Raw genomic sequence first — 109287 nt, 5'->3', positions numbered from 1 at the left:
CCTACTCGGGAGGCGGGCGAGACCCGAAAAGTAGGAACTGTAGGAAAAGTAGGAACTGTGCGCGCCCCCGATCCTGAAATGACGCCGGAGGAGCTCGCCCGCGACCTTTATGAAGAACGCGCCGCAATCCGTGAATTTTGTGGTGGGCAGGATCGGGCCACAGCCGAGCGGGCCGCGTGGCAAGAGACACAACAGGCGACAGGTGTCGTTTCGCTCGCAGAGTGGCGACGCAAAACGTGACAAAGACTGTTTGATCTTTTGGCCTATTGCAGCTGACGGCTTCTGCCGCGCAGGTCTTCTAGTACATCGAACGGATGGGCAGGCGGTTAGGGTGGGCTGTCGGGGCCCGGTTTTCGAGAAAACCGACGGCGAGGGGTGATGCGACACCGCTCGACCCGACAGTGGAAGGTAGCCCCGACGGCTTCTGGGTATCCACTGCAGGCTCGTCGGTCAACTGTGGCACTGGATCCTGCTTGCAGAGCGACTCTGGCCCTGCTCCCGTTTTCTCCGATCTCAGCCGTGGCAATGCAAGATGTTCCGAGCCGGTCCACGCGAGCGTGAGGGACATCCTGGGGGATGAGCGTATTCTACTTCAGAAAAAATGACTCCGTTTCAACAGCTTGCCTGACTTACTTGGCGGAGGAGGTGGGATTCGAACCCACGGTACGCTTTCACGCACGCCGGTTTTCAAGACCGGTGCAATCGACCACTCTGCCACTCCTCCTGTGTCAGGTCCGAGTAAGGGGATGCGAGCGATTCTGGAAGCGCAAACCGAGGTGTGGAAATCCGCCGAACCGCCTCAACAGTGCTTTCACAAAACGGCACGGCGGGCTACTGTCACTCAAACAGGGGCGCGGCAGATCCGATCCGTGTGGATGGAGTCGCTGGCGATCCGCTGCAGGACCGGCAGACCAATGGCGGGACCGGACCACCGAACCAGAAGACCGGGCAGCCGGCGCGGGAACAAGGGCAAGACATGACAGGCACACATCGAACATCCGCATGCAGGTTCCTGGTTACCGGGGCCCTGCTGATCGCCCTCGCGGGCTGCGACGGCTTCGAGGGATTCGGCCCTGGCGCGGGGACGGCACCGGGCGAAGCAAATGCGCAGGCAGGCGCGGCAGAGGGCCAGTCGGTCCAGTTGGTCGAACGCGACGTCGAGGCGCCCGAGGTCTTCCAGGTGACCGAACCCGGTCTTTGGGACGGGCGCCCCTCGCTGGGCGGGGTCTGGGTGGCACATCCCGGTGTCGATACCCCCGAACGGGTCATCATCCGCAACGAGGAGAATGGCAGCTTCGTGATAGGCGCCCTGTTCCGTCGCGAGCGCGACACGCCCGGGCCGCGGCTTCAGGTTTCCTCGGATGCCGCCGAAGCCCTGGAAATGCTGGCCGGGAGTCCGACCGAGCTCCAGGTGACTGCACTGCGCCGCGAGGAGGTGAGCGAGCCTGATCCGGACCCGACTGCCGATTTCGACAGCCCCGAAGAAATCAGCGCCGCCCCGCTGGACGAGAACGCCGAGACGGACCCGATCGCCGGCGCGGCTCTTGCCATCGAGGCCGCCGAGGCTGGCGCCGGCGCCACCGCGCCCGCCGCAGCCCCTGCCCCTGTCCCGGCCTCCGCCGGCGAATTGGACAAACCCTATGTCCAGATCGGCATCTTCTCGATCGAGGCAAACGCCACCCGCACCGCCGACCGGCTTCGCGGCAACGGCATCGTGCCCACCGTCCTGGAACAGGAAAGCCAGGGCCGGACCTTCTGGCGCGTGATCGTGGGCCCCGCGTCCTCTGCCGGGGACCGCGCCGCCATCCGCGAGCAAGTGCGCGGCATGGGGTTCTCTGACGCCTATTTCGTCACCAACTGATCACCCTTGGCGCCCAAGGACGCACACGCCATGATCCGCCTGATTCCGACGCCTTTTCTGCTGGCCGCCGTGCTCGTGCTCGCCGTGGCGCAAGCCCCGCTGGCGCAGAGTTTCGACACCCGCGCCGAGGCGGCCTACGTGCTGGACCAGACCACCGACACGGTTCTGCTGGAAAAGAACGCGGACCAGCCGCTGCCGCCGGCCTCCATGTCCAAGCTCATGACGCTCTACATGGCCTTCGAAGCCATTGCCGACGGGCGCCTGGGCGTGGATGACGTGCTGCCCGTTTCTCAGCACTGCTTCGAATACCGGGGCTCCACGATGTTCCTCGATCCGAGCGACCGGGTCCGGGTCGAGGACCTGCTGCGCGGGGTCGTGGTGCTCTCGGGCAACGATGCATCCTGCGTACTGGGCGAGGCGCTGTCGCCGGATGGCACCGAGGCGGGCTTCGCTCGCATGATGACCGCCCGCGCAGAGAACCTGGGGATGATGAGTTCAACCTTCATCAATTCCAACGGGTGGCCAGCGGCGGGCCAGCGCATGTCAATGCATGACCTGGGCGTCCTGGCCGACCGGCTCATCACCGATTTCCCGACCTTCTACCCGCTCTTCGCCGAACAGCGCTACGAATTCGACGGCCGCGCGCCGCAGAACGTCCGCAACCGCAATCCGTTGCTGGGGCTGGAGATCGGGGCCGACGGACTCAAGACTGGTCATACCCAGGAGGCAGGCTATGGCCTCGTGGGCAGCGCCAAGCAGGGCGATCGCCGCGTGATCTTCGCGATCACGGGACTGGAAACCGCCCGGGCCCGCGCCGAAGAGGCCGAGAAGATCATCAACTGGGCCTTCCGTCAGTTCGCCGAACGCGGCGTCGCCAAAGCCGGGACACGGCTGGCCGAGGCCGAGGTCTGGATGGGCGAACGCCCCTTCGTAGGTCTCTCGGTGAAAGAGGACCTGTCGATGCTGGTTCCCCTGACGGCATCACGCGACATCGAGGCCGAAGTCATCTACAACGGCCCCGTCGAAGCCCCGATCACCGCGGGCGACGAAATCGCCGAACTGGTGATCCGGCTTGGCGATCTGCCCGAAACGCGCGCCCCACTGGTTGCGGACGAGGACGTGGCGCGCGGCGGCTTCGCCTCGCGGCTGCGGGTCGCCGCCGAGGTGCTGGTGGCCAAGTTCCTTGACAACGAGGGGACCGGGCCCGAGGAAGGCGCCTGAGATCAAGGCATTTCCGGGCGGCCCTGCATGTTCATCACCTTCGAAGGCATCGACGGCTCGGGCAAATCCACCCAGGCGCGGCTGCTGGCCGACCGGCTGCCCGACGCCGTTTTGACCCGCGAACCGGGCGGCAGCCCCGGTGCGGAGGAGATCCGCCGGCTGCTGCTGACCGGGGACACTGACCGCTGGTCGGCCGAGACCGAGATCCTGCTGTTCACCGCCGCCCGACGCGACCACCTCGAAAAGACCATCCAGCCCGCGCTGGCCGCGGGCAGGACCGTGATCTGCGACCGCTTCGCCGATTCCACCCGCATCTACCAGGGCGCCACCCGTGGCGCGCTGCGCGCCACGGTGGATCGCCTGCACGCGCTGATGATCGGGCGCGAACCTGACCTGACCTTTGTCATCGACATGGACCCCGGCCTCGCGCTGGATCGCGGCCTGGCCCGCGGTTCGGGCGAGGACCGTTTCGAGGAATTCGGACTCGGCTTCCAGGAAACGCTGCGCCATGGCTTTCTTCACCTGGCCCGGGACCACCCGGATCGCTGCGTGGTCATCGACGGGAACCGGGATGCGCAGGCCGTGGCCGCCGAGGTCGCCGCGCAGCTGGCCGCGCGCGAGGGGGCCTGATGGCCACTGCCCCCGAGGACCGCCCCCTGCCCGACCAGGTCGAGGGCGCACCGCACCCGCGCGAGACTCGCACCCTCTATGGCCAGCAGGCCGCCGAGGCCGAGTTCCTGGACAGTTTCAACACCGGGCGGCTGCACTCGGGGTGGCTTATCACCGGGCCGCGCGGCGTGGGAAAGGCGACGCTGGCCTGGAAGATTGCCGGGTTCCTTCTGTCGCAACCCCGCGCGGAGACAGAGGACGGGCTGTTCGGCGATGCGCCGCCAGAGCCTGACCGGCTGGATGTCGATCCAGAACACCCCGACATGCGGCTTCTGGCCTCGGGCGCGCATCCGCGGCTGTTCGTGCTGCGGCGGGCCTGGGAAGAAAAGACCGAAAAGCTCAAGACCGTGATCACGGTCGAGGAGGTCCGCAAGCTGCGCGGGTTCTTCGGCATGTCCGCCGCCGATGGCGGTCGGCGGGTGGTGATCGTGGACGCCGCCGACGAGATGAACGTGAACGCCGCCAACGCAATCCTCAAGCTGCTGGAAGAACCGCCCGAGGGGGCCACGGTGCTGATGGTGGCGCATCAGCCGTCTCGGCTGCTGCCGACGATCCGGTCGCGCTGCCGGGTGCTGCGCTGCGGTTTGCTGACCCCCGACGACATGGGACACGCCCTGGCGCAGGCCGACAGCCACACGGACGCCCCCGCGGCGCTGGCCGCGCTTACCGGCGGCTCGGTGGGCGAGGCGATCCGCCTGGTCAACCTCGACGGGCTGGCAATCTATGGCGAACTGGTCAGCTTGGTTGACGCGCCCGCCGGGTTCGACCGGCCAAGGGCGATCAAGCTGGCCGAAACCAGCGCGGGCCGGGGCAGCGATGCCCGCTTCACGCTGACGCTGGACCTGATCGACCGGTTCCTGTCGCGGGCCGCGCGGACCGGGCTGGAGGGACCCCCAACCGACCAGGCCGCCCCCGGGGAGGCCCGCTTGCTGGCCCGCCTCGCCCCCGATGCCAGCGCCGCGCGTGCCTGGGCCGACCTCGCGCAAGAGGTCTCGGATCGCACCCGCCACGGCAAGGCCGTCAACCTTGACCCTGCCCTTCTCATTCTAGATACCCTGTTCAGGATCGAGCAGACGGTGCAAAGCACCACCGCGAATACCACCACAGCCTGACGGGGTGAAATGACCCACGCGCGACTCGTCGATAGCCATTGCCACCTTGATTTCCCCGATTTCGAGGGCGAACTGCCCGATGTCATCGCACGGGCAAAGGCGGCAGGCGTGGCGCGCATGGTCACCATCTGCACGCGCCTGCGCCATGAACCCAGGGTCCGCGCCATCGCCGAAGCGCATGACCCCGTCTTCTACGCCGCGGGAACCCACCCGATGAGCGCCGCCGAGGAGCCGCTGGCAGCGGTCGATGACCTTGTCGCGCTGGCCCGGCACGCCAAGTTCGTCGGCATCGGCGAAACCGGGCTTGATTACCACTACACCGCCGACAGCGCCGAAGCGCAGCGGCAATCCCTGCGCGTCCATATCGACGCGGCGCGCGAGACCGGGCTGCCCCTGATCATCCATGCCCGCGACGCGGATACGGACATGGCCGCGATACTGCGCGAGGGCTATGACAACGGCGCCTATCCTTGCGTCATGCACTGCTATTCCTCTGGCCCTGAGCTGGCGTGCGCGGCGCTGGAGATGGGGTTCTACCTGTCCATGTCCGGCATCGCGACCTTCCCCAAGTCGCAAGAGGTCCGCGACATCTTTGCCGCGGCGCCGGTGGACCGGGTTCTCGTGGAAACCGACAGCCCCTACCTGGCGCCGCCGCCGCATCGCGGACGCCGCAACGAACCGGCCTACACCGCGCATACCGCCGCGGTCGGGGCCGAAGTTTTCGGCATGGACTATGACGATTTCGCCCGGCAAACGACGGATAACTTCGACCGGCTGTTTGCAAAGGCCGCCCGTTGGCAGGCAGCCGCCTGATGGGTGAAACACGTCTGCGCATATTGGGCTGCGGCTCCTCGGGGGGCGTGCCCCGCCTGGGCGGGCACTGGGGAGATTGCGATCCCGACGATCCGCGCAACCGCCGCACCCGCTGTTCGCTGCTGGTCACGCAGCAGGGGCCGAACGGCGTTACACGGGTGCTCATCGATACCTCGCCCGACCTGCGTCAGCAGTTGCTGGACGCGGGTATCGGCGAACTCGACGCCGTGCTGTATACCCATTCGCATGCCGACCACGTACACGGGTTGGACGACCTGCGCATGATCGTCTTCAACATGCGGCGCCAACTGCCGGTCTGGACCGACGGCGATACCGGCCAGCAGCTGTTGTCGCGTTTCGGCTATGCCTTCGTGCAGCCCGAAGGATCGCCCTATCCGCCGATCTGCAACCTCCACACCATTGACGGCGACGTGACCATAGAGGGCGCGGGCGGGCCGATCACCTTCACACCCTTCGCGGTGGATCACGGATCAATCGAGGCGCTCGGGTTCCGTATCGGCAACGCGGCGTACCTGCCCGACGTCGCCGATATTCCGGACGCGGCCTGGCCACACCTGGAGGGGCTGGACCTTTGGATCCTCGACGCGCTGCGCCGTGACCCGCACCCGACCCATGCCCACCTTGCCAAGAGCCTGGAATGGATCGCGCGCGCCGCGCCGGACCGCGCGGTGCTGACCAACATGCACATCGACCTGGATTGGGCAACGGTGGATGCCGAGACACCCGCAAATGTCATACCCGCCCATGACGGGATGGTCCTGTCCCTGAAGGACTGAGGCGACATGGCGCCCCTGGCCACGGTCATCCTGCCGGTCTTCCTCGTGGTGGGAGTCGGCTACTTGGCCCGTTGGCGCGGATGGATGACCGACAGCGGCATCGACGGGCTGATGAAATTTGCCCAGGACATCGCCATTCCGCTGCTGCTGTTCCGGGCGATCGCGACCCTCGACCTGGGCCGGGACTTTGACGGGCCGCTGCTGCTGTCGTTCTACTGCGGGGCGTTGGCGGGGTTCCTGGCCGGACTGACCGGGGCACGGCTCTTGTTCCGGCGCGACTGGGAAGAAAGCGTCGCCATCGGGTTTATCGGGCTGTTCTCGAACACGCTACTGCTGGGCCTGCCGATCACCGAGCGGGCCTATGGCGCCGACGCGCTGACATCGAACTACGCCATCATCGCCCTGCACGCGCCCTTTTGCTATGCCTTGGGCATCACCGCGATGGAGATTGCGCGGGCGGGCGGCACCTCGGCGCGCGCACTCCCGGGCAAGGCGCTGCGGGCGATCTTGTCCAACGCGCTGGTGCTGGGGATCGGCGCAGGCTTCCTGGTGAACCTGGCCGGGATCGCCCTGCCGGCGGTGCTGACCGATGCTGTCGACCTTCTGGTTCGAGCGGGCCTTCCGGCGGCCCTCTTCGGACTTGGTGGAGTGCTGCATCGCTATCGCCCCGAGGGAGACATGCGCGTGATCCTTTACGTTTGCGCGATTTCGCTGCTGCTTCATCCGGCAATCACACTTGGCCTGGGCCGGGTCATGGGCCTTTCGAACGAGGCCCTGCGCTCGGCCGTGATTACGGGGGCCATGGCACCGGGCGTCAACGCCTATCTCTTCGCCAATCTCTACGGCGTGGCCAAGCGCGTTGCAGCTTCGGCGGTTCTGATCGGGACGGGTCTGACGATGCTCAGCGCGACGGTCTGGCTGTCGGTCCTGCCCTGAACGGAAAAAGGCCGCGCCCCTTGGCGCGGCCCCCTGCTGCATGTCCTGCGACAATCCTCAGCCCGGGCTCATTCCGCGCAGTCGCTCGGAACGGCGCCGCAGAAGCTCCACGGTCGTCAACAGGCAGATCGAGATGGTCACCAGGATCGTCGCCGCCGCGAGGATTGTCGGACTGATCTGTTCGCGCAGCCCGGTAAACATCTGCCACGGCAGGGTCTGCTGCTGGGCGGACCCGACGAAAAGCACGACCACCACCTCGTCAAAGGACGTGATGAAAGCAAAGAGCCCCCCCGAGATCACCCCGGGCAGGATCAGCGGCATCTGCACCCGGAAGAAGGTCGTCACGGGGTTTGCCCCCATGTTTGCCGCCGCGCGTGTCAGAGACTTGTCGAAGCCGACCAACGTGGCCGTCACGGTGATTATGACGAACGGCACGCCGAGCGCGGCGTGTGCCAGGATCACCTTGACGTAGCCGACGAAGGTCTGGTTCAGGCCGAGGTTCGCCTGCAGCCAGTTGCCCAGCGGCGCGTAGAAGAAGAACATGCCGGTCGCCGAGATGATCAGCGGCACGATCATCGGAGAAATCAGGATAGCCATGATCGCCTGACGCCCGGGCACATGGGTCTGCGACAGGCCGATGGCGGCGAGCGTCCCAAGGCTGACCGATATCAATGTCGCGAAGGGTGCGATAATCAGCGAGTTCTTGAGCGGGGTCATCCACTCGGCCCCCGAAACGCCCCACATCTTGCCGACCACGACGCCGATCAGCGCACCGACAACGCCGTAGACCAGAATCTTGGTCAGGCCGCGCTGGGCGTTGGGCAGCAATTGCACCAGCCCGCCCAGGACCGCGCCAATGACCACGCCGTAAAGGATGCCCTGTACCGGGTGGCCGCCGCCACTGAAGAATTCGCGGTAGTGCTTCAGGCTGTAGCCCTCGGCCTGGAAAGCCAGCATTTCCGGGGTGAACGTGAAGAAATTCTCGGCATTGAAGCTCAGCCACATGACCGGGATCAGCGGCGCGATCAGGAAGAAAAACACGAAGGCACAGATGAACAGGAAGATGTTGTGCCAGAGCGTTTGCCCGGCGGTGTAGTAGATCGGCACGCCGGCGCGATATTGCCCCGACCCGATCCAGGTGCCGAACCAGCCCATCGACAGGCCCATGACCGCCCCGCCCACAAGGCCGCCCAGGCCACCCGCGACAAGGCCGACGATCGCAAAGAGCGCGCAGGTGCCCCAGATCTTCTGCCAGAGCCGCACCTGGACGATCCGTGCAAGGATACCGGCGAGGATGGCGCCGATCACGGCCCCGCTCGCGAAACCCAGCCAGGCCTCGCCAAAGATGTTTCCGGTAACGAAGCCGAAGCAGGCCCCCAGCACGGCCACCACGGGCATGGTGAAGGTCAGCAGCGGCGGGCGTTCCACGTTCACGGTCAAAGTGCTCATGAGATCAGCCCCCCAATTTCACGTTGTCGATACCGACGATCCGGTCGTAGAGCCAGTAAAGCACCAGCACCACCACCAGCAGGATAGAGCCCAGGGCGGCCGCGAGGCCCCAATTGAGCGAGCTGGAAATGTGGTAGGCGATCCGGTTCGAGATGAAGACGCCATCGGTGCCGCCGACGATCTCGGGCGTGATGTAGTAGCCGATCGACAGGATGAATACGAGGATAGAGCCCGCCCCGATGCCCGGAACCGACTGCGGGAAGTAGACCCGCCAGAAGGCCACGAAGTTGGTCGCACCCAGCGACTTGGCCGCCCGCAGGTAGGACGGGTCGATGGTCTTCATCACCGAGTAGAGCGGCAGGATCATGAACGGCAGCAGGATGTGCGTCATGGCGATGATCGTCCCGGTCTGGTTGTTCATCAGGATCAATCGGTTGGCATCATCCACGAAGCCCAGCCAGACGAGGATCTCGTTGATGACCCCCTGTTGTTGCAGCAGCACCTTCCACGCAGACGTCCGCACCAGGAGCGAGGTCCAGAAGGGCAGCAGGACAAGGATCATCAACACGTTGGCCGTGCGCAGCGGCAGGTTTGCCAGCAGCCAGGCCACCGGGTAGCCCAGCAGGATGCAGGACCCGGTGATGACCAGCGACATGAAGAGCGTCCGGTTGAACAGCTTGATATAGAGCTGACGGTCTTCGGGCTGGGCCTCGACCCCGTCGGTCCCGAGCTTCATGTCGATGGCGGTGAGGAAATACCCCGGCGTGTAGTTGGGCGAGTAGACGGAAATCGTCCCCCAGACCTCGGGGTCAAGCCAATCCTCGTCCAATTCGGCGAAGGCTTCGCGAAAGGTCGTCTCGGGCAACCTGTCTAGATTGGCGACCACCGCTTGAAGTTGCGCGGCGCCGGGACCGTCGTAATCGGCAATGGCGGCGACGGTTTCGGGATTGCGCAGGTCCATGCCCAGCGCACCATAAACCGCTTCCCAGGGCTCCTCCTCGGCCACGACATCCTCGTCCACGAGGGCCGTCCAGATGGCGAAGTCGGTATAGGCGGTGGTCGTCCAGGGCAGCAGGTCGATCATGGCCTGCGAGGGCACGAAACCGACGTCACCTTCCAGGGGGTCGCCTTCCTGCGCCTCCCACATGCCGCGGCGTTCCTCCAAAAGGCCCTCGCCGCCCGCGCCGTTCATCATGTCATACCAGAAATCCGCCTCCTCGAAGGCCGGATCGATCTCTTCGAGCGGGTCCTGAAAGGCCTCGCCGATGTCATCGACATTGCGGCCCGAACTCCGGAACAGCGACGACAGCCCGGTCTGTTCGTAATTCAGGCGCGAGCCGAGCTTGGTATGCTCCTTGGCCTCCTCGGCATTGAAAAGGTCGATGAAGAGATGTTGATACACCAGTTCGTCGGGCGCCTCACCGCTGTCGATGTCCCAGTCCTGGATCGCCGCGACGGTGCCGGGCAGAGTGTCCGACACGATCTGGTTCTCGACCGAACGGAACAGCATGGACAGGATCGGGATGATGAAGGTCAGCACGACGAAAAACAGCAATGGCGCGATCAGCGCGAGGGCGCGCAACTTCTCTCGCCGTAGGGCCTTGGCCAGACTTTGCTTGAGCGGCGAGCCGTCGGCGGCCAGCACCGGGCCGGTATCTGTGCTATCACTCATCGTTTCCCCGTCGATCTGCCGGATTTCCGGTCTGTATTCTTAAAGGTCCAAACGAATTGGAAGTGTGGAGGGGCCGGCTTGCCGGCCCCTCCGAAAGGCAAGCCCTTACTGGGCCAGCCAGGACTGGAACTTGGCGTCGATGTCGTCGCGATAGTCGGCCCAGAAGCCGTAGTTGAACACGAAGACATTCTCGCTATTGGCCGGGGCAGTCGGCATGTGGGGTCCCATCGGGATGCCCAGTTCGGCATGGTCGCCGACCAAGGGCGCCGAGGAGTCACGGGCCGGACCGTAGGAGATGTAGGCCGCCTGGTCGGCCAAACGCTGCGTGTCGGTGGCGAAGTAGAGGAAGTCCTCCACACGGGCCAGCCGCTCGTCGGACAGGCCGGTGGGGATGATCCACCCGTCAAGGTCGAAGACCTGCGCGTCCCACATCATCTCGATCGGCTGATCCTGCTCCTCGATCGCCGAGAAGAGGCGCCCGTTGTAGGTCGAGCCCATGAAGACCTCGCCATCGGCAAGCAGCTGCGGCGTGTCAGCGCCGGCGGACCACCAGATCACGTCGTCCTTGATGGTATCCAGCTTGGCGAGCGCCTGATCCTGGCCGTCTTCGGTGGCCAGCACGTCGTAGATCTCGTCCTTGGGCACACCATCGCAGAGCAGCGCCCATTCCATGGTGTTGATCGGACGCGATTCAAGCGACCGCTTGCCCGGATAGGTCTCCAGATCGAACACGTCGCAGATGTCGTCGGGGGCGTCGACGCCCTCGGGCACCATGTCCGAGCGATAGCCGAAGGTGATCGAATAAACGATTTGCGGGATGAAGCAGTCGCTGACGATCAGGTCGCCGAAGTCGTCGCTGGCGTCGGTGCCATCGGGCGCGGGCGCCAGGAGTTCATCGTGGTCCACTTCCATCGCCAGGCCTTCGTCGCAAAGGCGCAGCGCGTCGGCGGCGACCACGTCGACCAGGTCCCAGGTGATGTTGCCGGCCTCGTTCATGGCGCGCAGCTTGGCCACGGCCTCGTTCGAGGATTCATCCCAGGTGATCGAAACGTCGGGATTCATTTCCATGTAGGGCTTGGCATAGGCCTCGATCTGCGAGTTCTGGTAGGCGCCGCCCCAGCTGACGAGTGTCATGTCGTCGACCATGTGGGCTTCGGCGCCGGCCATGGAGCCAGCGGCGCAAAGCGCGGTCGTCGCGGTAAGTGTCTTGAGAAGTTTCATTTCATACTCCCGTATGTCTCCCGGTTTCATTGGGTTTGCGGGACCGGCAACCGGGTCTGGGCCGCTCCACGCTTGACATGCACCCGACCACGTTCAGAGGTCGAGCGCACGACAGTCCTCGGCCAGCCAGCCAATCTTGATGTTCTGGCCCGGCTCAAGGCGTTGCTGATCTGGGGCGTTGCGGGTCTTGATGATGAAATCATCCTGCCCGGCCACCCGAAGCCGCGTGCGGAAGATGTCACCCATGTAGATGAACTCCAGCACCTCGGCATCGAGGGTGTGCGCGCCTTCCTGCAGGCGCGACTGGTCGATCTCGACCCGTTCGGGGCGGATCGAAACGAGTGTCCTGTCGCCGACCTTGTCGACATTGACGGGTTTGGCATCGATGATCTCGCCATCGTCGAGTTCCACGATGCAGGTCTCGCCCTTGATTTCCTTGATGGTACCTTCGAGCGTGTTGTTCTCGCCGATGAACTGCGCGACGAAGCTGTTCTGCGGGCTCTCGTAAAGCTCGTCAGGCGGGGCCAGCTGCTGGATGCGGCCGTCGTCGAAAACGGCTACCCGGTCAGACATGGTCAGCGCCTCGGTCTGGTCGTGGGTGACGTACACCGTGGTGATCCCGAGGTTGTGGGCCAGGTGGGTGATCTCGAACTGCATCTTCTCTCGCAGCTGCTTGTCGAGCGCGCCAAGCGGCTCGTCCATCAACACAAGCTCGGGCTCGAACACCAGCGCGCGGGCCAGCGCGACCCGCTGCTGCTGGCCACCCGACAACTGCGCCGGGCGCCGGCCGCCGAAGTCGCCCATCTCGACCATGTCGAGCGCGCGCTTGATCTTTTCCTCGCGGTCGGACTTGCCCATGCCACGCACTTCCAGCGGGAAGGACAGGTTCTCGGCGATCGTCATGTGTGGGAACAGCGCATAATTCTGGAAGACCATGCCGATCCCGCGCTTGTGCGGCGGGATGTCGTTGATCGACTTGCCGCCCAGCCGGATATCGCCGTGGGTCGCGGTCTCGAAGCCGGCAAGCATCATAAGGCAGGTCGTCTTGCCCGAGCCGGACGGCCCGAGCATCGTCAGGAATTCGCCACGTGGCATGTCGAGGTTGAGATCTTTGACGACGAGCATTTCGCCGTCGTAGCTTTTCTGCACGCGTTCGAATTCCACGAACGCATCGTTGGATGCACCATCGGCCAAGCCGTGTCTCCCTGTTACCTGGCAGCTTGTCGCTGCACTTGCGTTTCCAGACTAAAGCAATCCGGAGGCCGGATTGCAACGGATTAGATGATTGTCTCAGCCGTAGACCGTGATTATCGGCTTTTGGCCTGAATTTTTATGTTTAAATGCACTTTTCTCCGGCGTCATTGCGTCCATGAAGGCATTTCTCCTTGGATCAAATGCCGAGCAGCTTTGCGTTTCACCCCCAATTCGGCCCTCCTGCCGCCGGTCTGGACGCCATGTCTCGGTCCAGGCGCCCGGGTGCGGCGCCTGTTCTGGCAGCGGGGCGCGCACGCTCAGGACGCCCTGTCGAGGGCGACTGGCAAGCCCCCTTCCGCGACAAGGAACCGGACGACGCGGTCCAGCCCCACACCACGGTTCAGCTGGGCCAACACGTGCGGCCGACCCTGCCGCGCCCGCCGTGTGTCGGCCTCCAGCCGGTCGGTATCGACGCCCACGTGGGGCGCAAGGTCGATCTTGTTGACCACCAGCATGTCCGATTTGACCAGCCCCGGTCCGCGTTTGCGCGGAATGTCCTGACCTGCGGCGGTGTCGATGACATAGATGCTCAGGTCGGCCAGTTCCGGGCTGAAGGTGGCCGCCAGGTTGTCACCCCCGGATTCGATCAGCACAAGGTCCAGATCCGGAAAGGCCTCGGTCAATTCGGCCACGGCGGCAAGGTTGATCGAGGCATCCTCGCGGATCGCGGTATGCGGGCAGCCGCCCGTCTCGACCCCCCGGATGCGCTCGCCGGGCAGTACCTGCGCGCGCATCAGCGCCTCGGCATCCTCGCGCGTGTAGATGTCGTTGGTGACCACCGCCATGGAGCAGCGTGGCGCCAACGCTCGCGCCAACCCCTCGGTCAGGGTCGTCTTGCCAGCCCCCACGGGGCCGCCGATGCCCACGCGCAGCGGGCCATTCATGGATGATGTGGTCATGTGCGGCAGATCCTCACCTCTTGCGTTTCATGGGTCATCGCGGCCAGATCCCCGGCCAGCGCGCATCCGCCCAGCGCCTCGAGCGGGGCGTCGGCAGCCCGCGCGGCGATCCCGGGCAAGCGCGGCGCAAGCCGGTCCAACACCGCCTGTCCTTCGGTCTGGCCCAACGGGACAAGACGCGTCGCAATCGTCACCAGGTTGCCGGTGAAGGCCTGCAGATAAAGCGCGATCACGTCTTCGGCAGGCACGTCAAGCGGCGCGGCAGCCTCTCCGACCGCCACGGGCAGCAACCGCGCGGGCATGTCGCGCCCGGTGATCCCGGCCACCGTCCGCGCAAAAGCCATGCCCTGTTCTCGCGTCTCTTGCAGGCGTTCGGCACAGGGCTGGAGCGCGCGCGCCAGATCGTCCGTCGGCTCGGCCGCGCCGGCCAGGGCGTGCGCCAGCAGGACCGCGTCCTGCCAGCCAGCGCCAAAGTCCAGCAGGTTGCCCAGCCAGGCCTCCAAAGCGGGCGCATCGGCGACCGTGCCCGCCGCGATGGCGGCCTCCAGCCCGTGCGAATAGGCGTAGCTGCCGACCGGGAAGGCCGGCGAAAGCCATTGCACCACTTTCAAGTGCGCGGGCGTCAGCATCAGCCAGGTCCGTGTTCATGCGTGTGGCCATGGTCGTGCCCCATGGTGCGACCCTTGCCATATGCGCCGCCTTCCGGGCGAAAGGGGCCGGTGACGGGGCCCAGGTCCGCCCCCAGCCGGGCCAGCATCGCCTCGATCACCGGATCGCGGCGGATCACCAGGTGATCGACGCCGATCTGGCATGGCGTATGCCGGTTCCCGATATGCCAGGCCAGACGGGCCAGATCGCCGCGCACCTCGACCAGATCCTCGGGGGCCGCCGCGACGGCCACCGCCCGCCCATCGCCCAGCACAAGGCCCCAGTGATCGTCCAGGTTGGTCAGGTCGGGCAGGTCCACCAGGAAGGCAAGCCCGCCCTGCCCCACCAGCCGTTTGCGGCGCAACAGCCGCCCGTCATAATCCAGCAGAACGGTATCGGCCACGTCAGGCACCGGCGCCGACAGCAGCGCACGCGCCACGGGCAGTTCGGTCAGATCGGACTCTGGCATGGTGGGGCCTCCTCAGAACAGGAAATAGCGTTGCGCCAGCGGCAGCTCCTCGGCCGGCGCGCAGGTCAGAACCGCGCCATCGGCGCGCACCTCGTAGGTCTCGGGGTCGACCTCGACCTCGGGTGTCAGGTTGTTGTGGATCATGTCGCGCTTGCCGATGCTGCGGGTGTTCGACACCGGCAGGGTGTCCTTTGCCAGCCCGAGCGCGGCGCCGATCCCGTCGTCATGGGCCGCGCCGCTGACAAAGGTGACCGAAGACCGCTCCAACGCCCGGCCCAGCGCCCCGAACATGGGCCGCGCGTGCACCGGTTCGGCGGGGACCGAGCCATTGGGGTCCCCCATCTGGGCCATCACGATGGACCCGCCCATGACCACCATGTCTGGCTTGGCGCCAAAGAAGGCAGGGTCCCAGAGGCACAGGTCGGCGCGCTTGCCAACCTCGATGCTGCCAATATGCGTGCTCAACCCGTGCACGATTGCCGGGTTGATCGTGTATTTCGCGATGTAACGCTTGACGCGGGCATTGTCGTTCTCCCCGGTCTCCTCTGGCAGGCGGCCGCTCTGGCGGCGCATCTTGTCGGCGGTCTGCCAACAGCGCAGCACGACCTCGCCCACGCGGCCCATGGCCTGGCTGTCCGAGGAAATGACCGAGAAGGCGCCCATGTCGTGCAGAATGTCCTCTGCGGCGATGGTCTCACGCCGGATGCGGCTTTCGGCAAAGGCGACATCCTCGGGGATCGCCTTGTCGAGGTGGTGACAGACCATCAGCATGTCGAGGTGTTCCTCGATTGTGTTGACGGTATAGGGCATGGTCGGATTGGTCGAAGAGGGCAGCACGTTCTGCGTGCCGACGACCTTCATGATGTCAGGGGCATGGCCGCCGCCCGCGCCCTCGGTGTGATAGGCGTGAATGGCCCGGCCCTTGAAGGCCGCCAACGTGTTCTCGACGAAGCCGCTCTCGTTTAGGGTGTCGGTATGGATCATCACCTGGATGTCCATGTCCTCGGCCACCGACAGGCAGCAGTCGATGGCGCCGGGCGTGGTGCCCCAGTCCTCGTGCAGCTTGAGTGCGCAAGCCCCGGCGCGGACCTGCTCGGCCAGCGCGCCGGGCAGGCTGGCGTTGCCCTTGCCCGCGAAGGCGAGGTTCATCGGCAGCGCATCGGCGGCCTGCAACATCCGCCCGATGTGCCAGGGGCCGGGCGTGCAGGTGGTGGCCAGCGTGCCGTGGGCCGGGCCGGTGCCGCCGCCCAGCATGGTGGTGATCCCTGAATGCAGCGCGTCCTCGACCTGTTGGGGACAGATGAAGTGGATGTGCGCGTCAAAGCCCCCGGCGGTCAGGATCTTGCCCTCGCCGGCGATGACCTCGGTCCCCGGGCCGATGACGATATCCACATTGGGCTGGGTGTCGGGGTTGCCAGCCTTGCCGATGGCGGCGATCCGCCCGTCGCGCAGGCCAACGTCGGCCTTGTATATGCCCGTATGATCGAGGATCAGCGCATTGGTGATGACGGTGTCCACCGCGCCCTCGGCGCGGGTCGCCTGAGACTGGCCCATCCCGTCGCGGATCACCTTTCCGCCGCCAAACTTCACCTCTTCGCCGTAGGTGGTGAAATCCTTTTCGACCTCGATCACCAGTTCCGTGTCGGCCAGCCGAAGCCGGTCGCCTGTGGTGGGACCGTACATGCTGGCATAATGGGCGCGGGACAGGGTGCGTGGCATATCAGATATCTCCCATGACCTGCTGGTTGAAGCCGAAGACGCGCCGCGCCCCGCCGTAGGGCACAAGGCGCACCTCGCGGGTCTGGCCCGGCTCGAAGCGCACCGCCGTGCCCGCTGGAATGTCAAGCCGCAGACCCCGCGCGGCGGTGCGATCGAAGGACAGGCCGGAGTTTGCCTCGGCAAAGTGATAGTGACTGCCTACCTGGACCGGTCGGTCGCCGGTGTTGGCGACTTCCAGCACGGTGACATCGGCGCCCGCGTTCAGAGTGATCTCGCCCTGCGCCGGAAAGACCTCTCCGGGGATCATTTGCGGCCCCGCCCGATGGCGTAGCCCCCGGCCAGTGCAAGCAGTCCGACCAGCATCAGCCACACCGCATCAATCCCATGCGGGTGCATGTGCGCGCCGGTATGGGCCTGCGCGAGGCTCGGCAGCATCAGCAGAAGGGGCAGAAGAAAACGCATTGGATCGGTCCTTGTCCTGAGGGGTTGCGGGTAACTTGGCAAATCAGCGGATGGGGTCGTGAACGGTCACCAGCTTTGTGCCGTCGGGAAAGGTGGCCTCGACCTTGACCGAGGGGATCATCTCGGGAATGCCCGCCATGCAATCATCGGCGGCCACCACGTGGGCGCCTGCCTCCATCAGGTCGGCGACGCTACGGCCCTCGCGTGCCCCCTCGACCACGAAATCCGAGATCAACGCGATGGCCTCGGGGTGGTTGAGCTTGACACCGCGGGCCTTGCGCCCGCGTGCCACCATTGCGGCAACCGAGATCAGCAGCTTGTCCTTTTCGCGTCGGGTCAGGTTCATCGAGGGGCTCTTTTCTGTCGGGTGGGGATCATGTCTGCCAGACGCGCGGCAGCGGGCCGGGCCGCAGAACCTCAAGCAATCGCACGACCTGGCGGCGCAGGGGCCAGCCGTCGACGGCCATCAACCGGATCAGCAGCTTGCCGTCGAAGGCCGAGGCGCCGCCGCGCGTGCCCGGCTCGTCCAGCGCCGCGCGGACGGGGGCCAGCGCGTCCGGCGCGCCGGGGGCGACCAGTGCCACCGTGGCAATGGCGCGGGCACCCTCCAGCACGGCCGGACCGGCGGGCAACGTCGCCGGGGTGATATGCAGCGGCTCGACCAGCAGTGGCCGACCGTCGCGCAGGACACGGCGGGTATCGCGCAAGTGCAGAGCTGCCGGACGCTCGCCCATGGCGGCACGGCCCAGCACCAGCATTTCCAGCATCAAGCAAGTCGCATCCGCGGCCAGGTCGATCCTGGTCTCGCGCCGCAGGTCGCTGCGATCGAACAGGATCGTCTCCTGCGGGAGCCAGTCCAGATGTCCCCCGGGGCCGACCCTGTGCCGCACCTCGACGGCCGCCGACCCGCCGGGGCTGCGATAGGCGCGTTCGGCGGTCTGGGTGGTGCCGGTCGCATGCACGCCCGCGCCAAGGTCAAGACGACAGGTCAACCGGTCGCCCTCCGTCAGCCCTCCCGAGGTGTTCAGAAATACCACCTCGGGGCCCATCTCGCCGGGATGCACGAAAGCCTTGGCTGAGCCCGACTGGTGCAACCGGTCAAGGCGGCCCCGCCGCGGCCCGGCGCGCAGCGCCACGTGGGCGGCGCCGCGGCTTCGCTCCTGTGGCATTGCCGGGACGGTCTGGAGGGTCATTGCATGGTCCTTTGGGCAGTCCCGCCCGACCCTATCGCGGCGCGCCCGGACCACCACCGCAGCCGCCGCCGCACCCCCGCTCCGGCGGTGACACAGCGGCAAGATGCCCGGTTTTCAAGCAATACGCCCGGAACATGTGCGCCGTATGAACGCGCTTGGCGCGGCCCGCGCCGGGGGGCTCAGGTCCAGGTGACGGTCCCGTTGCAAAACCCCACCTTCTCGATGCCCTTTGCCCTGCGGAAAACGCGGGCGATGTCGCTGATCAGCGGCGCGTCCGTCGCCGATCAGACCGCGAGGGTGCGATACCGTTCCGAGGCCCGTGTCGTGTGTCATACCCGGGCCACATCACCATCCAACTGGCATAGTTCCAAGCCCGCCGGCCCCGCCGTCATGCACGTGACCGTGACCAGGCCCGCCACTGGAATCGGCCACCGCAGACGTCCCTCCGCCGCATCGACAAAGAAAATCTCGGCCCGAAGTGACGTGGATTCACCGCGCGCCCCAATCAATCCGTGCGAAATCGCGACGAAGGTTGAAGCGGTAGGCGACAATCACTTGATCCGCGCGCCGTTTCAGGCAAATATTCCCCCAATTGGCATCTTGTTTGAGGAATGTCAGTAGATAGAAAAGCAAAATGAATCGGATTTTTAATTGGCGACCATGCAGTTGATATTTTTGGTCCCGTCAAATGCCAATGCCTGGAGCAGCACTCTGCTGCGGGGCAATCAGCTATGCGATATCTCGCGTCGTTACCTTGGGGATAAATTTGAATGCAAGGCTTTGCGAATGCCCTTGTCTGGCAAACGTCACCCAAAACGAGCTTTCACGACAGGTCATCAGTTGGCATGGATGGCGACATGCCCACGCGATGCAATTTATTTTGTCACCAAACAGTGCATGGAAAGGCTTCATCCAGTTTCTATCGAAGTGTTGAGGTGGCGCGCCAAGGGCGTTTTATTCGATTACCTTGACGCGGACTTGGAGTCAGTCTCGATGCGGGGAGCTGGTATTCATGTTTGCGCAAGCAAAGCACAGTATCAATACATGGAGCGCACACAGAGGCTCTCGAACTCGGGCTCTGTAGCTTTCCTTCCTCATGGTTATGATTGTCGGTTGCCGAGGTGTGCGCCAACCACAGGTCCGGTGCGCACTGCCTACTGGGGCGCATCCAAAAATACTTACATCCCGGAAGCGATCAATAATAAGATATATTCGATTGATGGAACGGCTGAGCCTACCACTGACACATTGAATAGGCTTTCAAAATACAGGCTTCATTACTGCGTGAGAAAGCCCTGCGTCGATATTGGAAAAACAATTTTCAAGCCACTCACCAAAGCAGCGAATGCTGCCGCTTGTGGAGCCAATATCATCATCAATCGCGATGCTTATGACGCAGTTGATCTTCTTGGTACAGATTACCCTTATTTCGTAGACGCCAACGATGATATAGACATATACAATGTACTTGAGTCTGCGATACATGGCACAGATAGCCCGGAGTGGTTAAAAGCCCGCAATATAATGAACTCTTTGGCTGCACAGCTGTCACCTGAGAGTATAGCACGGCAACTGGATACGATACTTCAGCCCTTAGTAGAATAGCATCGGCATTTGGCACCCGTTGCCGCGCCGTGACGCGGCGTGATGTCCCAACCGGGAAAGACCACCGGCAGATCTGCGGGGTCGGCTCCGACCCAGCCGTTCATGACGCGCGCGCAATCGGCGTATCCGGTGAAGACCGGGCGGCGCGCGGCCCCGGCACGAGGCGCCGTTCCAGGCGACCACGGGCCCGTACCGCCGCCGGACGACGCGCGAGCGCTTTCGCCTGCCCGACCCTGAATTGATGAAACGCAAGCGCCCCGACATCCCGTGGGACAGGTCCGAGCCCAGGCACCGGCACCCGACATTCGTCTACATCACCGAGACAGAGGATGGCGCCGGGTAGACTTGTGCCGCCAGTTCCGCCGCCAGTCCATCGGTCAGTTCCACGTCGTCCCAGGTCAGCACCTGGCCGCGCGTCACCGGACGGCGCAGCACGCAGGCCTCCATCAGGCCGATGGGCATGTGATCGGGCATCTCGGCGAAACGCAGGGCCGTGCCGCGAAAATCGAAACTGCCAATGGCCCGTGCCACCCGATATCCGGACGGAAGGTCGCGCTTGGCAACCGCCCCCACCGACTGGGTCTGTTCCGTGCCCGCCGTCAGAAGCCCCCGCTGCCCCGACAGAAGCTGGTCCAGCGACACGGGCACTTCGTAGTGCCCCAGATGATAGGGGCGTTCGAGCATGTGATAGGGGCCCGTGCCCATCTTGTAATAGGCCAGGTGGCCCGGGTCCGACGGGTGCCGCGCAACCACGAAGACCGACCCACGCCCGCCCGGCTGCAACACGTAGTCCGAGATCGGGGCGCCCCCGGCCGGACGGGCCTCGGCCATCCGTGCCAAGCGCTCGGCCCCGTCGATCAGGGACTCTGACGTCGGACCGGCCAGCCCGGAACACAAGATTTCCGCGCCCAGCCCGTTGGCCACCAACGCTTGCTCGATCTGGACCTTGGTGCCGTCGGTGAAAGCCACGGTCGCGGCCAGCGAGATACCCTGCCGAGCAGCCCAACGGCGCATCTCGGCGGGGTCGGGATCGGGGTCGAGGAACCCCTTTTGCGATCCGTAGACAAGCGGCTCGAACCCCATCAGCAGGGCCTCGCGATGCAGGGCGGCCAGGCTGCCGGGCTGATCGCCCTGGGACTCGACCACCGTGCCGTACTCCGCGAAGGCCGCGCCGAGAGTGACCTGGAACTCGGCATTGAGGGTAAGCACAGGGACCGGGCGCGCCACGGCGGCGCGTGCCAACCGGGCCGCCCGCCCGACGGTGCCCGAGCACTCTATCACGACGTCGCAATCGTCCAGCAACTGTTCGGGATCTTGGCAGATCGGCAGATCGGGAAAGCAGGGCGTCACCTCGGCGGCGGGGCGATCCGTCAGAACGCCCGTGATCCGATAGCGTTCAGGCTGCGCGGACAATACCCGCACCAAGCCGGACGCGATGAACCCCGTGCCCGACAAACCGATGCGAACGCTGGCAGATCGCCTAAACACAACACTTCTCCCTTTCCCCAAGGTGACAATGCTGCCGGACCATTCACATGTCAAATTCTTGCTATGAAATCCGGCCCCGGGAAAGCACCGGGTCGATGAAGGTCGCCACCGCGTCGATATCGACCTGCCGCAGCGCAAGTTGCACGATCACCGTTGTCACTATCGCCGTCCCACCCCGCGGGATCACCGAGCCGCCGCAGACATGCAGATTGGCCAGGCCGTGCACCTTCAGGTCCGCGTCCACGACGTTGGTGGCCGGGTCACGCCCCGCAATGGTCCCGCCCGTGGGGTGCGCGTTCATCCTGACCGGCGCCGCCGCGTCCGAGGGGTCGCGTGGCGCCCCGAGATCAGCGCAGCGGCCCGTGGCGCAGGGGGCATCCCCCATCTGCCCAGCACCACGATGACGACAAGGGGCGTGTTTCCGATCACGCTGGCGGTATCCGATTAGGCCCGGAGGAATACCGTCGCGCGAAGCCCCGCAGCAATCAGGCGCCTTGCCGCCCTGACAGGAAGTGCTTCTCTCGCGGCGCGAATGCCAGTCCTGGGCCAAGGGTCAATGACCAACAGCCGATGACAGCTACAAGCGCGATCGCCGAGACGCGGGGCTTGGGTCGGCGGTCAGGCAATCCTCGTCATCGACCTGCAGTAGTCGGACAAGGTCTTTCCGCACCGCATCGGTGAGCGCATGAAGCTCGCCACAGCGGGCAGCCAGATCGTTGCCAGCTTTCGCTGCCTCTACGATGGCGCTGGCTCTGGTGGCCCATTTGCGCCCGCCCAGACGCTCGGCCGCGGCGACAAGGCTGTTACCCTCCACGCGCAGCCAGCGCATGAAATCGCTGGCCTTGTTCATGTGCCGGAGCAGGGCACGGATATCGGGAATGTGTTTCATGGGATCATCACTTTTCCTGGTGGAATGCGCGGGCCCGCCATGGGCCGCGTCAGAAGATCCCTGCTCCGGTCAGATGTTTTCGGTTCCGGCGTCCGCGTTACCGCCGGCACGGGGGTTGCCCGGCGCGGCCTCATCAAGAGGGCCGCGCCGGGCACACGTGCCGGTGTTGGCGCACAATCTTAGTCTGAAGGGCCAGATTTCAGAGGCCAAAATCTGCTTCTAAAAAGTCTAAGCTTCACAGAGCATTAAAGGCTCTGGCAAAACTCTCGCCGACGCGTGGCAGTAAAATCGGCCGATTTGGCATAACTATGCCCGCAACGACAAAAATACGCCCGCAATGACACCTACCCGCACTTGGAATAACCGCAGGCGGCGCAGGTCATGCAACCCTCGATCATTCTCATGTCGTAGCTGCCGCAGGACGAACAGGCCCTCTTGGGCTTCATGTTGACAACATCGGCCTGAGGGTCCGCCTTCAGGCCCAGCCCCTCGCCCGCCAGGAAGCCGATCGAGATCATATGCGTCTCGATCACACCCCCGATGGCCGCGAGGATCGAGGGCACGTAACGGCCGCGCATCCAGGCGCCGCCGCGCGGATCGAAGACGGCCTTCAACTCCTCGACGACGAAGGACACGTCTCCCCCGCGCCGGAACACCGCCGAGATCATCCGGGTGAGCGCGACGGTCCAGGCGAAATGCTCCATGTTCTTGGAATTGATGAAGACCTCGAAGGGCCGCCGCTGGCCGCCATGCACGATGTCGTTGATGGTGATGTAGATGGCATGTTCGCTGTCAGGCCATTTCAGCTTGTAGGTCGCGCCCTCAAGCTCGGTGGGCCGGTCCAACGGTTCGGTCATGTAGATCACATCGCCCGCGTTGGCATCGTCCAGCACCTCGGGCCGCGTCTCGGTCGGGGAGTCGGCCGGGGCGTCCTCTGCCTTGGTTCCCCCGGTCGACGATCCCACGGAAAGGACGCTGCCCGTCACGTCGTTGGGCCGGTAGGTTGTGCAGCCCTTGCAGCCCGTATCCCAAGCCTGCATGTAAACGTCCTTGAAATCATCGAAGGAAATATCCTCGGGGACGTTGATCGTCTTGGAGATGGAACTGTCCACCCATTTCTGCGCCGCCGCCTGCATGCGTACATGGTCTATCGGCGCCAGCGTCTGGGCGTTGACGAAATGATCGGGCAGATCGGCCTTCTCGCCGAACTTCTCGCGATACATCTGCACCGCGTAATCCACCACCTCTTCCTCGGTCCGGCTGCCATCCTTTTGCAGCACCTTTCGCGTGTAGCTGTAGGCGAAGACCGGTTCGATCCCCGAAGAGACATTGCCAGCGTAGAGGCTGATCGTCCCCGTGGGCGCGACCGAGGTCAGCAGCGCATTGCGGATACCGTGTTCGGCAATTTCGGCGCGCACGTCCGCGTCCATCTGCTGCATCGCGCCGCTGGCAAGATACCCTTGGGCATCGAACAACGGGAAGGGGCCCTTTTCCCTGGCCAATTGCACCGACGCCCGGTAGGCGGCGCGCGCAATCGCGTGCAACCAGCGTTCGGTCTGACGCGCCGCCTCCTCTGAACCATAACGCATACCGCACATCAGCAGCGCATCGGCCAGCCCCGTGACACCGAGACCGATCCGGCGCTTGGCCTCGGCCTCCCGCGCCTGGGCCTCAAGCGGGAAACGGCTGGCGTCGACGACGTTGTCCATCATGCGCACAGAGGTGGCAACCAGGTCGTCAAGCTCGGTCTCGTCGATCCCGGCATCTTCCTCGAAAGCACTGTTCACCAGCCGCGCCAGGTTGATCGAGCCCAGCAGGCAGGCGCCATAGGGCGGCAGGGGCTGTTCACCGCAGGGGTTCGTGGCCGCGATGGTCTCGCAATAATTCAGGTTGTTCATCTGGTTGATGCGGTCGATGAAGATCACGCCAGGCTCGGCCTGGTCATAGGTCGACTGCATGATCCTGTCCCAGAGATCGCGCGCCTTGACCGTGCGCACCACGGCACCATCCCAGAGCAGGTCCCAGGCGTGGCCGGCCTTGACCGCCTCCATGAAGGCATCGCTCACCAGGACGGACATGTTGAACATGCGCAGCCGAGCGGCGTCGGACTTGGCGGTGATGAAATCCTCGATATCGGGGTGGTCACAGCGCATGGTCGCCATCATCGCGCCCCGGCGGCTGCCCGCGGACATGATGGTGCGGCACATCGCATCCCAGACATCCATGAAGGACAAGGGCCCCGATGCATCCGCCGCCACGCCCTTGACGAGGGCGCCGCGCGGGCGGATCGTGCTGAAGTCATAGCCGATCCCGCCGCCCTGCTGCATGGTCAGCGCGGCCTCCTTCAGGCTGTCGAAGATGCCCGCCATGGTGTCCGGGATCGTGCCCATGACGAAACAGTTGAACAACGTCACGCTCCGGTCCGTCCCGGCCCCCGAGGTTATGCGCCCGGCGGGCAGGAACCGGAAATCATCGAGGGCGGCACGGAATTTCGGCTCCCACTCTGCCGGGTCATCCTCGACAGCGGCGAGGGCGTGCGCGACCCGGTCCCAACTGTCCTCGACCGTGGCGTCGACGGGGGCGCCATCGGCCTCTTTCAGGCGGTATTTCATATCCCAGATCTGTTCAGCGATCGGCGCGGTGAAACGGGTCATGGTCCCTCCGAAGGACAAGCGGACATCGGGTAGCAGAATCAACGAAAGACGCTTACCTTACCAAGTCTAGAGCGCCATGTGAACAACATGCGAACATCTGGGGTGGACGACGTGACCGCGAAACTGCATCTGCAAAAATTGTCAGTGGGCAGCGAGACTGTCGAAGCCATGGCGCGGTGGCAATCCCAAAAGCGCGCGCAGACGGCGGACGGATGTCCGTGTCACATCACCCGGATGCGGCCCAAGCGCGAGGCCGAGCTTTTGCAGGGCGGGTCGATCTACTGGGTTGTCAAGCGGCTGATCCAGTGCCGCCAGCGCATCTTGCGGTTGGACGAGGTGCAGGGGGGCGACGGCATCCGCCGCTGCGCCATCGTGCTTGACCCGCAGATCATCCGCGTGACGCCCGTCCCCAAACGCCCCTTCCAGGGCTGGCGCTACCTCAAGCCCGAGGACGCCCCCCGCGACCTGCCCGAGGGCCGCGCGCAGGAAGAAGACCTGCCCCCCGAGCTGAGCGCTGCGCTTGCCGAAATCGGGGTACTGTGAAGGCAGCGCAGGATTTTCTGCAAAATCCGGCCGCGCTAAAGGCCCAGCTTCGCGTCCAACGCCTGCAACGTCGCGCGTTGTGCCGGGGTCCAACCGCCGCGGCGGCCTCGGAACAGGGTGGCCTGGCTGGAATGGATCAGCCCGTCCGACAGGATCTTCAGACCGTTGGCGCGAAGGGTCTCGCCCGTCGAGGTGATATCGGCGATGGCCTCGGCGGTTTCATTGCGGATGGTGCCCTCGGTCGCGCCCTGGCTGTCGACCAGCTGGTAGTCGGCAACACCGTGCTGGCGCAGGAACTCGCGCACCAGCCGGTGATACTTCGTGGCGATGCGCAAGCGGTGTCCGTGGGCGGCGCGAAAGGCCGCCGCCACCGCGTCCAGGTCATCGAGCGTGTCCACGTCGATCCAGGCCTGTGGCACGGCGATCACCAGGTCCGCCCCGCCGAATCCCAGCGGCGCCAGTTCGCGCACGCGGCTGTCCCAGCCCGCAAGCTTCTCGCGCACCAGGTCAGAGCCTGTAACCCCAAGGTGGATGCGGCCCGCGGCCAGGTCGCGCGGGATCTCACCAGCCGATAGCAGCACCAGGTCGACACCCTCGATCCCCTCGACCGCGCCAGCGTACTCGCGTTCATCCCCCGACTTGCGCAGGGTCACGCCGCGGTCGGCGAACCAGTCGAAGGTCTTTTCCATCAGCCGTCCCTTGGACGGCACGCCCAATTTCAGCGTCATGCCCCGACCTCCAGTTCGGCCAGCAGTTCGGGGCGGATCACGCCGCCCACCGCCGGAACACCTGTGCCGCCACCCAGCACCGCGGTCAGCGCGTCATACCGCCCGCCGGTGGCCACCGGCGGCAGGTCCGGGCGGCTTTCAGCGTAGAACCCGAAAACGAAACCGTCGTAATACTCCATCGAGGTGCGGCCATAGCTGCCCTCGAAGGGCAGCGCTTCGACATCCACGCCCCGCGCGGCCAGCGCGTCCAGCCGCGCCGACAGCCCGTCAACCGCCGCACCGATGGCGGGCATGTCCACGGAAAGGTCGCGCAGGTAGGCCAGCACGTTGGGACTCGTCTCCGACAGCGCCAGCAGGGCGTCGATCAGCTCCAGTTCGGTGACCGAGATAGGGTCGGCCGCTGCATCCTCGCGCAGGGCCTCCAAGCGAAAGGCGATTTCTTCCGCGCTGCGCAGCCCCATGACGGGCGGCAAGTCGGCCACGGGATCAACCTGCGCCAGCAGGGCTTCACGGGCCGGCGGCACCGGGCGGCGGCCACCGAACCGGTCCAGCAACTGCCGGAACCTGCGCGGGCGCCAGAGATGACGCAGCAGCGCGGCCTTGCGCCGGTCGGTGGTGTTCAGGCCCAGCACGGCGGCGCGCAGGATGCCGATGTCCCCCGTCGCCGCGCGCAGCGGCGCATCGCCCAGCAGGCCCGCAATGGTGGCAAAGACCTCGGCATCGGCGCGGGGCCGGTCGCGGTCGAACAGCTCGTAACCGACCTGAAGCGATTCCGTTGCACGGGCCTCGTCCACCTCTTGCTGGCGAAAGACCGCGCCCATGTAGGTGTAGCGCGCAGGCTCTGCCCCGTCTTCCATGTGGCGGCGCACGATGGGAACGGTGAAGTCGGGGCGCAGCATCTGTTCACCGCGCAGCGGGTCGGCGGTGACATAGGCGCGGCCCCGGATATCCTCACCGTAGAGGTCCAGCAGAACGCTGGCCGGTTGCAGAATGTCGGCGTCAACGGGCGCCGCCCCGGCTGCGCGCAGGGCGGCAAGGCAACGCTCACCGATGGCGCGGCCCTCGGCGCGGTAGACGGAGCGTGTCACTGGCTCTGCCCCTTCAGGATTTCTTGCACTTTCGCAACCATCTGATCCCGCGGCACCTCGACCTGGCTGGGTCGGTCTTTCCATTCCTCGACACTGGCCGTCTCGGCGATCCGGGCCCCGAGCACCAGGTCCTTGATCTGGACGAGGCCCTTGGCCTTCTCGTCCGCGCCTTCGATGATGGCGACGGGGGACTGGCGTTTGTCCGCGTATTTCAGCTGGTTGCCAAAATTCTTGGGATTGCCGAGGTAGGCCTCGGCCCGGATGCCCGCGTTGCGCAACTCGGCCACCATTTTCTGGTAGTCGGCCATGCGGTCGCGGTCCATGACGGTGACGACAACCGGTCCCGTCGTTTCGGACTGCATCCGCCCCTTGGCGTGCAGCGCGGCCAGCAGCCGGTCAACCCCGATGGAAACCCCCGTGGCCGGCACTTCCTGCCCGGTGAAGCGCTTGACGAGGTCGTCATAGCGCCCTCCACCCGCCACGCTGCCGAACTGGCGCGGGCGGCCCTTTTCATCGGTGATTTCGAAGGTCAGTTCCGCCTCGTAGACCGGGCCAGTGTAGTAGCCGAGGCCCCGGACGACGGAGGGGTCGATGACGATGCGGTCGGGGCCGTAGCCTTGGGCGGCGAGGAGGTCAGCGATCTGTTCGAGTTCGGCGACGCCCTCCGCGCCCATCTTGCTGTCGCCAACGGCGGCGCGCAGGTTGGCCAGCGTCCCGGCCGCATCCGCGTCCTTGGACGTGAGGAAGGCAACCACCGGGTCGGCCTGCTCCGCGCTCAGCCCCACGCCGTCGATATAGGCGCCGGAGGCATCGAGCCGCCCCTTGCCCAACAACTCCCGCACGCCGGCCTCCCCGACCTTGTCGAACTTGTCGATGGTGCGCAGGACGGCATCAGCGATTTTCTCGTTATAGTGAAGCTCAATAGTAATATCTTGAATATCGTGGGGCGGACCGGAGGATTTGATCACGCCAGCCGCCTCCAATACCCCATTCAGCACCTTGCGGTTGTTCACCCGGATCACGTAGTCGCCGCGCGGGATGCCGACCTCTTCCAGCGTGTCGGCCAGCATCGCGCAGATCTCGGCATCGGCGGCCATCGAGGCGCTGCCGACGGTGTCGGCATCGCACTGATAGAACTGCCGGAATCGGCCCGGGCCGGGTTTCTCGTTGCGCCAGACCGGCCCCATGGCGTAGCGGCGATAGGGGGTCGGCAATTCGTTGCGGTGCTGGGCATAGACGCGGGCCAGCGGCGCGGTCAGGTCATAGCGCAGCGCCAGCCAGTCGCCGCCGCCACCGCCGGGCACATCCGCTTCCTGCCAGGCGAAGACCCCTTCGTTGGGACGGTCCACGTCAGGCAGGAACTTGCCCAGCGCCTCGACGGTCTCGACCGCGCTGCTTTCCAGCGCCTCGAAGCCGTAGCGATGGTAGACCCCGGCGATCTTGCGCAGCATCTCGGCGCGGCCCTCGACCTCGGCGCCGAAATAGTCGCGGAACCCCTTGGGCGTCACCGCCTTGGGGCGCTGGGCTTTCTTCTGCTTGGCCATGTCGGGATCCTTGCGCGGGTCACGTGTCGTCGCGCGTTTAACCCGGCCCGCGCCGGGGCGCAACGTATCGCCCCTTGGCAAGACGCCGGTTTCACCCTTATGTCACGCGCATGGAAGACCGCACCGCCCTTGAAGAGAAGGTCGCCCACCTGATGCGCACGGTGGATGACCTGTCAGACGTCATCGCCCGGCAAGAGGGCGAGATCGACAAGCTGACCCGCCGGGTCGCCCTGTTGATGGACCGCGAGGCCCAGCGCGACTACGATAGTGGCGCGGGCGTGCCGCTGGCCGACCAGAAACCGCCGCACTGGTAGGTCCTCAGACCTCCTGCACCTCGATCACGCCGGGCAGCGAGCGCAGCGCGCCCTTGATCTGCGGATTGACCGGAAAATCGCCAGGCAGATCGATGTCGACCTCGCCGGCCGCGCTGCGGGTGTCGACCGTGAAGGTAATCGGACCCCGCGCCCCCCGCGCCCCGCCGGACTTCGCATCCTCAAGAATCGTGGCGATGGTACCCAGCGGCTCCTCCTCGGCCAGGAAGACACGCAGGCCCGTCGCCCCCGCATCCGCCACCGCCGTGTCTATGGGCGCAACGGTGCGGCCCAGCAGCTTCAACTGGTCGGCCTCCAGCGTGGCCTCGACGGTGATGACGACCTGCGCGCCGGTTTCCAGATGGTCGCGCGCGACCTCCAGCGTGTCCGAGAACATCGTGACCTCGTAGCTGCCCGTCGGATCGGACAATTGGACGAAGGCAAAGCGGTTGCCACGCGCCGACTTGCGTTCCTGCTTGGCCGAAACGGTGCCGGCCATTTTCGCGACATGCGGTCCACGCTCGGCCCGGTCGGTGACCTCGTCGAGGGTCATGACCTTCTGTCGGCGCAGGGCCGGCATGTAATCGTCCAACGGATGGCCCGACAGGTAAAACCCCACCGCCTTGAATTCCTCGGCCAGCCGTTCGGCGGGCAGCCAATCCTGCACGGCCGACAGGCGCGGTTCGGGCAGGTCGTCGCCCGCCTCTCCGAAAAGCGACACCTGGCTTGACGATTTCTGATCCTGGACGGCCGCAGAATAGCCCATGAGCGGCTCAAGGCTTTCCAAAACCCGATGTCGGTTCGGGTCAAGCACGTCGAAAGCGCCAGAGCGCGCAAGCATCTCCAGTGGCCGTTTGCCGATGCGCTTGAGATCCACCCGGCGCGCGAAATCGAAAAGCGTGGCAAAGGGCCTGTCTTGCCCGCCCTCCTGACGCCCCGCGACGATCAGCCTCATCGCCTCGACGCCCACGTTCTTGAGCGCCCCCAACCCGTAGATCAGCGTGCCATCCTGCACGTCGAACATGGCCTGAGAGCGGTTCACGCAGGGCGGCGCCCAGGGCAGGCCGAGGCCCTTCTTCACCTCCTGGAAATAGACGCCCAGCTTGTCGGTCAGGTGGATGTCGCAGTTCATCACCCCGGCCATGAATTCCACGGGGTGGTTCGCCTTGAGCCAGGCCGTCTGGTAGCTGACCACGGCATAGGCGGCGGCGTGCGACTTGTTGAAGCCGTAATTGGCGAACTTGTCGAGAAGGTTCCACACCTCCACCGCCTTGGTCTCGTCCACGCCGTTTGCCTTGGCCCCCTCGATGAACTTGGGGCGTTCGGCATCCATGGCCTCCTGGATCTTCTTGCCCATTGCACGGCGCAGCAGGTCGGCGCCGCCAAGGGAATAGCCCGCCATTTCCTGCGCGATCTGCATCACCTGCTCCTGGTAGACGATGATGCCCTGGGTTTCGTCCAGGATATGGTCGATCGAGGGGTGCAGGTAATCGCGCTCGGATTGGCCGTTCTTGACCTCGCAGAACTTGGGGATGTTCTCCATCGGCCCGGGTCGGTAGAGCGCGACCAGCGCGATGATGTCCTCGATGCAGTCCGGCTTCATGCGCCGCAGCGCGTCCATCATGCCCGTGCTTTCCACCTGGAACACGGCCACGGTCTTTGCAGCGGCGTAGAGCGCGTAGCTCGCCTCGTCCTCCAGCGGGATCGCGTTGATCTGGTTCTCGGTCCCCGGTTCGGGGTCGTAAAGCTGGGTGCCGTCGGCGGCCTGGTGCAGCGGACGGCCCGATTTCAGGATCAGGTCCACCGCGTTCTGGATCACCGTCAGCGTCTTAAGACCCAGGAAGTCGAACTTGACCAAGCCGGCCTGTTCCACCCATTTCATGTTGAACTGGGTCGCGGGCATGTCGGATCGGGGGTCCTGGTAGAGCGGCACCAACTCGTCCAGCGGGCGGTCGCCAATGACAACCCCGGCGGCATGGGTCGAGGCATTGCGCAAAAGCCCCTCGACCTGCTGGCCATAGGTCAGCAGCCGGCCCACGACCTCTTCTTCCTTGGCGGCCTCGCGCAGGCGCGGCTCGTCCGCGAGGGCCTTCTCGATACTGACGGGCTTGACCCCTTCAACCGGAATCATCTTCGACAGCTTGTCCACCTGCCCATAGGGCATCTGCAACACGCGGCCCACGTCGCGCACGGCCGCCTTGGACAGAAGCGCACCGAAGGTGATGATCTGGCCCACCTTGTCGCGGCCGTATTTCTCTTGCACGTAGCGGATCGTTTCCTCGCGCCGGTCCATGCAGAAGTCGATGTCGAAGTCCGGCATCGAGACGCGTTCGGGGTTCAGGAAGCGTTCGAACAACAGCGAATAGCGCAGCGGGTCCAAGTCGGTGATCGTCAGCGCATAGGCCACGAGGCTGCCCGCTCCCGAGCCGCGCCCCGGCCCGACGGGGATGTTCTGTTCCTTTGACCACTTGATGAAATCGGCCACGATCAGGAAATATCCGGGAAAGCCCATTCCTTCGATGATATCCAGTTCGAAATCGAGCCGCTTCTGGTAGTCTTCGACGCCGGCCGCATGGGGGATGACGGCCAGCCGCGCCTGCAGCCCCTCGTTGGCCTGGCGGCGCAACTCCTGCACCTCGTCGTCAGCGAATCGTGGCAGGATCGGGTCGCGCGTATGGGCGCGAAAGGCACAGCGCCGCGCGATCTCGACGGTGTTTTCCAGTGCCTCGGGCAGGTCCGCGAACAGCGCCGCCATTTCGTCCTGCGTCTTGAAGTAGTGCTGGGACGTCAGGCGGCGGCGCGGTTCGTTCTGGTCCACGTAGGCGCCCTCGGCGATGCAGATCAACGCATCGTGGGCCTCGTAGATCTCCGTTTTCGGGAAATAGACATCATTGGTGGCCACCAGCGGCAGCCCCATGGCATAGGCCATTTCGACATGGCCGCGCTCGGATAGCCGTTCGGCCTCGGGCAAGCCGTCCTCACCCGGGTGGCGCTGCAATTCCACGTAGAACCTGTCACCGAAGATCCCGGCCAGGCGGGTCATCAGCGCCTCGGCCACCGGTCTTTGGCCCGACCGTAGCAACCGCCCCACCGGCCCGTCCGGCCCGCCCGACAGGCAGATGACATCCTCGCAATGAGCGGCCAGTTCATCCAGCGTGACATGGGCCAGCGCCCCGTCGCCGCGCAGGTAGAGACAGGTGTTGAGTTTCATCAGGTGCGCATAGCCGCGCTCGGACTGCGCCAGCAGAACCAGCGGCGCGGGCGGCTCGGCGCGTTTGCCCGGCTCGGGGTTCATGTAGCGCAGATCGACCTGGCAGCCGATGATGGGCTGGATTCCCGCCTTTGCGGCGGTTTCTGAGAATTCCAGCGCGCAGAACAAGTTATCCGTATCGGTGACCGCCACGGCGGGCATGCCGGCCTCGGCCGCCATGCCGGGCAGTTTCTTCACCGGGACCGCGCCTTCCAGCAGGGAGTATTCGGTATGGGTGCGCAAATGGATGAATCGGGGACTGCTCATGAGCACCACGTTAGGCGCCCGGCGCGGCGGGGTGAAGATCGAGCGTGGCATTTGAAGCGGCAAAATACTTGGCCGAATGACGCACTGTCTTGAACGGCCCCAGCAGACGGAATAACTTAGCTAAATGGCTAACGAATTGGACACGACTTTCGCCGCCCTCGCGGACCCGACGCGCCGCGCCGTGATCGAGCGCCTTGCCAGTGGCCCGGCCACCGTCTCCGAATTGGCCGAGCCACATGCCATAGCCCTGCCCACATTCATGCGGCATCTCAAGGTGTTGGAACGCAGTGGCCTTGTGCGGTCGGTCAAGAAGGGCCGGGTTCGCACCTGCCATATCGAGGAGGGGCCGCTGACACAGGTCCAAGGTTGGCTGGTATGGCAGCGTCGCATCTGGGAAAGCCACATGGACCGGGACGGCGCGTTGGCCGCCGCCCTCGCCCCGAGGGCGAAGGGCTGATCCGGGCGGCAATGTTGCGCCTCCCGCCCCTTTGGCGACCGTGCTGCCTTCTTTTTGACCACGATGCAGTTTCAAATTTCCCCGAACAGTCCTTTCGGCCGCGAAAAGGCTTGTCAAAGCGCCGTGCCAACGGTTTTCATGATCGAACTTCCGGGAACGGGGGTGCCTGTCTACGCCGCATCGACGGAGCACCGGAACAACCCGACAACAAGAAAGTACCGCGGCGGGTCAACCAGATGATGATCACGTTTCTTCTGAACGGAGAGACCGTGCAAACAGAGGCCCCGGCAACGGGTACGCTTCTGGACTGGCTGCGCGAGAACCGCGGCCTCACCGGCACAAAGGAGGGGTGCAACGAGGGCGATTGCGGCGCCTGCACCGTCATGGTCACGGACGAGCGCGGCCACCGCGCTCTCAATGCCTGCATCCTGTTCCTGCCGCAACTTCACGGCAAGTCCGTGCGCACGGTCGAGGGGCTGGCCGCCCCCGATGGCAGCCTGCACCCGGTTCAGCGGGAAATGGTGGCCCAGCACGGCTCGCAATGCGGGTTCTGCACACCGGGGTTCGTCGTCGCCATGGCCACGGCCCATGCCTCGGGACGGACGGATCATGACGACGCTCTGGCGGGAAACCTGTGCCGCTGCACCGGCTATGCCCCGATCATCCGCGCCGCGCGAGCCGCGGAAGATGCACCGGTGCCGCCTCACCTGGCCCGCGACCGGGCCGGGCCGGACGGTATCACGCATCTTGGGGCCGACGAAAACAGCCCCTTCCTGCCCGAAACGGGCGACGCCCTGGCCGAGTGGTATGCCGCGCACCCCGAGGCGACGCTGATCGCCGGCGCAACTGATGTCGGGCTGTGGGTCACGAAGGACCTGCGTGATCTTGACCCGGTGGCCTTTCTGAACCGCTGTGACGACCTGCGCGGCATCACCGACCTGGGCGAGACGCTGCGCATCGGGGCCGCCGCCACCATGACCGACGTGCTGCACGCCCTGCGGCCTCTGCATCCCTCCTACGCCGAGCTTGTGCGCCGCTACGGCTCGGACCAGGTGCGCAATGCGGCCACCATGGGCGGCAATATCGCCAATGGCTCGCCAATCGGGGACAATCCTCCGGCGCTGATCGCGCTCGGCGCGACGCTGCATCTGCGCCACGGCGATACCCGCCGCGAGATGCCGATCGAGGAGTTCTTCCTCGATTACGGCCAACAGGACCGACAGCCGGGCGAATTCGTCGAGGCCGTCACCCTGCCCAAGTCCGCGCCTGCTTTGCGCTGCTACAAGATTTCCAAACGCTTCGACCAGGACATCTCGGCGCTGTGCGGGTGTTTTAACGTCACCGTCACCGCCGGCACCGTCGCGGAGGCCCGCATCGCCTTTGGCGGCATGGCCGGCATTCCGAAACGAGCTGCCGCAACCGAGGCCGCACTGGTAAACCGACCCTGGCAGGCCGAGACCATTGCCGCCGCCGCCGTGAAATTGGCCGAGGACTTCCAGCCACTCAGCGACATGCGTGCCTCGTCCGCCTACCGGCTGCAGGTCGCGCAGGGCCTGCTGACCCGCTATTTCGATGACCTGTCAGGGCGGGCCACCCATGTGCTGGAGGTCACGGCATGAGCGTGCACACCCCTACCCCGCATGACGCCGCCGCGCTGCATGTCACCGGCCAGGCGCGCTACGTCGACGACATTCCCGTGCCCGCCAACACCGTGCATCTGGCCTTCGGGCTGAGCACCATCGCCCGCGGTCGCGTCAACGCGATGGACCTTGGGCAGGTGCGCGCCGCCCCCGGTGTCATCGCGGTACTGACGGCCGAGGACCTGCCCGGCGACAACGATGTATCGCCCAGCCTGCATGACGAGCCGCTGCTGTGCGACGGCGCGGTGCATTACCATGGCCAACCGCTTTTCCTGGTGGTGGCCGACAGCCATCTTGCAGCGCGCAGGGCCGCCCGGCTGGGCGCGGTCAGCTATGACGAAGAGGACCCCGTCCTGACCATCGAACAGGCGCTGGAAAAGAACTGGCGGTTCGAAGCGGGTCCGCGCGTCTATGCCAAGGGCGACGTGGAGGCGGCGCTCGCGCAGGCACCGCATCGGTTGTCGGGGCGGATCGAGATGGGCGGGCAGGAGCATTTCTACCTCGAAGGACAGGCCGCGCTGGCCCTGCCGCAGGAAGGCGGCGATATGGTCGTGCAGTCCTCGACCCAGCACCCGACCGAGATCCAGCACAAGGTGGCTGATGCGCTGGGTGTCCCGATGCATGCCGTGCGGGTCGAAACCCGGCGCATGGGCGGCGGATTCGGTGGCAAGGAAAGCCAGGGCAACGCGCTGGCCGTGGCCTGCGCGGTGGCGGCGGCGGCCACGGGGCACCCCGCCCGGATGCGCTACGACCGCGATGACGACATGACCATCACCGGAAAGCGACACGATTTCCGAATCGACTACGACGTGGGCCATGATGAGGACGGCCGCCTGCTGGCCGTCGATTTCACGCAATACACGCGTTGCGGCTGGGCGCAGGACCTGAGCCTGCCCGTTGCCGACCGGGCCATGCTGCATGCGGACAATGCCTATCTGCTGCCGCACGCGCGGATCACCTCGCACCGGCTGCGCACCAACATGGCCTCGGCCACGGCGTTTCGCGGCTTCGGTGGCCCGCAAGGCATGGTCGGGATCGAGCGGGTGATGGACCACCTCGCGCACACGCTGGGCCTCGACCCGGTGGCGCTGCGGCGGCGCAACTACTACCGCGCGGCGCACCCCGAGGGGGGCGAGGCGGCGCAACTCAGCGCCGGCCTCGGGGCGGCGAAACGTCTTGGCGGCGAGTTCGCACCCGCTCGCCCCCCCGAGAACAGCAACACCACCCCCTACCACATGGAGGTGACGGACTTCATCCTGCACGAGATGACCGACAGCCTGCTGGAGCGTGCGGATTACGCCAGCCGTACGGCCGCCGTGGCCGACTGGAACGCGGCCAACGCGCGGCTCAAGAAGGGGATCGCCTTCAGCCCGGTCAAGTTCGGCATCTCCTTCACGCTGACCCACCTCAACCAGGCGGGCGCGCTGGTGCATGTCTACCAGGACGGGTCGGTCCACATGAACCATGGCGGCACGGAGATGGGCCAGGGTCTGTTCCAGAAGGTCGCGCAGGTCGCGGCCAGCCGCTTCGGCCTGCCGTTGGAGGCGGTCAAGATCACCGCGACGGATACCGGCAAGGTGCCCAACACCTCGGCCACCGCGGCCTCGTCCGGGTCGGACCTGAACGGCATGGCGGTGAAAGCGGCCTGCGACACGATCCGCGACCGCATCGCCGAATGCCTGGCCGAGCTGCACCAGGTGGAGCCCTCCGCAGTGACCTTTGCCGAGGGCGAAGTTCACGTGGGCGCGGAAACCCTGACCTTTGAAAGGGCCGCGAAAATCGCCTACGAGAACCGCATCAGCCTCTCGGCCACCGGGTTCTACAAGACACCGGAGCTTGCATGGGACCGTCTCTCCGGCAAGGGACGCCCCTTCTTCTATTTCGCCTATGGCGCAGCCATCACCGAGGTCGTCATCGACACCCTGACCGGCGAAAACCGCATCCTGCGCACGGATATCCTGCATGACGCGGGCGCCTCGCTCAACCCGGCGTTGGACATGGGCCAGATCGAGGGCGGCTACGTCCAGGGCGCGGGCTGGCTGACCACCGAGGAACTGTGGTGGGACGATAGCGGTCGCCTGCGCACCCACGCACCAAGCACCTACAAGATCCCGGCCTGTTCCGACCGGCCCGACATCTTCAACGTGGCATTGTGGGAGGGCGAGAACCGCGCCGAAACCATCTATCGCTCCAAGGCGGTGGGCGAGCCGCCTTTCATGCTGGGCATCTCCGCGCATCTCGCGCTGTCGAATGCCTGCGCGGCCTGCGGGCCGGCCTTTCCCGATCTGCAGGCCCCCGCCACAGCCGAGGAGGTGCTGCGCGCCGTCCGGAGGGCAGAGGGTTGATCCGGGTCCGGGTCGCATCGACGGCAGGTTCGGCCCCACGCGACGCGGGGACAGAGATGCTGGTCGGCCCGGACGGTATCGAGGGCACGATCGGTGGGGGCGCGCTGGAATGGCAGGCCATCTCCACAGCACGCCGGATGATCCGGGAAAACCGCCAGACACACCGCGAGACAATGCCGCTGGGCCCGGCGCTGGGCCAGTGCTGCGGTGGCTCGGTCGTGCTTGACTTCGCCAGCGCCGACACCCTGCCCGCGCCCGCGGGCCGGCCGCTCTGGATCTGGGGGGCGGGCCATGTGGGCCGGGCGCTGGCCGGTGTTTTCGGGCCGCTGCCCGATTTCGCCCCGACCCTGATCGACGTGAGCACCCACCGGTTTCCCGAAACCCTGCCCGGGAACGTCACGCCCGTCGTGGCAGCGGACCCCGCAAGGCTGGTTCCTCATGCCCCCGCGCAGGCCGATCATCTGATCGTCACCTATTCCCACGATCTTGACCTCAAGCTTTGTCATGCCCTGCTGGGGCACGGGTTCGCCAGCTGCGGCCTGATCGGGTCGGCGACCAAATGGGCGCGGTTCCGATCACGGCTTGCCGCCTTGGGCCACAGCGATGCCCAGATTTCGCGCATCGCCTGCCCCATCGGCGACCCGGGCCTGGGCAAGCACCCGCAGGCCATTGCCGTGGGCACGGCGGCGGGTCTATTGTCAGCGCCGGGCCGCAATACAGCCCAGGGGGACGGGACAGGATGACACGACCGCTTCTGGCCTTGGCCGGGCTGACCAAGGCCTATCCCGGCGTCATCGCCAACAGGGATGTATCCTTCGAGATCGAGCAGGGCGAGGTACACGCGCTGCTGGGCGAGAATGGCGCCGGGAAATCCACGCTGGTCAAGGCGATCTACGGCCTGGTCAAGCCCGACAGCGGGGCCATGCACCTGGATGGAAAACCTCATGAACCCAATGATCCCAAGGCCGCCCGCGCGGCCGGGATCACCATGGTATTCCAGCATTTTTCCCTTTTCGACGCCCTGACCGTCGCCGAGAACGTGGCCCTGGGCATGGAAAATCCGCCGCCCCTGCGCGATCTGTCGACGCGCATCCGCGAGGTCTCGGACCAGTACGGACTGCCGCTGGACCCCACGCGCATCGTGGGCGACCTTTCCGCGGGGGAACGCCAGCGGGTCGAGATCATCCGTTGCCTGCTGCAGGACCCCAAGCTGCTGATCATGGACGAACCCACCAGCGTGCTGACCCCTCAAGAGGTCGAAATCCTGTTCGAGACGCTGCGCAAGCTCAAGGCCGAAGGCACCGCGATCCTTTATATCTCGCACAAGCTGGAAGAGATCCGCGCGCTTTGCGATACTGCCACGATCCTGCGCCTGGGCGAAGTCGTGGGCGATTGCGTCCCGCGCGACGTCTCGGCCCGGGAAATGGCCGAGATGATGGTCGGCGGCACGCTGCACGTTCCCGAGCGCGAGGCTGGCCGCGCGGGCGAGGTCCTGCTCACGCTAGACGGGCTTTCGGCGCCCTCGCCGCAGGAGTTCGGCATGCCGCTGCGTGACATTTCGGTCGAAGTGCGCGCGGGCCAGGTTCTGGGCATCGGTGGCGTCGCCGGCAACGGGCAGGACGAATTGCTCCTGGCCTTGTCGGGCGAGATGGCGGTCGCGCCGGACATGGTGCGCCTGCGGGACCGGCCCATTGGCCGGCTGAGCACCAATGCGCGGCGGGCGCTGGGGCTGTGCGCGGCCCCCGAGGAGCGGCTGGGCCACGCCGCAGCGCCGGACATGACGCTTACGGAAAACGCCGCGCTGTCGGGCAAGACGCGCAAACACCTCGTCAAGAACGGCTTCGTTGACTGGAACGGCGCACGCGACTTTGCCAGCACGATCATCGACCGCTTCGACGTGCGCACCCCCGGCCCCGGAAACGTGGCGCGCTCACTCTCTGGGGGGAACCTGCAGAAATTCGTCATCGGTCGGGAAATCCTGCAGGACCCGGACGTGCTGGTGGTCAACCAGCCCACCTGGGGTGTCGACGCCAGCGCGGCCGCCGCAATCCGGCAGGCGATCCTGGACCTGGCCGCCGAGGGCACCGCCGTGGTGGTCATCAGCCAGGACCTGGACGAATTGATGGAGATCGCCGATGACTTCGCGGCCCTCAACGAGGGCCGCCTGAGCCCCCCGCGCCCCGCCAAGGGCCTGACCATCGAGGAGGTTGGCCTGATGCTGGGCGGCGCCCACGACATGGAGGTGGCCCATGTGGTGGCCTGATCGAACCGGACAGGGGAACAGCGCATGATCACCCTTGAACGCCGACCGCAGCCCTCGCGGACCTGGTCCTTTCTGTCGCCCTTACTCGCCGTCGTCGTGACCATGGTGGCCGGCGGCATCGTCTTTGCCGCGCTCGGCAAACCCCCGGTCGAGGCGATCCGCACGATATTCTGGGACCCGCTCTTCGGCGATTTCGCCGGGTATTTCCGGCCCCAGCTGCTGGTCAAGGCCGCGCCGCTCATCCTGATCGCCATCGGCCTGAGCTTCGGATTCCGCGCGGGCATCTGGAATATCGGCGCCGAGGGACAGTATATCATGGGCGCACTGTTCGGCGCGGGGTTCGCCCTGGCCTTCTACCCGTCCGAGGCGCGCTGGCTGATCTTTCCATTGATGATCGTGGCGGGCACGCTTGGCGGGCTGCTCTGGGCAATGATTCCGGGCATTTTGCGCGTGCGGTTCAAGACCAACGAGATCCTAGTCTCGCTGATGCTGGTCTACGTTGCCGATTTCCTGCTGGACGCCATGGCGCTGGGCCTGCTGCGCAACCCCGAAGGCATGGGCTTTCCGGGCAGCCGCAACCTGCAACAATACCCGGCGGCCCATAACGCGGAACTGATCACCAATACGGGGATGCACTGGGGCGTGATCGCCGCCCTTTTTGCAGTGGTCACAGCCTACATCCTGCTGTCGCGTCACATCTTCGGCTTCAACGTCCGGCTGGCCGGGCAAAGCCCCCGCGCCGCCGCCTTCGCCGGCGTCAGCGCCAACAGGATGGTGCTGATCTGCCTCGGGCTATCGGGGGGCCTGGCCGGCATGGCGGGCATGTTCGAGGTCGCCGGCCCATCGGGCCAGGTCCTGGCCAGTTTCAACGTGGGCTACGGCTTTACCGCGATCATCGTGGCCTTCCTCGGCCGGCTGCACCCGCTGGGCATCCTGCTTGCGGGCCTGCTGATGGCGCTGACCTATATCGGCGGAGAATTGGCGCAGATGAACCTGCAACTTCCGCGCTCGGCGATCCAGCTGTTCCAGGGAATGCTGCTGTTCTTCCTTCTGGCGGTGGACGTGATGACGAATTTCCGGATCCGGTTCGGCCGGCGCGAGGTGGCCTGATGGACCTGTCCGCGATCAACCCGCTGCTGCTTCTGGCGTCGCTCATGGTGGCCTCGACCCCGATCCTGCTGGCCGCGCTTGGCGAACTGGTGGTCGAACGCGCGGGCGTGCTCAACCTTGGCGTCGAGGGGATGATGATCACCGGCGCGGCCTGCGGCATCATCTTCTCAACGCTGACAGGAAACGCCTGGCTGGGCTTTGCCGGCGCCGCGCTGGGCGGTCTGCTGCTGTCATTCCTCTTTGCCGTGCTCACGCAGATCCTGCTGTCAAACCAGGTGGCAACGGGGCTGGCGCTGACGCTGTTCGGGCTGGGTCTTTCGGCCCTGCTGGGCCAGAGCTTTGCCGGTGCGCGCCCGCCCGCCTTTCCCAAGCTGGACATCCCCGTCCTGTCGGACCTGCCGGTTCTGGGCCAGATCGCCTTTCGCCACGATGGGATGGTCTATGTCGGACTGCTGCTGGTCCTCGCGGTCTGGTATTTCCTGACCCGCACCCGCGCCGGGCTGGTGCTGCGCGCGGTCGGCGAGAATCACGACGCCGCCCATGCCCTGGGCTACCCGGTGGTGCTGATCCGCTTCGGCGCGATCATGTTCGGCGGGGCCTGCGCGGGCCTCGGCGGGGCCTACATCAGTCTTGTCCGTGTGCCCCAGTGGACCGAGGGCATGACCGCCGGCGCAGGCTGGATCGCGCTGGCCATCGTCGTTTTCGCCGGATGGAAGCCCCTGAGGCTTTTGCTGGGTGCCTATCTTTTTGGCGGCGTGACCGTATTGCAGCTCAACCTTCAGGCGGCGGGGCTGGCGATCCCCGTCGAGTACCTGTCCATGTCACCCTATGTTGCGACCATCGTTGTCCTTGTCATATTGGCGGCCGGACGCGCGCCCGGCTCGCTGGGCAAGACCTTCCACGCCTCGCGCTGAGGCCAAACACGAACCGGGGCGTCTGGCGCCCCACCAACCGGGAGAGACCAATGAAACGCAGAACGCTACTGAAAACCGGGGCCACCGCTGCCTTTGCAGCCGCCATCGGCGCGCCCTTGCGCGCGCAGGACGGCCCCATGAAGGTCGGCTTCGTCTATGTCGGCCCGATCAACGACGGCGGCTGGACCCAGCACCACCACCATTCGGCCATGGAAATGGTCGAACACTTCGGGGACCAGATCGAACTGGTCTACCAGGAAAGCGTCCCCGAGGGGCCCGACGCCGAACGCGTGCTGACCCAGATGTGCCTGCAGGGCTGCAGCCTCATCTTCACCACGTCCTTCGGGTTCATGGACCCGACGGTCAACGTGGCCGCCAAATTCCCTGACGTCATGTTCGAACATGCCACCGGCTACAAGACCGCCGATAACGTCAGCGTCTACTCCGCCCGCTTCTACGAGGGCCGCGCGGTTCAGGGCAAACTGGCCGGGCACATGACGCGGTCGAATCGTGTGGGCTACATCGCCTCGGTGCCGATCCCGGAAGTGGTGCGCGGCATCAACGCCGCGTTCATCCATGCACGCGAAGTCAACCCGGACGTGGAATTCAAGATCATCTGGATCTTCGAATGGCTCAACCCGGCCAAGGAAGCCGACGCAGCTCAGGCGCTGATCGAACAGGGCTGCGACGTCGTGCTTCAGCACACCGATTCCACCGCACCGCATGCCGCAGCCCAGGAGGCCGGCGACGTCTACACCTTCGGACAGGCCGCCGACATGGCCGAGTTCGCGCCCAAGCCGCGGATCTCGTCCATCATCGACAACTGGGCGCCCTACTACATCGACCGCGTGCAGGCGGTCATGGACGGCACCTGGGAAAGCGTGAACACTTGGCAAGGCATCGGTGACGGCATGGTCGGCATCGGCGAGATTTCCACGGCCGTGCCCGACGACGTGAAGGCCGAGGCCGAGGCCCTGCGTGACAGCATCGCGGCGGGCGAGTACCACCCCTTCACGGGTCCGCTGAACAAGCAGGATGGCACCCAGTTCCTCGCCGAGGGCGAAGTTGCCGACGATGGCCTGCTGGTGGGCATGAACTTCTATGTCGAAGGGATTGAGGGCGAAGTCCCCTCCTGATCCAGGTATTACGACACGCAGAAGGCCCGCCACCCGGCGGGCCTTTCTTGCATGGTCAGCGCTGGAAGCTCGGCTGAATTACATGGAACTTACCCAGCAAGAGGCCGACAAGCGCACCCTTGATCGTACCCGCCTCGTAGAAGGACCGACGCGCATGCATCAACGTCCTGGACCCTGTCGTTCGATTCATGCCTATGTCGGATACCGAACCAGTATCGAGTGTGATGACGCAGGGATCGACGACGTGGATCGGCAGCCCCAGCGTGTGCCTGGTCCGGGCGGGGTTGAACAGGAAATGATCGACCGGGAGGCCGGATTGCGCGATCCTTGAAATCGCGCGAGCGGCCGCCGTTCGCGACAAAACATATCCGAAGGAGCCGACAAAGAGCGACTTGACCCGGTAGATCGATTGACCCAGCTCGTCGATCCGGTGGACCTTTTGCGCCAGTATCTTCTTGCTTTTAGCCCCTGGAAGTGTGGCAATTTTCACAACGTCGAGTGGCGGGTTCAAGCGTCTGAGGGCTTCTATCGTTTCCATCATTCTTGCAGACGCGATGAAGTCATCTTCGAGAAACACCGCATAGTCCGCCCCGCTATCAACGAAGGTTTGCCACGCTTTCTTGTGGCTCATGGAGCAAGCCCTTGTGGAGGCGGACATTGTCCCCACAGGCCCCGACAGGGGCAATGCATCAAGTGCGGCCGCTGCCTTGTCATCTTGCGCGTCAAGCGCATCGATGCGGAGGAGTTCAAACCCGTTGGTCTGGGCTTGGGCAACGCATTTTTTCCCACCGATCCTCGCGTCGGGCGAGGTTGATGCAGTAGATAGCGGTATCTGGCATTTCTTTTGTCCTGATAATCACGCGCACACTGCAGTCGCGCCATGCGTCCGCGCACCCTACGCAACCGTTGGACCCGCGTCATTCAAGAAATGAAAGAGGGCAAAGCCAGCACCGAAGAGCCCCCGCGCACCAATCGGTCGCTGGGCGACAGTTCGTCACGTCGGCGGCGCGATGCTTCATCGGCATACCTGCCGAAAAGTCGCGCGCCGCGCCTGATTTGGTCAAATCCTCGTGTCGCCCGATCGGCCCGTCGATCCGTGGCAACCCGCGGCATTGGTTCCGGTTCGGTGCCTCGCGCATCGACGTCCCGGCAACTCGCAAAACCGTGGCTCGACTAGCGCCCCTTTTCCTTTTCCCATCCCCATGATTGTCTGTCCGAAATGTCACGATGGCTAGGGGCACCATGACGGATTTCCTCATTATCGGCGGCGGCATTGCCGGCGCCTCGGTCGGGGCCAGGCTGTCGCATCTCGGGCAGGTCACGCTGCTGGAACGCGAGGATGCGCTGGCCTTTCACGCGTCGGGCCGCTCGGCGGCACTGTTCGAGACGCGCTACGGCAAGCCCTCGACCATGGCGCTCAGCCAGGCCAGCGCCACCTATCACCACGAGGCCAACGGCGGCGTCCTGAGCCCGCGCGGGCTGATGCTGGCCGCGGCGGAGGCCGATCGCGACAGGTTCGAGGCGGACATGGCCACAATGGGGCTGGACCGGATCACCGCCCAAGAGGCAGGCGCGCTCTTTCCCATCCTCGACACGCAAGCCGCACCGCTGGTGGGCTACCACGACCAGGCCTGGGACATCGACACGGACCGGCTTGTGCAGAACTTCGCCGCCGAGATCCGCGCGCAAGGCGGCACCGTGCGCACCCGCGCCGAGGTACGCCACATTGACCGGACCGCGACGGGATGGCGCGTGGACATCGGCACCGAGCGCCTCGAGGCCGGCACGATCGTCAACGCCGCGGGCGCCTGGGTTGACAGGGTGGCACATATGGCCGGGGTCCAGCCGCTGGGCGTGCATCCCCTGCGCCGGTCCATGGCCCGTATCCCCGCCCCCGAGGGCATGGACCCCGCCGCCTGGCCGATGATCTTCGGGCCCGGCGAGGACTGGTATGCCAAGCCCGACGCGGGCGCGCTTATCGTCTCGCCCGCCGACGAGGACCCACAGCCGCCCATGGATGCCTGGGCCGACGACATGGTCCTGGCCGAGGGGCTGGCGCAGTTCGAGGCCGTCATGCACTACGAGGTCACGCGGATGCTGGCCAACTGGGCCGGTTTGCGCACCTTCGCCCCTGACCGGCAACTGGTGCTGGGGCCGGACCCCGACGACCCGGCCTTCGTCTGGATGGCCGGGCAAGGCGGCTACGGCTTCCAGACCGCCCCCGCCGCCAGCCGTCTGGTGGCCGACCTCGTGGCCGGGCGACCGCCCGAAATCGAGTCCGAGATCGTGGCGCAACTGGTCCCGCACCGTCTGCGTGGCTGATCATGGCGCCGCTTCGACCGGGGCCAAGACCTCGGCCAGCAAGGGGTTGGGAAAACGCCGCCGCATGGTGACGGCACAAAAGACCTCCTCGATGCCTTCAAGGCGTGCGACTTCGACAAGCTGACCCGCCTCCAGCTCATCCTGCACGACGATGGGGGGCAGAACGGCCAAGCCCGCGTCGGCCCGGGCGAGCAGCCGCAGCATCGCCATGTCGTCCGCCTCGGCGGCGATGCGTGCGGCGACGTCTAGGCGGTCCAGCAACGCGTCGAAGCCCGCCCGCAAGGATGTCTCGGGCGTGGGCAGGATCAAGGGATGCGTCGCCAGAAGCTCCGGCAACGTCCCCGTCCCGCGCGGCACCCGACCGGGCGTACCGACCAGGCTGACCGGCTGGTCGTCCAGGCGGTGCACGAGGTAGGGACTGGCCGCGTCGCGCGCGGGCACAAGGTTCGTCAGCACCACGTCGAGGGAAAGCGCCTCCAGCCCGCGCAGCAGGTCCTCCTGCCCGCCCGAACGCAGCACCACCTCGACATCCGAACGGCCCAGCAGAGGCGCGAGGAAGGCCATCTGGAAATTGCGCGAGAGCGTGGCCAGCGCCCCGATGCGCAGGGCCTTTCGCGAGGTCTCGGCCCTGCGGAGACTGGCCGAAAGGTCGTCGGCAGTGCGAAAAATCTCCTCGGCATGGTCCAACGCGATGCGCCCGGCCTCGGTCAGGACAAGGGCGCGGCCACGACGCTCGAAAAGGTCCTGGCCAAGCGCCGCCTCAAGCGCCCTGACCTGGGTCGAAACCGCCGATTGCGAGATGTTCAGAACGCGCGCCGCACCAGTCAGGGTCCCGTCGCGTGCCACAGCCCGGAACAGCCGCAGATGATGAAGATTGAGCACCAGGTGAACCTTCTATAATATAGAACGATTTTTGTATAATATGAAATTTTTTCTATCTTTGCCAGTCGCTAGGTGAGGGGTCAACCCAACGTTCCGGAGGTGATCCATGACATCCGCCCTATCGCTGTCCTTTCTTGCCCCATGCGTCCTGCTGGCCGCCGCAACACTGGCGTTGCGCCGGCCCGGTCGCCGTCCTGGCGCCCTGCCACGGCTTTCCGAGGGGGCGGCACTGGTCGCCCTGGCCCTGTGCGTCGCTGGGCTGGTGCAGCTTGTCTTGCAGAGGCCGATCAACGGTGCCATGCGCGCCGATTCAATCAGCTTGGCGCTGGCACTGCTGGTCGGCTTCATTGGCTGGGTCGTGATGCGCTACAGTCGGCGTTATCTCGACGGCGAGGCGCGCGAGGGCGCCTTTCATGGGCTCATGCTGGCGGTGCTGGCGGCGGTGCTGGTCTTCGTTCAGGCGGGCAGCCTCTGGGTAATGGCCGGGGCGGCCATTGCCGTGGGGCTGGGGTTGAAACGGCTTCTTCTCTTCTACCCAGACCGGCCCGAGGCACGCCGCGCGGCCACCAAGTTCGCGCTTGTCTGGCATGGCGGCGACACGGCACTCGTGCTGGCCACGATCCTGCTGACCCTGACGTTCGGAACGGCGAACCTGGCTACACTTTCCGCCATGGTCGCACAAGAGGGCCCCGGTGTGGCGGGCCAGCTGGCCATCGCCCTGATCGTGATGGCCGGCCTGCTCAAGACCGCGGCCTTTCCCCTGCACGGCTGGCTTACCGAGGTGATGGAAGCGCCGACCCCGGTGTCGGCCCTTCTGCACGCGGGGATCATAAACGCGGGCGGCGTGCTGCTGGTGACGAGCGCTGGCCTGATCCAGCACAGCCCGGGAGCGATGGCGGCGCTGGTCATGACGGGCGGGTTCACGGCGCTTTTCGGCGCGACGGTCATGTTGACTCAAAGCGCGATCAAGACCGGGCTGGCCTGGTCCACCGTTTCGCAGATGGGGTTCATGTTGCTGCAATGCGGGCTGGGGCTCTGGCCGCTGGCGGTGCTGCACATCCTGGCGCATTCCCTCTACAAGGCCCATGCCTTCCTGTCCTCGGGCGGGGCGGTGGCAACCGTCGCCTCTCTCCGGCGGCCCGGCCCCGTGGCGGTGCCCGGGCCGGGGGCGGTGATACGCGCCTTTGCACTGGCACTGGGGCTCTACGGGGTCATCGCGTTCGGCTTCACCGTGCTGTTGGGGCCAAAGTCCCCGCAGGCGCTGGCATTGGGGGCGATCCTGATCTTCGGGGTGGCCTATCTGGTGGCCCAGGGGCTGGCCGACATGGCGCCGGCGGCCCTGACCCGGCGCACGGCAGGCGCCTCCCTGGCCGCCGCGTTGGCCTATTTCACGTTCCAGGCGGGGGCCGAGGCGCTCTGGTCGCCGTTGCTGCCCGACGCCCCCCTACCCGGGGCACTGGGCTGGGCGCTGATCCTGCTGGCCCTGGCGTCCTTCGGCGCGGTGGCCCTGGCGCAGGCGCTCTTTCCGCTTTGGGCGCATCACCCGGCAACGGCGGGACTGCGGGTCCACCTGGCCAACGGGCTATACCTGAATGCACTGCTCGACCGCGCAATCGGCGGGCTCAAGCTGAACAAATCCGGCTGACAGAGGGGACTGATCCATGTTCATGAAACACGACGAGACGACCACGGCACAGCAATCCGAGATCCTGTCAGCCGTCGAGGCCGCCACATGTGCCCTGCCGCCGGCCTTTCCGCTGGCCGCAACCGTGGCGGTCAACCCCTTCCTGGGGCAGGCAGAGGAAGACCTTGCCACGGCCTCGGCCAGGCTGCACCGCGTCGCCGGGGCCGGGGCGACGCAGGCACCTGGCGCCTACGCCGATGCCATCGCGAAGGGGCGCATCACGGATGCCGACCTGTCACAGGCCCTGGCTGCGGCGACAAGCCCCCGGAAACCCGAGGACATAGACGCCCTCAAGGCCCTGGCCCAGGGTGCCCCGCCCGATGCTCCGGCCGGGCCCCTGCCGACCCTCGCCGACCTGGCCGCACGCGAGACGGGCACTGACTGGCCCGGACTCATCGACCGGACACTGGGCCTTTGGGCGGCGGGACATTTCGACCGGGGGCAGGCGCTCTGGTCACCGCGGCCGGGCCAGGAGGCCTTCGCGGCCTGGCGCGAGTGGGCCACCCATGACCTGACCCCCGAGATCGCGGGATTGCAGGGCTTCTGCGCACATGTCCTGGGCGCACCGGACACGGCCGACCGTGCCACGCTACGCGCCGCGCGGTCCCTTGGCCTGTCCGGCGCGGCCGCCGAGACCGTCTTTCACCGGCTCTTCATGGACATGGGCGGCTGGGCGCAGCACGCACGCTGGCTGCACTGGCAGGCCGGGCAGCGCGGCGAAACCGACACGACACCCGCCGCGCTTCTGGCGATCCGGCTGATCTGGGAAGAGGCCTTGCTTGCCCACCTGCCCGACCTGGCCGGCCGCTGGGCCGAAACCCTCGCCGCCCATGCCGAGCCGGTCGCGCCAGGGCAAACCGACGTGACGCTGGCCGTGCTGCAGGAGGCCGCCGAACGGGCACACCAGCGCCGTCTGGCCCAAGCTCTGGACGGCGGCACCGTTGCTGCGGCGACGCGCCCCACGCTTCAGGCGGCCTTCTGTATCGACGTCCGGTCCGAGGTTTTCCGGCGGGCGCTGGAAAGCCTTGACCCGGGAATCGAGACCATCGGTTTCGCCGGATTCTTCGGCCTGCCGCTGTCGCATCGCGCGCAAGGCTCCGACCTGGCCGAGGCGCATCTGCCGGTCCTTCTTAGCGCGGCAGTCGAAACAACCAGCGCTGCCGACCCGGAAACGGAACAGGCCGTCCGGATCGCCGCCAGGGCCAAGAGGGCCTGGGGCCGGTTCCGGCAGGCGGCTGTCTCGTCCTTCGCCTTCGTCGAGGCGGCCGGGCCGCTTTACGCGGGCAAACTGCTGGGCGCAGCCCTGGGTCGGCCGGACAGGGCTGCCGCCCCCGATCCGGCCCCGCAGGTGATCGGCGGTCTGAGCCCCGAGGCCAAGGCCGAGACCGCGGAAACCGTGCTGCGCGCCATGAGCCTGACCGAGGGACACGCCCCGATCGTGCTGCTGTTGGGACACGGGGCACAGGTCACCAACAACCCGCACGAAAGCGCCTATCACTGCGGCGCCTGCGGCGGCCAGACCGGCGAGATCTCGGCGCGGATGCTGGCGGCGCTGCTCAACGACCCGGATACGCGCGCCGGGCTGGCCGCGCGGGGGATGCCCCTGCCCGAGGACACGCTCTTCGTTGCCGGGCTGCACGACACCACGACCGACAGGGTGACGCTGCACGATCTGGACAGTGCGGCCGCCGACCTGGCCCCTGTCAAGGACTGGCTGGCGCAGGCGAGCCGGATCGCCCGGGCCGAGCGCGCCCCGACCCTGCCCGGCGCACAAGCTGACACCATTTCGCGGCGTGCCCTTGACTGGGCGGAAGTGCGTCCCGAATGGGGGTTGGCAGGATGCGCCGCCTTCATCGCGGCCCCGCGCGCAGCAACCGCGGGGCGCGACCTGGGCGGACGCGCCTTCCTGCACAGCTATGACTGGCGTGCCGATGAAGGGTTCTCGACGCTGGAGCTGATCCTGACCGCCCCGGTCGTGGTGGCCAGTTGGATCAGCCTGCAATACTACGGGTCCTCTGTCGCACCGGAGGTTTTCGGCGGCGGCAACAAGCTTATCCACAATGTCACCAGCGGCATCGGCGTCGTGCAGGGCAACGGCGGTCGCCTCCGCCCCGGCCTGCCCTGGCAGGCGGTGCATGACGGCGAGGCTCTGCGTCACGAGCCGCTACGCCTGTCTGTCCTGATCGAGGCCCCGCAAGACGCGATCACGGCGGTGCTGGAGGCCCATCCCGAGGTCAGGGCGCTTTTCGACAATCACTGGCTGCACCTGCTCGCGCTGGACGAGGGTCGCGTGGCCGCGCGCTACCGGCCGGGGCTGACCTGGCAAAGCGCCTAAGAATGAAAAAGGGCGCGCCCCGCGGGGCGCGCCCGGTCCGGACCATTGACGGATGGTTTCACCCGTCCGTGCGGATTGTCTCGTTCTTTGGGTCGTAGGGCGAATCCACCACCACCTCGGCATCCCAGAGCCGGTCCAGCATCCTGATCTTCAGCCGGTTGCCGGGTTCGGCCAGTTCGGGGCGGACATAGCCCATGCCGATGGACCTGCCGAAATGCACTGAATACCCGCCCGAAGTCAGGCGCCCGACCTTTTCGTCACCATCGTAAAGCGCCTCGACCCCCCAGGGGTCCGCGTCCTCGGGCCCATCGATCAGCAGCGTGCAACACTTGGTGCGCAGGCCGATCTCCTCCATCGCGATCTTGCCCTGGAAATCCTTGGACAGGTCCACGAAGCGCGGCAGGTCGGCTTCGAGCGGGGTGGCGTCGCGGCCAAGTTCGTGCCCGAAGGCGCGGTAGCTCTTCTCCTGGCGCAACCAGTTCTGCGCCCGTGCCCCGACCAGCTTCATGCCGTGCTTTTCGCCGGCCGCCTCAAGCAGGTCGAACAGGTAGTTCTGCATTTCGATGGGGTGATGCAATTCCCAGCCCAACTCGCCGGTATAGGCCACCCGGATCGCGTTGACCGGGCACATGCCCAGCTCGATCTGCCGCGCGCTCAGCCAGGGGAACCGCTTGTTCGACAGGGCTGTTCCGGGCTCGGCGTCCTTGATGACCTCGGCCAGGACATCGCGCGATTTCGGCCCGGCAATGGCGAAGACGCCGTATTGCGTGGTCACGTTTTCAACCGCGATGTATCCGAACTCCGATGCCTTGTCCGCGGCGCACTTGCGCAGGTAATCGCCGTCATAATCCGTCAGCGCACCCGACGAGACGAGGTAGTATTCATCCTGGGCCAGCCGCACGATGGTGTATTCCGTGCGCGTCGTTCCCTGCGGCGTCAGCGCGTAGGTCAGGTTGATGCGGCCCACCTTGGGCAGCTTGTTGCAAGTGAACCAGTCGAGGAAGGCTGTCGCGCCCGGCCCCTTGACCGTGTGCTTGGTGAAGGCGCTGGCATCGAGCAGCCCGACGCCCTCACGCACCGCCTTGGCCTCGTCCACGGCGTATTGCCACCAGCCGCCGCGGCGGAAGCTGCGCGCGTCATGGTCGAAGCCGTCGGGCGCCTCCAGCGGGCCGAAATAGTTGGGCCGCTCGAAGCCATTGACGCAGCCGAACTGCGCGCCGCGCGCCTTGAGCCGGTCATAGCTGGGCGCGGTGCGCAGCGGGCGGCACTTCTCACGCTCCTCGTCAGGGTGGTGCAGGATGTAGACATGTTCGTAGGCTTCTTCGCTCTTGCGGGCGCTGTATTCGGTCGTGATCCAGCCGCCGAACCGCTTGGGGTCGAGCGACGCCATGTCGATCTCGGCCTCGCCCTCGACCATCATCTGCGCCAGATAATAACCGGTCCCGCCCGCCGCCGTGATCCCGAAGGAAAAGCCCTCGGCCAGCCACATGTTGCGCAGACCCGGGGCCGGGCCGACCAGCGGGTTGCCGTCGGGCGTGTAGCAGATCGGGCCGTTGTAATCGTCCTTCAACCCCACCTCTTCTGTGGACGGAATCCGATGGATCATGGACATGTATTCCTCCTCGATCCGCTCCAGGTCCAGCGGGAAGAGGTCAGCGCGGAACGTGTCGGGCACCCCGTATTCGAAACAGGCCGGCGCGTTCAGCTCGTAGGGCCCCAGGATCCAGCCGCCGCGTTCCTCGCGCACATACCACTTGGCGTCAGCGTCGCGCAGAACCGGGTGCTCGGGGTTGTCCTTGCGCCAGGCCACCAGCGCCGGGTCCGCATCGGTGACGATGAACTGATGCTCGACCGGGATCGCGGCGCTCTTGATGCCCAGAAGTCGCGCGGTGCGCTGCGCGTGGTTGCCGCTGGCGGTGACAACATGCTCGGCCGAGATGACGATCTGCTCGTCGCTGGGCACGAGGTTGCCGCCCTTCTCGACCATCCTGGTGCAGGTCACGTCCCAATGGTCGCCCTTCCATTCGAACCCGTCGGCCTGCCACTTGCGCTCGATCGTCACGCCGCGCTGGCGCGCGCCCTTGGCCATGGCCATGGTCAGGTCGGCCGGGTTGATATAGCCGTCCTCGGGGTGGTAAATCGCGCCCTTCAGGTCCTCGGTGTTCACCAGCGGCCAGCTTTCCTTGATCTGCGCAGGTGTCATCCATTCATAATGAATACCCACCGTTTCGGCGGTCGAGGCATAGACCATGTATTCGTCCATGCGGTCCTGGGTGCGGGCCATGCGCAGGTTGCCCACGACAGAAAACCCGGCGTTCAGACCGGTCTCTTCCTCAAGGGTCTTGTAGAACCTGACCGAGTAGTCGTGGATATGGCTGACCGCGTAGGACATGTTGTAGAGCGGCAGAAGGCCGGCGGCGTGCCAGGTGCTGCCGCTGGTCAGTTCGTCCCGCTCCAGCAGCAGGATGTCATCCCAGCCCGCACGAGCCAGGTGATAGGCGACCGAGGTGCCGATGGCGCCGCCACCGATGACAAGCGCACGGACATTGGTTTTCATCTTCGCGACTCCACTAAGCGTTTTCGCCGCTACAATGCCGCAAATCCTGCGCAGCGCACGAAGTGCAGCCGACGCCACGCCGCCCAAAACCGACGCCCGCCTGCAGCCCCCGCTTTTTTGGGTCGAAGATTGCGCGACGGGGGCGGCGCCCACCGCACATGTCGCTCCGCTGATCGCGACGCGGCAGCGCGATCATCCTCCGCTGGTGAATTGAGAGCCTGCGGAGGCCCGGGATCGGGCTCCCGATCATCCCCGGTTACGGCGGTTGCCCGCCCGGCCCGGCCCGGTGTAAGCCTTCGGGGCACACAACGCCGCCGCCCGGGACAGCCCATGCAGATCTGCCGCACCGTTTTCGACCTCCGCGCCGCCGTGGCCCGGTTCCGCGCCAGCGGCGAGGGTGTCGGCCTGGTCACGACCATGGGCGCGCTGCACGACGGTCACATGGCCCTGGTAAGCGAAGCGCGGGCGGCGCATGACCGGGTCGTGGCAACGATCTTCGTGAATCCCACGCAATTCGGTGAGGCCGCCGACCTGGAAACCTATCCACGCACCGAAGCGCGGGACCTGGAACACCTCGAAGCGGCCGGGATCGACGCGGTCCTGATCCCCGAGATCGGCGAGATCTACCCCGAGGGCGACGAGACCGTGGTCGAGACGACGCGCCTGGCCAACATCCTCCACGGCGCCGTCCGGCCCGGCCATTTCCGCGGCGTGACCACCGTGGTCGCAAAACTGTTCAACATCTGCCAGCCGGATGCCGCCTATTTCGGGGAAAAGGACTACCAGCAATTGCACGTGATCAAGCGCATGGTGCGCGACTTGCACATGCCGCTGAAAATCCGTGGCGTCCCCACCGTGCGCGAACCCGACGGACTGGCCATGTCCAGCCGCAACAGCCGCCTGACAGAGGAAGACCGCGCCGCTGCGCCCATCCTGGCGCGCGCGCTCGATGCGGCGCAGTCCATGGGCGCGGCCACGGTCGAGGATCTTGCCCGGACCATCAGGGACACCATCGCCGGTGAGCCGCGCGCCACGCTGAAGGGCCTGGACATTGTCCGGCTGCCCGATTTCACGCCCGCCACCGGCCGCCTGTCCGCGCCGGTCGGCATCATGATATCCGCCGAATTCGGCAGCGGGGACAACCATGTCCTCTTGATCGACCAGAGGGAGGTCCACCCATGAGCGCCCAGACCGAAACCGTCCGGCGCACGACCGTGCCGCAGATCCGCGCCCGCAAGGGCGGTGAGCCGATCGTCTCGCTGACTTCCTACCATGCCCATACGGCCGCGCTGGTCGACAAACACGCCGATTTCATCCTGGTGGGCGACAGCCTCGGCATGGTGATGCACGGGATGGAAAGCACGTTGGGCGTGTCGCTGGACCTGATGATCATGCATGGCAAGGCCGTGGTGCGCGGAACCAAGCGGGCTCTGGTCGTGGTGGACATGCCCTTCGGCACCTACGAGGAAAGCCCCAACATGGCCTTCCGCAACGCCGCGAAGATCATGAAGGACACCCAGTGCCAAGCGATCAAACTGGAAGGCGGCGCACGCATGGCCGAGACCATCAGGTTCCTCGTGGACCGCGGCATTCCGGTGATGGCGCATGTCGGCCTGACCCCGCAATCGGTGAACACGATGGGCGGCTTCAAGGTGCAGGGCCGCGACGAGGACGCCTGGCGCGTGCATGTCGAAGACGCCAAGGCGGTCGCCGAGGCGGGCGCCTTTGCCGTTGTGGTCGAAGGCGTGGTCGAGGACCTGGCCAACCGCATCACCGAGGCCGTCGATATCCCCACCATCGGCATCGGCGCCTCGAAAAACTGCGACGGCCAGATCCTCGTGCTCGAGGACATGCTTGGCCTGAACCCCTGGACGCCGAGATTCGTCAAGGTCTACGGCCAACTTGGACCGATGATCGAAGAGGCGGTCAAAGCCTATGCCGACGACGTGAAATCCCGCGCCTTTCCGGGGCCCGACGAGGTCTATCGCTAACGCCGATCGCGGTGCGGACGGCTGAAAATTTTCCTCAAGTCCAGTTACTTGGCACCACCGGTCATGGTGCCCGGGCACATGCGGACAACGACTTCATGCGGTTTTCGACCCATCCCATGACCCGCTGAGCGGCGCTAAAGCATTGCCGGGACAACCTGGTCGGGCGGCCGGTGCCCATCGTCAAAGGTCTTGATGTTCAAAAGCACCTTCTCGCCCATCTCGATGCGGCCCTCGCGCGTGGCCGATCCCATGTGCGGCAGCAGCACCACGTTCTTGAGCTCGCGCAAGCGCGGATTGATCTGGTTGCCGTGTTCGAAAACATCCAGCCCCGCCCCGGCCAGTTCGCCCGCGCGCAGCATCCGTGTCAGGGCGTTCTCGTCGATGACCTCGCCGCGCGAGGTGTTCACGATCACCGCGTCCTCTTTCATCAGCTTGAGCCGCCGGGCGTTCATCAGGTGAAAGGTCGAGGGCGTGTGCGGACAGTTGACCGAGATCACGTCCATCCGCGCGACCATCTGGTCGAGGCTTTCCCAGTAAGTGGCGCCCAAGTCGTCCTCGGTTTCCGGGCGCAGGCGGCGGCGATTGTGATAATGCACCTGCATGCCAAAGGCCGCCGCACGGCGCGCAACCGCCTGGCCGATCCGGCCCATGCCCAGAATGCCCAGCCGCCGCCCCGCGATCCGTCCGCCCAGCATGGCGTTCGGCGCCCAGCCGCTCCATTCGCCCGACTGCATCCGCGCCAGTCCCTCGGGGATGCGGCGCGTCACGGCCAGCATGAGCGCCATGGTCATGTCGGCAGTGTCCTCGGTGGCCACGCCAGGCGTGTTGGAGACCAGGATGCCGCGCTGGCGGGCCGTGCCCACGTCGATATGATCCACCCCGGCGCCATAGTTGGCGATCAGTTTAAGCCGCTCTCCGGCCTGGCCCAGAAGCCCGGCGTTGATGGTGTCCGTCAGCGTCGGCACCAGCACGTCGCAATGCTGGAGCGATTGCGCCAGGTCCTCGGGGGTCATCGGACTGTCGTCATCGCGCAGCTGAACGTCGAAGAGCTCCTTCATGCGGGTCTCGACCACCTCGGGCAACCGTCGCGTGACGACAACACTCAGGCGTTTGCGTGGCATCCTGGGCCCTCCGTCGCTTTCCAGCCATCATCCTGTGTGGCAACCTGCCCGCATCGGCGCCGGGGCACAAGAACCCCGCGCGCAAGAGGCGCACATTGGCGGGTGGTTCCATGACAGTCTTGCGGCAGGTTCTGGCCTGTGTCTTCGTGCTCTGGGCAGGGTGCGTCCCGGCGCAGGACGCCGCAGGGCCAGCCGCCACGACATCCGAAACCCGCGGCCCGGTGACCAACCTGCCGCTGCCGCGTTTCGTTTCTCTCAAGGCGAACGAAGCCAATGTCCGGCGCGGACCCAGCCTGTCGCACCGGATCGACTGGGTCTTCAAGCGCCGCGACATGCCACTACAGGTGATTGCCGAATACGGACACTGGCGCCGCGTCACCGACCACGAGGGCATGGGCGGCTGGGTGCATTACTCGCTGTTGTCGGGCAATCGCACGGTGATCGTGCAACGTGACATGCTGCCGCTTCTGGCCCGCCCGGTCGAGGCTTCGCCGCAAACCGCCATCCTCGAACGTGGCGTCATCGCGGAGCTGGATGAATGCAGCCGCGACTGGTGCCGCCTCGTGGCGGGCGGGCACCGCGGCTGGGCGTCCAAGCCGGTGCTATGGGGCGTGTTTCCACACGAGATTCGCGAATAACGCACTTGCGATGGGTCTTCGGACGTTTCCTGCCACCTTTGACATTTGCCCGGCGCGCCCGGCCGCGAACAAGCGATTCAGGTCGCTGCGGAAATGCTGTAACTTCTGGTCCATGACGGTTTCTCATCACAGACTGAACCTTTCGGCCGGCATCGCCTCGGTCACGGTTGCCCTGGTGCTGGTGGGCGCCAAGTTCTGGGCTTTCGGGCAGACAGGCTCGCTGGCCGTGGCCGCCGCGCTGGCCGACAGCGCGCTGGACCTGATGATGTCGCTGGGCGGGCTGGCGGCCATCGCCTATGCGGCGAAACCGGCCGATGCGGACCACGCCTTTGGCCACAACGCGGCCGAAGACCTGGCCGCGCTGGCACAATCGCTGATCATCACCGCCTCGGCCGGGGTAATCGGCGGGGCGGCGATCCTCCGCCTCGTGGCCGGAAACAGTCCCATGCCCGCGCAGGAGAGCAAGGGAATCGCGGTGATGGTGGTCTCCATCCTCCTCACCGGGGCGCTGGTCTGGTGGCAGCGCCGGGTGGCGCGCCTGACCGGCAACAGGGTCGTGGCCGCCGACAGCCTGCATTACGTGGGCGACCTCGTACCAAATGTCGGCGCGCTGCTGGCGCTGGTCGCCTCGGCCCGGTTCGGGCTGGGCCAGGTTGACAGCATCGTCGCCCTTGGGGCCGCCGGTATGCTGATCATCGGCGCCGTGCGGATCGGGCGTGCCGCCTGGCATGCCCTGATGGACCGGCAGGCCGATCCGTCAACGCTGGCCGGGATCGAGCGGGTCGTCGCGGACTTTCCGGGCGTGCTGGGCTATCACGACCTCAAGACCCGGCAATCGGGCAGCCGTCTCTTCGTCAACCTGCACATCGAGCTGGACGGAACCCAGACGCTGGACGAGGCCCATTCCATCGGCGCCGCGCTGCGCCGGGCCATCCTGGCCGATTATCCACAGGCCGACGTGCTGATCCACAAGGACCCGCACGGCGTGACCCCGCATCCCAACGACCCCCAGAAGGAGGACCCATCGTGACCCCCGATATCCTGGAAGCCCGCCTGATCGCCCAGCGCAAGCTGCTGGCCCGGATCGTCGCCGCCCTGCAGGACCCGAGCGTGGACAGCTACCTTGCCGACCGGAACCACCTGGAACTGGGCGCCGAAGACCCCGGCGCGGTGCCCGACGAGGCCCTGGCCTTTGTCGGGGCCGTGGCCGATGAACTGCGCGAGATCGAGAAGCTGGCCGAGCGTCTACGCGGCCAACCCCCGGCCACGTAGAAGCGCCGCCGCGTCCGGAAGCCCGCCGCGAAACCGCGTGTAGAGCGTCGCTGCCTCCTCTGCGCCGCCCTGCGACAGGATATGCGCCTCCAGCGCCCTTGCCATTTCCGCATCGAAGGGTCCCCCGGCCTGCTGAAACGCCTCGAAGGCGTCAGCATCCATGACCTCGGACCACATGTAGCTGTAATAGCCCGAGGAATAGCCGTCGCCCGCAAAGACATGCGCGAAATGCGGTGTGGCGTGGCGCATCCGAATGGCAGCCGGCATCCCGATTTCTTCCAGCACCTCGGCCTGTTTCTGCATCGGGTCCGCCGGGGCCGGGCCGTCATGAAAGGCTAGGTCCACCAGCGCAGACCCCAGGTATTCCACCGTCTGGAAGCCGGCATCATGGGTGGTGGCCGCCAGCAGCCGGTCCAGAAGATCGCGCGGCATGGTCTCACCGGTTTCGGCGTGGGTGGCAAAGCGTTCCAGCACCTCGGGCACCTCCAGCCAGTGCTCGAAAAGCTGGCTGGGCAATTCCACGAAGTCCCGCGCCACCGAGGTGCCGCTGATCGAGGCATGGGTGACATCCGAAAGGATCTGATGCAGGGCATGGCCGAACTCATGAAACAGCGTCCGCGCATCATCATAGGACAGCAAAGCAGGCCTTTCCCAAGACGGTTTGGCAAAATTGCACACGTTCACCACATGGGGCCGAATGTCGCCCGCCAGCTTCTGCTGGCTGCGGATAGCACTGCACCAGGCCCCCGAGCGTTTCGAGCCGCGTGCGAAATAATCCCCGATGAAAACGGCCATGTGCTGCCCGTCGCGCGTGACCTCCCAGGCGCGCACATCCGGGTGATAGAGAGGGGCATCGATTTCACGGAAGTCCAGCCCGAAGAGGCGATGCGCGCAGTCGAAGGCCGCCTCGATCATCCGGTCAAGCTGCAGGTACGGCTTTATCTCTTCCTCGTTCAGGTCGTGCTCGGCGGCGCGGCGCCTCTCGCTGTAGAAGTGCCAGTCCCAGGGTTGCAGCGGCCCGTCGCTCCCGTCGGCGTGCAGCATGTCCTCCAGCACCTTCGCATCCGCCTCGGCGGCGCGTTTGGCCGGGGTCCAGACCTGCATCAACAGGTCGCGGACAGCCGCGGGCGTACGGGCCATCTCTGTTTCCAACTTGTAGGCGGCGAAAGTGTCATAGCCGAGCAGGGCCGCGCGGTCCTCGCGCAGGTGCAGCACCTCGGCGGCAATGGCGCGATTGTCCGTTTCGCCGCCCATGGCGCCGCGCGATGTCCAGGCCTCGTAGGCTGTTTTCCGCAGGGCCCGGTCGGGGCAGAACTGCAGGAAGGGCACGATCAGAGAGCGCGAGGTGGTCACCACCGGGCCACGGCCCCGTTCGACCCCCGCCGCGCGGGCGGCATCCTGCACGAAGCCGGGCAGGGCCTGCAAATCCTGTTCGGACAGGTCCATGCACCAGTCGCGCTCATCGGCCAGCAGATTCTGCGTGAATTGCGTGCCCAGTTCGGCCAGCCGCTGCTTGATCACTTTGAGTCGCTCGGCCTCGGCCCCCTGCAACTGCGCCCCCGCCCGCACGAAACCACGTCTGGTCACCATCAGCACCCGGGCCTGTTCATCGGTCAGGTCCAAGGCATCGCGATCCTGCCAGAGCGTCTCGATCCGCGCCAAAAGCGCCGCGTTCGAGGTGACCTCGGAGCCATAGGCGGCCAGTTTCGGGGAAAACTCACGCATCAGTGCCTGGCGCGCATCGTTGCTGTCCGCCCCGGCCTGCGCGAAAAAGGCGCCCAGCACACGACCCAGTGTTTCATCGGCCAGTTCGAGCGCCTCGATCGTGTTGGCGAAGGTCGGCGGATCGGGGTTGTCCGCGATCGCGGCGACATTGGTCCGCGCCGCGTCCAGCGCGGCCTCGACCGCCGGGGCGTAGTCGGCATCGGTGACCCGGTCATAGGGTGGCAGGCCGAAAGGCGTGTCCCAGTCGGAAAGCAAGGGATTGGTCATGTCATCTATCCTTTTCGGGCGGTCCCGCAAACAGGGCAATCGGCGCGCGGCTTCATCGCCAGCACGCGGGTTTCGGCGAATAGCGCGTCATGGATCATCATGCGCCCGCGCAGCCCCTCGCCCGCGCCGGTAATCGCCTTGATCGCCTCGACTGCCATCATGGACCCAACGATGCCCGGTAGCGGGCCCACGATCCCCGCCTCGGCACAACTGGGGACAAGCCCCGGTGCGGGACGTTCGGGGAAGATGCACTCATAGCAGGGCGTGCCATTGGCCGGGTCATAAAGGCTGATCTGCCCCTCCCACTGGGTCAGGGCGGCGGCCACCAGGGGGACGCCCTTTTGCGCACAAGTGCGGTTGACCAGGTAACGCGTGTCGAAATTGTCCGACCCGTCGAGAACCAGGTCGTAATCGTCGAACAGCTCGCCCGCGATGGCGTCCGTCAGGCGGCGCTGGTAGGGGCGCACGGTCACGAAGGGGTTGAGCGCGGCCATCGCCTCTGCCGCCGAATGCACCTTGGGCATGCCGATGCGGGCATCGGTATGGATCACCTGGCGTTGCAGGTTGGAATTGTCGACCAGGTCATCGTCGATCAGGCCGATGGTGCCGACCCCGGCGGCGGCCAGGTATTGCAACACGGGCGCGCCCAACCCCCCGGCCCCGATCACCAGCACGCGGGCCTCCTTGAGGGCCTTTTGCCCCGGCCCGCCGATCTCGCGCAGGATGATGTGGCGCGCATAGCGGTCCAGTTCGGTCTCGGTAAAACCACCAGAGACCGGCGCCGCCACGGCCTGCCGGCGCCGCGCGCGGGCCTTGACCCGGCGAAAGCCAAGACTATAGGCCCAGACCACGAGACCCAGCCCGATCAGCAACCCCCAAAGGCGCGGGTCACTGCCTGTCGCCTCGCGCAGGGGATGGCCATCGGGCAGGACCAGCTGCACCAGCAGCACCGCACCCAGCAGAACGCCGATCATCGTGAAACGCGCCGCGTAGGGCGCCTTCATCACCACACCGATCCCCCAGAGCGCCGCCGCCATGGCGAGGACTACCGTCATGCCGCCCCCGTCGAGCCAAAGCCCCCCTCGCCCCGGTCAGTCTCGTCCAGCGATCCGACCGCGAAACCAGCCTGCACCACCGGGGCTACGACCATCTGCGCAATGCGGTCGCCATGGGTCACCGTGTAGGCCGCCTCGCCGGTATTCTGCAGGATCACGCCCAATGGTCCGCGATAGTCGCTGTCGATGGTGCCCGGGCTGTTGGGCAGGGTGATCCCGTGCTTGAGCGCCAGCCCCGAGCGGGGCCGGACCTGCACCTCGTAGCCAACCGGAATCGCCAGGCGCAGCCCCGTGGGGACAAGCGCCCGGGCGCCGGGGGCCAGCTCCAGCCGCCCGCGATCGGCGAGATTGGCGCGCAGATCGGCCCCGGCGGCGCGCGCGCTGGCATAGTCCGGCAGGCCCAGCGCCTGGTCCGCGCCTTCGACCCATTCGAAACGGATGGTCACCATGCCCGCCCCTGCTCCTGGTTGCTTTCAGCAGATAGACCCGGTTGCAACGGTCTCAACCCAGAGCCTCGGCAATCTTTGCGGCCAGGCGCGCCGCCACGGCATTCTTGTCCATGCGCGGCCAGTCCTCCACCCCGTCGGCGGTGACAAGGTGCACCTTGTTCTCGGCCCCGCCCATGATGCCAGTGCCGGGGCTGACGTCATTGGCCAGCAACCAGTCACAACCCTTGCGGGCGCGCTTGGCCGTGGCGTGTTCGACGACCTTCTCGGTCTCGGCGGCGAAGCCCACCACGAGAGAGGGTCGCCCCCGATCGCGCTGGCTGACCGCGGCGAGGATATCCGGGTTCTCGGCGAATCCCAGCTCCGGCAGGCCGTTGGCACCCTTCTTGATCTTCTGGTGGCTGGCCTCGGTCACATGCCAATCGGCCACGGCCGCGGCGAAGATCGCCGCATCCGCCGGGTCCGCGGCCTCGACAGCCGCCAGCATCTGCCGGGCGGTCTCGACGGGGACGACATCGACGCCCGCCGGCGCGGGAACCACAGCCGGACCGGTGACGAATGTAACCTGCGCGCCCAGGTCGCGCAGCGCCGCGGCAATGGCCGTGCCCTGCGCGCCCGAGGACCGGTTGGCGATATAGCGCACCGGGTCGATGGGTTCATGGGTTGGCCCCGAGGTGACGAGCACGTGGCGGCCGGTCAGAGGCCCCTGCCCCAGGGCCGTCTCGATGGCCGAGACGATCTCCAGCGGCTCGGCCATGCGGCCCGGCCCGTATTCACCGCAGGCCATGTTCCCGTCCGTGGGGCCCGCGAACAGGATGCCGTCCGCGCGCAGGCGCTCGGCATTGCGCCGAGTCGCGGGATGGTCCCACATGCGCACGTTCATGGCCGGGGCGATCAGCACGCGCTTGTCCGTCGCCAGCAGCAGGGTCGAGGCCAGGTCATCGGCCAGCCCGCCGGCCATCTTGCCCATGAGGTCGGCAGTCGCCGGGGCGACCACCACCATGTCGGAGGCACGGCTCAGTTCTATGTGGCCCATCTCGGCCTCGGCCGTCAGATCGAAGAGGTCGCGATAGACCTGCTGCCCGGCCAGAGCCGAGAGACTGAGCGGCGTGACGAATTCCGCACCGGCCCCGGTCAGGACAGGCGTCACCGCGGCGCCGCGCTCACGCAGCCTGCGGACAAGGTCCAGCGCCTTGAAGGCGGCGATACCGCCCCCGACGATCAGCAGGATGGATTTGCCATTCAGCATGGCCCGGCCTTTCATGATGTCAGCCAGACCGTATCCCGCAAGCGCGGGCAGGGCAATGCGACCAGGGCCGCTACCGGAAGGCGGCGCAGGGGTCTTCTCGATCCACCGGTCGCGACGACACGACAAGATCGAAGCGCCCCGGCGGGGTCCCTTCTCCTTCCGCCTGGCCCAGCGCGAAGACCCGCAGCCCGGGCCGGGCGCGCTTCAGCATCGCAGGCACGCCCCGGTCCTTGCGGGCATGGCCGTTGCCGGTGATCACGACCACCGGCGGCCCGGCAGTGTCCAGCGCGGCAAGCGTTGCGCGGGCCAGTTCCGCGTCGCGCAGCCGCTGGACCGCGACCATGAGGGGAAGCATCTCCTCGGGCAGGGCATTGCAATGGGACTCGGCCTGAAGGGCCTGCCTCTGCGCCTGTTCGGCCTCCGGCAAGGGTGCGTCGAGACCGAAAAGCGCGGCGGGTCCGCTGAACACTTCGGACACGCCAAGCTGCATGGCCTCGCGTGCGCGGTTCCGCGGCACTCGCGCACCCCTGATCTCGGCGCCGGGGGCGGCGGCGAAAATCGGGTAGTACATGGAAAAATCCGGCAGGCCGGTGGCGCTGTCCCAACCCAGGGCCGTCTCCAGGTCCGTTTCCGCGGCGCCGGGGACATGCCGCGAAGCCTGCTCCGCGGTCAGGAATTCGAAAACCAGCGCGGCCGGGTCGATTGCGGCAACGATTCGGGCCTGCCGCGCGTGATGGTGCGGGTTGTCATGCGTTTCACCAAGAACGACCACCGCGGCTTCGGCACCCGCGATGGCTTCAAGCACAGGGTCAGCCGACGCCACCGGAGCCGCCACGACGGCCAGCGCGCAGAAAAGACCTTTCATGCCAAGAAGTTGAGCACTTCTCGAGACCGCCCCTCAAGAGACTTGCGCATCTTTCCGAAAGCCGCCGATTCCAGCTGGCGTATGCGCTCTTTCGACAGACCCAGCTCGTCGCCCAGGCTTTCCAGCGTGCGGGGGGCATCCCGCAGCTTGCGTTCCCGCACGATGAACTGCTCGCGGTCGTTGAGCGAGGACAGTGCGGTCAGCAGCCACTGGCGCAGGGTCTCGTTGTCGTGATCCGCCTCGACCGTTTCTGCCGCCTGCTCGCTGTCGTCCTCGAGCGCCTCGATCCACTCGCGGCCCTCGTCCTCGGTCGACTGGGTCGCGTTGAGCGAGAAATCCGACCCCGAAAGCCGCCCCTCCATCATCTCGACATCGTGAACGGGAACGCCAAGTTCCTTGGCCACTGCCGCGCGCAGATCATGGGCATCGATAGTCTCGCCTTGTGCGCTTGCTTCTCGTTCAAGACGCGCCTGGATGCGGCGCATGTTGAAGAACAGCGATTTCTGGCTGCTGGTGGAGCCCGTGCGCACCATGGACCAGTTGCGCATCACGTAGTCCTGAATGCTGGCCTTGATCCACCAGACGGCATAGGTCGAGAAGCGCACGCCGCGGTCCGGGTCGAACTTGTCGGCGGCCTTCATCAGGCCGAGCGACGCCTCCTGGATCAGGTCGTTCATCGGCGCACCGTAGCGGCGGAACTTGGACGCCATCGAGATCGCCAACCGCATGTAGGCGGTTATGAGGCGGTGCAGGGCCTCTTCGTCGCGCTGGTCGCGCCAGGCGTAGGCCAGTTTCAACTCGGTCTCAGCATCCAGAAGCTCGGCCTTCATGGCCGAGCGGGTCATGCTTTGGTCGTCGCCTGTGTCGAGTGCCATGGGAACCCCCTGTTTGCTTGCTATACTGGGCAGCTTTGAAAGAGTTACGCAAAGCCTGCGCGGCCGGATCACCTCTTGGGCGAGATTCCGCGCGCAGCGCGGCCGCCCCCAGGCCTGCCCGGAATTCGAGTGCCACCATTCACCCTTCGTTAACCACGGGGGTGATTAACGTTAACCGATCTTAACACCGGGGTCGGTTCATGGTTTCAGTCGCTTACACGGTCGCCTTCGAGGGCGTCGAGGCCCGCATGGTCGAGGTGCAATGCGCCGTCTCGCCCGGCCTGCCGGCCTTTTCCATCGTCGGCCTGCCGGACAAGGCCGTGTCAGAGGCCCGCGACCGGGTGCGCTCGGCGCTGTCGGCCATGTCGATCGCCCTGCCCTCCAAGCGGATCACCGTGAACCTGTCACCTGCCGATCTGCCCAAGGAAGGCAGCCATTTCGACCTGCCCATCGCGCTGGCGCTGCTGGCCGCGCTGGATGTGCTGCCCGATGACAAGGTGGCGGAAACCGTCGCGCTGGGCGAATTGTCTCTGGACGGCTCTCTGGTGCCGGTGATCGGGGCGCTTCCGGCGGCCATGGCGGCCGCCGAGGAAAGCCGCACACTGCTGTGTCCGGCCGCCTGCGGTGCCGAGGCCGCCTGGGTCGATGCGGCGACGGTGATCGGGGCGGCCTCTCTGGGCGAGGCGGCGCGACACTACACCGGTCAGACGACGCTCTTGCCCGCCGAGCCGGGCGAGGTCACGAGCGGTCCCGCCGGGCGCGACCTGTCCGACGTCAAGGGCCAGGAACGGGCCAAGCGCGCGCTGGAGATCGCTGCCGCCGGCCGCCACCACATGCTGATGATCGGCACACCGGGATCGGGCAAGTCCATGCTGGCGGCGCGTCTGTCGGGCATCCTGCCACCGCTGAGTGCCGTCGAGGCGCTGGAGACCTCGATGATCCATTCCCTGGCCGGGCTACTGGACGAGGGCGGCATTTCGCGCGCGCGCCCCTTTCGCGAACCGCACCATACCGCCTCGATGGCGGCCATTGTCGGAGGTGGCCGAGGCGCGAAACCGGGCGAGATCAGCCTGGCGCACAACGGCGTGCTTTTCATGGACGAGTTTCCCGAGTTTCCGCGCACGGTGCTGGAAACCCTGCGCCAGCCCATCGAGACGGGAGAGGTCATGGTCGCCCGCGCCAATGCCCATATCAAGTATCCCTGCCGCTTCATGCTGGTGGCCGCCGCCAACCCCTGCAAATGCGGCTACCTGTCCGACCCGGCCCGCGCCTGCGCCCGGGTGCCGCAATGTGGCGAGGACTATCTCGGCCGGATCAGCGGACCGCTGATGGACCGCTTCGACCTGCGCGTGGATGTCCCGCCGGTGGCCTTTTCCGATCTCGACCTGCCGGACCCAGCGGAAAGCTCGGCCCAGGTCGCCGGGCGGGTCTTGGCGGCACGTGGTATCCAGGCCGGGCGCTTCGACGGCAGCCCCACCCACGTGAACGCGGACCTTGAAGGCGGCGCGCTGGAAGAGGTCGCCACGCCCGATGAAGAGGGCAAGGAACTCTTGCTGAAGATTGCCGAGCGATTCGGCCTCTCGGCGCGGGGCTATCACCGGGTCATGCGGGTGGCGCGCACCATCGCGGATCTCGATGCTTCCACGATTGTGCGGCGCCCGCACGTGGCCGAGGCCGTGGGCTACCGGTTGGCCCTGTCCAGCGAGGTTTGAACGGCACGCGCGATCTGGTCGAGCGTGGCCTCCGTCTCGGGCAGTTGCCAGGCCGGGAAGAGGGGCCAGACGTGGGGCAGGTCGCTTTCCTCGATCAGGGTCGCGTCGACGCCCTGCCCGCGCAGGTGATTGGCCATGCGCCGGGCGTCGTCGCGCAGGATCTCGGTATCGCCCACCCAGAGGTGGACCGCTGACGCTCCGGTGAAATCCGCGAACAGCGGCGAGGCCCGGGGATCGGCCGGATCGGCCTCGCCCATGTAGGCGTCACGCGCTTCGGACATGCGCCCCGGCGGCAGCAGGACTTCGGAACGGGCGTTGGCCGTCATGCTGTCACCCGAAAGGGTGAGGTCGGTCCATGGCGACAGGACGAAAGTCATCAGCGGTTGCGGCAGTCCCTCGTTGCAGATCCACGCAAGCAGGGCCAGTGCCAGCCCGCCTCCCGCGCTGTCGCCGCCCAGGACCACCGGGCCCTTGGCGGCCATTTCGCGGTAGACCGCCAGCGCCGCCTCGGGCGCAGCGGGAAACGGATGCTCGGGGGCCAGCGGATAATCCGGCAACACGGCCCGCGCGTCACAGCGCGCCACGAGCCGCCCCATCAGACCCTTGTGGGTCTTCGGGCTGCCAAAGACATAGGCACCGCCATGCAGGTAAAGGATCGGCACCGCATCTGCCGGGCCGACTTCAAGCGCGGACAGGCCCGCGACAGAGGTCTGTTCGACGCGCGTGCCGCGTGGCGGGCGAAAGAAGAGCCGCGCCTGCATGTCGAACCGGTCGCGGATTTTCTTCGGGGGATGCGCGGGCATCCGCGCCAGCGCGGGCCGCTCGATGCGCCGCAGCAATGTATTGAGGATACGCGCTCGAAGGCTCACCGTTTCGCCTCGATCGCGTCCCAGATCAGCCCGGCCACGTTCGTGCCGTCGAACCGTTCCAGTTCCTGGATGCCGGTGGGCGAGGTCACGTTGATCTCGGTCAGCCAGTCGCCGATCACGTCAATGCCCACGAATATCTGCCCCTTCTCGCGCAGAAGCGGGCCGATGCGCGCACATATCTCGTAATCGCGTTCGGTCATCGCCACTTTCTCGGGACGGCCGCCGACGTGCATGTTCGATCTCGTCTCGCCCGCAGCCGGAACGCGGTTGATCGCGCCCACCGGCTCGCCATCGACCAGGATCACCCGCTTGTCGCCCTTGGCGACGGCAGGCAGGAATTTCTGGACGATCAGAGGTTCGCGGTTGATGCCCGAGAAAAGCTCATGCAGCGAGACGAGGTTGCGGTCGCTCTCCGGCAGGCGGAACACCCCGGCCCCGCCGTTGCCATAGAGCGGTTTCAGGATGATATCGCCATGGTGATCGCGGAACGCCTTGAGCGTTTGCAGGTCGCGGGCGATGGCGGTGGGCGGGGTCAGGTCGGGAAAATCCAGCACCAGCAGCTTTTCGGGATAGTTTCGCACCCAGAAAGGATCGTTGACCACAAGCGTATCCGGGTGGATGCGGTCGAGCAGGTGGGTGTTGGTGATATAGCTCATGTCGAAGGGCGGGTCTTGGCGCAGCCAGACCACGTCCATCTCTGCCAAGTCGACCTCGCGTTCATCGCCGAGCGTGAAATGATCGCCCTCGACCATGCGCAGCTCCAGGTCCCAGCCGCGGGCCATGATCCGGCCCTCCTGGTAGGACAGCCGGTCGGGCGTGTAGAAAAACAGGCTGTGACCGCGCGCCTGGGCCTCGAGCCCGATGCGGAAGGTGCTGTCGGCCTTGATGTCGACAGGACCGATCGGGTCCATCTGAAGGGCGACGGAAAAGGGCATGGAAACATCCGGATCAGTTGGCATTGTGTGCCATACATGGCCCATCGGCCCGGATTGGGCAACGGCAAGACCGGCGCAAGGCCTATGCGGTCAGGTCATGAAAGCGTTCTCGACCACCTTGACCCGGCCTGTGCCGTCCACCAACGCGACGTCGAAGCGCATGTCGGTTTCCGCCCCTGCCCCGGCGGCGTCCAGGTATTCGAGGGCGGCGGCCATGATGCGCCGCGCCTGGGCCGGGGCGATGCGCTCGGCAGCCCGTGCGTGGTCGCGGGCCTTCTTGACCTCGATGAAGATGGTCTGCGGACCGGAACGGGCGATCAGGTCGACCTCGCCCGAGGCCGACCTCCAGCGGCGCGCCAGCACGTCACAGCCCCGGCGTTCATAGTGCCGTTCGACGCAATGTTCGGCGGCGAGGCCCGAATGAAAGGCGGTCAGCCCGCGCATCATGTCCTGCGTCATGCATCGTCCTTCAGGGCCAGCGCCATCTGGTAGACCTCGCGCCGGGGGCGACCCATGGCCCCGGCAACGGCGGTGGCCGCATCCTTGACCCGCATGGTTTCCATCGCGTTAACAAGTGCTGCCCGCACGGCATCATCTCCCACCACCTCCTCGGTTCCGGGGGCGATCAGCACCACGCATTCACCCCTGACCGGGTGTTCGGCAAGACGACGGGCCAGATCCTCGGCCGGACCGGCAAGGCGTTCCTCGAATTTCTTGGTCAACTCGCGGCACACCACGACCTCGCGCCCCGCCCCGAGGGTTGCGGCAATATCCGCGACCAGCGCGGCAAGCCGCTTGGGCGATTCGTAGAGCACCACGGTCCCGTGTTGATCCCGAAGGTCCGACAGGGCTGCGCGCCGCGCGACCTGCGCATTGGGCAGGAACCCGGCGAAATGGAACCGGTCCGTGGGCAGGCCCGCCACTGCCAGCGCGGCCAGAAGGGCCGACGCCCCGGGCACAGCCCAAACGGACTGTCCCGCGACACGCACGGCACGCGCAAGCTGGAACCCCGGATCGGCAAGAAGCGGCGTGCCCGCTTCCGAGACATAGGCGACGGCCTGCCCGTCGGCGATCGCCCCGATCACCCTGTCCCGCGCGCCCGGCCCGGAATGGTCATGATAGGCCATCATGTGCCGCCCCCGTGTTTCAAGACCATGAATTTCCATCAGTTTACGCGCCGTTCGCGTATCCTCGGCCGCGATCAACCGGGCGCTTGCCAGCACATCGAGGGCGCGCAGCGTGATGTCGCGCGCGTTCCCGATGGGCGTGGAGACAAGGTAGAGGCCGGCGTCGAGGGGAATTTCAGGGTGATTCATGACTCGAAACTTCCGGCGTGGTCCGTATGATGCAAGCTCAATGTGCCAGACCCCGAGGGCCTGGCCAATCAGCGACCGCCTGCGCGGCGCCCAACGCAGAAGAGAGATCGCTCATGCTCGCTCGTACCATGCGCTTGCCCATCTTGCCACGTCACCTGGCCGCGCGGCTGATCGCTCTGTTGTCACTGGCCTGGCTGGCCGCCTGCGACGTGCCGCCCATGCAGACCGGCCCCGGAAGTGGGCAACGAATCGACCCCGGCGCGCCTGTTCAGGTCGCGCTGTTGCTGCCCGGCAGCAGCAACCCCGAAATGGCGCGCATCTCCTCCAGCCTCGAAAATGCCGCGCGCATGGCGGCTTCGGAACTCGACGGTGCGCGGATCGACCTGCGGGTCTATACCACCAACCGGGATCCGCAAACGGCGGCTGCCATGGCGAACCGGGCCGTCCGCGACGGTGCCGGGATCATCCTCGGCCCGCTGGACGCCCAGAGCGCGATTTCCGCGGGCAATGCCGTCGCCGGGGCGAACGTCAACGTGCTGGCCTTTTCCAATAACCCGGTGGTGACGGAAACCACGGGGTCAAACACCTTCATCCTGGGCCGCACCTTTGCAAACACCGCCCAGCGGCTGGTCAGTCACACGATGCGCGAAGGCATCACCCGCTACGCTGTCGTCCACCAGGATGACATAGCCGGTCAGGCCGGACGTGACGCCATCGCCCGCACCGTGCGGACCAGTGGCGGCACGGTCAGCACGATCCGATCCTATCCGTTCTCGCAGTCTGGCATCTTCGAGGCGGCACCGGCGATCACGGATGCCGTGCGCGGGTCGGGCGCGGGGGCAATCTTCGTGACCGATACCGTCCAGGGCGGTCTGTCCCTCATGGCAACCTCGATGGTGGACCGGGGCGTCGACCCGGTCCAGACCCCGTTCATCGGCCTGACGGACTGGAGCGTGACCGGCCAGGCCGCAACCTTGCCACCGCTTCAGAACGGCTATTTCGCGCGGCCGGATGCCAATCTCGCCCGGCAGTTCGAAACCCGGTACACCGCGGCCTACGGCAGCCCGCCGCATCGCCTGGCCTCGATCGCGCACGACGGGATCGCAGCAATCGGATCGCTGGTCGCCAGCGGCGACGCGGCTGCCCTGACCACGGCCAGCCTGACACGCCGATCGGGCTTCGTCGGCGCGACGGGCATTTTCCGGCTGAACCCCGACGGCACGAATGACCGCGCCCTGGCCGTGGCGCGCATCCAGAACAACCAGGTGGTGGTCGTTGACCCAGCTCCAAACCGTTTCGGCATCGGCGGCTCCTGAGGCCGCGATCCCCGGCGCCGCACCCGGCGACCTTGTACGCCCGGCCGCCGAGATCGTTGATCCCGCGGCCCTGCGCCGGCGCGTGCACGCCGCGGCAGCCGCAGCGGGTCCCGACGCCGTGGAGCGGCGCAAGTCCGTGGTCGAGGTGCTGCGCAGCGCCCAGGTCGGCGGCCGCGCGGCCATCGCCGAAGCGTTCCGCGCCAATCCCTTCGCCGCCCGGGCCACGACGCGGGCCTATGCCTGGCTGACCGATCAACTGGTTGGGGCCACCTTCGAGCTGGCCTGCACGGAGCTGCATCCCGCGCCGACGCCGACCGCACAGGAACGGCTTTGCCTTGTCGCCGTGGGCGGCTACGGGCGCGGAGAGATGGCGCCTCACTCGGACGTCGACCTGCTGTTTCTAGCGCCCTACAAGCTGACGCCGTGGGCCGAGGCGGTGATCGAGTCCATGCTCTACGTGCTCTGGGACCTGAAGATGAAGGTCGGCCACGCCAGCCGCACTGTCAAGGAGTGCCTGCGCCTGGCGCGCGAGGATTTCACCATCCGGACCTCGCTTGTCGAGCGCCGCTACATCGCCGGCGATGCCGACCTGTCAGAGCAGCTGTCCACGAAGCTGCAGGACGACCTCTTCGCCGACACCGTGCCCGAGTTCATCGAGGCCAAGCTGGAGGAACGCGACGCGCGCCACCGCAAACAGGGCGGCCAGCGCTACATGGTCGAACCCAACGTGAAAGAAGGCAAAGGCGGGCTGCGCGATCTGCAATCACTCTACTGGATCGGCAAGTACATCCACGGCGTCCATGACGCCTCGGACCTGGTGCACCACGGCGTCTTCAGCCAGGAGGAATACGACAGCTTCCGCGAGGCGCATGAATTCCTCTGGGCGGTCCGCTGCCATATCCACCTGCTGTCGGGACGGGCCACCGACCAGCTGACCTTCGACCTCCAGGTCGAGGTGGCCGCCGCCATGGGCTATCGCGATCGGGCCGGTCGGCGCGCGGTCGAGGTCTTCATGCAGGACTATTTCCGCCAGGCCACCGAGGTGGGCGAACTCACCCGCATCTTCCTGACCGCACAGGAGGCCGCGCACCTCAAGACCGAGCCGATGCTGCAACGGCTTCTCAAGCGCCGCCGGCGCGCCAAGGCGCCCTACGCGATCAAGCAGAACCGGCTGACCGTGGCTGACCCGGAGGCCTTTCTGGCCGACAAGCTGAACCTGCTGCGCATCTTCGAAGAGGCGCTGCGCACCGGCACCTTGCTGCACCCGGACGCGATGCGCCTGATCAAGGCCAACGTGGACCGCATCGACGACGGGATGCGCGCCGAACCCGAAGCCCGCCGCATCTTCATCGACCTGCTGCTCAAACACGGCAACCCCGAACGCGCCCTGCGCCGGATGAATGAAATCGGCCTCCTGGGGGCCTTCATTCCCGAGTTCGAGCCCATCGTCGCGATGATGCAATTCAACATGTATCACCACTACACCGTGGACGAACACACCATCCAGTGCATCAGCCACCTCGCCAAGATCGAGCGCGAGGAACTCGACGAGGAATTGCCAGTTTCCACCGACATCATCCGCGGCGGCATCAACCGGCGGGTGCTCTACGTGGCACTGCTGCTGCATGATATCGGCAAGGGCCGGGACGAGGATCATGCGGTCCTCGGCGCCCGGATCGCCCGCAAGGTGGCCCCGCGCCTGGGGCTGTCCAAGAAGGAAAGCGCAACGGTGGAATGGCTGGTGCGCTATCACCTGCTGATGTCCGACATGGCCCAGAAACGCGATATCGCGGACCCGCGTACGGTGCGCGATTTCGCGAAGGCGGTGAAAACGCAGGAACGCCTGGACCTGCTGTGTGTCCTGACGGTCTGTGACATTCGCGGCGTCGGCCCAGATACCTGGAACAACTGGAAGGCGGCGCTGCTGCGCGCCCTCTACCGCCAGACCCGGACGGCCTTGCAGGACGGCATGGAGGCGCTCAACCGAGAGGAACGCGGCTCCGAGGCACGCAAGAACCTGCGCGCCACACTCGGCAACTGGTCCGACAAGGCTATACGGCGCGAACTGGCCCGGCATTACCCGCCCTACTGGCAAGGTCTGCATGTCACGGCGCACGTTGATTTCGCCGAGCTTCTGCGCGACATCACGACCGACCAGATCCGCATCCGCCTGACCCCGGACGAGGACCGCGACGCCACGCGGGCCTGTTTCGCAATGGCCGATCACCCGGGTATCTTCAGCCGCATGTGCGGGGCGCTGTCGCTCGTCGGCGCAAACGTTGTGGACGCGCGCACCTTTACCACCAAGGATGGCTTTGCGACGGCGGCCTTCTGGATTCAGGACGCCGAGGGCCATCCCTACGATGAGGATCGCCTGCCGCGACTGCGCACGATGATCGAACGCACCCTTCAGGGCGAGGTCGTCCCCAGCGAGGCGCTGGCCGACCGCGACAAGATGAAAAAGCGCGAGAAGGCCTTCCGCGTGCCCACCTCGATCACCTTCGACAACGAAGGCTCCGAGATCTACACGATCATCGAGGTCGACACGCGCGACCGGCCCGGCCTGCTCTACGACCTCACGCGCACGCTGGCCGCGCAGAACGTCTATATCTCAAGCGCCGTGATCGCGACCTACGGCGAACAGGTCGTCGACGCCTTTTACGTCAAGGACATGTTCGGCCTGAAGTTCCACTCCGAACCCAAGCGGCGCGCCCTGGAAAAGAAGCTCCGCGAGGCCATCTCCAAGGGGTCGGAACGCGCGCGGTCATGACCGGCGCCCGGAATGCGGCCGTTCGATGTCACTACCGGGGCGACTCGTGGCAACGGTGCGTGAAAAAGACACCGGCGGCGCTTGCGCCGGCCAACCGGCGCGTGGGAAGCCACTGCCACCCTCTGCCTTTGAAGGATCGCGACCGTTGAAACCCATCCGCCTTGTCACAGGGTTCCTGACCGTCGGGGTCTGGACACTGCTGAGCCGCGTGCTGGGATTCGTGCGCGATATCCTGATCGCGGCATTCCTCGGGGCGGGGCCGGTGGCGGAGGCCTTCCTGATCGCCTTTGCCCTGCCCAACATGTTCCGGCGTTTCTTCGCCGAGGGTGCGTTCAACATGGCCTTCGTGCCGATGTTCTCGAAAAAGGTCGAGGGCGACGACGATGCCCTGGGCTTCGCCCGGGATGCCTTCGCCGGGCTGGCGACCGTTCTGATTGTCTTCAGCGCGCTGGCCATACTGGCGATGCCATGGCTGGTGGTTGCCATGGCCGGCGGTTTCATCGGGGACGCGCGGTTCGACCTGGCGGTGCTCTATGGCCGGATCGCCTTTCCCTATATCCTGTTCATCTCACTGGCGGCACTGCTCTCGGGCGTGCTCAACGCGGTCGGCCGTTTCGTGGCCGCCGCCGCCGCGCCGGTGCTGCTCAACATGCTTTTCATCGGGGCGATGACGCTGGCGGTGCGGATAGGCTGGGACGTGGGCGACGCGCTGATCTGGACGGTTCCGTTTGCCGGGATGGCGCAGCTGGCCCTGGTCTGGATCGCGGCCAGGCGGGCCGGCTACCAGCTGACCCCGCGCCGTCCGAGGTTGACACCGGAATTGAAGCGCCTCGCCGTGATCGCCGCCCCGGCCGCGCTGGCCGGTGGGGTCATGCAGGTGAACCTGCTGATCGGGCGGCAGGTGGCCAGCTTTTTCGACGGCGCGATTGCCTGGCTGTCCTACGCGGACCGGCTCTATCAACTCCCCTTGGGCGTGGTCGGCATCGCCGTGGGCGTGGTCCTGTTGCCCGACCTCTCGCGCCGATTGCGCGCCGATGACACCGAGGGCGGGGCCCATACCTTCAACCGCGCGGCCGAGTTTTCGCTGGCGCTGACCGTCCCGGCGGCGGTGGCGCTGATGGTGATCCCGGTGCCGCTGGTCAGCGTCCTGTTCGAACGCGGCGCCTTTGCGTCGGATGACACCGCCGCAACGGCACTGGCAGTCGCGGTCTACGGCCTGGGCCTGCCGGCTTTCGTCATGCAGAAAACCCTGCAACCGCTCTACTTTGCCCGCGAGGATACGCGGCGACCCTTCCACTATGCCGTGGTGTCCATGCTGGTGAATGCCGCGGTGGCCATCGGGCTGGCCCCGGTCATCGGCTATATCGCCGCGGCTTTCGGCACCACGCTGGCCGGCTGGGCCATGGTCTGGCTGCTGTGGCGCGGCAGCAGAAACATGGGCGATGCCGCGCTGCTGGATGCGCGGTTCAAGCGGCGGCTCTGGCGCATCGTGCTGGCCGCGCTTTTGATGGGCGGGCTGCTGTGGGGGGCGGTCCTGCTGGTGGGGCCATGGCTGGGCGTGCCCACCCTGCGCTACGCGGCGCTGGCCCTGATCGTCGGGATCGGCATCGCGGGCTATTTCGGGATCGGCCACCTGGTCGGCGCCTTCCGACTGGGCGAGTTCAAGGCGGCGATGCGGCGCGGCTAGCGCTGACGAACCCGCGCCAGGAACCTCTGCCAGCCGCCGGGCGCCACCAAGGGCGCCAGGACCAGCCCGGTGACAAAGCCCGACAGTTCCGCGATCCACCACGGCGTCGCCCCGAACAGCATGGACCAGACCAGCATCAGCCCCATCAGGATGCCGATCAAGGTGAAGGCGCGATATTGGTTCTCACCCAGCCGGCCCAGGGTCAGCCACATCATGTAGGTATAGGCCCCGATCAACCCGTAGATGCCCGGGTAGGCCCCGATCAGCCCCATGTTGCGCGGACTGAACAGCCCGTAGGCGAGCGCACCGAGAATGGCCGACCCGAAGAACAACAGCGCGAAAGGCCCCGGACGATAGGCATCGCCCACGAACTTGCCCAGCGCCAGCAGCAGCACGCAGGCCCAAAGCGTATGCGTGAAGGACCCGTGCAGGAATATATGGCTGACCGGCCGCATCAGCATGTCGAGCGACTTATTGCCTTGGACCAGCAACTGATCCAGGACGGCCGGGGCGAAGGCGTAGTCTTGCATCGCAGCCGCGCGCCAGCCGATGGCACCCGGCCCGCCGACGAAACCGGCCTCACCGGCCGAAAGGATCAGCTCTACCCCCGCCATGATCAGCACCAGCGCCAGGGGCACAGGGGGAATCGCGTTGAAAGGGCTCTGGTTGTCCACTGCTCGGCTGTCCTTCGGTTGACGGGACTTGCCCCCATGGGTAAGCGAGTGCGACCCGCATTTCCAGCCCCCCAGACAAGATGGCGACCACATCCATGACCGATGTCCAGTTCACCCCGCGCGTGTTTTCCGGGATCAAGCCCTCGGGCGGGCTGACCCTTGGCAATTACCTTGGCGCGATCAAGCGCTGGGTCGACATGCAGGACGAGGCGACCGAGAACATCTATTGCGCCGTGGACATGCACGCGGTCACGGTCTGGCAGGACCCTGCCGACCTGCGCCAGGGCACGCGCGAGATCGCCGCCGGGCTCCTGGCCGCGGGCATCGACCCGGCCCGCTCGATCCTGTTCAACCAGTCCCGGGTGCACCAGCACGCGGAACTGGCCTGGGTGTTCAACTGCGTCGCCCGCGTCGGCTGGATGAACCGCATGACCCAGTTCAAGGACAAGGCGGGCGCCAACTCGGAAAAGGCCTCGCTGGGGCTTTACGCCTATCCGTCGCTCATGGCGGCGGACATCCTGCTTTACCACGGAACCCATGTGCCCGTTGGCGAGGATCAGAAGCAGCACGTCGAACTGACCCGCGACATCGCCGCCAAGTTCAACCACGACTACGGTGTAGACTTCTTCCCCCTGACCCAGCCGGTGATCGAGGGGCCGGGCACCCGCGTCATGAACCTTCGCGACGGGTCCAGGAAAATGTCAAAATCCGGTGAAAGCGACATGGAGCGGATCAACATGCTCGATGACGCGGACACGATCGCCAAGAAGTTCAAGAAGGCCCGGACCGACCCCGCGCCACTGCCCGAAACCGTGGAGGGGCTGGTCGGGCGGCCCGAGGCCAAGAACCTCGTTGACATCTACGCGGGCCTGACCGAGCAGGGCACCGATGCGGTCCTCGCCGAATATGCCGGCGCGGGCTGGGGCAGCTTCAAACCGGCACTTGCGGAGCTCGCGGTGTCGAAGCTGGCGCCGATCTCGGACGAGATGAAGCGCCTTCTGAACGACCCTGCCGAGATCGACCGCACCCTTGGCCAAGGGGCCGACAAGGCCCGTGCCATCGCCGCACCGATCCTCGACCGCACATACGAGATCGTCGGCTTTCTCAGACCCTAGTCCGGATCCGGGTCGTCACGCTTCAGGGCCTGCCGTATCTCGGAGAGCTGTTCCCGGAACGCACTATCGTCACCGAAGTCGGGAAACCGGTGATACTGGCCATGCGGCGCCATCACCGGCTGGGAGTGCTTGATCGGGCACCAATAGGCCTCGGTCCGCGAGGCCACCTCCCGGACCCAGCCGATCACGCCATTGGCATAGCCGCAGTAGATGCAGTTCAGCTTTTGCAAGCCGTTGAGATAGGCCAGCCGGTGCCGGTCGATGACGATATGGTCGCGCCGCGGCACCTTGGGGATACCATAGACCGGGAAACAGACGGCCTGGTAGAAACTGACCATCAGGTCCAGCAGGACGAACGGCACGATTAGGATATAGATCGCGGGAGCCGTCACCACGACCAGGAAGCGCGTGCGGGACAGGAAGCTCGACAGCCGTTCCCGGGCCGCCCGGTGGCGGGCAATTACCTCGTCGTTGAACACGACGCGGCTACGTTCAAGGCGATACTGGAACCGCTGCCGCTTCTGCGCCAGCTCGGCCGCAAGCGCATCCTCGAGTTCGCGAATGCGGCGCGCAAGGTCTTCGTGGTCAGAGGGCATGTCCTGCTCCGTTCTGGGACCGGACCAGCAAAGCACGATCACGCGCCAGAGTCATTGCCCGAGCAGACGCGCACGTCCCCGGCCCTCGGACGCCGGACTGCCCCGATCGCGCAAGGATTGCAACCTGAGCGCTGCATGACGGGCGAATGTCCGGGTGACAACCTTGCGACGGGCCGCGGCCAGCGGTGCCTCAGGGCCCATGCGGATGATCTCGGCATCGTAGGCATCGGCGATGATCAACCCGGCCTCGTCCGGTAACAGGTCGGTCGGAAAATCGGCATCGACCGCCCAGAAGAACCGGTCGCACCATTCCAGGTAGCCCCGCCATTTCCTGTCAGACATGAAGTCGGCGCGCGAAGACTTGCATTCCACCACCCAGAGCTCGCCTGCCACGCCCAGCGCCATCACGTCGACACGCAGGCCACGGGTCGGCACCAGCTCTTCCAGGCAGGCAAAGCCATGGGCCTGCCGCAAGTGGCGACATACCCCGCGGGCAAGCACCTGGCCCGGTGTCATGGCATCGATCGAGGGCGCGTCAGACATTCAAAGAGAATGAACAATTCGTGAACACGATGCAAGCCCGACGCATTGCGGCAGGAATGTGGCGCCGTCGGCCCGGCGGACATCACAAGGTCACGGCACTGCCTCATTCCAGTCAGACGGCAGGGCGATCCGGGGTTATCCACTGATCGAAGGTCGCCATGTCCCTGCTTGCCCAGATCACGCCGCTCGACCTTGCCCTGACCCTTCTGGTGATGGGGGTGGTCGAGGCCGTGCTCTGTCGGTTTGCACCGGAGGAAATGGTCGGACCCCGGGGTTGGCTGCTGCGTCGCGACGTCGAGTGACCCCTTGCCGTCAGCCGCCTTGCGGCCTATGTCCTGTGACGGCGGGTTACTGCGCCTCGCGTTATACGGGTTCGTTCCAGTGACCTTACTCAAATCCGAGGGAGCTGGCTCTGTTCAGGCCCTGGTCTGATTACCTGGCACCCACCTGTTCACACAGGTCCTCGGGAATCGCACACCCACACGGTTGCCGTGGTGCCCGCCACCCTTGACCACCCTGACCGCACGATGCGGATCAGACCGAGCGCGACAATGCCGCGAACCCGATGCCGCTGGTCAGGAAGTTGAGCCCCAGAAGCAGGCCCAGCGCCCACATCGCCGTGCCCGGCAGACCCAGCACCAGCAGCAGAGACAGAACCAGCGAGGCCCCACCGGACAGGACCATCCAGACCCAGCCGGGCGCCTCGCGGTGGGTCAGCCCCATGCGCAATTCGATGACACCCTGGATGGCGAACAGCACGGCCATCAACACGGTCAGCCCCACCAAGCCGGTCAGAGGAAAGAAGGCAAGGTAAACCCCCAGCGCCAAGTGCAGGACCGCCACCAGCCCGGCCCAGAGGGCCGCGTTCCAGCGCCGCGCCTGGAAGGCTTGCCAGAGCATCGCAGCCCCCGCCAAAAGCACCGCCCAGCCGATCATCACCTTCGTCACGATGGAACCGATGACCGGAAAGACGATCATAAGAGCACCGATGGCGCAAAGGATGATGCCAAGCCAGAACACACGGTCGCGGTTCTCACGCAGCTGTTCGAGAAGGCCGTCTGGCATCCGATTGAGCGGGTCGATCATGTCGCCCTCGTCAAGATGTGATCGTTTTGGTCGGTCAGCCGCGCTGGTCTGCGCTGCGAACCGGGATCGGCTCGGCCAGCAGGACCGGGCTGCGCGTGCCGCCCTGGTCGTCGTCGTCATCGTCGGACATCGCCATGATGGAAATCCCGAACTGGACTCCGGCAAAGACGATGCCGTTGAAAACCCACATCATCAGCACGGCCACGATGCCCGCCGAAGACCCCGAGACCAGACCCCAGAGACCGACCACATCGAATGCCAGCAACAGGCCCACGAAAACCGCGGCCGCCCCGAAGCCGATGGCGCAACTCTTGATGTAGAGCTTGATAAGATCGGGCGTCTTATGCATTGGCATGACGGATCTCCTTTCGCCACTCAAGGTAACATCGACTGGCCGACTGTCCAGTGCCGCCCCCGGCACCGGCGACGATTTGCCATGCCCCCCGCGCCAACGGCTTGGCATTCCCCTGCACCCTGCCTAGTGTCACGCCATGCCGCGCAGTGCCCTTATCTTCTCCGACGACCAGGCCCAGGCCTGGGACGCGATCGCCGAGTCTCTGGGCGCCGCCGGCGTGGGCCTGCCGGAGGCCACGACCACCCCGCCAAAGGAGGGCGACGCGGGGCGTGTGCTGGCGGTTCTGGGCAAGGCTGGCAGCGGGAAGACCATGCTTCTGGCCAGCCTCTACGAGACACTGAAAGAGGCCGGCGTACGCGTGGTCTCGGGCGACTGGGAGGGCCGCCGCCGCAAGGACCAGCGCACACTGGCGATCCTTGCCCCTACCAACAAGGCGGCCAGCGTGCTGCGCAGCCGTGGCGTGCCCGCGACCACGATCCACCGCATTCTCTATACGCCGGTCTACGACCCGGAATATGAGAAAGTCGCCGAATGGCTGGCCGGCGAGGGCGACAAGCCCGAGATCGAGGGGCTGTCGGACACCGCGCTGGATCGCGCGTGGATTTCCTACCAGTCGCATAATTCCGTGCCTGCCGCGCTGGCCGCCGCCGGCCTGCGGGGATCGGATTTCATCACGGGCTGGAAGCGCCGCGACGATCCGCTGGATATCGGGTTCGTCGACGAAAGTTCGATGCTCGACGCCAAGCAACTGCAGGACCTGCAGGAGATCTTTCCGACGTTGATCCTCTTCGGTGATCCGGCTCAACTGCCCCCGGTAAAATCCGAAGGCGGCGGCATGGTTTTCGACGGGTTGCCGGAAAGCCGCAAGCTGACGTTGCACCGCATCCACCGCCAGGACGCGGACAACCCGATCCTGGACCTGGCCCATGCCCTGGCCGACCCGATGCTGGATTTCTACGGCTTCGAACGCATGGTCGAAGAAATCGCGGCGCGTGACGACCGCGTGGTCCTCGCCCAGCGGGTGGAATCCGATCTCATGGCCCGCTCGCCGGTGCTGGTCTGGCGCAACGCGACGCGCATAAGGCTGATCCATGCCTTCCGCGCGGCCCATGGCGCCCCCGAGGATGCGCTCCTGCCCGGCGAGCCGCTGATCTGCGACGGTATCGAACTGCCCATCAAGCATCGCAAAAAGCGGCTCGACCTGGAGGCGCGCGGGCTGATCAAGGGTGCTCAGGTGATCTACAAGGGGCCGGGACGCAAGCCGGGGTTCAGCCGTTTGCACGTCATGGGTGCCGAGGACCCCCAGGTCAGCGCCGCGTCGATCGTCAAGATCGAAAGCCAGGTCGCCGACGAGGAACCGTTCATCCCCTTTGCCGCGCGCATGGGGGCCACGTTCCTGCACGGGGCGGCAGTAACGATCCACAAGGCGCAAGGGTCTCAATGGGAGACGGTCCAGGTCTTTGCCCCCGACATCGAGGTGGCCAGCCGAATGGGCCGCGTCGAGGCCGGCCAGCCGCTGTGGAAGCGGCTGGCCTACGTTGCCATCACCCGGGCCGAGGAACGGCTGCTCTGGGTCGTGCGCAACCGCCTCGCACGGCCCTCGGTGCCGCTGACCGTCGCCGACCTTGAGGCGCCCGCGGCACCACTGGAACTGGACCCCGCACCCGAGTGACCGGGGCACGAGAAGGTGTCGCCCGGTCCTAGCGTTGCAGCAGGCGGAACCCGGTCGAGGCCCCCCATCCGGCCGCAACGGCAATTGCCAGGGCCATCAACCCGTAAAGCAGCGGCTGGTTTCGCGACAGCTCGTAGAGCCAGCGTTCCAGCCCAACCTTGTTGACCGCGATCTCGGTCTCGTAGACATCCACGATGCTCCCGTCCCGGGTCAAAAAGATGCGCGTGCGATAGGGGCCCTCGGTCAGGTTCGCGGGCAAGGTGACCTGGCCACGGAACAGCGTGTCCTCTTCCAGGTCCACGGAATTCTCAAGCACCTGGTAAAGCCCCGCCCGTTCGCGGATACGGATCAGCGCCCTGGTGAAGGCTTCGGAGTCCTTGACGTTCATCGGCGCACCGACCGAGCGGATCGCCCGCGGGATGGTGATGTCGTTGCGCAGATCCTCGACCGCGCTCAGGGCCTCGTCCAGCGGCGCCGAACTGAGCACCGCGTAAAAGGACGGCGCTGCGTCAACCTCGACCGCGTCGACGTTGGCCCAGATGCCCGCGACCCGTTCCTTGCGGCGCACGGTGACGGGTTCGGATGGACCGGCAAGGGCGATGATGACCTCCAGCTCCGTATCGGCTGGGATCGGTGCCTCGCGCTTGATGGCGCCAAAGATCAGGATGTTGGAGCCGTCGAAGGTGGCCGTGATCGCCACCTCGTCGCGCGACAGGCCCAGAACCACCTTTTCCGCACGCAGCGGTGTGGCCAGCACCAGCAAGAGCAGGACCCACCGCAGCATCACTCCCCCCCCGCAGTACCGAGCGAATAGAGCTCGGACGGCGTCAGCAGCAGGTCCAGCGCCAGCTTGCCACATACGAAAAGCACCAGGGCCGCGAGCAGGATGCGCAGTTGTTCCGCCTTCAGGCGCGTGCCGATCCGCGTGCCGAACTGGGCGCCGACCACGCCGCCCAGCAAGAGCAGCAGTGCCAGCACCACGTCGACCGTTTGGTTCGTGGCCGCGTGCAGCACCGTCGTGAAACCGGCGACGAAAATGATCTGGAACAGCGACGTGCCGATGACGACCTTGGTCGGCATGCCCAGCAGGTAGATCATTGCGGGAACCATGATAAAGCCCCCGCCTACCCCCATGACCGCGGCCAGCATGCCCACGGCGACCCCCACCAAGACCGGAGGGATCACAGAGATATAAAGGCCCGAGACCCGGAACTTGATCTTGATCGGCAGGGCATGGACCCAGGTGTGCTTTCGGCGCTGCGGCACTGCACCGCCGCCCTGCATCCGGCTGCGCTGGATCGCGCGCAGGCTTTCGACAAGCATCATGAAGCCGACGATACCGAGGAAAACGACGTAGCAGAGATTGACCAGAAGATCGACCTGGCCCATCTCCTTGAGGTAATTGAAAACTCCAACGCCCAGTGCCGACCCGGCAAGGCCGCCGACCAACAAGACGCCCCCCATCCGGAAGTCCACGTTCCGCCGCCGGATATGCGCCATCAGACCCGAAACCGAGGACGCCACAATCTGGTTGGCCGACGTCGCCACAGCCACGGCGGGCGGGATACCGACGATGAACAGAAGCGGCGTGATCAGGAACCCTCCGCCCACGCCGAACATGCCCGAAAGGACACCCACCATTCCGCCGAGCCCCAGAAGGAGAGCGGCGTTCACCGACACCTCGGCTATCGGAAGGTAGATCAACATATCCCAAATAGTCATGCCACAGGGGCAAGCGCAACTCAAAGGTCGGAAAAACCGGGCGTTACAGCGACCTCAGAAGCCCCCGCAGGACCTTTTCCAGCTTGGCCGCCCCCAATGGTGCCATGGCCTTGGTATGGTCATGGCTGATCGCCTCGTCGCTCATCCCGGCGGCCATGTTGGTGATAGTCGAGATCGCGGCACAGCGCAGGCCCAGAAACCGGCCCAGGATCACCTCGGGCACGGTGGACATGCCCACCGCATCGGCCCCCAGGGCGCGGATCGCGCGAATCTCGGCCGGGGTCTCGAAGGACGGGCCGGAATACCAGGCATAGACGCCGTCATGCAGGCTGATCCCCTCGGCCTTGGCCGCATCGTGCAGCGCGGCGCGGAAATCGGGATCATAGGCATCCATCATCGGCACGAAGCGAGCCTCGGTCGGCTCGCCGATCAGCGGGTTGAGTCCCGAGAAATTGATATGATCGGACAGGCACATGATCTCGCCCGTCGTCATGTCCGGGTCCAGTGACCCGGCGGCATTCGTGGCGATCATCGCCTCGGCGCCCAGTGCCGCGAGCACCTCCAGCGGCAGGCGCATGATGTCGCCCCGCCCTGTTTCGTAATAATGCGCGCGCCCGCCGAAGACGGCGACGCGCTGTCCTTCCAACTGACCGATCACCAATTGCGGGACGTGGCCCGACACGCCCGCCGGGGGAAAACCTTCCAGCTCGTCATAGGGGATCGAGACGCCGTCGACCGCGCCGGACAGATGCCCCAGCCCCGAGCCGAGGATCAGCCCCAGCCGCACCGGGGCGTCGCCTGTGACCTCACGGATGGTCGCGGCCAGGTCCTCAGCGTTCCTTGACATAGGGCTGTCCGATCGAGGCAGGTGGCATGGCCCGGCCAATGAAGCCGCCCAGGATGATGACCGTCAGGATGTAGGGCAGCGTCTGCGTGAACTGCACCGGGATGGTGAACAGGCCGAAGACGTCGATATTGGGGTAAAGGTTCGAAATGGCCTCCAGCAGGCCGAACAGAAGGCAGGCCCCCATGGCATGGATCGGCCGCCACTTGGCGAAGATCAGTGCGGCCAAGGCGATGTAACCCCGCCCGGCGGTCATCTCCTTGCCGAACCCGGCCGCCTGCGACGTGGACAGGTAGGCCCCGGCAATACCGCAGAGCAGCCCGGTGATCATCAGGGCCTTGAACCGCATCCCGATAACCGAGACCCCGGCCGTGTCCACTGACGACGGGTTCTCGCCCACAGCGCGCAGACGCAGACCGAACCGGGTCCGAAACAGCACCCACCAGACCAACGGAACCGCCAGGAAGGCCACGTAGACCAGCGGCTTGTGCCCCGAGATCAGCTCGGAATAGATGGGGCCCAGCAGCGGCACGTCGCTCAGGGCATCGGCAAACGGCAGGGTAATCTCGCTGAAGCGGGCGGACCCGGCCAGCACTGGCGTCTGTCCACCCTGCCTGTAGATCGCGTCGCCCACAACGACCGTAAGCCCCGAGGCGAAGAAATTCAGCGCGACGCCGGAAATGATCTGGTCCCCGCGATAGAGGATCGAGGCGACACCGTGGATCATGGCAAAGACCAGCGACGCAGCCATGCCCGCGGCCAGCCCGACCCAGACCGAGCCGGATTCGTAGGCGATGGCGGCGGCCACGAAGGCCGAGATCAGCATCTTGCCCTCCAGCCCGATGTCGACGATGCCCGAGCGTTCGGAAAACAGCCCGGCAAGGCAGGCCAGCAACAGGACGGTCGAAAGCCGCAGGGTGGAATCGAGCGTCAGCAGGAATTGCAGGAAATCCATCACGCGGCCCCCTTGTTGTGCAGGCGCAGGAAGATGCGTTCGATCGGATCACGCGTCATGTTCACCAGCGCCCCGGTGAAGATGATGATCAGCGCCTGGATCACCAGCACCATCTCGCGGCTGATCTCGGGCATTTCCCACATCAGTTCGAACCCGCCCTGGTTCAGCATCCCGAACAGGAAAGCCGCCAGGACGATGCCGAAGGGATGATTGCGCCCCATCAACGAAACAGCGATTCCCATGAACCCGGCCCCCTCGACGAAATCCTTGATCAACCGTTCCTGTTGGCCCATCACCGAGTTGATCGCCATCATCCCGGCCAGCGCCCCGGAAATCAGCATGGCGATGATCGTGACCCGGACCGAGGAGATCCCCGCGTAGAGCGTCGCACCCGGTGAATTGCCGAAGGCGCGGATCTCGTAGCCGATGCGCGAGCGCCAGATCAGCAGCCAGACCAGCACCGCGGCGGCGATGGCCAACAGGAAGCTGATGTTGGCCGGGGCGGACTTGTTGAAGGCGATGCCGAAGGGTTGCAGCATCTCGTGGAAGGTGGGCAAGCTCGCCCCGTCGCCGAAGCTGGGCGATTCCGGAACCTGCTGGCCCGGCTTCTTGAGCGCCCCGTTGAGCAGGTACCCGATGACCGCGGCCCCGATGAAGTTGAACATGATTGTCGTGATCACGATATGGCTGCCGCGTTTGGCTTGCAGGTAGGCCGGGATCGCCGCCCAACCGGCACCGAAGACGCTGGCCCCGATCACCGCCGCGGGAAGTGCCAGCGTCCAGTGCGGCCAATCCACGGCCAGCAGCACCAGCGCGGCGCCCAGTCCGCCGATCGCCGCCTGTCCCTCGCCGCCGATATTGAACAGCTTGGCGTTCATGGCCACGGCGAAGGCCAGCCCGGTGAAGATGAAATTGGTCGTGTAATAGAGCGTGTAGCCGATGCTGCTGGTGGACCCCAGCGCGCCCTTGACCATGAAATACATCATGTCGAAGGGATTCTGTCCGATTGCCAGCACCACCAGCCCCGCCACGATGAAGGCCAGCGCGATGTTGATCAGCGGCACCAGGACCACATCCGCCCAGCGGGGAAGTTCGGTCATTCTCAGCCCTCCTTGCGCGCCGCGCCGCCGGCCCCGGCCAACTGCGCCTCGACCTCGGCGACGGAATGCTCGCCGTCGGTATCGGTGATCCCGGCCATCAGCAGGCCGAGTTCCTTTTCATCCGTCTCGTCGGGCATCCGCTCGCCCATGATGCGACCATCGAACATGACGGCGATGCGATCCGACAGCCCCAGAATCTCGTCCAGTTCCACCGAGACCAGCAGGATCGCCTTGCCCTCGTCGCGCAGCTCGATGATGCGCTGGTGGATGAACTCGATAGCGCCGATATCGACGCCGCGGGTGGGCTGGCCGACCAGCAGCAGGTCCGGGTTGCGCTCGATCTCGCGCGCCAGCACCAGTTTCTGCTGGTTGCCGCCTGAAAAGCTCTTGGCGGCAAGGTCGGGATTGGGCGGCCGCACATCGAACCTGTCCATCTTGGCCTGCGTGTCCTCGCGAATCACCTTGTTGTCCATCAGCAGGCGATTCTTCTGGTAGGCCGGATCGTGGTGATAGCCGAAGGCCATGTTCTCCCAAGCCTGGAAATTCATGATCAGCCCCTCGTTCTGGCGATCCTCAGGGACATGGGAAATGCCGCGGGCGCGGCGGCTCTGGCCATCGGAATGGGCGCCGGTCAGGTCGATCGGGGCGCCGTTCACGAGGATCTCGCCGGTGGCTTTCTCGTAGCCGCCCAACACCTCGAGAAGTTCCGACTGGCCGTTCCCCGCGACCCCGGCCAGCCCCAGGATCTCGCCGCCGCGGATGTCGAAGCTGACGTCCTTGATACGGTGCACGCCCGCGCTGTCGGTGACGTTCAGGTGACGCACTTGGACGACGGTGTCGCGCGGCTTTGCCGGGGTCTTGTCCACCCGCAGCAGGACCTTGCGGCCGACCATGAGCTCGGCCAGCGCGGCCGGGTCGGTTTCCGACGTCTTGACCGTCGCGGTCATCTCGCCACGGCGCATGACACTGACGGTGTCGGTGATTTCCATGATCTCGCGCAGTTTGTGCGTGATCATTATGATCGTCTTTCCCTCGTCCTTGAGCCGGGCGAGGATCCGGAACAGTTGATCGGCCTCGGCCGGGGTCAGCACGCCGGTTGGCTCGTCGAGGATCAGGATGTCCGCCTGTCGGTAAAGCGCCTTGAGGATTTCCACCCGCTGCTGCATCCCCACGCCGATCTCCTCGATCAACGCATCGGGGTCCACGTTCAGCCCGTAGTCGCGGGCCAGGGTGGTCAGTTCGTCCCGCGCCTTGACCAGCGAGGGCGTCAGCATCTCGCCGTCCTCGGCCCCCAGGACAACATTTTCCAGCACGGTGAATACTTTGACCAGCTTGAAATGCTGAAAGACCATGCCGATTCCGGCGCGGATGGCGGCTTGGCTGTCGGGGATCTCGATCTTCTGGCCGTTGATGAATATCTCGCCGCTGTCGGCCTTGTAGAAGCCGTAGAGGATCGACATCAGCGTGGATTTGCCCGCGCCGTTTTCGCCGATGATGCCGTGGATCGTGCCAGGCATGACCCGGATCGAGATATCCTTGTTGGCCTGGACCGGGCCGAACGACTTGGAGACGCCCTTCAATTCGATGGCGGGTGCGGTCTCGGTCATGACACTCCTTCCCCCGGGGCGCTGCACTGGCCCTAGCGCGCGAGGCCGCGCCGATCTCTCAGCGCGGCCCCGGCGATCCTTGCCCGTGGCCGATGCTCAGAAGTTCAGAACCGGGCAGCTTTCATTGCTGTTGTAGTTGTGAACCTCGATCTCGCCCGCAGCGATCTTCGCAGCAGCCTCGTCGACGGCGGCCTGCATCTCTTCGCTGACCAGTTCGGCGTTATTCTCGTCCAGAGCGTAGCCCACGCCGCCGTTGTCCAGCGTCATGATCTTGATCTGGCCGGTCTCGATGTCCGCGCCGCCGGTCATGAAGCTCTGGTAGACGACGTTGTCGACACGCTTCATCATCGAGGTCAGGACTTGGCCGGGGTGCAGGTAATTCTGGTTGCTGTCGACGCCGATGGACAGGATGTCCTCGTCCGCGGCCGTTTGCAACACACCAACGCCGGTGCCGCCGGCGGCCGCATAGACCACGTCGGCGCCCTGGCTGATCTGGGCCAGGGTCAACTCGGAGCCCTTCACCGGGTCGTTCCAGGCAGCCGGGGTGGTGCCGGTCATATTGGCGATGACTTCGGTGTCCTCGTTCACGGCCTTCACGCCCTGGGCATAGCCACAGGCAAAGTTGCGGATCAGCGGGATGTCCATGCCGCCAATGAAGCCCACCGTATCGGTCTCGGAGGCCATGGCCGCCATCATGCCGACCAGGTAGGAGCCCTGCTCCTCGGCAAAGAGCACTGATTGCACGTTCTCGGCTTCAACCACGCCGTCAATGATCACGAAGCTGGTCTCGGGATACTCGGGCGCGATTTCCGACAGCGGGGTCGCCCAGGAAAAGCCGGCCATTACGATCGGGTTGTTGCCGTTCTCGGCAAAGCGGCGGATCGCCTGTTCGCGCTGAGCGTCCGAGGTGATCTCGAACTCGTTGTAGGATTCGCCGGTTTCCTCAGCCCAGCGCTGGGCGCCGTTGTGCGCGGATTCGTTGAAGGACTTGTCGAATTTCCCGCCGAGGTCGAAGATCAGGGCGGGATCGGCCAGGGCGGCGCCGGCGGACAAGGCCAGTGCGGCGCTCGCGCCAAGGAATTTCGTCATGAGGGTCATGTATTTCTCCCAGGTTTTCATTGTCCGGCACGGCCCCGTGGGCCAGCGCCGCAGTGAAGCGAGCCTTTCGCTGTCATGTGCAATTTAGGCAACGGGCACGGGCGGCGGTCAACCGGTTTTTGCACCGCAGCGGAACCGAAGGCCGGCCTGACGCCGGGTCAGAGGTGCTTTTCGAGCATCAGCGCATCCATGGCCGGCCCGGTTGGGCGGCGATAATACCCCCGGCGTTCTGCAAAAGGACGGTAGCCCAGCGCGGCATAGAGTCCGCGACCCGCGTCATTGTCGGCGGCCACCTCGAGGATGACGCGGCAGGCCCCCGCCTGCCGTGCGGCATTTTCGAAATCGTCCAGTCGTCCGCGGGCCAGGCCGCGGCGACGATGCGCGGGGTCTGTCAGCACGAGAAAGACCTCGGCCTCTCCGGCCACCACCTGCCCGATGACACACGCCCTCCCGTCGCCAAGCAAGAGCGCACCGGGGTGCGCCAAGAGCGCGGCAAACTCGGCCTCGGACCACGGCCGGGCATCCGGCATGGCCCGGGCCATCAAGGCCGCCAAGGCCACCGGTGTCATGACAGGATCACGGGGCCGGGATCGCGTGACGGGGCGGCGTCGGCGGGGCGCGCATAACAGGGTACCGGGCGGGGCAAGGCATCACCAGCAGCGAGACGCGCCGCCGCAATACGCCCCATGGCGGAAAGGACGGCAGGCCAGTCCGGGGCGGTTGCGGTTCCCGGCTCCAGCCGGACAGACGACGCCGACACCTCGAAGCTTTGCCGGTAGACCCGGTCGCGCGGGGCGGGAAGCGCCACTTCGACCGGCCGGGGTCGGCCATGGGCCAGGGCCTCAAGCGTGGTGACACCGATGGCCGGAACATCCAGCCCCAGCGCAAGCCCGCGCGCGGCGCTGACGGAAATCCGGATGCCGGTGAAGTTGCCGGGGCCCGTGCCCACGGCCAGGGCCGAAAGGTCGGACCAGCCCAGACCGGCGCCAGCCAGAACCTCTTCGAGCAACCCCATGAGCCGTTCGCCCTGGCCGCGCGCCATGTCCTCGATGTGCAGGGCGACAATGTCGTCAGCACACAGCAAAGCGGCGGCGCAATGCGCCGCCGATGTATCGAAGGCAAGGACTCTCGGGGCGGGCCTCATTGTCGATCCGGGCGTATGCTCAGGCCGCGACGGGCCGGACCTCGATCACCTCGGGGATGTAGTGGCGCAGCAGGTTCTCGATGCCCATCTTGAGCGTCAGCGTCGACGAGGGGCAGCCAGCGCAGGCCCCCTGCATGTGCAGGTAGACAATGCCGCGATCAAAACCATGAAAGGTGATGTCGCCACCGTCTTGAGCAACCGCAGGACGCACGCGTGTGTCCAGCAGATCCTTGATCTGGTCCACGATCTGACCGTCCTCGCCGTCGTGATCGGCATGGGCCGACGCCGCGCGTTCGCCCTCGATCACCGGGGCCCCGGACTGGTAGTGTTCCATTATGGCGCCGAGGATGGCGGGCTTCACATGGTCCCATTCCACGGCGTCCTGCTTGGTGACGGTCACGAAATCGGTGCCGAAGAACACACCGGTCACGCCCTCGACCGCGAAGATCCGGCGGGCCAGCGGGCTGCTTCCCGCAGCATCGGAACTGGGAAAATCCGCGGTACCGCTGTCCAGCACGGCTTGGCCGGGCAGGAATTTGAGGGTGGCGGGGTTCGGGGTGGATTCAGTCTGTATGAACATCGGGTCTAATCCTTATCGCGCAAGTCAGATATGCGACCACAGGCCGCCGAAGTCAAGACAATTTAGAACGGTTCCAATCTGCAAGTGGCGCCCTCGCCGTAAAAAGGGGCCAGTCCCACAGGACCGGCCCCGAAGACGTGCACCCGTAACGTGACGGGGCGAGCGCCTTACATTTCTTCGAGATCGATCTCGGTCATCGCGGCGGCCTCGCCATCGATCATGACCACGGCCATCACGTCACCGCGCGGCTGCTCGCTCAAGTCGACGCGAACGTTGGAGTTGGCGCCCGCCGCTAGCTGTTCGGTGGCCAGCAGATCGCCACGCTCGCCGGTGTGATAATCATAGACTTCCAGCACCGCAGCGCTGTCGGTGGTCACCGTCTCGATCATGAGCGTTGCGTCCTCGTCCATTTCGCCGGTGATGCCGAAATAGGTCTCGGCCGTTGCCATTCCGGCGGTGGTCAGAAGTGCGGCGGCAGAGGCATAGATCCATTTCTTGGCAAACATGTCTGTTTCCTTTCTGCCCGTTTCGGGCGGATTGGGTCCTTTCAAAAACCGCAACCGTTCGTTGCGGCTTGTCAGGGAGGTGGGGCGCCGCACCCGGGCGGAAAAGGGGGGCAGCGGTCACGAAGTCTTCATCCGGATTTGATCACGCAACCCATTGAAAAAACGTGCAGAATACAAATCGGAAGCGGGGAACCGGTCCAGCGAAGGCGCGTCGAGGTGGTCGTCGCGAATTCCGGGTTTCACGCCGCCTCACGTGACAGGTGGACAGCGGTCAAGTGATCGCTTCCAAGCGTTCCTTGGACATGTCACCGGGCACGATGGTGATGGGAATAGGCAGCGACCCAGCGTTCTTGGTCAGTTGCGTGACCAGCGGACCGGGGCCCTTCTTGTCGGTGCCCGCCCCGAGGACCAGCACGCCGATCTCCGGGTCTTCCTTGACCTGCGCCAGGATTTCGGAGACCGCCTCGCCTTCGCGGATGACAAGTTCGGGGTCGATGTCCTGCTTGTCACGCATCCACTTGGCGAAGACCTCGAAATGCACCTCGATGCGCTCACGGGCCTCGGCGCGCATGACCTCACCGACGCCGATCCAGTGATTGAATTCGTCCGGCGGGATGATCGACAGGATCTGGACCCCACCCCCCGAACGGGCCGCCCGCATGGCGGCAAAGCGCATGGCGTTGAGGCATTCGCGGCTGTCATCCAGGATCACAAGGAACTTGCGCATCGGTACCCTCCCGTTTCGAGATGAGACATTGGCCCAAGGTGCGTCGTCGCGCAATGGTCAAGGCAAAGGTCGCTGCCTGGGTCGCAGAAGTCGCCGCAAGTAGCGCCAGAGTCGATTCCCCAATTGCTGCCCAATGAAGCCGGCCACCTGTGCAGCTAGCAGACCAAGGGCAGCGGCGGCGCTGATCGCGAGATCGCCCAGGCGCACGGCGGCACTGAACACGCGTCGTTTTCCCAAAACTTCGAGCCGTGAACGGGTGGCTGGTCCTGCAGCATCGGAAACCCTTGCAAGGCGCGCGGCATCTCTTGGTCCATCCACGAACTTCATGAGGGCAATGGCATCGGCAGCAGACGTATTCCGGGCGACACCTGACAAGGACCCACCAATGACGGAAAGCTCGTCCAATTTGGCGGTATCGACCATCGCTTCCGGGCCAATACGCAGGCGCACCAGATCGCCCATCCGGTCCCATTTGACCGCACCCTGGACAAGAGCGGCAAGACGGCGGACCAGAGCGGGCGTCAACGTGCCGACCCTTCGCGCGGCGCGCACAAAGGTGGTCGCGATCTTGACCGTGTAGCTCGAGCCGCCGGTTCCCATGGTGGCCGTTGTCGCCCCAAGACCAACGACAGCCAACCCAAGGTCAAGACGATCTACGCTTTCACCTTCAAGATATGTGAACCCGGCACGGCGCACAGCGTTCAGGTCACCCGCCGGGGTCATCTCGACGGTCACGCCGCAGAGGCCCATCTGGGTCAGACTCTCGCATGATCTCAGATCAATGGCACAGCGGACACATGACAACCCTCTTTCAATGGGACCTGACCTTTCCGCTTCGAAGGCCTCAATCCGGTCCAAGAGGTTCGGCGGCAGATCATGCCCAAACTCATGCGAGAGATCGAGGGTCAGACTAAGTCGATCCAGGTCTTCAGCTTGCAGTGCCGCCTCGGCTTCGGCTGCCAGCCAGGCCGGCGTCACCTCACGCTGCATCATGGCGTCGAGTCGCAGACGAAGCTGATCCGAGCTGCGTTCCAAAATGGGATCGGTGAAGGGCGAAAGCGTCAGAAGCCAAACCGCGGCAAGGCAGGTGAGGAAGAAGGGCGCCAGACGCAGGCAAAGCCACGCAACGCGCCTCATCACATGCTTGCGGCCCAGTCCCAGTACAGGTCGCGCGTGCGGCGAGTGACGGGGCCGACTTCGTATGAGGTATCGTCGAAAGCCGAGACCGGCGTCACCTTCTGCATGTTGCCGGACAGGAAAACCTCGTCGGCCTGCCGCGCGTCCTCGACGGTCAGCACCGTTTCATGAACGGTGACGCCGTCGGCACGCAGGTTCGCGATATGGCGGGCGCGCGTGATCCCGGCCAGAAATGTGCCGTTGGGGATGGGAGTGAAGACCTCGCCATCCTTCACCAGAAAGACGTTGGCGGTGGCGCTTTCGGCCAGGTTGCCCATGGCATCGGCCACAAGCGCATTCTGGAAGCCGCGGCTGCGCGCCTCGGCCAGCATCCGGGCATTGTTGGGATAAAGGCAGGCCGCCTTGGCGTTGACGACCGCGTCCTCCAGCACCGGGCGGCGAAAGCGTGTGGTCGTCACGCCGATTGCATGATCGGCGGGCGGCATGGGGACCTCTTCGAGACAGATGGCAAAGCCCGGCGCGCCCTCGCCCGGCACGATCGCGGCCATGCCGCAGGCCAGCCCCCAGTACATGGGACGGATGTAGACCGCGGCGCCCGGAGGATAGGCCGCGAGGCCCTCGCGGACGATTTCCACCATGTCACGCGTGGTCACGGTCGGGACGAGCATCAGCGCCTCGGCCGAGCGGTTGACCCGTGCGCAGTGCTTGTCGAGGTCGGGCGCCAGGCCATTCACGAACCGCGCCCCGTCAAAGACATTGGAGCCCAGCCAGGCGCCGTGATCGGCCCCCTTGATGACCGGGATATCGCCATCGTGCCAGGCCCCGTCGAAATAGGTACTGATATTGGTTCCGGTCGCCATCGGCTCCCCCGTCGTGGTGTCCGGGCGACGTTAGGCGGCGCCCTGCGGAAGGTCCAACGAAAATGCGCCCGGGCGGGGAACCCGGGCGCTCTCAGGGGGTGCCGGCACTGGCCAAACGAGGACGGCCAGATGCCCGCGGCCCTGTGATCACCGCGGGACAGGCGGATGACCAGGATGCTCAGGATGGGGTGAGTCGGATTCAGTTTTGTGAAGATTGGCCCGTCGCGGGCGACAAGCAGTCAGAATGCCTCGGGGCGCGCCGCGCGCGCCATGTGGTCGAGCACGGCATTGACGAACTTGGGCTCTTCCCCCTCGGGAAAGAAAGCACGCGCCACGTCCACGTACTCATTGATGACGACCCGGGGCGGCGCGTCGTCGCCCGTGAGTTCGGCCCCGGCGGCCCGGAACAGGGCGCGCAGGGTCGGGTCGATCCGCGCGATGGGCCACTTGGCGACCAGTGCCCGGTCGGTGGATTGGTCGATCCGGGCCTGGTGGTTGATGGCCCCGTCCAGGATCGCGCGAAAGAAGTCGAGGTCGCCCTCGGCCATCTCGACCCCTTCGTAAGTCGCGCCGAAGCGGTGCGCCTCGAATTCACGGGTGATTCCTTCGACGGTCTGACCGCTGCTTTCCATCTGGAACAGGGCCTGCACGGCATAGAGCCGTGCGGCGGACCGCATCCGGCGTTTCTGGTTGTTGGACAGGGTCATGTCAGCCCGCGCTGTTTTAATCCGTGGAACCTGCCGAAAGGACGTCTCTGGTGAAACCGACGCCCTTGTCGACGCGGCCCCACTTACGGGTAAGGGCGATCAGGTGCAAGGCCGCCCCGGCGGCACCGCCACCCTTGTTCTGATCAGAGGGGTCGGCACGCACCGCGGCCTGGTCATGGGTTTCCACCGTGAGGATACCGTTACCAATACAAAGCCCCTGAAGCCCCAGCAATTGAAGGGCACGGGAGCTGTCATTGCAAACCGTCTCGTAATGCGTGGTCTCGCCCCGGATCACGCAGCCCAGCGCCACGTAGCCATCGAAATCGCTCATCCGCCCGGCGATGCCCACGGCAGGCGCGATTTCCAGTGCGCCAGGGACCTCGACTGTTTCGTGGGTGCCGCCGGCCTTTTCGATCGCGGCCCGGGCGCCGGCCAGCAGGTTGTCGGCGATGTCCTTGTAATAGGGTGCGATGACGATCAGCAGCTTCGGCGCCTCGTCGAAGGTGGGAAGGTCGAGGACATGATGCGATGTGCCAGCCATCAGCCAAGCTCCGATATCTTGCGGGTTCCAACGATTTCCAGCCCATAGGCCTCCAGCCCGACGACCTTGGGCTTGGGCGAATTGGTCAGCAGGACGATATCCGACAATCCCAGAGAGGACAGGATCTGCGCGCCAAGCCCGTATTGGCGCAGCGTCTTGGGGCTGACCTCGTCGCCCGCATCCATCTTCATCGAGGTATCGCGCAAGAGCACGACCACGCCGCGCCCCTCTTCGGCGACTGCCCGCATGGCATCGCCGAATTCATCGGCACGTCCCTTGGGGCCGGTGCCGACCACGTCAAGCATGGGGTCCATCGCGTGCATCCGCACCAGGACCGGGCCACCGCCCGAGATATCCCCCTTGGTCAGCACGATGTGTTCGTCGCCGTGGGTCTCGTCGGTATAGACGCGCATCTGCCATTCCCCGCCGAACTCGCTCTCGATGGTCTCTTCCTTGCACACCTTGACGAGATTGTCGTTGCGGCGGCGATAGGCGATCAGGTCGGAAATGGTGCCGATCTTCAGGTTGTGCTTCTGGGCAAAGGCCACCAGGTCGGGCAACCGCGCCATGGAGCCGTCTTCGTTCATGATCTCGCAGATCACGCCGCTGTCGTTCAGCCCCGCCAGCCGGGCGATGTCCACGGCGGCCTCGGTATGGCCCGCGCGGACCAGCACCCCCCCGTCGCGGGCGCGCAGCGGAAAGACATGGCCTGGCGTGGCGATGTCCTGCGGCCCCTTGGAAGGGTCGATGGCCACGGCCACGGTTCGCGCCCGGTCGGCGGCGGAAATGCCGGTGGTCACGCCCTCGCGCGCCTCGATGGAAATGGTGAAAGCGGTTTCGTGGCGGCTGCTGTTGTTGGTCGACATCAACTCCAGCCCAAGCGAGTCGATCCGCTTGCCCGGCAGGGACAGGCAGATCAGCCCCCGCCCATTGGCGGCCATGAAGTTGATCGCATCCGGCGTTGCCATCTGGGCCGGAATTACCAGGTCGCCCTCGTTCTCGCGATCCTCGTGATCGACGAGAATGAACATCCGGCCATTGCGAGCGTCGTCGATAATCTCCCCGATCGGGGAAATGGCATCACCCCAGTCCTGTTCTACCGGGCCGGGGGCTTCGAAACTTTGCATCATGACAGCGGTCCTTTTAGGTGTCCGGATACCAAATAGCGGGTCGACGGCGGTTTTGGAAGGGCCGGATGGGACCTCCGCGCGCGATGGATGAAGAACCCCTGTCAGCATCGACGGGGTCACGCGAACGGTCCTCGCGGGTTCCTGCAAGGCCCGGTTGCAGGTCGGGGATATGGCCAGGCGGGTGCCGGATGCCGCCGTGCCTCCCCGGTAGCCGCCAACAAGCGCACGGCCGCCCGCGCTCCGCAGTACCGTTGGCCCGGTCAGCCCTCCAGCACATCCTCGAATGTGCGCAGCCCGGTCCTGGGGGCCTGCACCAGCACGGCCATGTTGCCGGGCTTGTGTTCATTGCGCAGCATTTTCATGTGCGCCGCGGGCAGGTCGCCCCAGGTGAAAACCTCGGACATGCAGGGATCGAGCCGGCGTTCCAGCATCAGCTTGTTGGCCGCGCTGGCCTGCTTGAGATGGGCGAAATGGCTGCCTTGCAGACGTTTCTGATGCGACCACATGTGGCGCACGTCGAATGAGCAGTTGTAGCCCGAGGTGCCCGCGCAGATCACCACCATGCCGCCCCGCTTGACCACGAAGGTCGAGACCGGAAAAGTCGCCTCTCCGGGGTGTTCGAAGACCATGTCCACGTTCACGCCCTTGCCTGTGATGTCCCATATCGCCTTGCCGAAGCGGCGCACCTCGGCGAACCAGGTCTTGTAGTCCTCGGTGCCGACTTCCGGCAGGCGACCCCAGCAATCGAAATCCTTGCGGTTGATGACGCCCTTGGCACCCAGGTCCATGACGAATTGGCGTTTGTCCTCCTCCGAGATCACCCCGATGGCATTGGCGCCCGCGGTGTTGATCAACTGGATCGCGAAAGACCCCAGCCCGCCAGAGGCCCCCCAGACCAACACGTTCTGGCCCGGCTTGAGGTCATGGGGTTCATGCCCGAAGAGCATCCGGTAGGCGGTGGCGAGCGTCAGCGTGTAGCAGGCGCTTTCCTCCCAGGTCAGGTGCCGGGGCCGCGGCATGAGCTGCTGCGCCTGCACGCAGGTGAATTGCCCGAAGGACCCGTCGGGCGTCTCGTAGCCCCAAATCCGCTGGCTGGGCGACAGCATCGGGTCGCCGCCGTTGCAATGTTCATCATCGCCGTCGTCCTGGTTGCAATGGATGACAACCTCGTCGCCCACCTTCCAGCGGGTGACCTTGTCACCGACGGCCCAGACGATCCCGGCCGCGTCCGAGCCGATGATCGCATAAGGCGCCTTGTGGCCGAGGAAGACACTCGCCGGCGTGCCCAGGCAGGCCCAGACGCCATTGTAGTTGACCCCCGCGGCCATGACCATGACCAGCACGTCATGACTGTCCAGTTCCGGCGTATCGACGACCTCGATTTCCAGCGCCTTGTCAGGGTCGCCGTGGCGTTCCTGCCGCAGGACCCAGGCATGCATCTTGGCCGGCACATGGCCCAGAGGCGGCATCTCGCCCATGGCGTAAAGGTCCTTCTCGGGGGCGTCGTAGCTGACAGGGGGCGGCTGATCGAGGGCCATGGAATTCTCCGTCGGCAAGGAATGCAGGTTTACGCCGCGCCGCGGAATCGGCGCGCTACCGGAGGAATAGCGAGGCGCGCGAAATATTGCAACTAATGTAGGTCGTATTTTGGAATTTTATGTCTGCTGCGCTGCGGCGATCATGAGCCTGACGCAGCAGGGCCCGGCTCTGCGGGAAAATGATGGGCAATCGAGCGGGCATAAAAGCCCAGAACATCGGCCTCGGGTTCGGTCATGATCAGGCGCCCGTCATGCCCCGAGGCGACCAGTTTGCGCCGGGTCAGGATCTCGATCCCGTCCGTGACCACCTGGTCCACAGTCCGGCGCGGCAAGACTGCCCCGGCCTCGTGCAGACCGGCCATCACCTCTTCGACATGGGCGCGCACCTCGGCCCGCGATCCAGCCCCGGCCAGGAGCGCATGGGCAACCAATGGCACAGGCAGAAGCGGTACGACCTCGGCAATGCGGTGCATCAGGGCCTCGCCCAGGGCCTGGACATCATGCGGATCGGCCATGTCGCGCAGCGACAACGGCGCGCCGAAACTGACCGTGGCCGTGCCGAACCTGCGGAACCGGCCAGTGATCCGCTGACCAAGGTGGCGCAGCAGCCGCAGCGCGGCAGGCAAGAGCGGCGGGCGGAACCGTCTGTTGCCCGCCTCTCCGGCGTCCAGAAGTATCTTGTCCTCCAGCACTCGATCGTAGTTCAGACCCACCGGGACGAAAACGATGTCCCGCCCCTGCGGATCGTAGGTCGAGGCGATGTAGGACAGGATGCCGAGGCGGGGCGGACCCAGCCCTCCGTTCAGGCTCAGACCGCCCTCGGGGAACACGGCCTGGGTCACGCCGCCCTTGGTAGCCAGTTGCACGTAACGCGCCAGGACCCGACGATAGAGATCGCCGCGCGACCGGCGGCGGATGAAATAGGCCCCCATCATCCGGATCAGCCCCGAAAGCGGCCAGACCCGCGCCCATTCCCCCACCGCGTAGGACAGGGCCGAGGTCTGGCTGACGAGATGGGTGACGAGCACGTAATCCATGTTGGAGCGGTGGTTCATCACGAAGACCACCGTCGCCTCGGGGTCTATCTGGTCATAGAGGTCACGGTCGAACCGCCCCACCCGCACGTGATACAATGATCGCGACAGCCATTCGGCCAATCGCGCGCCGAACGTGAAATAGAGCGTCGCGGAAAAGGACGGCACGATCTCGCGCGCGTAGCGACGGGCACGCTCGAAAGCCACGTTCTCGGGCACCTTGTTTCGGCGCGCATGATCGTTGATGGCCTCGGCCACCTGAGGATCGTAAACCAGGCGCTGGATCATGTCGTAACGCCGCGCCAGCTTGAAGGGCTCGATCGGCTTCTCGAGCCGTTCATTCAGCCGCGCCACGACCTTTTCCGCGCGCCGCCGAAAGAACCAGCGCACGGATGGAAACAGGAAATGCGACGCGAAGGTCACCGCCGCGAACAGGAGGATCAGAACGAAGAGCCAGAGCGGCAGGGTGACCATTTGGAACATGGTGGCCACGGTGGCAGGAAACCGGCAGGGGGTAAATGCAGCCATGCCGCAACGCAGCGAATTGACAGCGCCATAAAGTGTCCGGTAAACCCTGATACAACGTAAGAAAATTACTCATGCATTCACGAGGCCGCCCGATGTCGCATATGCCGCAAGACACACCCAAGGACGGCCCCTGGCTGTTCCGGACCTATGCCGGGCATTCCACAGCGGAGGCGTCCAACGCGCTATACCGCTCGAATCTTGAAAAGGGGCAGACGGGACTGTCGGTGGCCTTCGACCTGCCCACGCAGACGGGATATGACAGCGACCACCAACTTGCCCGCGGAGAGGTCGGCAAGGTCGGCGTGCCGATCTGTCACCTCGGCGACATGGCCAAGCTCTTCGATCAGATCCCGCTGGACCAGATGAACACCTCGATGACCATCAACGCGACGGCGCCTTGGCTTCTTGCGCTTTATATCGCTGTGGCCGAGGAGCAGGGCGCGGATGTCAGCCGGTTGCAGGGCACCGTCCAGAACGACCTGATCAAGGAATACCTCAGCCGCGGGACCTATATCTGCCCTCCCGAACCCAGCCTGCGCATGATCACCGATGTCGCCGCCTACACGCGCGAACACCTGCCCAGGTGGAACCCGATGAACGTCTGTTCCTACCACCTGCAAGAGGCCGGGGCGACACCGGAACAGGAATTGTCCTTTGCGCTGGCAACGGCCACTGCCGTGCTTGACGATCTGAAAGGCAAGGTCGGCGCAGAGGATTTTCCGGCAATGGTCGGACGTATCTCCTTTTTCGTGAATGCCGGTATCCGTTTTGTCACCGAAATGTGCAAGATGCGCGCCTTCGTCGAGTTGTGGGATGAAATCTGCCGCGAGCGATACGGCGTCGAGGACCCGAAATTCCGCCGTTTCCGCTATGGTGTGCAGGTCAATTCGCTGGGCCTGACCGAACAGCAGCCTGAAAACAATGTCTATCGCATCCTGATCGAGATGCTGGCCGTCACCCTGTCGAAAAAGGCCCGCGCCCGCGCCGTGCAGCTGCCGGCCTGGAACGAGGCGCTTGGCCTGCCCCGCCCCTGGGACCAGCAATGGTCCTTGCGGATGCAGCAGATCCTGGCCTTTGAAACCGACCTATTGGAATACGAGGACCTCTTCGAGGGCAACCCGGCGGTCGACGCCAAGGTTGCTGCGCTGAAGGATGGCGCCCGCGCCGAACTGGCCCAAATCGATTCCATGGGCGGGGCCGTGGGGGCCATCGACTACATGAAGTCCCGTCTGGTCGAATCGAACGCGGAACGCATCGCCGGGATCGAAGGGGGCGAGACCGTCGTTGTCGGTGTCAACAAGTACGAAGCCGGAGAGCCCTCGCCCCTGACAAGCGGCGAGGGCGCGATCATGACCGTCGACCCGGCTGTCGAGGCCGACCAGATCGCCCGGCTGAACAACTGGCGCGCGGCCCGCGACGCGGTCGTCGTCAAGCAGGCGCTGGCCGACCTGCGAGAGGCTGCCGTCACCGGCGCCAATATCATGCCGGCCTCGATCGCCTGCGCACGGGTCGGCGTGACCACCGGCGAATGGGCCGACGTGGTACGCGAGGCCTTCGGGCAATATCGCGGGCCCACTGGCGTGTCACCCAACCCCTCGAACCGGACCGAGGGCCTTGAGGAGTTGCGAGACATGGTCGACGCTGTGTCCGACAAGCTGGGCCGCCGGTTGAAGTTCATCATGGGCAAACCGGGGCTGGACGGCCATTCGAACGGTGCCGAACAGATCGCGGCGCGCGCCCGCGATTGCGGCATGGATATCACCTATGACGGCATCCGCCTGACACCTGACGAGATCATCGCGGCGGTAAAGCGCGACGATGCCCATGTCGTGGGGCTATCCATTCTGAGCGGATCACACGTGCCGCTGGTCGCGGATTTCATGGAAAAGCTCCGGGCCAACGGATTTGGCCATGTGCCTGTCGTGGCGGGCGGGATAATCCCAGAGGACGACGCGGAAAGACTGCGCTCGATGGGAATTGCGCGGGTCTACACACCCAAGGATTTCGAACTGAATACAATCATGCGCGATATCATCGAATTGGCAGATCCCGGGACGATCGCCGCGCAATAGCGCGGAATCTCGCCGTTTGTCCGGAAAAAGTGGCCTTTTGTCCAAAGCACCGTTAATATCGCTTCACGGTGCAGGAAATAGTGCTTATCTGGGTGAGGCAACAAACCGAAAATTCAGGATAGACTAATGTCAATCGACTTGAAGACCATGACCCGCAAGGAGTTGGAGAAACTCCGCAGTGACATCGATGAACAGATGACGCGGCTCAAGAAGCAGGACCTCCAGAAGGCGCGAGAAGCCGCCGAAGAGGCCGTTGCGACGCTGGGGTTCTCGCTGGAAGATGTCGTCGGAGGCTCTGGCGGACGGAAAAAGCGCAGCACGGCGCGATCCGCCGGAAAGCCGAAATACGCAAACCCGGACAACCCGTCCCAGACCTGGACGGGCAAGGGTCGCCAACCGAAATGGTACAAGGATGCCATCGCGGCCGGGAAATCGCCCGAAAGCATGGAAATCTGAAACACGGGGCCCTGCGGGGCCCCGTTGCAGTTTCACCCGCCGTCCGTTTTCGCGGACAATTCCTGCAGTGAATAACGTTTCGCGACCGGACCATTCAGGCCCTTGTAGAATTCTGGCGAAACCGGCAGGCAACCCACTCCGCAGACCAGGCGCGTCTCTTCCGCCGCCGCATCATTGAACCAGAGCCGCCCGCCCGGCGTTGCCACCCAGCCGTCGATTCCCCGAAAGATGTCGCCTTCCAGGTCGATATCCGAGGGAACCTCGTTGATATAGCCAAGGTCGAACGCGCCATGCGTGTGGTACGAGGCGACGACCCGCATCTCGTCCGCGCGCGGCCAGATCGGCAGGCAGGATGCCACAGTGCCCGGCACCGCCGGAGTCGCGACCAGCGACCCATCGGTGTCCCGCCCGATAAACCCGCAGTATTCACGTCGCTTGGCAATGGACCGAGGCTGGATCTCGGCCAGCACGGACTTGGCGTAATCAATCTCTTCCCAACTCGGGTCCGGCACATGCTGCGCCTGCGCCATCCCCACCATCCCCAGGGCCACGCCGATCGCGAAAGCTCTCATTGGCAAATGATCCGTCTGCAGCTACGGTCGCCAGCCTATCGCAAAAGACCTAGAGGGCAAACGATGACGATACATATCGGCGCGGACAAGGAGCAGGTCGCGGAAACGGTGTTGATGCCCGGCGACCCCTACCGCGCGAAATGGGCCGCCGAGACCTTTCTGACCGACGCGGTCCGCATCAACGAAACCCGCGGCATGCTGGGCTTCACGGGAACCTGGCACGGCCAGCGCGTGACGATCCAGGGCTCGGGGATGGGCATGCCTTCGATGTCTATCTATGCCAACGAACTGATCCGCGATTTCGAGGTCCAGACCCTGATCCGGGTGGGTTCCTGCGGGGGGATGCAGCCACATGTCAAGCTGCGCGACGTGATCCTGGCCATGACCGCATCCTCGATCGCGACACCCTCTTCCACCATCCTGCGCGAATTCAACTTCGCCCCCTGCGCCGATCACGGGCTACTGGCTGCCGCCGAACGGGCTGCGCGCGACCGGGCCATCGACACCCATGTCGGCGGCATCTATTCCTCTGACACATTCTATGACGAACGTCCCGACCTGAACGCGGAAATGCGCCGCCACGGCATCCTGGGCGTCGAGATGGAGGCGGCCGAACTCTACACACTCGCTGCCCGTCATGGCCGCCGGGCGTTGGCCGTCCTGACCGTCAGCGACCACCTGGACACCGGCGCGGCCCTTCCCGCCGAGGACCGCGAACGCAGCTTTTCCGACATGATCGAGATTGCCCTTCAGGCGGCCTTTGCCTAGGCCGCGTGGCTGCGGTCATAGCCGTTGACCGGCGGCGGTGACCAGCCCGCCAGAGCGCCCGGTTGGGGCTGGCGATGTTCCATGCGCAGGGGAAAGCAGGCCGCCAGGTCACTGGAATGCTCGGCCCCGCAATCGCCGCCGGGGCAGGCGCTCAGAACCGCCAGCAGGTCGATCTCGGCCAGAAATTCGATATGGTCTCCGGGCCGCACCGGGCTGGCCTTCATGAAATACTGCCCGGTATCGCGGGTGAACCCGGTGCACATGAAGACATTCAGCACGTCATGAACATGCCGCTCGGACTCGGCCGGCGTCAGGCCGCGTGCCTCGGCCAGGGCCCGCGTCAGATTCGAATGGCAACAATGGTGATATTGGCTACCGGACAGCAGATTGCCGGTGTAGGGATCACAGCGCGTGCCGATCACGTCATGGACGGATGCGCCGTACTGGTCGATGCCGTACCAAGCCAGCGTATCCCGCACCACGGTGGCCATTGGGCGCAGCGTCGGAAACGATGACCAAAGTCGATCGCCCGTCGTCACGTGGGTGCCATGGAGCGCCCGCGTCTTGCCCGAATAGAACCGCTCGGACAGGTCATGCGCGTTGAAGAGGTTCAGGTCCCCGACTTGAGGCCCCTCCACAGAGGTGATGCGAAGGAATGCCCCCGCGGGAACCTCGATCACCGCCGCATCGCGCGGCGGAACCGTGACCGCCCAGGCCACCTGCGCACCGCTGCTGGCCGCCTGGTAGCACGACATGTCCGGCACTGGCAGATCGTCGGTCGGGTAGCATATCACCGGGGCCACGGCCCGGCGCGCATCGGCATCTTCAGGTTCCATAGGCACAGGAAACACCAGCCTTTGGATAATGGCAATCACGGGCTTTCGCTCTGAAGACGCCCCGACCGCAGGGGCCTCTCACAACAGGACCGGCACCCCGGCAGGACATAGCCTTGCCAATTCCGGAATGACCGCGCGCTGCCCTGCCCGGCCGCGTCAAGCGGCAACAAGGCTCCCCGCCAGGCCCAGGGCGAAACCGGCAACGGCGCCCAGCGGCGGGCTCCAATGGCGCTCAAGCGGAACCTGGGGCGCCACGTCCTCGAAAATCAGGTAGATGATCCCGCCAGACGCAAAAAGCATGATCGCGCCCAGGATTGCCGTGTTGCTGGCCAGGACCGAAACACCGAGCCAGGCGGCGAGCGGTCCAAGGGGCACCACCAGCACGAAGAGCCAGAACAGAGACCGGCGCTTGCGGCGCGCGCCGCCCTCCATCTCGCGGAACGCGTTGAACCCCTCGGGCAGGTTCTGCACCATGATGAGACCGGCCATAAGGACGGCAACCCCCATCGCATCGCTCATCAAGGCGCCAAGCGCCATCGCCTCAGGGATGTAATCCAGAAGCATCGCCATGAACTGGGCGCCGTGCCCCCCACGCTTTTCCAGCGCACGATCGACCAGCCCGAACACGCCGCCCCCGGCGCAGAAGGCCAGCATGGCCATCACCGGGCTGACATATTGCACGCCTTCAGGCACCAGAACCAAGGCCACGGCCGCCAACAACGCGCCGCCGCCGAAAGCGATGATGGTGTGCCGGAATTCGTCGTTCAGCCAAGTGGGGAACAGGTACATCCTGCTGCCCAGCCATGCCCCGACAGGGATGGACAGCCCGGCAAACGCCGCCAGGGCCAGCGCGGGCAGCACGCCGTCCTGCACTGGCTCAGACCTGGCGCTCGACCATCAGTTTCTTGGTCTGGGCGATGGCCTTGGCCGGGTTCAGGCCCTTGGGGCAAGTCTTGGCACAGTTCATGATCGTGTGGCAGCGATAAAGCTTGAAAGGATCTTCCAGCTGGTCCAACCGTTCCCCCGTGGCCTCGTCGCGGCTGTCGATGATCCAGCGATAGGCGTGCAGGAGGGCCGCCGGCCCCAGGTAGCGATCGCCGTTCCACCAATAGGATGGACAGGCCGTCGAACAGCAGGCGCACATCACGCATTCATAAAGCCCGTCGAGTTTCTCGCGGTCCTCGATGGACTGCTTCCACTCTTTCGCCGGGCGGTTGGTCTTGGTTTCAAGCCAGGGCATTACGCTCGCGTGCTGGGCGTAGAAATGCGTCAGATCCGGGATCAGGTCCTTGACCACAGGCATGTGCGGCAGCGGGTAGATCTTGATATCGCCCTTGACCTCGTCGGCGCCATAGATACAGGCCAGCGTGTTGATACCGTCGATGTTCATCGCGCAGGATCCACAGATACCTTCGCGGCAGGACCGGCGGAAGGTCAATGTCGGGTCGATCTCGTTCTTGATCTTGATGAGAACGTCCAGAACCATCGGACCGCAATCATCCATGTCCACCCAATAGGTGTCCAGTCGCGGGTTCTGCCCGTCATCGGGGTTCCAGCGATAGACCTGCACCTTGCGCAGTTTGGTCGCGCCCTCGGGCTTGGGCCATGTCTTGCCGGTGGTCATCCGGCTGTTCTTGGGAAGGGTCAGCTGGACCATGTCGGTCTGGCTCCTTTCAGGTCGGTCAGGCGGTCAGGGCTTCGGTTGCGCATTTTATGGCCTCGGGCCGGGCCAGCACCGTGCTGGTGATGGCGTTGCGCGCGGCGTCATCCTCGGCGGCGACGATCCGGGCAAGTTCCTCGTCGGTGGCATGTTCCGCGACGCATTCCGCCAGCGGGCGGGCGATGCGATCGGTCACGACGATACCGCCGGACAACTCGGCGCCCACCATTGATGCCGAGACAAGGTCTGTCGCCGTCGGGTCGGCCATCATGCCCGGCATGTCGCACCCTGCCAGGGCGGCGGCGGCGACCAGGGAAAGAACCATCTTCTTCATCTTCAAACTCCTCTTGATATCAGCGCAGGCGTGGCGGACGGATCGGCGCCGCGCCGGTACGCGAATAGACGCATTGCCGGTAGACCTCGATGGGGTCGCGTCCGGCCAGGTAGTCGGAGGTCACTCCGATTTCAGCCCCGGCGAAGGGCCCGTCGCTGTTGCTGGCTCCGATCGTAACACGGCCCGTCGGGCCCTGCGCGGCCCGCGCCCTTTCCTCGCAGATTTCCGCCGCCCGTTCGGGGCTTATCGGCTGCGGGGCACAGGCCGCGAGGCCCAGCAGGACAGGCACGAGACGCAGCATCAGAAGGTCCGTTCCTTCGGCGCGATCTTCTTGAGGTTGATGCCGCCGTCCTTTTCCTTGGTCAACGGGGACTCGATCACCGGGCGATAGGACAGGTCCACATTTTCATCCGCGACCCGGGCGATGGTATGGACACGCCATTTCTTGTCATCCCGCGCGCCATGGTCCTCGTGCGCGTGGGCGCCCCGGCTTTCCGTTCGGGCCGCCGCACTGCAGACCGTTGCCAGCGCATTGGGCATAAGGTTGGTCAGTTCCAGGGTTTCCATCAGGTCGCTGTTCCAGACCAGGCTGCGGTCAGTGACCTTGATATCGGCCATCTTGCCGGCTACCGCGGTCATCTGTTCGACGCCGTTCTTGAGCGTGTCACTGGCCCGGAAAACAGCCGCGTCCCGCTGCATCGTCTGCTGCATCTCGAGGCGCAGTTCGGCGGTCGGCGTGGCCCCATCGGCGTGACGCAGCCCGTCGAAGCGGTCAAAGGCCTTGTCGATCGCGGCCTTGGCGGGTTCCGGCACGGCGCTGTCGCGATCCACCACGTCACCCGCGCGGATCGCCGCTGCGCGCCCGAAGACCACGAGGTCGATCAACGAGTTCGATCCCAGCCGGTTGGCCCCGTGGACCGAGGCGCACCCCGCCTCGCCCACGGCCATCAGGCCCGGGACAATGGCATTCGGGTCCTTGTCGGTCGGGTTGAGGACCTCGCCCCAATAGTTGGTCGGCACGCCACCCATGTTGTAGTGCACCGTTGGCAGCACCGGGATCGGCTCTTTCGTGACATCAACACCGGCAAATATCTTGGCGCTTTCCGAAATGCCCGGCAGACGCAGGTTCAGCGCCTCGGCGGGCAGGTGGTTGAGGTTGAGGTGGATATGGTCGCCCTTGGACCCCACCCCGCGCCCCTCGCGGATCTCCATGGTCATGCAGCGACTGACATAATCGCGCGGCGCCAGGTCCTTGTATTGGGGCGCGTAACGCTCCATGAACCGCTCGCCCTCGCTGTTGGTCAGGTAGCCGCCCTCGCCGCGCGCGCCCTCGGTGATCAGGCAGCCTGCGCCGTAAATGCCCGTGGGGTGGAACTGCACGAACTCCATGTCCTGGAGCGGCAGGCCCGCGCGGGCCACCATGCCACCCCCGTCGCCGGTACAGGTATGGGCGCTGGTGGCACTGAAGTAGGCGCGGCCATAGCCGCCGGTGGCCAGCACGACCATCTTGGCGGAAAAGACATGCATGGTGCCATCGTCCAGCTTCCAGCACAGCACACCCTCGCACTGGCCGTCCTCGGACATCAGCAGGTCGATGGCGAAATATTCGATGTAGAATTCGGCTTGCTGCTTGAGCGACTGTCCGTAGAGCGTGTGAAGGATGGCATGGCCGGTCCGGTCGGCGGCGGCGCAGGTGCGCTGCACCGGGGGGCCCTCGCCGAACTCGGTCGTGTGACCGCCGAAGGGGCGCTGGTAGATGTTGCCCTCTTCGGTGCGGCTGAAGGGCACACCGTAGTGCTCCAGCTCGTAGACCGCCTTCGGAGCTTCTTTGGCCAGGTATTCCATGGCGTCGGTATCGCCCAGCCAGTCGGACCCCTTCACCGTGTCATACATGTGCCACTGCCAGCTGTCGGGGCCCATGTTGCCAAGGCTTGCAGCGATACCCCCTTGCGCGGCCACGGTGTGAGACCGTGTCGGGAAAACCTTGGAAATGCAGGCGGTGCGCAGGCCCTGTTCGGCCATGCCCAGCGTGGCGCGAAGTCCGGCACCGCCGGCGCCCACCACGACCACGTCGTATTCGTGTGTTTCGTAATCGTATTCAGCCATGTTTCAGTCGTCCCGGATCTAAAGGGCAATGCGCACGATGGCGAAAACACCGATCGCGGCCGCCGCGTAGGAAAGGCAGGTCATGCCGATGATCAGCGCCTTGCCGGCCAGACCATGAACGTAGTCCTCGATCAGGGTCTGAACACCGCCCTTGAAGTGATAGAAGCCCACCAGCAGCGTCAGGATGCCGATGATCGCCGGGAAGGGGCGCCCGTAGTAGGCCAACGCCTCTTCGTAGCCCATGCCCAGCCCCCGTCCGAAGGTGAACACGAAAAGCGGCACGAGTCCGACAAGCGCCACCGAGGACACCATCATGTGCCAGTGATGTTGCGTTCCCGACTTGGCCGAGCCGAGACCCGTGGCGCGCTTGCGGTCTGTCATGAATCGCATCGGGTCCCCCTTACAGAACGACGGCTGTGAAAACGGTCAGCAGAACGGCGACGATCACCATGCCCTGCCCGAACATCTCGGAGCGTTCGACATCCAGCATGTGCCCGCTGTCCCAGATAAGGTGCCGCACGCCGCCCAGCAGGTGATACCAGATGCCGCCCACGCTGAGGAACATGACAAGATCGCCGAACCAGCTTGTCAGCACGCCATTGGCGATGCCGTAGGCTTCTGGGCCGCGGGCCAGCGCGGCCAGCCACCAGACCACCAGCAGCGCCGAGATCAACAGGGCGTTGCCCGTGATACGTACGAAGATCGAGGTCATCGAGGTCCATTGCGGGCGGTATATCTGCAGGTGAGGCGAAAGCGGGCGATTCCCGCGATTCACGTCGGCCATGTAAGGCTCCCTTCTGTCGTCGCGACCATCGTGCCCGTCATACGGTGACGGTATACAATCGCATATCAGGACTGTTCTAGCCATTCTGGCAGAAGAGTCACGCGCTTGCACAGGGGACAATAGGGGAATCTTGCCGCAGGGCAGAAATTTTTACCGATTTGTGATCACGCGCCCGAATGCTGTGATCACGAATGCCTTTCACTCGTCCCGTCTGGCTCACACCGGGACGAGGACCCAGTAGTCGAGATCGAGCAACACACCCGGAAGGTACTTGCCGTCCTCCCCATGGGTGTGGCCGACCTTTCCATCCCTCGTCGCCACCAGCCGCATGCGCAGCGCACCGACACCGGGGGCCGGGGTCCGGGCCTTGTCCAGCACCTCGGACCAGGCCTTGATCGTATCGCCGGCGAAACAGGGGTTGGCATGGGCGCCGCCGTTCAGTCCCACGATCATCTGCGCATTGGCCAGTCCGTTGAACGACAACGCGCGGGCCATGGAAATCACGTGGCCGCCGTAGACCAGCCGTCCCTCGGGGCGGAAGGTCAGGTCGAAATGCACCTTGGCCGTGTTCTGCCACAGGCGCGTTGCCATCATGTGCTCGGCCTCCTCGACGGTGACGCCGTCGACGTGGTCGATGCGCTCGCCGATGTCGTAGTCGGCCCAGCGGTGCGGCTCGCCGGCCAGTTCGAAATCGTAGCCGGTGAAATCCAGCCCCCGGGGGATCGCCAGATCCCCGGGCGCCAGCGCCCCGGCCAGTTCGGGAATCACGGGCGCGGGCGCGGGCGCCGCGGGGTTCCTTTTGCGCACCATGACCCAGCGCACGTAGGACAGAAGGGTCTCGGCGTGCTGGTTGCGGCCTGTCGTGCGCACCCAGACGACGCCGCTCTTGCCGTTGGAGTTCTGTTTGACCCCGATGACCTCGGAACTGGCGGTGATCGTGTCCCCGGGCCAGAGCGGCGTGATCCAGCGCCCCTCCGCATAGCCGAGGTTGGCCACGGCATTCAGCGAGACATCCGGCACCGTCTTGCCGAAGACCATGTGGAAGGTCACCAGATCGTCGAGCGGGCTGGACGGCAGCCCGCAGGCCTGCGCAAAGGGATCGGATGAATACAGTGCGTGCCGCGCCGGGTACAGAGCATGATAAAGCGCGCGCTCGCCCTCCTTCAGGGTGCGGGGCACGGCATGTCGGATCACCTCGCCCACGGCGTAGTCCTCGAAGAACCGGCCGGCACCCGTCTTGGTCACTGCTCGCCCAGCTTCATGTCGGGGGAATAGGCGCCGGGCACGTCCTTGGTCACCGCCTGACCGCAGCGCATCACCCCGTTGGCGCCGTCAAACGCGTATTGCGGGCCGCCATGCAGGCTCCAGCCGGCGGCCAGCGCAC

General features: G+C 65.6%; 105 protein-coding genes, 1 tRNA gene, 1 other RNA gene and 1 pseudogene. 38 read left to right on the top strand and 70 right to left on the bottom strand.

Going from position 1 to position 109287, the window contains the following annotated elements; genetic code table 11:
* Positions 1 to 240, top strand: a pseudogene (locus VJ897_RS01225) (hypothetical protein); the annotation flags it as partial.
* A gap of 394 nt (positions 241 to 634) precedes the next feature.
* Here VJ897_RS01225 and VJ897_RS01220 read toward each other — a convergent pair.
* Positions 635 to 724 (bottom strand) — tRNA-Ser (locus VJ897_RS01220).
* Between the two features lie 252 nt (positions 725 to 976).
* On the opposite strand from VJ897_RS01220, the gene VJ897_RS01215 reads away from it, so the two are divergent.
* The 7 genes from VJ897_RS01215 to VJ897_RS01185 are packed head-to-tail and all read left to right on the top strand — an operon-like array spanning position 977 to position 7409.
* Entirely contained in the window at positions 977 to 1861 is an 885-nt protein-coding gene (locus VJ897_RS01215) for an SPOR domain-containing protein (protein WP_324052463.1), read from the top strand.
* Between the two features lie 30 nt (positions 1862 to 1891).
* Positions 1892 to 3082 carry a D-alanyl-D-alanine carboxypeptidase family protein gene (locus tag VJ897_RS01210; RefSeq protein WP_324052461.1) on the top strand — a complete coding sequence of 397 codons (1191 nt, stop codon included), beginning with the start codon at positions 1892 to 1894 and terminating at the stop codon, positions 3080 to 3082.
* Positions 3083 to 3109: 27 nt separating this feature from the next.
* Positions 3110 to 3712 carry a dTMP kinase gene (gene tmk / locus VJ897_RS01205; RefSeq protein ID WP_324052459.1) on the top strand — a complete coding sequence of 201 codons (603 nt, stop codon included), beginning with the start codon at positions 3110 to 3112 and terminating at the stop codon, positions 3710 to 3712.
* Positions 3712 to 4863: a DNA polymerase III subunit delta' gene (locus VJ897_RS01200; protein ID WP_324052457.1), complete on the top strand. Its 1152-nt coding sequence runs from the start codon at positions 3712 to 3714 to the stop codon at positions 4861 to 4863. Before tmk ends, VJ897_RS01200 begins: the two co-directional genes overlap by 1 nt.
* 9 nt (positions 4864 to 4872) lie before the next feature.
* Positions 4873 to 5676, top strand: coding sequence for a TatD family hydrolase (locus VJ897_RS01195; RefSeq protein WP_324052455.1), 804 nt, complete (start codon positions 4873 to 4875; stop codon positions 5674 to 5676).
* Positions 5676 to 6473 carry an MBL fold metallo-hydrolase gene (locus VJ897_RS01190; RefSeq protein WP_324052453.1) on the top strand — a complete coding sequence of 266 codons (798 nt, stop codon included), beginning with the start codon at positions 5676 to 5678 and terminating at the stop codon, positions 6471 to 6473. The genes VJ897_RS01195 and VJ897_RS01190 overlap by 1 nt, the downstream gene beginning before the upstream one ends.
* A 6-nt stretch (positions 6474 to 6479) precedes the next feature.
* Positions 6480 to 7409, top strand: coding sequence for an AEC family transporter (locus tag VJ897_RS01185; RefSeq protein WP_324052452.1), 930 nt, complete (start codon positions 6480 to 6482; stop codon positions 7407 to 7409).
* A 57-nt stretch (positions 7410 to 7466) separates the two neighbouring features.
* On the opposite strand, the gene VJ897_RS01180 is transcribed toward VJ897_RS01185, so the two are convergent.
* The 12 genes from VJ897_RS01180 to VJ897_RS01125 form a co-directional block, all read right to left on the bottom strand.
* Complete coding sequence (locus VJ897_RS01180) at positions 7467 to 8858, bottom strand: ABC transporter permease (protein ID WP_324052450.1); 1392 nt, start codon at positions 8856 to 8858, stop codon at positions 7467 to 7469.
* Positions 8859 to 8862: 4 nt separating this feature from the next.
* Positions 8863 to 10530, bottom strand: coding sequence for an ABC transporter permease (locus VJ897_RS01175; RefSeq protein ID WP_324052448.1), 1668 nt, complete (start codon positions 10528 to 10530; stop codon positions 8863 to 8865).
* Between the two features lie 105 nt (positions 10531 to 10635).
* Positions 10636 to 11751 (bottom strand): extracellular solute-binding protein, encoded by a 1116-nt coding sequence (locus VJ897_RS01170; protein WP_324052446.1) that lies wholly within the window; start codon positions 11749 to 11751, stop codon positions 10636 to 10638.
* A 93-nt stretch (positions 11752 to 11844) separates the two neighbouring features.
* Complete coding sequence (locus VJ897_RS01165) at positions 11845 to 12945, bottom strand: ABC transporter ATP-binding protein (RefSeq protein WP_324052444.1); 1101 nt, start codon at positions 12943 to 12945, stop codon at positions 11845 to 11847.
* Positions 12946 to 13262: 317 nt separating this feature from the next.
* Positions 13263 to 13904, bottom strand: coding sequence for an urease accessory protein UreG (ureG, locus tag VJ897_RS01160; RefSeq protein WP_324052443.1), 642 nt, complete (start codon positions 13902 to 13904; stop codon positions 13263 to 13265).
* Positions 13901 to 14533, bottom strand: coding sequence for an urease accessory protein UreF (locus VJ897_RS01155; RefSeq protein WP_414706642.1), 633 nt, complete (start codon positions 14531 to 14533; stop codon positions 13901 to 13903). Before VJ897_RS01155 ends, ureG begins: the two co-directional genes overlap by 4 nt.
* A complete protein-coding gene (locus VJ897_RS01150) occupies positions 14533 to 15021 on the bottom strand; it encodes an urease accessory protein UreE (protein WP_324052441.1) in 489 nt (162 codons plus the stop codon). Before VJ897_RS01150 ends, VJ897_RS01155 begins: the two co-directional genes overlap by 1 nt.
* Before the next feature lie 12 nt (positions 15022 to 15033).
* Entirely contained in the window at positions 15034 to 16740 is a 1707-nt protein-coding gene (gene ureC / locus VJ897_RS01145) for an urease subunit alpha (RefSeq protein WP_324052439.1), read from the bottom strand.
* A 1-nt stretch (position 16741) separates the two neighbouring features.
* On the bottom strand, positions 16742 to 17047 hold the full coding sequence (locus tag VJ897_RS01140; protein ID WP_324052438.1) for an urease subunit beta: 306 nt from the start codon (positions 17045 to 17047) through the stop codon (positions 16742 to 16744).
* On the bottom strand, positions 17044 to 17202 hold the full coding sequence (locus VJ897_RS01135) for a hypothetical protein (protein WP_324052437.1): 159 nt from the start codon (positions 17200 to 17202) through the stop codon (positions 17044 to 17046). The genes VJ897_RS01140 and VJ897_RS01135 overlap by 4 nt, the downstream gene beginning before the upstream one ends.
* A gap of 43 nt (positions 17203 to 17245) precedes the next feature.
* Positions 17246 to 17548: an urease subunit gamma gene (locus tag VJ897_RS01130; protein ID WP_324052435.1), complete on the bottom strand. Its 303-nt coding sequence runs from the start codon at positions 17546 to 17548 to the stop codon at positions 17246 to 17248.
* A gap of 28 nt (positions 17549 to 17576) precedes the next feature.
* Positions 17577 to 18395 (bottom strand): urease accessory protein UreD, encoded by an 819-nt coding sequence (locus tag VJ897_RS01125; RefSeq protein WP_324052434.1) that lies wholly within the window; start codon positions 18393 to 18395, stop codon positions 17577 to 17579.
* Positions 18396 to 19055: 660 nt separating this feature from the next.
* Between VJ897_RS01125 and VJ897_RS01120 the strand changes: the two genes are divergently transcribed.
* The gene (locus tag VJ897_RS01120; protein WP_324052432.1) at positions 19056 to 20000 is read left to right on the top strand and encodes a hypothetical protein; all 945 of its coding nucleotides are present in this window, start codon (positions 19056 to 19058) and stop codon (positions 19998 to 20000) included.
* Between the two features lie 309 nt (positions 20001 to 20309).
* Here VJ897_RS01120 and VJ897_RS01115 read toward each other — a convergent pair whose 3' ends face one another.
* The 4 genes from VJ897_RS01115 to VJ897_RS01100 form a co-directional block, all read right to left on the bottom strand.
* Positions 20310 to 21488 carry an SAF domain-containing protein gene (locus VJ897_RS01115; RefSeq protein ID WP_324052430.1) on the bottom strand — a complete coding sequence of 393 codons (1179 nt, stop codon included), beginning with the start codon at positions 21486 to 21488 and terminating at the stop codon, positions 20310 to 20312.
* 61 nt (positions 21489 to 21549) lie between these two features.
* A complete protein-coding gene (locus VJ897_RS01110) occupies positions 21550 to 21873 on the bottom strand; it encodes a GMC oxidoreductase (protein ID WP_324052428.1) in 324 nt (107 codons plus the stop codon).
* A gap of 192 nt (positions 21874 to 22065) precedes the next feature.
* Positions 22066 to 22377 carry a hypothetical protein gene (locus tag VJ897_RS01105; RefSeq protein ID WP_324052426.1) on the bottom strand — a complete coding sequence of 104 codons (312 nt, stop codon included), beginning with the start codon at positions 22375 to 22377 and terminating at the stop codon, positions 22066 to 22068.
* Positions 22378 to 22721: 344 nt separating this feature from the next.
* Positions 22722 to 25031, bottom strand: coding sequence for an adenosylcobalamin-dependent ribonucleoside-diphosphate reductase (locus tag VJ897_RS01100; protein WP_324052425.1), 2310 nt, complete (start codon positions 25029 to 25031; stop codon positions 22722 to 22724).
* An 87-nt stretch (positions 25032 to 25118) separates the two neighbouring features.
* On the opposite strand from VJ897_RS01100, the gene VJ897_RS01095 reads away from it, so the two are divergent.
* Positions 25119 to 25574, top strand: a complete 456-nt coding sequence (locus tag VJ897_RS01095; RefSeq protein ID WP_414706641.1) for a DUF1489 family protein — start codon at positions 25119 to 25121, stop codon at positions 25572 to 25574.
* A gap of 35 nt (positions 25575 to 25609) precedes the next feature.
* Here VJ897_RS01095 and hisG read toward each other — a convergent pair whose 3' ends face one another.
* The 3 genes from hisG to hisS are packed head-to-tail and all read right to left on the bottom strand — an operon-like array spanning position 25610 to position 28934.
* Positions 25610 to 26302, bottom strand: coding sequence for an ATP phosphoribosyltransferase (gene hisG / locus VJ897_RS01090; RefSeq protein ID WP_324052423.1), 693 nt, complete (start codon positions 26300 to 26302; stop codon positions 25610 to 25612).
* Entirely contained in the window at positions 26299 to 27390 is a 1092-nt protein-coding gene (locus tag VJ897_RS01085; RefSeq protein ID WP_324052421.1) for an ATP phosphoribosyltransferase regulatory subunit, read from the bottom strand. The genes hisG and VJ897_RS01085 overlap by 4 nt, the downstream gene beginning before the upstream one ends.
* On the bottom strand, positions 27387 to 28934 hold the full coding sequence (hisS, locus tag VJ897_RS01080) for a histidine--tRNA ligase (protein ID WP_324052419.1): 1548 nt from the start codon (positions 28932 to 28934) through the stop codon (positions 27387 to 27389). Before hisS ends, VJ897_RS01085 begins: the two co-directional genes overlap by 4 nt.
* Before the next feature lie 110 nt (positions 28935 to 29044).
* Between hisS and VJ897_RS01075 the strand changes: the two genes are divergently transcribed.
* Positions 29045 to 29248 (top strand): SlyX family protein, encoded by a 204-nt coding sequence (locus VJ897_RS01075; RefSeq protein WP_324052417.1) that lies wholly within the window; start codon positions 29045 to 29047, stop codon positions 29246 to 29248.
* A 4-nt stretch (positions 29249 to 29252) separates the two neighbouring features.
* Here the strand turns inward: VJ897_RS01075 and dnaE are convergent, their stop codons facing one another.
* On the bottom strand, positions 29253 to 32762 hold the full coding sequence (gene dnaE, locus VJ897_RS01070) for a DNA polymerase III subunit alpha (RefSeq protein ID WP_324052415.1): 3510 nt from the start codon (positions 32760 to 32762) through the stop codon (positions 29253 to 29255).
* Between the two features lie 124 nt (positions 32763 to 32886).
* Here dnaE and VJ897_RS01065 point away from each other — a divergent pair, with 124 nt between their 5' ends.
* The 8 genes from VJ897_RS01065 to VJ897_RS01030 all read left to right on the top strand — a co-directional run bounded on the left by VJ897_RS01065 (position 32887) and on the right by VJ897_RS01030 (position 42627).
* Positions 32887 to 33219: an ArsR/SmtB family transcription factor gene (locus VJ897_RS01065; protein WP_324052413.1), complete on the top strand. Its 333-nt coding sequence runs from the start codon at positions 32887 to 32889 to the stop codon at positions 33217 to 33219.
* A 236-nt stretch (positions 33220 to 33455) separates the two neighbouring features.
* Complete coding sequence (gene xdhA / locus VJ897_RS01060; RefSeq protein WP_324052410.1) at positions 33456 to 34838, top strand: xanthine dehydrogenase small subunit; 1383 nt, start codon at positions 33456 to 33458, stop codon at positions 34836 to 34838.
* The gene (xdhB, locus tag VJ897_RS01055) at positions 34835 to 37204 is read left to right on the top strand and encodes a xanthine dehydrogenase molybdopterin binding subunit (protein ID WP_324052409.1); all 2370 of its coding nucleotides are present in this window, start codon (positions 34835 to 34837) and stop codon (positions 37202 to 37204) included. Before xdhA ends, xdhB begins: the two co-directional genes overlap by 4 nt.
* Entirely contained in the window at positions 37114 to 37947 is an 834-nt protein-coding gene (xdhC, locus tag VJ897_RS01050; RefSeq protein WP_414706646.1) for a xanthine dehydrogenase accessory protein XdhC, read from the top strand. The genes xdhB and xdhC overlap by 91 nt, the downstream gene beginning before the upstream one ends.
* Positions 37944 to 39467 carry an ABC transporter ATP-binding protein gene (locus tag VJ897_RS01045; RefSeq protein WP_324052406.1) on the top strand — a complete coding sequence of 508 codons (1524 nt, stop codon included), beginning with the start codon at positions 37944 to 37946 and terminating at the stop codon, positions 39465 to 39467. The genes xdhC and VJ897_RS01045 overlap by 4 nt, the downstream gene beginning before the upstream one ends.
* 24 nt (positions 39468 to 39491) lie before the next feature.
* On the top strand, positions 39492 to 40577 hold the full coding sequence (locus tag VJ897_RS01040) for an ABC transporter permease (protein ID WP_324052404.1): 1086 nt from the start codon (positions 39492 to 39494) through the stop codon (positions 40575 to 40577).
* The gene (locus tag VJ897_RS01035; RefSeq protein ID WP_324052402.1) at positions 40577 to 41491 is read left to right on the top strand and encodes an ABC transporter permease; all 915 of its coding nucleotides are present in this window, start codon (positions 40577 to 40579) and stop codon (positions 41489 to 41491) included. The genes VJ897_RS01040 and VJ897_RS01035 overlap by 1 nt, the downstream gene beginning before the upstream one ends.
* Positions 41492 to 41541: 50 nt before the next feature.
* Positions 41542 to 42627, top strand: a complete 1086-nt coding sequence (locus VJ897_RS01030; protein WP_324052400.1) for a BMP family ABC transporter substrate-binding protein — start codon at positions 41542 to 41544, stop codon at positions 42625 to 42627.
* A 55-nt stretch (positions 42628 to 42682) separates the two neighbouring features.
* On the opposite strand, the gene VJ897_RS01025 is transcribed toward VJ897_RS01030, so the two are convergent.
* A complete protein-coding gene (locus tag VJ897_RS01025; RefSeq protein ID WP_324052479.1) occupies positions 42683 to 43420 on the bottom strand; it encodes a glycosyltransferase family 25 protein in 738 nt (245 codons plus the stop codon).
* Between the two features lie 449 nt (positions 43421 to 43869).
* Between VJ897_RS01025 and VJ897_RS01020 the strand changes: the two genes are divergently transcribed.
* Positions 43870 to 44949 carry an NAD(P)/FAD-dependent oxidoreductase gene (locus VJ897_RS01020; RefSeq protein ID WP_324052398.1) on the top strand — a complete coding sequence of 360 codons (1080 nt, stop codon included), beginning with the start codon at positions 43870 to 43872 and terminating at the stop codon, positions 44947 to 44949.
* Here the strand turns inward: VJ897_RS01020 and VJ897_RS01015 are convergent, their stop codons facing one another.
* Positions 44950 to 45834 (bottom strand): LysR family transcriptional regulator, encoded by an 885-nt coding sequence (locus VJ897_RS01015; RefSeq protein ID WP_324052477.1) that lies wholly within the window; start codon positions 45832 to 45834, stop codon positions 44950 to 44952.
* Positions 45835 to 45937: 103 nt separating this feature from the next.
* Between VJ897_RS01015 and VJ897_RS01010 the strand changes: the two genes are divergently transcribed.
* Positions 45938 to 47476: a proton-conducting transporter transmembrane domain-containing protein gene (locus tag VJ897_RS01010; RefSeq protein WP_324052397.1), complete on the top strand. Its 1539-nt coding sequence runs from the start codon at positions 45938 to 45940 to the stop codon at positions 47474 to 47476.
* A 16-nt stretch (positions 47477 to 47492) separates the two neighbouring features.
* Complete coding sequence (locus VJ897_RS01005; RefSeq protein WP_324052396.1) at positions 47493 to 49850, top strand: YbcC family protein; 2358 nt, start codon at positions 47493 to 47495, stop codon at positions 49848 to 49850.
* A gap of 58 nt (positions 49851 to 49908) precedes the next feature.
* On the opposite strand, the gene VJ897_RS01000 is transcribed toward VJ897_RS01005, so the two are convergent.
* Positions 49909 to 52407, bottom strand: coding sequence for a GcvT family protein (locus tag VJ897_RS01000; RefSeq protein WP_324052394.1), 2499 nt, complete (start codon positions 52405 to 52407; stop codon positions 49909 to 49911).
* Between the two features lie 330 nt (positions 52408 to 52737).
* Between VJ897_RS01000 and panC the strand changes: the two genes are divergently transcribed.
* Both panC and panB read left to right on the top strand, forming a co-directional pair.
* Positions 52738 to 53589: a pantoate--beta-alanine ligase gene (gene panC, locus VJ897_RS00995; RefSeq protein ID WP_324052392.1), complete on the top strand. Its 852-nt coding sequence runs from the start codon at positions 52738 to 52740 to the stop codon at positions 53587 to 53589.
* Positions 53586 to 54398: a 3-methyl-2-oxobutanoate hydroxymethyltransferase gene (panB, locus tag VJ897_RS00990; protein ID WP_324052390.1), complete on the top strand. Its 813-nt coding sequence runs from the start codon at positions 53586 to 53588 to the stop codon at positions 54396 to 54398. The genes panC and panB overlap by 4 nt, the downstream gene beginning before the upstream one ends.
* A 134-nt stretch (positions 54399 to 54532) precedes the next feature.
* Here the strand turns inward: panB and VJ897_RS00985 are convergent, their stop codons facing one another.
* Positions 54533 to 55519, bottom strand: a complete 987-nt coding sequence (locus VJ897_RS00985; protein WP_324052388.1) for a 2-hydroxyacid dehydrogenase — start codon at positions 55517 to 55519, stop codon at positions 54533 to 54535.
* Positions 55520 to 55629: 110 nt separating this feature from the next.
* On the opposite strand from VJ897_RS00985, the gene VJ897_RS00980 reads away from it, so the two are divergent.
* The 3 genes from VJ897_RS00980 to VJ897_RS00970 all read left to right on the top strand — a co-directional run bounded on the left by VJ897_RS00980 (position 55630) and on the right by VJ897_RS00970 (position 57429).
* Positions 55630 to 56157 (top strand): SH3 domain-containing protein, encoded by a 528-nt coding sequence (locus tag VJ897_RS00980; protein ID WP_324052385.1) that lies wholly within the window; start codon positions 55630 to 55632, stop codon positions 56155 to 56157.
* 112 nt (positions 56158 to 56269) lie between these two features.
* A complete protein-coding gene (locus tag VJ897_RS00975) occupies positions 56270 to 57187 on the top strand; it encodes a cation diffusion facilitator family transporter (protein WP_324052383.1) in 918 nt (305 codons plus the stop codon).
* Positions 57184 to 57429: a hypothetical protein gene (locus VJ897_RS00970; protein WP_324052381.1), complete on the top strand. Its 246-nt coding sequence runs from the start codon at positions 57184 to 57186 to the stop codon at positions 57427 to 57429. The genes VJ897_RS00975 and VJ897_RS00970 overlap by 4 nt, the downstream gene beginning before the upstream one ends.
* On the opposite strand, the gene VJ897_RS00965 is transcribed toward VJ897_RS00970, so the two are convergent.
* From VJ897_RS00965 to VJ897_RS00940, 6 genes are all read right to left on the bottom strand, one after another.
* A complete protein-coding gene (locus tag VJ897_RS00965) occupies positions 57403 to 59421 on the bottom strand; it encodes a M3 family metallopeptidase (protein WP_324052379.1) in 2019 nt (672 codons plus the stop codon). The genes VJ897_RS00970 and VJ897_RS00965 overlap by 27 nt on opposite strands.
* Before the next feature lie 5 nt (positions 59422 to 59426).
* Entirely contained in the window at positions 59427 to 60476 is a 1050-nt protein-coding gene (locus VJ897_RS00960) for a HesA/MoeB/ThiF family protein (protein WP_324052377.1), read from the bottom strand.
* Complete coding sequence (gene dut, locus VJ897_RS00955) at positions 60473 to 60925, bottom strand: dUTP diphosphatase (RefSeq protein WP_324052375.1); 453 nt, start codon at positions 60923 to 60925, stop codon at positions 60473 to 60475. The genes VJ897_RS00960 and dut overlap by 4 nt, the downstream gene beginning before the upstream one ends.
* Positions 60926 to 60977: 52 nt before the next feature.
* Positions 60978 to 62171 carry a bifunctional phosphopantothenoylcysteine decarboxylase/phosphopantothenate--cysteine ligase CoaBC gene (coaBC, locus tag VJ897_RS00950; RefSeq protein WP_324052476.1) on the bottom strand — a complete coding sequence of 398 codons (1194 nt, stop codon included), beginning with the start codon at positions 62169 to 62171 and terminating at the stop codon, positions 60978 to 60980.
* Between the two features lie 70 nt (positions 62172 to 62241).
* The gene (locus tag VJ897_RS00945; RefSeq protein WP_324052373.1) at positions 62242 to 63036 is read right to left on the bottom strand and encodes a ChaN family lipoprotein; all 795 of its coding nucleotides are present in this window, start codon (positions 63034 to 63036) and stop codon (positions 62242 to 62244) included.
* On the bottom strand, positions 63033 to 63911 hold the full coding sequence (locus VJ897_RS00940) for an RNA polymerase factor sigma-32 (RefSeq protein ID WP_324052371.1): 879 nt from the start codon (positions 63909 to 63911) through the stop codon (positions 63033 to 63035). The genes VJ897_RS00945 and VJ897_RS00940 overlap by 4 nt, the downstream gene beginning before the upstream one ends.
* Positions 63912 to 64111: 200 nt before the next feature.
* Between VJ897_RS00940 and VJ897_RS00935 the strand changes: the two genes are divergently transcribed.
* Complete coding sequence (locus VJ897_RS00935) at positions 64112 to 65623, top strand: YifB family Mg chelatase-like AAA ATPase (RefSeq protein WP_324052369.1); 1512 nt, start codon at positions 64112 to 64114, stop codon at positions 65621 to 65623.
* Here VJ897_RS00935 and VJ897_RS00930 read toward each other — a convergent pair.
* The 4 genes from VJ897_RS00930 to rsmI form a co-directional block, all read right to left on the bottom strand.
* Entirely contained in the window at positions 65593 to 66492 is a 900-nt protein-coding gene (locus tag VJ897_RS00930; RefSeq protein WP_324052367.1) for an alpha/beta hydrolase, read from the bottom strand. The genes VJ897_RS00935 and VJ897_RS00930 overlap by 31 nt on opposite strands.
* On the bottom strand, positions 66489 to 67427 hold the full coding sequence (gshB, locus tag VJ897_RS00925; protein WP_324052365.1) for a glutathione synthase: 939 nt from the start codon (positions 67425 to 67427) through the stop codon (positions 66489 to 66491). Before gshB ends, VJ897_RS00930 begins: the two co-directional genes overlap by 4 nt.
* Before the next feature lie 90 nt (positions 67428 to 67517).
* A complete protein-coding gene (locus VJ897_RS00920; protein WP_324052474.1) occupies positions 67518 to 67871 on the bottom strand; it encodes a YraN family protein in 354 nt (117 codons plus the stop codon).
* An 11-nt stretch (positions 67872 to 67882) separates the two neighbouring features.
* A complete protein-coding gene (gene rsmI, locus VJ897_RS00915) occupies positions 67883 to 68743 on the bottom strand; it encodes a 16S rRNA (cytidine(1402)-2'-O)-methyltransferase (protein WP_324052364.1) in 861 nt (286 codons plus the stop codon).
* A 113-nt stretch (positions 68744 to 68856) separates the two neighbouring features.
* Between rsmI and VJ897_RS00910 the strand changes: the two genes are divergently transcribed.
* From VJ897_RS00910 to murJ, 3 genes are all read left to right on the top strand, one after another.
* Positions 68857 to 70059 carry a penicillin-binding protein activator gene (locus VJ897_RS00910; protein ID WP_324052362.1) on the top strand — a complete coding sequence of 401 codons (1203 nt, stop codon included), beginning with the start codon at positions 68857 to 68859 and terminating at the stop codon, positions 70057 to 70059.
* A complete protein-coding gene (locus VJ897_RS00905; RefSeq protein WP_324052360.1) occupies positions 70019 to 72829 on the top strand; it encodes a [protein-PII] uridylyltransferase in 2811 nt (936 codons plus the stop codon). The genes VJ897_RS00910 and VJ897_RS00905 overlap by 41 nt, the downstream gene beginning before the upstream one ends.
* A gap of 145 nt (positions 72830 to 72974) precedes the next feature.
* Positions 72975 to 74516: a murein biosynthesis integral membrane protein MurJ gene (gene murJ, locus VJ897_RS00900; protein WP_324052358.1), complete on the top strand. Its 1542-nt coding sequence runs from the start codon at positions 72975 to 72977 to the stop codon at positions 74514 to 74516.
* On the opposite strand, the gene VJ897_RS00895 is transcribed toward murJ, so the two are convergent.
* A complete protein-coding gene (locus VJ897_RS00895) occupies positions 74513 to 75190 on the bottom strand; it encodes a rhomboid family intramembrane serine protease (protein ID WP_324052355.1) in 678 nt (225 codons plus the stop codon). The genes murJ and VJ897_RS00895 overlap by 4 nt on opposite strands.
* A 95-nt stretch (positions 75191 to 75285) precedes the next feature.
* On the opposite strand from VJ897_RS00895, the gene trpS reads away from it, so the two are divergent.
* On the top strand, positions 75286 to 76305 hold the full coding sequence (gene trpS, locus VJ897_RS00890; protein ID WP_324052353.1) for a tryptophan--tRNA ligase: 1020 nt from the start codon (positions 75286 to 75288) through the stop codon (positions 76303 to 76305).
* Here trpS and VJ897_RS00885 read toward each other — a convergent pair.
* Both VJ897_RS00885 and VJ897_RS00880 read right to left on the bottom strand, forming a co-directional pair.
* Positions 76302 to 76901 (bottom strand): hypothetical protein, encoded by a 600-nt coding sequence (locus tag VJ897_RS00885; protein WP_324052351.1) that lies wholly within the window; start codon positions 76899 to 76901, stop codon positions 76302 to 76304. The two genes, trpS and VJ897_RS00885, sit on opposite strands and share 4 nt — an antisense overlap.
* Positions 76902 to 76952: 51 nt before the next feature.
* Positions 76953 to 77444, bottom strand: a complete 492-nt coding sequence (locus tag VJ897_RS00880; protein ID WP_324052349.1) for an MmcB family DNA repair protein — start codon at positions 77442 to 77444, stop codon at positions 76953 to 76955.
* Between the two features lie 158 nt (positions 77445 to 77602).
* Between VJ897_RS00880 and VJ897_RS00875 the strand changes: the two genes are divergently transcribed.
* Both VJ897_RS00875 and ssrS read left to right on the top strand, forming a co-directional pair.
* Complete coding sequence (locus VJ897_RS00875; RefSeq protein WP_324052347.1) at positions 77603 to 77746, top strand: hypothetical protein; 144 nt, start codon at positions 77603 to 77605, stop codon at positions 77744 to 77746.
* Between the two features lie 43 nt (positions 77747 to 77789).
* A non-coding RNA gene (ssrS, locus tag VJ897_RS15270) (6S RNA) lies at positions 77790 to 77946 on the top strand.
* Between the two features lie 32 nt (positions 77947 to 77978).
* Here the strand turns inward: ssrS and VJ897_RS00870 are convergent.
* Entirely contained in the window at positions 77979 to 78530 is a 552-nt protein-coding gene (locus VJ897_RS00870) for an HdeD family acid-resistance protein (protein WP_324052345.1), read from the bottom strand.
* 34 nt (positions 78531 to 78564) lie between these two features.
* A complete protein-coding gene (locus VJ897_RS00865; protein WP_324052343.1) occupies positions 78565 to 78885 on the bottom strand; it encodes a hypothetical protein in 321 nt (106 codons plus the stop codon).
* A gap of 136 nt (positions 78886 to 79021) precedes the next feature.
* Here VJ897_RS00865 and VJ897_RS00860 point away from each other — a divergent pair, with 136 nt between their 5' ends.
* On the top strand, positions 79022 to 80557 hold the full coding sequence (locus VJ897_RS00860; RefSeq protein ID WP_324052341.1) for an ATP-dependent DNA helicase: 1536 nt from the start codon (positions 79022 to 79024) through the stop codon (positions 80555 to 80557).
* A 28-nt stretch (positions 80558 to 80585) separates the two neighbouring features.
* On the opposite strand, the gene VJ897_RS00855 is transcribed toward VJ897_RS00860, so the two are convergent.
* The 19 genes from VJ897_RS00855 to VJ897_RS00765 form a co-directional block, all read right to left on the bottom strand.
* Positions 80586 to 81341: a TIGR02186 family protein gene (locus VJ897_RS00855; protein WP_324052339.1), complete on the bottom strand. Its 756-nt coding sequence runs from the start codon at positions 81339 to 81341 to the stop codon at positions 80586 to 80588.
* Entirely contained in the window at positions 81341 to 82264 is a 924-nt protein-coding gene (locus VJ897_RS00850) for a sulfite exporter TauE/SafE family protein (protein WP_324052472.1), read from the bottom strand. The genes VJ897_RS00855 and VJ897_RS00850 overlap by 1 nt, the downstream gene beginning before the upstream one ends.
* A 58-nt stretch (positions 82265 to 82322) precedes the next feature.
* On the bottom strand, positions 82323 to 83126 hold the full coding sequence (locus VJ897_RS00845; RefSeq protein ID WP_324052337.1) for a purine-nucleoside phosphorylase: 804 nt from the start codon (positions 83124 to 83126) through the stop codon (positions 82323 to 82325).
* A complete protein-coding gene (locus VJ897_RS00840; RefSeq protein WP_324052335.1) occupies positions 83110 to 84078 on the bottom strand; it encodes an ABC transporter permease in 969 nt (322 codons plus the stop codon). Before VJ897_RS00840 ends, VJ897_RS00845 begins: the two co-directional genes overlap by 17 nt.
* The gene (locus tag VJ897_RS00835) at positions 84078 to 85178 is read right to left on the bottom strand and encodes an ABC transporter permease (protein ID WP_324052334.1); all 1101 of its coding nucleotides are present in this window, start codon (positions 85176 to 85178) and stop codon (positions 84078 to 84080) included. Before VJ897_RS00835 ends, VJ897_RS00840 begins: the two co-directional genes overlap by 1 nt.
* A 2-nt stretch (positions 85179 to 85180) precedes the next feature.
* Positions 85181 to 86785, bottom strand: coding sequence for an ABC transporter ATP-binding protein (locus tag VJ897_RS00830; RefSeq protein WP_324052332.1), 1605 nt, complete (start codon positions 86783 to 86785; stop codon positions 85181 to 85183).
* 96 nt (positions 86786 to 86881) lie between these two features.
* Positions 86882 to 87883: a BMP family lipoprotein gene (locus VJ897_RS00825; protein ID WP_324052471.1), complete on the bottom strand. Its 1002-nt coding sequence runs from the start codon at positions 87881 to 87883 to the stop codon at positions 86882 to 86884.
* Between the two features lie 158 nt (positions 87884 to 88041).
* The gene (locus tag VJ897_RS00820) at positions 88042 to 88452 is read right to left on the bottom strand and encodes a GNAT family N-acetyltransferase (RefSeq protein ID WP_324052330.1); all 411 of its coding nucleotides are present in this window, start codon (positions 88450 to 88452) and stop codon (positions 88042 to 88044) included.
* Positions 88449 to 89027, bottom strand: coding sequence for a tRNA (adenosine(37)-N6)-threonylcarbamoyltransferase complex dimerization subunit type 1 TsaB (gene tsaB, locus VJ897_RS00815; RefSeq protein ID WP_324052328.1), 579 nt, complete (start codon positions 89025 to 89027; stop codon positions 88449 to 88451). Before tsaB ends, VJ897_RS00820 begins: the two co-directional genes overlap by 4 nt.
* A gap of 19 nt (positions 89028 to 89046) precedes the next feature.
* Positions 89047 to 89607, bottom strand: a complete 561-nt coding sequence (locus VJ897_RS00810) for a NifU family protein (protein ID WP_324052327.1) — start codon at positions 89605 to 89607, stop codon at positions 89047 to 89049.
* 167 nt (positions 89608 to 89774) lie between these two features.
* Positions 89775 to 90113, bottom strand: coding sequence for a hypothetical protein (locus VJ897_RS00805; RefSeq protein WP_324052325.1), 339 nt, complete (start codon positions 90111 to 90113; stop codon positions 89775 to 89777).
* Positions 90114 to 90384: 271 nt separating this feature from the next.
* The gene (locus VJ897_RS00800; RefSeq protein WP_324052323.1) at positions 90385 to 90840 is read right to left on the bottom strand and encodes a universal stress protein; all 456 of its coding nucleotides are present in this window, start codon (positions 90838 to 90840) and stop codon (positions 90385 to 90387) included.
* A 57-nt stretch (positions 90841 to 90897) separates the two neighbouring features.
* Entirely contained in the window at positions 90898 to 91977 is a 1080-nt protein-coding gene (locus VJ897_RS00795) for a hypothetical protein (RefSeq protein ID WP_324052321.1), read from the bottom strand.
* Positions 91977 to 92837, bottom strand: coding sequence for a branched-chain amino acid aminotransferase (locus tag VJ897_RS00790; RefSeq protein WP_324052319.1), 861 nt, complete (start codon positions 92835 to 92837; stop codon positions 91977 to 91979). Before VJ897_RS00790 ends, VJ897_RS00795 begins: the two co-directional genes overlap by 1 nt.
* Before the next feature lie 239 nt (positions 92838 to 93076).
* Entirely contained in the window at positions 93077 to 93544 is a 468-nt protein-coding gene (nusB, locus tag VJ897_RS00785) for a transcription antitermination factor NusB (protein ID WP_324052317.1), read from the bottom strand.
* A 16-nt stretch (positions 93545 to 93560) separates the two neighbouring features.
* Positions 93561 to 94085, bottom strand: coding sequence for a 6,7-dimethyl-8-ribityllumazine synthase (locus tag VJ897_RS00780; RefSeq protein ID WP_324052316.1), 525 nt, complete (start codon positions 94083 to 94085; stop codon positions 93561 to 93563).
* Positions 94085 to 95215, bottom strand: coding sequence for a 3,4-dihydroxy-2-butanone-4-phosphate synthase (gene ribB / locus VJ897_RS00775; RefSeq protein WP_324052315.1), 1131 nt, complete (start codon positions 95213 to 95215; stop codon positions 94085 to 94087). Before ribB ends, VJ897_RS00780 begins: the two co-directional genes overlap by 1 nt.
* Positions 95216 to 95475: 260 nt before the next feature.
* The gene (gene ccrA / locus VJ897_RS00770) at positions 95476 to 96753 is read right to left on the bottom strand and encodes a crotonyl-CoA carboxylase/reductase (RefSeq protein WP_324052313.1); all 1278 of its coding nucleotides are present in this window, start codon (positions 96751 to 96753) and stop codon (positions 95476 to 95478) included.
* A 140-nt stretch (positions 96754 to 96893) separates the two neighbouring features.
* Complete coding sequence (locus VJ897_RS00765; RefSeq protein WP_324052469.1) at positions 96894 to 98270, bottom strand: 1-acyl-sn-glycerol-3-phosphate acyltransferase; 1377 nt, start codon at positions 98268 to 98270, stop codon at positions 96894 to 96896.
* Between the two features lie 146 nt (positions 98271 to 98416).
* Here VJ897_RS00765 and VJ897_RS00760 point away from each other — a divergent pair, with 146 nt between their 5' ends.
* Both VJ897_RS00760 and VJ897_RS00755 read left to right on the top strand, forming a co-directional pair.
* Entirely contained in the window at positions 98417 to 100387 is a 1971-nt protein-coding gene (locus VJ897_RS00760) for a methylmalonyl-CoA mutase family protein (protein WP_324052467.1), read from the top strand.
* Between the two features lie 126 nt (positions 100388 to 100513).
* Entirely contained in the window at positions 100514 to 100843 is a 330-nt protein-coding gene (locus tag VJ897_RS00755) for an H-NS histone family protein (RefSeq protein ID WP_324052311.1), read from the top strand.
* 32 nt (positions 100844 to 100875) lie between these two features.
* Here VJ897_RS00755 and VJ897_RS00750 read toward each other — a convergent pair whose 3' ends face one another.
* Positions 100876 to 101415, bottom strand: coding sequence for a DUF4329 domain-containing protein (locus VJ897_RS00750; RefSeq protein WP_324052310.1), 540 nt, complete (start codon positions 101413 to 101415; stop codon positions 100876 to 100878).
* A 63-nt stretch (positions 101416 to 101478) separates the two neighbouring features.
* Here VJ897_RS00750 and deoD point away from each other — a divergent pair, with 63 nt between their 5' ends.
* Positions 101479 to 102183 carry a purine-nucleoside phosphorylase gene (gene deoD, locus VJ897_RS00745; RefSeq protein ID WP_324052308.1) on the top strand — a complete coding sequence of 235 codons (705 nt, stop codon included), beginning with the start codon at positions 101479 to 101481 and terminating at the stop codon, positions 102181 to 102183.
* Here the strand turns inward: deoD and VJ897_RS00740 are convergent.
* From VJ897_RS00740 to VJ897_RS00695, 10 genes are all read right to left on the bottom strand, one after another.
* On the bottom strand, positions 102180 to 103019 hold the full coding sequence (locus VJ897_RS00740; protein ID WP_324052306.1) for an urea carboxylase-associated family protein: 840 nt from the start codon (positions 103017 to 103019) through the stop codon (positions 102180 to 102182). The genes deoD and VJ897_RS00740 overlap by 4 nt on opposite strands.
* 156 nt (positions 103020 to 103175) lie before the next feature.
* On the bottom strand, positions 103176 to 103892 hold the full coding sequence (locus VJ897_RS00735) for a ZIP family metal transporter (protein ID WP_324052304.1): 717 nt from the start codon (positions 103890 to 103892) through the stop codon (positions 103176 to 103178).
* A 4-nt stretch (positions 103893 to 103896) separates the two neighbouring features.
* Positions 103897 to 104676, bottom strand: a complete 780-nt coding sequence (gene sdhB, locus VJ897_RS00730) for a succinate dehydrogenase iron-sulfur subunit (protein ID WP_324052303.1) — start codon at positions 104674 to 104676, stop codon at positions 103897 to 103899.
* A gap of 25 nt (positions 104677 to 104701) precedes the next feature.
* Positions 104702 to 105013 carry a hypothetical protein gene (locus VJ897_RS00725; RefSeq protein WP_324052301.1) on the bottom strand — a complete coding sequence of 104 codons (312 nt, stop codon included), beginning with the start codon at positions 105011 to 105013 and terminating at the stop codon, positions 104702 to 104704.
* A 19-nt stretch (positions 105014 to 105032) separates the two neighbouring features.
* Complete coding sequence (locus VJ897_RS00720; protein WP_324052299.1) at positions 105033 to 105314, bottom strand: hypothetical protein; 282 nt, start codon at positions 105312 to 105314, stop codon at positions 105033 to 105035.
* The gene (gene sdhA / locus VJ897_RS00715; protein WP_324052298.1) at positions 105314 to 107119 is read right to left on the bottom strand and encodes a succinate dehydrogenase flavoprotein subunit; all 1806 of its coding nucleotides are present in this window, start codon (positions 107117 to 107119) and stop codon (positions 105314 to 105316) included. Before sdhA ends, VJ897_RS00720 begins: the two co-directional genes overlap by 1 nt.
* Positions 107120 to 107137: 18 nt before the next feature.
* On the bottom strand, positions 107138 to 107509 hold the full coding sequence (gene sdhD, locus VJ897_RS00710) for a succinate dehydrogenase, hydrophobic membrane anchor protein (protein ID WP_324052297.1): 372 nt from the start codon (positions 107507 to 107509) through the stop codon (positions 107138 to 107140).
* 10 nt (positions 107510 to 107519) lie between these two features.
* On the bottom strand, positions 107520 to 107903 hold the full coding sequence (gene sdhC / locus VJ897_RS00705) for a succinate dehydrogenase, cytochrome b556 subunit (protein ID WP_324052295.1): 384 nt from the start codon (positions 107901 to 107903) through the stop codon (positions 107520 to 107522).
* 216 nt (positions 107904 to 108119) lie between these two features.
* Positions 108120 to 109148: a MaoC family dehydratase gene (locus tag VJ897_RS00700; RefSeq protein WP_324052293.1), complete on the bottom strand. Its 1029-nt coding sequence runs from the start codon at positions 109146 to 109148 to the stop codon at positions 108120 to 108122.
* Positions 109145 to 109287, bottom strand: a 143-nt coding sequence (locus VJ897_RS00695) for a DUF1737 domain-containing protein (protein WP_324052465.1), incomplete at its 5' end; no start/stop codon positions are given. The genes VJ897_RS00695 and VJ897_RS00700, both read right to left, overlap by 4 nt.

The organism is Salibaculum sp. (assembly GCF_035270045.1).
Lineage (GTDB): Bacteria > Pseudomonadota > Alphaproteobacteria > Rhodobacterales > Rhodobacteraceae > Salibaculum.
The sequence above is the reverse complement of the archived record's forward strand: the minus strand, read 5'-3'. Positions and strand labels throughout refer to the sequence as shown.

What these genes read in the sequence shown, in the direction of transcription:
- VJ897_RS01215 (WP_324052463.1), top strand. Translation starts at nt 977, where the DNA reads ATGACAGGCACACATCGAACATCCGCATGCAGGTTCCTGGTTACCGGG.
- VJ897_RS01210 (WP_324052461.1), top strand. Translation starts at nt 1,892, where the DNA reads ATGATCCGCCTGATTCCGACGCCTTTTCTGCTGGCCGCCGTGCTCGTG.
- tmk (WP_324052459.1), top strand. Translation starts at nt 3,110, where the DNA reads ATGTTCATCACCTTCGAAGGCATCGACGGCTCGGGCAAATCCACCCAG.
- VJ897_RS01200 (WP_324052457.1), top strand. Translation starts at nt 3,712, where the DNA reads ATGGCCACTGCCCCCGAGGACCGCCCCCTGCCCGACCAGGTCGAGGGC.
- VJ897_RS01195 (WP_324052455.1), top strand. Translation starts at nt 4,873, where the DNA reads ATGACCCACGCGCGACTCGTCGATAGCCATTGCCACCTTGATTTCCCC.
- VJ897_RS01190 (WP_324052453.1), top strand. Translation starts at nt 5,676, where the DNA reads ATGGGTGAAACACGTCTGCGCATATTGGGCTGCGGCTCCTCGGGGGGC.
- VJ897_RS01185 (WP_324052452.1), top strand. Translation starts at nt 6,480, where the DNA reads ATGGCGCCCCTGGCCACGGTCATCCTGCCGGTCTTCCTCGTGGTGGGA.
- VJ897_RS01180 (WP_324052450.1), bottom strand. Translation starts at nt 8,858, where the DNA reads ATGAGCACTTTGACCGTGAACGTGGAACGCCCGCCGCTGCTGACCTTC.
- VJ897_RS01175 (WP_324052448.1), bottom strand. Translation starts at nt 10,530, where the DNA reads ATGAGTGATAGCACAGATACCGGCCCGGTGCTGGCCGCCGACGGCTCG.
- VJ897_RS01170 (WP_324052446.1), bottom strand. Translation starts at nt 11,751, where the DNA reads ATGAAACTTCTCAAGACACTTACCGCGACGACCGCGCTTTGCGCCGCT.
- ureG (WP_324052443.1), bottom strand. Translation starts at nt 13,904, where the DNA reads ATGACCACATCATCCATGAATGGCCCGCTGCGCGTGGGCATCGGCGGC.
- VJ897_RS01155 (WP_414706642.1), bottom strand. Translation starts at nt 14,533, where the DNA reads ATGCTGACGCCCGCGCACTTGAAAGTGGTGCAATGGCTTTCGCCGGCC.
- VJ897_RS01150 (WP_324052441.1), bottom strand. Translation starts at nt 15,021, where the DNA reads ATGCCAGAGTCCGATCTGACCGAACTGCCCGTGGCGCGTGCGCTGCTG.
- ureC (WP_324052439.1), bottom strand. Translation starts at nt 16,740, where the DNA reads ATGCCACGCACCCTGTCCCGCGCCCATTATGCCAGCATGTACGGTCCC.
- VJ897_RS01140 (WP_324052438.1), bottom strand. Translation starts at nt 17,047, where the DNA reads ATGATCCCCGGAGAGGTCTTTCCGGCGCAGGGCGAGATCACTCTGAAC.
- VJ897_RS01135 (WP_324052437.1), bottom strand. Translation starts at nt 17,202, where the DNA reads ATGCGTTTTCTTCTGCCCCTTCTGCTGATGCTGCCGAGCCTCGCGCAG.
- VJ897_RS01130 (WP_324052435.1), bottom strand. Translation starts at nt 17,548, where the DNA reads ATGAACCTGACCCGACGCGAAAAGGACAAGCTGCTGATCTCGGTTGCC.
- VJ897_RS01125 (WP_324052434.1), bottom strand. Translation starts at nt 18,395, where the DNA reads ATGACCCTCCAGACCGTCCCGGCAATGCCACAGGAGCGAAGCCGCGGC.
- VJ897_RS01120 (WP_324052432.1), top strand. Translation starts at nt 19,056, where the DNA reads ATGCAGTTGATATTTTTGGTCCCGTCAAATGCCAATGCCTGGAGCAGC.
- VJ897_RS01110 (WP_324052428.1), bottom strand. Translation starts at nt 21,873, where the DNA reads ATGGGGGATGCCCCCTGCGCCACGGGCCGCTGCGCTGATCTCGGGGCG.
- VJ897_RS01105 (WP_324052426.1), bottom strand. Translation starts at nt 22,377, where the DNA reads ATGAAACACATTCCCGATATCCGTGCCCTGCTCCGGCACATGAACAAG.
- VJ897_RS01100 (WP_324052425.1), bottom strand. Translation starts at nt 25,031, where the DNA reads ATGACCCGTTTCACCGCGCCGATCGCTGAACAGATCTGGGATATGAAA.
- VJ897_RS01095 (WP_414706641.1), top strand. Translation starts at nt 25,119, where the DNA reads ATGCGAACATCTGGGGTGGACGACGTGACCGCGAAACTGCATCTGCAA.
- hisG (WP_324052423.1), bottom strand. Translation starts at nt 26,302, where the DNA reads ATGACGCTGAAATTGGGCGTGCCGTCCAAGGGACGGCTGATGGAAAAG.
- hisS (WP_324052419.1), bottom strand. Translation starts at nt 28,934, where the DNA reads ATGGCCAAGCAGAAGAAAGCCCAGCGCCCCAAGGCGGTGACGCCCAAG.
- VJ897_RS01075 (WP_324052417.1), top strand. Translation starts at nt 29,045, where the DNA reads ATGGAAGACCGCACCGCCCTTGAAGAGAAGGTCGCCCACCTGATGCGC.
- dnaE (WP_324052415.1), bottom strand. Translation starts at nt 32,762, where the DNA reads ATGAGCAGTCCCCGATTCATCCATTTGCGCACCCATACCGAATACTCC.
- VJ897_RS01065 (WP_324052413.1), top strand. Translation starts at nt 32,887, where the DNA reads ATGGCTAACGAATTGGACACGACTTTCGCCGCCCTCGCGGACCCGACG.
- xdhA (WP_324052410.1), top strand. Translation starts at nt 33,456, where the DNA reads ATGATGATCACGTTTCTTCTGAACGGAGAGACCGTGCAAACAGAGGCC.
- xdhB (WP_324052409.1), top strand. Translation starts at nt 34,835, where the DNA reads ATGAGCGTGCACACCCCTACCCCGCATGACGCCGCCGCGCTGCATGTC.
- VJ897_RS01045 (WP_324052406.1), top strand. Translation starts at nt 37,944, where the DNA reads ATGACACGACCGCTTCTGGCCTTGGCCGGGCTGACCAAGGCCTATCCC.
- VJ897_RS01040 (WP_324052404.1), top strand. Translation starts at nt 39,492, where the DNA reads ATGATCACCCTTGAACGCCGACCGCAGCCCTCGCGGACCTGGTCCTTT.
- VJ897_RS01035 (WP_324052402.1), top strand. Translation starts at nt 40,577, where the DNA reads ATGGACCTGTCCGCGATCAACCCGCTGCTGCTTCTGGCGTCGCTCATG.
- VJ897_RS01030 (WP_324052400.1), top strand. Translation starts at nt 41,542, where the DNA reads ATGAAACGCAGAACGCTACTGAAAACCGGGGCCACCGCTGCCTTTGCA.
- VJ897_RS01020 (WP_324052398.1), top strand. Translation starts at nt 43,870, where the DNA reads ATGACGGATTTCCTCATTATCGGCGGCGGCATTGCCGGCGCCTCGGTC.
- VJ897_RS01010 (WP_324052397.1), top strand. Translation starts at nt 45,938, where the DNA reads ATGACATCCGCCCTATCGCTGTCCTTTCTTGCCCCATGCGTCCTGCTG.
- VJ897_RS01005 (WP_324052396.1), top strand. Translation starts at nt 47,493, where the DNA reads ATGTTCATGAAACACGACGAGACGACCACGGCACAGCAATCCGAGATC.
- VJ897_RS01000 (WP_324052394.1), bottom strand. Translation starts at nt 52,407, where the DNA reads ATGAAAACCAATGTCCGTGCGCTTGTCATCGGTGGCGGCGCCATCGGC.
- panC (WP_324052392.1), top strand. Translation starts at nt 52,738, where the DNA reads ATGCAGATCTGCCGCACCGTTTTCGACCTCCGCGCCGCCGTGGCCCGG.
- panB (WP_324052390.1), top strand. Translation starts at nt 53,586, where the DNA reads ATGAGCGCCCAGACCGAAACCGTCCGGCGCACGACCGTGCCGCAGATC.
- VJ897_RS00985 (WP_324052388.1), bottom strand. Translation starts at nt 55,519, where the DNA reads ATGCCACGCAAACGCCTGAGTGTTGTCGTCACGCGACGGTTGCCCGAG.
- VJ897_RS00980 (WP_324052385.1), top strand. Translation starts at nt 55,630, where the DNA reads ATGACAGTCTTGCGGCAGGTTCTGGCCTGTGTCTTCGTGCTCTGGGCA.
- VJ897_RS00975 (WP_324052383.1), top strand. Translation starts at nt 56,270, where the DNA reads ATGACGGTTTCTCATCACAGACTGAACCTTTCGGCCGGCATCGCCTCG.
- VJ897_RS00965 (WP_324052379.1), bottom strand. Translation starts at nt 59,421, where the DNA reads ATGACCAATCCCTTGCTTTCCGACTGGGACACGCCTTTCGGCCTGCCA.
- VJ897_RS00960 (WP_324052377.1), bottom strand. Translation starts at nt 60,476, where the DNA reads ATGACGGTAGTCCTCGCCATGGCGGCGGCGCTCTGGGGGATCGGTGTG.
- dut (WP_324052375.1), bottom strand. Translation starts at nt 60,925, where the DNA reads ATGGTGACCATCCGTTTCGAATGGGTCGAAGGCGCGGACCAGGCGCTG.
- coaBC (WP_324052476.1), bottom strand. Translation starts at nt 62,171, where the DNA reads ATGCTGAATGGCAAATCCATCCTGCTGATCGTCGGGGGCGGTATCGCC.
- VJ897_RS00945 (WP_324052373.1), bottom strand. Translation starts at nt 63,036, where the DNA reads ATGAAAGGTCTTTTCTGCGCGCTGGCCGTCGTGGCGGCTCCGGTGGCG.
- VJ897_RS00940 (WP_324052371.1), bottom strand. Translation starts at nt 63,911, where the DNA reads ATGGCACTCGACACAGGCGACGACCAAAGCATGACCCGCTCGGCCATG.
- VJ897_RS00935 (WP_324052369.1), top strand. Translation starts at nt 64,112, where the DNA reads ATGGTTTCAGTCGCTTACACGGTCGCCTTCGAGGGCGTCGAGGCCCGC.
- gshB (WP_324052365.1), bottom strand. Translation starts at nt 67,427, where the DNA reads ATGCCCTTTTCCGTCGCCCTTCAGATGGACCCGATCGGTCCTGTCGAC.
- VJ897_RS00920 (WP_324052474.1), bottom strand. Translation starts at nt 67,871, where the DNA reads ATGCGCGGGCTGACCGCCTTTCATTCGGGCCTCGCCGCCGAACATTGC.
- rsmI (WP_324052364.1), bottom strand. Translation starts at nt 68,743, where the DNA reads ATGAATCACCCTGAAATTCCCCTCGACGCCGGCCTCTACCTTGTCTCC.
- VJ897_RS00910 (WP_324052362.1), top strand. Translation starts at nt 68,857, where the DNA reads ATGCTCGCTCGTACCATGCGCTTGCCCATCTTGCCACGTCACCTGGCC.
- trpS (WP_324052353.1), top strand. Translation starts at nt 75,286, where the DNA reads ATGACCGATGTCCAGTTCACCCCGCGCGTGTTTTCCGGGATCAAGCCC.
- VJ897_RS00885 (WP_324052351.1), bottom strand. Translation starts at nt 76,901, where the DNA reads ATGCCCTCTGACCACGAAGACCTTGCGCGCCGCATTCGCGAACTCGAG.
- VJ897_RS00880 (WP_324052349.1), bottom strand. Translation starts at nt 77,444, where the DNA reads ATGTCTGACGCGCCCTCGATCGATGCCATGACACCGGGCCAGGTGCTT.
- VJ897_RS00875 (WP_324052347.1), top strand. Translation starts at nt 77,603, where the DNA reads ATGTCCCTGCTTGCCCAGATCACGCCGCTCGACCTTGCCCTGACCCTT.
- VJ897_RS00870 (WP_324052345.1), bottom strand. Translation starts at nt 78,530, where the DNA reads ATGATCGACCCGCTCAATCGGATGCCAGACGGCCTTCTCGAACAGCTG.
- VJ897_RS00865 (WP_324052343.1), bottom strand. Translation starts at nt 78,885, where the DNA reads ATGCCAATGCATAAGACGCCCGATCTTATCAAGCTCTACATCAAGAGT.
- VJ897_RS00860 (WP_324052341.1), top strand. Translation starts at nt 79,022, where the DNA reads ATGCCGCGCAGTGCCCTTATCTTCTCCGACGACCAGGCCCAGGCCTGG.
- VJ897_RS00855 (WP_324052339.1), bottom strand. Translation starts at nt 81,341, where the DNA reads ATGCTGCGGTGGGTCCTGCTCTTGCTGGTGCTGGCCACACCGCTGCGT.
- VJ897_RS00850 (WP_324052472.1), bottom strand. Translation starts at nt 82,264, where the DNA reads ATGTTGATCTACCTTCCGATAGCCGAGGTGTCGGTGAACGCCGCTCTC.
- VJ897_RS00845 (WP_324052337.1), bottom strand. Translation starts at nt 83,126, where the DNA reads ATGTCAAGGAACGCTGAGGACCTGGCCGCGACCATCCGTGAGGTCACA.
- VJ897_RS00840 (WP_324052335.1), bottom strand. Translation starts at nt 84,078, where the DNA reads ATGGATTTCCTGCAATTCCTGCTGACGCTCGATTCCACCCTGCGGCTT.
- VJ897_RS00835 (WP_324052334.1), bottom strand. Translation starts at nt 85,178, where the DNA reads ATGACCGAACTTCCCCGCTGGGCGGATGTGGTCCTGGTGCCGCTGATC.
- VJ897_RS00830 (WP_324052332.1), bottom strand. Translation starts at nt 86,785, where the DNA reads ATGACCGAGACCGCACCCGCCATCGAATTGAAGGGCGTCTCCAAGTCG.
- VJ897_RS00825 (WP_324052471.1), bottom strand. Translation starts at nt 87,883, where the DNA reads ATGACCCTCATGACGAAATTCCTTGGCGCGAGCGCCGCACTGGCCTTG.
- VJ897_RS00820 (WP_324052330.1), bottom strand. Translation starts at nt 88,452, where the DNA reads ATGACACCGGTGGCCTTGGCGGCCTTGATGGCCCGGGCCATGCCGGAT.
- tsaB (WP_324052328.1), bottom strand. Translation starts at nt 89,027, where the DNA reads ATGAGGCCCGCCCCGAGAGTCCTTGCCTTCGATACATCGGCGGCGCAT.
- VJ897_RS00810 (WP_324052327.1), bottom strand. Translation starts at nt 89,607, where the DNA reads ATGTTCATACAGACTGAATCCACCCCGAACCCCGCCACCCTCAAATTC.
- VJ897_RS00805 (WP_324052325.1), bottom strand. Translation starts at nt 90,113, where the DNA reads ATGTTTGCCAAGAAATGGATCTATGCCTCTGCCGCCGCACTTCTGACC.
- VJ897_RS00800 (WP_324052323.1), bottom strand. Translation starts at nt 90,840, where the DNA reads ATGCGCAAGTTCCTTGTGATCCTGGATGACAGCCGCGAATGCCTCAAC.
- VJ897_RS00795 (WP_324052321.1), bottom strand. Translation starts at nt 91,977, where the DNA reads ATGAGGCGCGTTGCGTGGCTTTGCCTGCGTCTGGCGCCCTTCTTCCTC.
- VJ897_RS00790 (WP_324052319.1), bottom strand. Translation starts at nt 92,837, where the DNA reads ATGGCGACCGGAACCAATATCAGTACCTATTTCGACGGGGCCTGGCAC.
- nusB (WP_324052317.1), bottom strand. Translation starts at nt 93,544, where the DNA reads ATGACCCTGTCCAACAACCAGAAACGCCGGATGCGGTCCGCCGCACGG.
- VJ897_RS00780 (WP_324052316.1), bottom strand. Translation starts at nt 94,085, where the DNA reads ATGGCTGGCACATCGCATCATGTCCTCGACCTTCCCACCTTCGACGAG.
- ribB (WP_324052315.1), bottom strand. Translation starts at nt 95,215, where the DNA reads ATGATGCAAAGTTTCGAAGCCCCCGGCCCGGTAGAACAGGACTGGGGT.
- ccrA (WP_324052313.1), bottom strand. Translation starts at nt 96,753, where the DNA reads ATGGCCCTCGATCAGCCGCCCCCTGTCAGCTACGACGCCCCCGAGAAG.
- VJ897_RS00765 (WP_324052469.1), bottom strand. Translation starts at nt 98,270, where the DNA reads ATGTTCCAAATGGTCACCCTGCCGCTCTGGCTCTTCGTTCTGATCCTC.
- VJ897_RS00760 (WP_324052467.1), top strand. Translation starts at nt 98,417, where the DNA reads ATGCCGCAAGACACACCCAAGGACGGCCCCTGGCTGTTCCGGACCTAT.
- VJ897_RS00755 (WP_324052311.1), top strand. Translation starts at nt 100,514, where the DNA reads ATGTCAATCGACTTGAAGACCATGACCCGCAAGGAGTTGGAGAAACTC.
- VJ897_RS00750 (WP_324052310.1), bottom strand. Translation starts at nt 101,415, where the DNA reads ATGAGAGCTTTCGCGATCGGCGTGGCCCTGGGGATGGTGGGGATGGCG.
- deoD (WP_324052308.1), top strand. Translation starts at nt 101,479, where the DNA reads ATGACGATACATATCGGCGCGGACAAGGAGCAGGTCGCGGAAACGGTG.
- VJ897_RS00740 (WP_324052306.1), bottom strand. Translation starts at nt 103,019, where the DNA reads ATGGAACCTGAAGATGCCGATGCGCGCCGGGCCGTGGCCCCGGTGATA.
- sdhB (WP_324052303.1), bottom strand. Translation starts at nt 104,676, where the DNA reads ATGGTCCAGCTGACCCTTCCCAAGAACAGCCGGATGACCACCGGCAAG.
- VJ897_RS00725 (WP_324052301.1), bottom strand. Translation starts at nt 105,013, where the DNA reads ATGAAGAAGATGGTTCTTTCCCTGGTCGCCGCCGCCGCCCTGGCAGGG.
- VJ897_RS00720 (WP_324052299.1), bottom strand. Translation starts at nt 105,314, where the DNA reads ATGCTGCGTCTCGTGCCTGTCCTGCTGGGCCTCGCGGCCTGTGCCCCG.
- sdhA (WP_324052298.1), bottom strand. Translation starts at nt 107,119, where the DNA reads ATGGCTGAATACGATTACGAAACACACGAATACGACGTGGTCGTGGTG.
- sdhD (WP_324052297.1), bottom strand. Translation starts at nt 107,509, where the DNA reads ATGCGATTCATGACAGACCGCAAGCGCGCCACGGGTCTCGGCTCGGCC.
- sdhC (WP_324052295.1), bottom strand. Translation starts at nt 107,903, where the DNA reads ATGGCCGACGTGAATCGCGGGAATCGCCCGCTTTCGCCTCACCTGCAG.